This window comes from Actinoplanes sp. NPDC048988, assembly GCF_043197815.1.
Lineage (GTDB): Bacteria > Actinomycetota > Actinomycetes > Mycobacteriales > Micromonosporaceae > Actinoplanes.
Window position 1 is genome coordinate 120,046 of record NZ_JBICTW010000007.1, and the last position, 113,252, is coordinate 233,297.

At 70.8% G+C, this 113,252-nt stretch carries 100 protein-coding genes and 5 pseudogenes (1 of these 105 running past the window's edge); 41 read left to right on the forward strand and 64 right to left on the reverse strand.

The window, feature by feature from the left end:
• Positions 1-920 (reverse strand): isocitrate lyase/phosphoenolpyruvate mutase family protein (locus ACGFJ7_RS23445; RefSeq protein WP_392643751.1); only part of this gene is annotated, 920 nt, incomplete at its 3' end.
• 64 nt (positions 921-984) lie between these two features.
• On the opposite strand from ACGFJ7_RS23445, the gene ACGFJ7_RS23450 reads away from it, so the two are divergent.
• A complete protein-coding gene (locus ACGFJ7_RS23450; RefSeq protein WP_392643753.1) occupies positions 985-1,953 on the forward strand; it encodes an alcohol dehydrogenase catalytic domain-containing protein in 969 nt (322 codons plus the stop codon).
• Here the strand turns inward: ACGFJ7_RS23450 and ACGFJ7_RS23455 are convergent.
• Positions 1,900-2,388: a hypothetical protein gene (locus ACGFJ7_RS23455; protein ID WP_360255830.1), complete on the reverse strand. Its 489-nt coding sequence runs from the start codon at positions 2,386-2,388 to the stop codon at positions 1,900-1,902. The genes ACGFJ7_RS23450 and ACGFJ7_RS23455 overlap by 54 nt on opposite strands.
• Positions 2,389-2,457: 69 nt before the next feature.
• Between ACGFJ7_RS23455 and ACGFJ7_RS23460 the strand changes: the two genes are divergently transcribed.
• Positions 2,458-3,291 carry a LysR family transcriptional regulator gene (locus tag ACGFJ7_RS23460; RefSeq protein WP_360255827.1) on the forward strand — a complete coding sequence of 278 codons (834 nt, stop codon included), beginning with the start codon at positions 2,458-2,460 and terminating at the stop codon, positions 3,289-3,291.
• Here the strand turns inward: ACGFJ7_RS23460 and ACGFJ7_RS23465 are convergent.
• The gene (locus ACGFJ7_RS23465) at positions 3,266-3,721 is read right to left on the reverse strand and encodes a nitroreductase/quinone reductase family protein (protein ID WP_392643755.1); all 456 of its coding nucleotides are present in this window, start codon (positions 3,719-3,721) and stop codon (positions 3,266-3,268) included. The genes ACGFJ7_RS23460 and ACGFJ7_RS23465 overlap by 26 nt on opposite strands.
• A 75-nt stretch (positions 3,722-3,796) precedes the next feature.
• Complete coding sequence (locus tag ACGFJ7_RS23470) at positions 3,797-4,669, reverse strand: GNAT family N-acetyltransferase (protein ID WP_360255822.1); 873 nt, start codon at positions 4,667-4,669, stop codon at positions 3,797-3,799.
• Positions 4,670-4,790: 121 nt separating this feature from the next.
• On the opposite strand from ACGFJ7_RS23470, the gene ACGFJ7_RS23475 reads away from it, so the two are divergent.
• Positions 4,791-5,348: a DUF1349 domain-containing protein gene (locus ACGFJ7_RS23475; RefSeq protein ID WP_392643757.1), complete on the forward strand. Its 558-nt coding sequence runs from the start codon at positions 4,791-4,793 to the stop codon at positions 5,346-5,348.
• Between the two features lie 52 nt (positions 5,349-5,400).
• Here ACGFJ7_RS23475 and ACGFJ7_RS23480 read toward each other — a convergent pair whose 3' ends face one another.
• The 6 genes from ACGFJ7_RS23480 to ACGFJ7_RS23505 all read right to left on the reverse strand — a co-directional run bounded on the left by ACGFJ7_RS23480 (position 5,401) and on the right by ACGFJ7_RS23505 (position 10,581).
• On the reverse strand, positions 5,401-5,652 hold the full coding sequence (locus ACGFJ7_RS23480; protein WP_392643759.1) for a hypothetical protein: 252 nt from the start codon (positions 5,650-5,652) through the stop codon (positions 5,401-5,403).
• Between the two features lie 352 nt (positions 5,653-6,004).
• Positions 6,005-7,060 (reverse strand): YbhN family protein, encoded by a 1,056-nt coding sequence (locus ACGFJ7_RS23485; RefSeq protein WP_392643760.1) that lies wholly within the window; start codon positions 7,058-7,060, stop codon positions 6,005-6,007.
• A gap of 47 nt (positions 7,061-7,107) precedes the next feature.
• A complete protein-coding gene (locus ACGFJ7_RS23490; RefSeq protein WP_392643762.1) occupies positions 7,108-7,608 on the reverse strand; it encodes a hypothetical protein in 501 nt (166 codons plus the stop codon).
• A 57-nt stretch (positions 7,609-7,665) separates the two neighbouring features.
• Complete coding sequence (locus ACGFJ7_RS23495) at positions 7,666-8,847, reverse strand: glycosyl hydrolase (protein ID WP_392643764.1); 1,182 nt, start codon at positions 8,845-8,847, stop codon at positions 7,666-7,668.
• 58 nt (positions 8,848-8,905) lie between these two features.
• Positions 8,906-9,658, reverse strand: a complete 753-nt coding sequence (locus tag ACGFJ7_RS23500; RefSeq protein WP_360255808.1) for an SIS domain-containing protein — start codon at positions 9,656-9,658, stop codon at positions 8,906-8,908.
• Entirely contained in the window at positions 9,655-10,581 is a 927-nt protein-coding gene (locus ACGFJ7_RS23505) for a MurR/RpiR family transcriptional regulator (protein ID WP_360255805.1), read from the reverse strand. Before ACGFJ7_RS23505 ends, ACGFJ7_RS23500 begins: the two co-directional genes overlap by 4 nt.
• 143 nt (positions 10,582-10,724) lie before the next feature.
• Between ACGFJ7_RS23505 and ACGFJ7_RS23510 the strand changes: the two are divergent.
• Positions 10,725-10,955: pseudogene (locus ACGFJ7_RS23510) on the forward strand (VOC family protein); the annotation flags it as partial.
• A gap of 95 nt (positions 10,956-11,050) precedes the next feature.
• Here the strand turns inward: ACGFJ7_RS23510 and ACGFJ7_RS23515 are convergent.
• From ACGFJ7_RS23515 to ACGFJ7_RS23525, 3 genes are read right to left on the reverse strand one after another with little or no spacing between them, the layout of a single operon-like run.
• The gene (locus ACGFJ7_RS23515; RefSeq protein ID WP_392643766.1) at positions 11,051-12,547 is read right to left on the reverse strand and encodes a pyruvate, phosphate dikinase; all 1,497 of its coding nucleotides are present in this window, start codon (positions 12,545-12,547) and stop codon (positions 11,051-11,053) included.
• Positions 12,548-12,558: 11 nt separating this feature from the next.
• Positions 12,559-13,170, reverse strand: a complete 612-nt coding sequence (locus ACGFJ7_RS23520) for a transcriptional regulator (RefSeq protein WP_360255798.1) — start codon at positions 13,168-13,170, stop codon at positions 12,559-12,561.
• Positions 13,167-14,264 carry a TetR/AcrR family transcriptional regulator gene (locus ACGFJ7_RS23525; RefSeq protein WP_392643768.1) on the reverse strand — a complete coding sequence of 366 codons (1,098 nt, stop codon included), beginning with the start codon at positions 14,262-14,264 and terminating at the stop codon, positions 13,167-13,169. The genes ACGFJ7_RS23520 and ACGFJ7_RS23525 overlap by 4 nt, the downstream gene beginning before the upstream one ends.
• A gap of 102 nt (positions 14,265-14,366) precedes the next feature.
• Between ACGFJ7_RS23525 and ACGFJ7_RS23530 the strand changes: the two genes are divergently transcribed.
• From ACGFJ7_RS23530 to ACGFJ7_RS23540, 3 genes are read left to right on the forward strand one after another with little or no spacing between them, the layout of a single operon-like run.
• Complete coding sequence (locus ACGFJ7_RS23530) at positions 14,367-15,320, forward strand: ATP-binding cassette domain-containing protein (protein ID WP_392643770.1); 954 nt, start codon at positions 14,367-14,369, stop codon at positions 15,318-15,320.
• Positions 15,321-15,322: 2 nt separating this feature from the next.
• Positions 15,323-16,120, forward strand: coding sequence for an ABC transporter permease (locus tag ACGFJ7_RS23535; protein ID WP_360255792.1), 798 nt, complete (start codon positions 15,323-15,325; stop codon positions 16,118-16,120).
• Positions 16,117-16,365: a hypothetical protein gene (locus ACGFJ7_RS23540; RefSeq protein ID WP_360255790.1), complete on the forward strand. Its 249-nt coding sequence runs from the start codon at positions 16,117-16,119 to the stop codon at positions 16,363-16,365. Before ACGFJ7_RS23535 ends, ACGFJ7_RS23540 begins: the two co-directional genes overlap by 4 nt.
• A gap of 94 nt (positions 16,366-16,459) precedes the next feature.
• Here the strand turns inward: ACGFJ7_RS23540 and ACGFJ7_RS23545 are convergent, their stop codons facing one another.
• Entirely contained in the window at positions 16,460-17,221 is a 762-nt protein-coding gene (locus ACGFJ7_RS23545; protein WP_360255788.1) for a tetratricopeptide repeat protein, read from the reverse strand.
• Between the two features lie 150 nt (positions 17,222-17,371).
• Here ACGFJ7_RS23545 and ACGFJ7_RS23550 point away from each other — a divergent pair, with 150 nt between their 5' ends.
• Positions 17,372-19,243: a hypothetical protein gene (locus tag ACGFJ7_RS23550; protein WP_392643773.1), complete on the forward strand. Its 1,872-nt coding sequence runs from the start codon at positions 17,372-17,374 to the stop codon at positions 19,241-19,243.
• Positions 19,244-19,455: 212 nt separating this feature from the next.
• Here the strand turns inward: ACGFJ7_RS23550 and ACGFJ7_RS23555 are convergent, their stop codons facing one another.
• From ACGFJ7_RS23555 to ACGFJ7_RS23570, 4 genes are all read right to left on the reverse strand, one after another.
• Positions 19,456-20,367, reverse strand: a complete 912-nt coding sequence (locus tag ACGFJ7_RS23555; protein WP_360255784.1) for a carbohydrate ABC transporter permease — start codon at positions 20,365-20,367, stop codon at positions 19,456-19,458.
• Positions 20,364-21,305 carry a carbohydrate ABC transporter permease gene (locus ACGFJ7_RS23560; RefSeq protein WP_392644012.1) on the reverse strand — a complete coding sequence of 314 codons (942 nt, stop codon included), beginning with the start codon at positions 21,303-21,305 and terminating at the stop codon, positions 20,364-20,366. Before ACGFJ7_RS23560 ends, ACGFJ7_RS23555 begins: the two co-directional genes overlap by 4 nt.
• Before the next feature lie 130 nt (positions 21,306-21,435).
• Positions 21,436-22,806, reverse strand: a complete 1,371-nt coding sequence (locus tag ACGFJ7_RS23565; RefSeq protein ID WP_360255779.1) for an ABC transporter substrate-binding protein — start codon at positions 22,804-22,806, stop codon at positions 21,436-21,438.
• 295 nt (positions 22,807-23,101) lie between these two features.
• Positions 23,102-24,466 carry a UDP-glucose/GDP-mannose dehydrogenase family protein gene (locus ACGFJ7_RS23570; protein WP_360255777.1) on the reverse strand — a complete coding sequence of 455 codons (1,365 nt, stop codon included), beginning with the start codon at positions 24,464-24,466 and terminating at the stop codon, positions 23,102-23,104.
• Positions 24,467-24,825: 359 nt separating this feature from the next.
• Here ACGFJ7_RS23570 and ACGFJ7_RS23575 point away from each other — a divergent pair, with 359 nt between their 5' ends.
• The 6 genes from ACGFJ7_RS23575 to ACGFJ7_RS23600 all read left to right on the forward strand — a co-directional run bounded on the left by ACGFJ7_RS23575 (position 24,826) and on the right by ACGFJ7_RS23600 (position 37,551).
• Complete coding sequence (locus ACGFJ7_RS23575) at positions 24,826-27,459, forward strand: cellulose binding domain-containing protein (protein WP_360255775.1); 2,634 nt, start codon at positions 24,826-24,828, stop codon at positions 27,457-27,459.
• A gap of 20 nt (positions 27,460-27,479) precedes the next feature.
• Complete coding sequence (locus ACGFJ7_RS23580) at positions 27,480-30,407, forward strand: glycoside hydrolase family 48 protein (RefSeq protein ID WP_360255773.1); 2,928 nt, start codon at positions 27,480-27,482, stop codon at positions 30,405-30,407.
• A gap of 10 nt (positions 30,408-30,417) precedes the next feature.
• On the forward strand, positions 30,418-31,515 hold the full coding sequence (locus tag ACGFJ7_RS23585; protein ID WP_360255770.1) for a lytic polysaccharide monooxygenase: 1,098 nt from the start codon (positions 30,418-30,420) through the stop codon (positions 31,513-31,515).
• A gap of 236 nt (positions 31,516-31,751) precedes the next feature.
• Positions 31,752-33,041, forward strand: coding sequence for an SGNH/GDSL hydrolase family protein (locus tag ACGFJ7_RS23590; protein WP_360255768.1), 1,290 nt, complete (start codon positions 31,752-31,754; stop codon positions 33,039-33,041).
• On the forward strand, positions 33,038-36,310 hold the full coding sequence (locus ACGFJ7_RS23595; RefSeq protein ID WP_392643777.1) for a glycosyl hydrolase 115 family protein: 3,273 nt from the start codon (positions 33,038-33,040) through the stop codon (positions 36,308-36,310). Before ACGFJ7_RS23590 ends, ACGFJ7_RS23595 begins: the two co-directional genes overlap by 4 nt.
• 2 nt (positions 36,311-36,312) lie before the next feature.
• Positions 36,313-37,551, forward strand: coding sequence for an SGNH/GDSL hydrolase family protein (locus ACGFJ7_RS23600; RefSeq protein ID WP_392643779.1), 1,239 nt, complete (start codon positions 36,313-36,315; stop codon positions 37,549-37,551).
• Here the strand turns inward: ACGFJ7_RS23600 and ACGFJ7_RS23605 are convergent.
• Positions 37,541-38,308, reverse strand: coding sequence for a hypothetical protein (locus tag ACGFJ7_RS23605; RefSeq protein WP_392643781.1), 768 nt, complete (start codon positions 38,306-38,308; stop codon positions 37,541-37,543). The two genes, ACGFJ7_RS23600 and ACGFJ7_RS23605, sit on opposite strands and share 11 nt — an antisense overlap.
• Complete coding sequence (locus tag ACGFJ7_RS23610; protein ID WP_360255760.1) at positions 38,308-38,928, reverse strand: L-threonylcarbamoyladenylate synthase; 621 nt, start codon at positions 38,926-38,928, stop codon at positions 38,308-38,310. Before ACGFJ7_RS23610 ends, ACGFJ7_RS23605 begins: the two co-directional genes overlap by 1 nt.
• A 31-nt stretch (positions 38,929-38,959) precedes the next feature.
• Between ACGFJ7_RS23610 and ACGFJ7_RS23615 the strand changes: the two genes are divergently transcribed.
• Positions 38,960-39,502, forward strand: coding sequence for an RBBP9/YdeN family alpha/beta hydrolase (locus tag ACGFJ7_RS23615; protein WP_392643783.1), 543 nt, complete (start codon positions 38,960-38,962; stop codon positions 39,500-39,502).
• On the opposite strand, the gene ACGFJ7_RS23620 is transcribed toward ACGFJ7_RS23615, so the two are convergent.
• Together ACGFJ7_RS23620 and ACGFJ7_RS23625 are read right to left on the reverse strand one after the other, a co-directional pair.
• Positions 39,499-40,200, reverse strand: coding sequence for a hypothetical protein (locus ACGFJ7_RS23620; protein WP_392643785.1), 702 nt, complete (start codon positions 40,198-40,200; stop codon positions 39,499-39,501). The two genes, ACGFJ7_RS23615 and ACGFJ7_RS23620, sit on opposite strands and share 4 nt — an antisense overlap.
• Positions 40,201-40,220: 20 nt before the next feature.
• The gene (locus ACGFJ7_RS23625) at positions 40,221-40,973 is read right to left on the reverse strand and encodes a class I SAM-dependent methyltransferase (protein ID WP_392643787.1); all 753 of its coding nucleotides are present in this window, start codon (positions 40,971-40,973) and stop codon (positions 40,221-40,223) included.
• 739 nt (positions 40,974-41,712) lie between these two features.
• Here ACGFJ7_RS23625 and ACGFJ7_RS23630 point away from each other — a divergent pair.
• Entirely contained in the window at positions 41,713-42,366 is a 654-nt protein-coding gene (locus tag ACGFJ7_RS23630; protein WP_360255750.1) for an SDR family oxidoreductase, read from the forward strand.
• Here ACGFJ7_RS23630 and ACGFJ7_RS23635 read toward each other — a convergent pair.
• The gene (locus ACGFJ7_RS23635; RefSeq protein WP_392643789.1) at positions 42,344-43,237 is read right to left on the reverse strand and encodes an NAD(P)-dependent oxidoreductase; all 894 of its coding nucleotides are present in this window, start codon (positions 43,235-43,237) and stop codon (positions 42,344-42,346) included. The two genes, ACGFJ7_RS23630 and ACGFJ7_RS23635, sit on opposite strands and share 23 nt — an antisense overlap.
• Before the next feature lie 61 nt (positions 43,238-43,298).
• Here ACGFJ7_RS23635 and ACGFJ7_RS23640 point away from each other — a divergent pair, with 61 nt between their 5' ends.
• Entirely contained in the window at positions 43,299-43,532 is a 234-nt protein-coding gene (locus ACGFJ7_RS23640; RefSeq protein ID WP_360255746.1) for a hypothetical protein, read from the forward strand.
• A gap of 148 nt (positions 43,533-43,680) precedes the next feature.
• Here ACGFJ7_RS23640 and ACGFJ7_RS23645 read toward each other — a convergent pair whose 3' ends face one another.
• Positions 43,681-45,120, reverse strand: coding sequence for a peptide MFS transporter (locus tag ACGFJ7_RS23645; protein WP_360255744.1), 1,440 nt, complete (start codon positions 45,118-45,120; stop codon positions 43,681-43,683).
• A gap of 35 nt (positions 45,121-45,155) precedes the next feature.
• Here ACGFJ7_RS23645 and ACGFJ7_RS23650 point away from each other — a divergent pair, with 35 nt between their 5' ends.
• Positions 45,156-46,583 (forward strand): NAD-dependent succinate-semialdehyde dehydrogenase, encoded by a 1,428-nt coding sequence (locus tag ACGFJ7_RS23650; protein WP_360255742.1) that lies wholly within the window; start codon positions 45,156-45,158, stop codon positions 46,581-46,583.
• Here the strand turns inward: ACGFJ7_RS23650 and ACGFJ7_RS23655 are convergent.
• Positions 46,573-47,106 (reverse strand): GNAT family N-acetyltransferase, encoded by a 534-nt coding sequence (locus tag ACGFJ7_RS23655; RefSeq protein ID WP_392643792.1) that lies wholly within the window; start codon positions 47,104-47,106, stop codon positions 46,573-46,575. The genes ACGFJ7_RS23650 and ACGFJ7_RS23655 overlap by 11 nt on opposite strands.
• Before the next feature lie 71 nt (positions 47,107-47,177).
• Between ACGFJ7_RS23655 and ACGFJ7_RS23660 the strand changes: the two genes are divergently transcribed.
• From ACGFJ7_RS23660 to ACGFJ7_RS23680, 5 genes are all read left to right on the forward strand, one after another.
• Positions 47,178-47,585, forward strand: coding sequence for a GntR family transcriptional regulator (locus ACGFJ7_RS23660; protein WP_360255737.1), 408 nt, complete (start codon positions 47,178-47,180; stop codon positions 47,583-47,585).
• A complete protein-coding gene (locus tag ACGFJ7_RS23665) occupies positions 47,582-48,460 on the forward strand; it encodes an ABC transporter ATP-binding protein (RefSeq protein WP_360255735.1) in 879 nt (292 codons plus the stop codon). The genes ACGFJ7_RS23660 and ACGFJ7_RS23665 overlap by 4 nt, the downstream gene beginning before the upstream one ends.
• Positions 48,457-49,464: an ABC transporter permease subunit gene (locus ACGFJ7_RS23670; protein WP_392643795.1), complete on the forward strand. Its 1,008-nt coding sequence runs from the start codon at positions 48,457-48,459 to the stop codon at positions 49,462-49,464. Before ACGFJ7_RS23665 ends, ACGFJ7_RS23670 begins: the two co-directional genes overlap by 4 nt.
• A 242-nt stretch (positions 49,465-49,706) precedes the next feature.
• On the forward strand, positions 49,707-50,843 hold the full coding sequence (locus ACGFJ7_RS23675) for a substrate-binding domain-containing protein (protein ID WP_360255730.1): 1,137 nt from the start codon (positions 49,707-49,709) through the stop codon (positions 50,841-50,843).
• Positions 50,844-50,988: 145 nt separating this feature from the next.
• A complete protein-coding gene (locus ACGFJ7_RS23680) occupies positions 50,989-54,090 on the forward strand; it encodes an NACHT domain-containing protein (RefSeq protein ID WP_392643797.1) in 3,102 nt (1,033 codons plus the stop codon).
• On the opposite strand, the gene ACGFJ7_RS23685 is transcribed toward ACGFJ7_RS23680, so the two are convergent.
• Genes ACGFJ7_RS23685 through ACGFJ7_RS23695 form a run of 3 tightly spaced genes read right to left on the reverse strand, consistent with a single transcriptional unit; the run spans position 54,056 to position 55,849 of the window.
• Positions 54,056-55,087 (reverse strand): LLM class flavin-dependent oxidoreductase, encoded by a 1,032-nt coding sequence (locus tag ACGFJ7_RS23685; protein WP_392643799.1) that lies wholly within the window; start codon positions 55,085-55,087, stop codon positions 54,056-54,058. The two genes, ACGFJ7_RS23680 and ACGFJ7_RS23685, sit on opposite strands and share 35 nt — an antisense overlap.
• A gap of 1 nt (position 55,088) precedes the next feature.
• Positions 55,089-55,574, reverse strand: a complete 486-nt coding sequence (smpB, locus tag ACGFJ7_RS23690) for an SsrA-binding protein SmpB (RefSeq protein WP_097324300.1) — start codon at positions 55,572-55,574, stop codon at positions 55,089-55,091.
• Between the two features lie 11 nt (positions 55,575-55,585).
• The gene (locus ACGFJ7_RS23695) at positions 55,586-55,849 is read right to left on the reverse strand and encodes a hypothetical protein (protein WP_360255722.1); all 264 of its coding nucleotides are present in this window, start codon (positions 55,847-55,849) and stop codon (positions 55,586-55,588) included.
• Positions 55,850-55,972: 123 nt separating this feature from the next.
• Between ACGFJ7_RS23695 and ACGFJ7_RS23700 the strand changes: the two genes are divergently transcribed.
• The 3 genes and pseudogenes from ACGFJ7_RS23700 (at position 55,973) to ACGFJ7_RS23710 (ending at position 58,804) form a co-directional block, all read left to right on the forward strand.
• The gene (locus ACGFJ7_RS23700) at positions 55,973-58,048 is read left to right on the forward strand and encodes an MMPL family transporter (protein ID WP_360255720.1); all 2,076 of its coding nucleotides are present in this window, start codon (positions 55,973-55,975) and stop codon (positions 58,046-58,048) included.
• 160 nt (positions 58,049-58,208) lie between these two features.
• Positions 58,209-58,514: pseudogene (locus ACGFJ7_RS23705) on the forward strand (alcohol dehydrogenase catalytic domain-containing protein); the annotation flags it as partial.
• Entirely contained in the window at positions 58,469-58,804 is a 336-nt protein-coding gene (locus tag ACGFJ7_RS23710) for an amidohydrolase family protein (RefSeq protein WP_392644014.1), read from the forward strand. The pseudogene ACGFJ7_RS23705 and the gene ACGFJ7_RS23710, both read left to right, overlap by 46 nt.
• On the opposite strand, the gene ACGFJ7_RS23715 is transcribed toward ACGFJ7_RS23710, so the two are convergent.
• Positions 58,717-59,490, reverse strand: coding sequence for an IclR family transcriptional regulator (locus ACGFJ7_RS23715; RefSeq protein ID WP_392643801.1), 774 nt, complete (start codon positions 59,488-59,490; stop codon positions 58,717-58,719). The genes ACGFJ7_RS23710 and ACGFJ7_RS23715 overlap by 88 nt on opposite strands.
• Here ACGFJ7_RS23715 and ACGFJ7_RS23720 point away from each other — a divergent pair.
• Positions 59,459-59,782 (forward strand): putative quinol monooxygenase, encoded by a 324-nt coding sequence (locus tag ACGFJ7_RS23720; RefSeq protein ID WP_392643803.1) that lies wholly within the window; start codon positions 59,459-59,461, stop codon positions 59,780-59,782. The two genes, ACGFJ7_RS23715 and ACGFJ7_RS23720, sit on opposite strands and share 32 nt — an antisense overlap.
• Positions 59,783-60,062: 280 nt before the next feature.
• A pseudogene (locus ACGFJ7_RS23725) lies at positions 60,063-60,383 on the forward strand (integrase core domain-containing protein); the annotation flags it as partial.
• Here ACGFJ7_RS23725 and ACGFJ7_RS23730 read toward each other — a convergent pair.
• A complete protein-coding gene (locus ACGFJ7_RS23730) occupies positions 60,380-61,126 on the reverse strand; it encodes a metallophosphoesterase (protein WP_392643805.1) in 747 nt (248 codons plus the stop codon). The pseudogene ACGFJ7_RS23725 and the gene ACGFJ7_RS23730 overlap by 4 nt on opposite strands.
• Before the next feature lie 45 nt (positions 61,127-61,171).
• Between ACGFJ7_RS23730 and ACGFJ7_RS23735 the strand changes: the two genes are divergently transcribed.
• The gene (locus tag ACGFJ7_RS23735; protein WP_392643806.1) at positions 61,172-62,035 is read left to right on the forward strand and encodes an NAD-dependent epimerase/dehydratase family protein; all 864 of its coding nucleotides are present in this window, start codon (positions 61,172-61,174) and stop codon (positions 62,033-62,035) included.
• Here the strand turns inward: ACGFJ7_RS23735 and ACGFJ7_RS23740 are convergent.
• The 9 genes from ACGFJ7_RS23740 to ACGFJ7_RS23780 all read right to left on the reverse strand — a co-directional run bounded on the left by ACGFJ7_RS23740 (position 62,032) and on the right by ACGFJ7_RS23780 (position 74,527).
• A complete protein-coding gene (locus ACGFJ7_RS23740; protein ID WP_392643808.1) occupies positions 62,032-66,072 on the reverse strand; it encodes a hypothetical protein in 4,041 nt (1,346 codons plus the stop codon). The genes ACGFJ7_RS23735 and ACGFJ7_RS23740 overlap by 4 nt on opposite strands.
• Positions 66,066-66,686 carry a hypothetical protein gene (locus tag ACGFJ7_RS23745; protein ID WP_392643810.1) on the reverse strand — a complete coding sequence of 207 codons (621 nt, stop codon included), beginning with the start codon at positions 66,684-66,686 and terminating at the stop codon, positions 66,066-66,068. Before ACGFJ7_RS23745 ends, ACGFJ7_RS23740 begins: the two co-directional genes overlap by 7 nt.
• The gene (locus tag ACGFJ7_RS23750) at positions 66,679-66,987 is read right to left on the reverse strand and encodes a hypothetical protein (protein ID WP_360255705.1); all 309 of its coding nucleotides are present in this window, start codon (positions 66,985-66,987) and stop codon (positions 66,679-66,681) included. The genes ACGFJ7_RS23745 and ACGFJ7_RS23750 overlap by 8 nt, the downstream gene beginning before the upstream one ends.
• Positions 66,984-67,709: a hypothetical protein gene (locus ACGFJ7_RS23755; RefSeq protein ID WP_392643812.1), complete on the reverse strand. Its 726-nt coding sequence runs from the start codon at positions 67,707-67,709 to the stop codon at positions 66,984-66,986. Before ACGFJ7_RS23755 ends, ACGFJ7_RS23750 begins: the two co-directional genes overlap by 4 nt.
• A 190-nt stretch (positions 67,710-67,899) precedes the next feature.
• Positions 67,900-71,181 carry a S8 family serine peptidase gene (locus tag ACGFJ7_RS23760; RefSeq protein WP_392643814.1) on the reverse strand — a complete coding sequence of 1,094 codons (3,282 nt, stop codon included), beginning with the start codon at positions 71,179-71,181 and terminating at the stop codon, positions 67,900-67,902.
• A 92-nt stretch (positions 71,182-71,273) separates the two neighbouring features.
• Positions 71,274-72,965 carry an ABC transporter ATP-binding protein gene (locus ACGFJ7_RS23765; protein WP_392643816.1) on the reverse strand — a complete coding sequence of 564 codons (1,692 nt, stop codon included), beginning with the start codon at positions 72,963-72,965 and terminating at the stop codon, positions 71,274-71,276.
• Positions 72,966-73,059: 94 nt separating this feature from the next.
• Positions 73,060-73,386, reverse strand: coding sequence for a hypothetical protein (locus ACGFJ7_RS23770; RefSeq protein WP_392643818.1), 327 nt, complete (start codon positions 73,384-73,386; stop codon positions 73,060-73,062).
• Positions 73,371-73,493 (reverse strand): hypothetical protein, encoded by a 123-nt coding sequence (locus tag ACGFJ7_RS23775; protein WP_392643820.1) that lies wholly within the window; start codon positions 73,491-73,493, stop codon positions 73,371-73,373. Before ACGFJ7_RS23775 ends, ACGFJ7_RS23770 begins: the two co-directional genes overlap by 16 nt.
• 17 nt (positions 73,494-73,510) lie before the next feature.
• Entirely contained in the window at positions 73,511-74,527 is a 1,017-nt protein-coding gene (locus tag ACGFJ7_RS23780; RefSeq protein ID WP_392643822.1) for a cellulose binding domain-containing protein, read from the reverse strand.
• A gap of 134 nt (positions 74,528-74,661) precedes the next feature.
• Here ACGFJ7_RS23780 and ACGFJ7_RS23785 point away from each other — a divergent pair, with 134 nt between their 5' ends.
• A complete protein-coding gene (locus ACGFJ7_RS23785; protein ID WP_392644016.1) occupies positions 74,662-76,374 on the forward strand; it encodes a rhamnogalacturonan lyase in 1,713 nt (570 codons plus the stop codon).
• Positions 76,375-76,983: 609 nt separating this feature from the next.
• Here the strand turns inward: ACGFJ7_RS23785 and ACGFJ7_RS23790 are convergent.
• Positions 76,984-77,472: an N-acetyltransferase gene (locus ACGFJ7_RS23790; RefSeq protein ID WP_392643824.1), complete on the reverse strand. Its 489-nt coding sequence runs from the start codon at positions 77,470-77,472 to the stop codon at positions 76,984-76,986.
• Between the two features lie 137 nt (positions 77,473-77,609).
• Between ACGFJ7_RS23790 and ACGFJ7_RS23795 the strand changes: the two genes are divergently transcribed.
• The 3 genes from ACGFJ7_RS23795 to ACGFJ7_RS23805 all read left to right on the forward strand — a co-directional run bounded on the left by ACGFJ7_RS23795 (position 77,610) and on the right by ACGFJ7_RS23805 (position 78,986).
• On the forward strand, positions 77,610-77,948 hold the full coding sequence (locus tag ACGFJ7_RS23795) for a hypothetical protein (protein WP_392643826.1): 339 nt from the start codon (positions 77,610-77,612) through the stop codon (positions 77,946-77,948).
• A 9-nt stretch (positions 77,949-77,957) separates the two neighbouring features.
• Complete coding sequence (locus tag ACGFJ7_RS23800) at positions 77,958-78,332, forward strand: VOC family protein (protein WP_360255685.1); 375 nt, start codon at positions 77,958-77,960, stop codon at positions 78,330-78,332.
• Positions 78,333-78,401: 69 nt separating this feature from the next.
• Positions 78,402-78,986 (forward strand): hypothetical protein, encoded by a 585-nt coding sequence (locus ACGFJ7_RS23805; protein ID WP_392643828.1) that lies wholly within the window; start codon positions 78,402-78,404, stop codon positions 78,984-78,986.
• A 2-nt stretch (positions 78,987-78,988) separates the two neighbouring features.
• On the opposite strand, the gene ACGFJ7_RS23810 is transcribed toward ACGFJ7_RS23805, so the two are convergent.
• From ACGFJ7_RS23810 to ACGFJ7_RS23820, 3 genes are read right to left on the reverse strand one after another with little or no spacing between them, the layout of a single operon-like run.
• Positions 78,989-80,338: a (Fe-S)-binding protein gene (locus tag ACGFJ7_RS23810; RefSeq protein WP_360255681.1), complete on the reverse strand. Its 1,350-nt coding sequence runs from the start codon at positions 80,336-80,338 to the stop codon at positions 78,989-78,991.
• Positions 80,339-81,457: an FAD-binding protein gene (locus ACGFJ7_RS23815; protein WP_360255679.1), complete on the reverse strand. Its 1,119-nt coding sequence runs from the start codon at positions 81,455-81,457 to the stop codon at positions 80,339-80,341.
• A 1-nt stretch (position 81,458) separates the two neighbouring features.
• Positions 81,459-82,910: an FAD-linked oxidase C-terminal domain-containing protein gene (locus ACGFJ7_RS23820; RefSeq protein ID WP_360255677.1), complete on the reverse strand. Its 1,452-nt coding sequence runs from the start codon at positions 82,908-82,910 to the stop codon at positions 81,459-81,461.
• Between the two features lie 62 nt (positions 82,911-82,972).
• Here ACGFJ7_RS23820 and ACGFJ7_RS23825 point away from each other — a divergent pair, with 62 nt between their 5' ends.
• Positions 82,973-83,656 (forward strand): hypothetical protein, encoded by a 684-nt coding sequence (locus ACGFJ7_RS23825; protein WP_360255675.1) that lies wholly within the window; start codon positions 82,973-82,975, stop codon positions 83,654-83,656.
• A 127-nt stretch (positions 83,657-83,783) separates the two neighbouring features.
• Here ACGFJ7_RS23825 and ACGFJ7_RS23830 read toward each other — a convergent pair whose 3' ends face one another.
• Positions 83,784-84,935: a cytochrome P450 gene (locus ACGFJ7_RS23830; RefSeq protein WP_360256091.1), complete on the reverse strand. Its 1,152-nt coding sequence runs from the start codon at positions 84,933-84,935 to the stop codon at positions 83,784-83,786.
• A 292-nt stretch (positions 84,936-85,227) separates the two neighbouring features.
• Here ACGFJ7_RS23830 and ACGFJ7_RS23835 point away from each other — a divergent pair, with 292 nt between their 5' ends.
• Positions 85,228-85,644: a helix-turn-helix domain-containing protein gene (locus ACGFJ7_RS23835; RefSeq protein WP_360255673.1), complete on the forward strand. Its 417-nt coding sequence runs from the start codon at positions 85,228-85,230 to the stop codon at positions 85,642-85,644.
• Here ACGFJ7_RS23835 and ACGFJ7_RS23840 read toward each other — a convergent pair.
• Entirely contained in the window at positions 85,583-86,641 is a 1,059-nt protein-coding gene (locus ACGFJ7_RS23840) for an MAB_1171c family putative transporter (RefSeq protein ID WP_360255671.1), read from the reverse strand. The genes ACGFJ7_RS23835 and ACGFJ7_RS23840 overlap by 62 nt on opposite strands.
• Positions 86,638-87,111 (reverse strand): hypothetical protein, encoded by a 474-nt coding sequence (locus ACGFJ7_RS23845; RefSeq protein WP_360255669.1) that lies wholly within the window; start codon positions 87,109-87,111, stop codon positions 86,638-86,640. Before ACGFJ7_RS23845 ends, ACGFJ7_RS23840 begins: the two co-directional genes overlap by 4 nt.
• A gap of 190 nt (positions 87,112-87,301) precedes the next feature.
• Here ACGFJ7_RS23845 and ppdK point away from each other — a divergent pair, with 190 nt between their 5' ends.
• Both ppdK and ACGFJ7_RS23855 read left to right on the forward strand, forming a co-directional pair.
• Positions 87,302-89,983, forward strand: a complete 2,682-nt coding sequence (ppdK, locus tag ACGFJ7_RS23850) for a pyruvate, phosphate dikinase (RefSeq protein ID WP_392643832.1) — start codon at positions 87,302-87,304, stop codon at positions 89,981-89,983.
• Between the two features lie 101 nt (positions 89,984-90,084).
• Complete coding sequence (locus ACGFJ7_RS23855) at positions 90,085-90,492, forward strand: VOC family protein (RefSeq protein ID WP_360255665.1); 408 nt, start codon at positions 90,085-90,087, stop codon at positions 90,490-90,492.
• Positions 90,493-90,545: 53 nt separating this feature from the next.
• On the opposite strand, the gene recQ is transcribed toward ACGFJ7_RS23855, so the two are convergent.
• From recQ to ribA, 3 genes are read right to left on the reverse strand one after another with little or no spacing between them, the layout of a single operon-like run.
• Positions 90,546-92,648, reverse strand: coding sequence for a DNA helicase RecQ (gene recQ, locus ACGFJ7_RS23860; RefSeq protein ID WP_392643834.1), 2,103 nt, complete (start codon positions 92,646-92,648; stop codon positions 90,546-90,548).
• A 55-nt stretch (positions 92,649-92,703) separates the two neighbouring features.
• Positions 92,704-94,614 (reverse strand): SpoIIE family protein phosphatase, encoded by a 1,911-nt coding sequence (locus ACGFJ7_RS23865; protein ID WP_392643835.1) that lies wholly within the window; start codon positions 94,612-94,614, stop codon positions 92,704-92,706.
• A gap of 33 nt (positions 94,615-94,647) precedes the next feature.
• Positions 94,648-95,289 carry a GTP cyclohydrolase II gene (ribA, locus tag ACGFJ7_RS23870; protein WP_360255659.1) on the reverse strand — a complete coding sequence of 214 codons (642 nt, stop codon included), beginning with the start codon at positions 95,287-95,289 and terminating at the stop codon, positions 94,648-94,650.
• Between the two features lie 157 nt (positions 95,290-95,446).
• Between ribA and ACGFJ7_RS23875 the strand changes: the two genes are divergently transcribed.
• Positions 95,447-96,139: a dihydrofolate reductase family protein gene (locus tag ACGFJ7_RS23875; RefSeq protein ID WP_360255657.1), complete on the forward strand. Its 693-nt coding sequence runs from the start codon at positions 95,447-95,449 to the stop codon at positions 96,137-96,139.
• 472 nt (positions 96,140-96,611) lie between these two features.
• Here the strand turns inward: ACGFJ7_RS23875 and ACGFJ7_RS23880 are convergent.
• The 5 genes and pseudogenes from ACGFJ7_RS23880 to ACGFJ7_RS23900 all read right to left on the reverse strand — a co-directional run.
• Positions 96,612-97,523 (reverse strand): annotated as a pseudogene (locus ACGFJ7_RS23880) (YbhN family protein); the annotation flags it as partial.
• A gap of 60 nt (positions 97,524-97,583) precedes the next feature.
• Positions 97,584-98,351, reverse strand: a complete 768-nt coding sequence (locus ACGFJ7_RS23885) for a class I SAM-dependent methyltransferase (protein WP_392643837.1) — start codon at positions 98,349-98,351, stop codon at positions 97,584-97,586.
• On the reverse strand, positions 98,348-99,451 hold the full coding sequence (locus ACGFJ7_RS23890; RefSeq protein ID WP_360255653.1) for a glycosyltransferase family 4 protein: 1,104 nt from the start codon (positions 99,449-99,451) through the stop codon (positions 98,348-98,350). Before ACGFJ7_RS23890 ends, ACGFJ7_RS23885 begins: the two co-directional genes overlap by 4 nt.
• A complete protein-coding gene (locus ACGFJ7_RS23895) occupies positions 99,448-99,846 on the reverse strand; it encodes a 6-carboxytetrahydropterin synthase (protein WP_360255651.1) in 399 nt (132 codons plus the stop codon). The genes ACGFJ7_RS23890 and ACGFJ7_RS23895 overlap by 4 nt, the downstream gene beginning before the upstream one ends.
• Positions 99,847-99,859: 13 nt before the next feature.
• Positions 99,860-100,828: a zinc-binding alcohol dehydrogenase gene (locus ACGFJ7_RS23900; RefSeq protein ID WP_392643840.1), complete on the reverse strand. Its 969-nt coding sequence runs from the start codon at positions 100,826-100,828 to the stop codon at positions 99,860-99,862.
• A gap of 107 nt (positions 100,829-100,935) precedes the next feature.
• On the opposite strand from ACGFJ7_RS23900, the gene ACGFJ7_RS23905 reads away from it, so the two are divergent.
• Both ACGFJ7_RS23905 and ACGFJ7_RS23910 read left to right on the forward strand, forming a co-directional pair.
• Positions 100,936-101,718, forward strand: coding sequence for a CDP-alcohol phosphatidyltransferase family protein (locus ACGFJ7_RS23905; protein WP_392643843.1), 783 nt, complete (start codon positions 100,936-100,938; stop codon positions 101,716-101,718).
• A gap of 58 nt (positions 101,719-101,776) precedes the next feature.
• A complete protein-coding gene (locus ACGFJ7_RS23910) occupies positions 101,777-101,932 on the forward strand; it encodes a hypothetical protein (RefSeq protein WP_360255645.1) in 156 nt (51 codons plus the stop codon).
• Here ACGFJ7_RS23910 and ACGFJ7_RS23915 read toward each other — a convergent pair.
• The 10 genes and pseudogenes from ACGFJ7_RS23915 to ACGFJ7_RS23960 all read right to left on the reverse strand — a co-directional run bounded on the left by ACGFJ7_RS23915 (position 101,901) and on the right by ACGFJ7_RS23960 (position 112,400).
• Entirely contained in the window at positions 101,901-102,788 is an 888-nt protein-coding gene (locus ACGFJ7_RS23915; protein WP_392643845.1) for an ABC transporter substrate-binding protein, read from the reverse strand. The genes ACGFJ7_RS23910 and ACGFJ7_RS23915 overlap by 32 nt on opposite strands.
• Before the next feature lie 67 nt (positions 102,789-102,855).
• Entirely contained in the window at positions 102,856-105,618 is a 2,763-nt protein-coding gene (locus ACGFJ7_RS23920) for a TIM-barrel domain-containing protein (RefSeq protein WP_392643847.1), read from the reverse strand.
• Between the two features lie 51 nt (positions 105,619-105,669).
• A pseudogene (locus ACGFJ7_RS23925) lies at positions 105,670-105,960 on the reverse strand (sigma factor); the annotation flags it as partial.
• 307 nt (positions 105,961-106,267) lie between these two features.
• On the reverse strand, positions 106,268-106,459 hold the full coding sequence (locus tag ACGFJ7_RS23930) for an ester cyclase (RefSeq protein ID WP_360255639.1): 192 nt from the start codon (positions 106,457-106,459) through the stop codon (positions 106,268-106,270).
• Positions 106,456-107,211: an alpha/beta fold hydrolase gene (locus ACGFJ7_RS23935; RefSeq protein ID WP_392643849.1), complete on the reverse strand. Its 756-nt coding sequence runs from the start codon at positions 107,209-107,211 to the stop codon at positions 106,456-106,458. The genes ACGFJ7_RS23930 and ACGFJ7_RS23935 overlap by 4 nt, the downstream gene beginning before the upstream one ends.
• 221 nt (positions 107,212-107,432) lie before the next feature.
• A complete protein-coding gene (locus ACGFJ7_RS23940; RefSeq protein WP_360255635.1) occupies positions 107,433-108,260 on the reverse strand; it encodes an ABC transporter permease in 828 nt (275 codons plus the stop codon).
• The gene (locus ACGFJ7_RS23945; protein WP_392643852.1) at positions 108,257-109,126 is read right to left on the reverse strand and encodes an ABC transporter permease; all 870 of its coding nucleotides are present in this window, start codon (positions 109,124-109,126) and stop codon (positions 108,257-108,259) included. Before ACGFJ7_RS23945 ends, ACGFJ7_RS23940 begins: the two co-directional genes overlap by 4 nt.
• Positions 109,127-109,203: 77 nt before the next feature.
• Positions 109,204-110,259, reverse strand: a complete 1,056-nt coding sequence (locus tag ACGFJ7_RS23950; RefSeq protein ID WP_360255631.1) for an ABC transporter ATP-binding protein — start codon at positions 110,257-110,259, stop codon at positions 109,204-109,206.
• Complete coding sequence (locus tag ACGFJ7_RS23955; protein ID WP_360255629.1) at positions 110,256-111,431, reverse strand: extracellular solute-binding protein; 1,176 nt, start codon at positions 111,429-111,431, stop codon at positions 110,256-110,258. The genes ACGFJ7_RS23950 and ACGFJ7_RS23955 overlap by 4 nt, the downstream gene beginning before the upstream one ends.
• Before the next feature lie 9 nt (positions 111,432-111,440).
• Positions 111,441-112,400, reverse strand: a complete 960-nt coding sequence (locus ACGFJ7_RS23960; protein WP_392643855.1) for a LacI family DNA-binding transcriptional regulator — start codon at positions 112,398-112,400, stop codon at positions 111,441-111,443.
• A gap of 172 nt (positions 112,401-112,572) precedes the next feature.
• Here ACGFJ7_RS23960 and ACGFJ7_RS23965 point away from each other — a divergent pair, with 172 nt between their 5' ends.
• Positions 112,573-113,252: the 5' portion of a hypothetical protein gene (locus ACGFJ7_RS23965; protein ID WP_392643857.1), read on the forward strand. 175 nt of this gene lie beyond the right edge of the window; only the first 680 of its 855 coding nucleotides appear in the window; its start codon is at positions 112,573-112,575; its stop codon lies beyond the right edge, outside the window.

Consider the following 113,252-nt stretch of genomic DNA (forward strand, 5'->3'; position numbering starts at 1 on the left):
TCGGGCACGCCGGACTCGGGCACGCCGGACTCGGGCACGCCGGACTCGGGCACGCCGGACTCGGGCACGCCGGACTCGGGCACGCCGGACTCGGGCACGCCGGACTCGGGCCGGTGGAACCTAGGACTGCCGGAACCGGGGATGCCGGAGCCTGAAATGCCGGAACCTGGGACGCCGGAACCTGGACGGTCAGACCTAGGACTTTCGGACCCAGGGAAAGCGGGGGCGGCGCCGGATGCTGCTGGGGGGACAGCCAAGGCGTGGTACGCGACCGAAGCGGCCCGCAGGGCGGCCAGCACCGCCGTCATGGGGTGCAGCACCAGGGTCACGCCCGCGGCGGCCAGGTCGGGGTCGCTCAAGTGGCGGCCACCGCCGCTTGCGCCTTCGGTGCGGTTCAGGACCAGGCGTACGGCGGGCAGGGCCTCGTGCAGCGAGCGTAAGTCCGTCTCCCGGGCGCCCAGCGGGAGGACGGCGTCCGCGCCGGCCGAGGCGAGCGTGCGGCAGGCGGCGATGATCTCGTCCAGGGTGCCGCCGGGGGCCGAGGCGATCACCAGGATGCCGGGGGCTCGCTCCTTGACCGCCGTCACCCGTAGCGGCGAGCCGTCGCCCAGGACGATGCCGCTGATGCCCGCTCGCTGGTAGGACAGGGCCGCCCACAGCGCCGCGTCCGGATCCTCGAAGCCGACCTGGGCGTCGGCCAGGAGTGGCACGCCGGAGAGGAACGACCCGAGAACCGCGGCCCGGTCGGCGATCTGGGTCGCCGAGACGGTGGACGGTTCGAGCATGGTGGCCGCGATCGCCTCGCCCGAAAGGTAGGCGGCGCGGATGCCGGCCCGCACGGCGAGCGCGGCGCTGGCCGGGTCGTAGACGCCGGGGACGTGCGTGACGCCGCCCGGTGCCAGGAGGTCGGTGGAAGACATGCCGTCGATCATCCCGGGTTCATCGCCGGTTCGCGATACACCGTTGCGGTGTTAGCGTCGGGTCGTGATCGTGTCGCGTCTGCACCGGGCCGGTGACATCCGGCTGCACGAGGAAGAGCGTCCCGTCCCGGGCGACGGTGAGCGGCTTGTCGAGGTGACCTCGGTCGGGATCTGCGGCTCCGATCTGCACTGGTTCACCGAGGGTGGCATCGGCGACGCCGTGCTGCCGCGCCCGCTCGTGCTCGGCCACGAGATGGCCGGCGTGATCCGCGGTGGGGTGGACGACGGCGTACGGGTCGCCATCGATCCCGCCATTCCGTGCGAGACCTGCGAGGAGTGTCGCGCCGGCCGTCCGAACCTGTGCACGCGGATCGTCTTCGCCGGGCACGGTGACTGCGACGGCGGGCTTCGGCAGTTCCTGACCTGGCCCGCGCATCGGCTGCACCGGCTGCCGGACGGGCTCTCCGACGACGAGGGCGCGCTGCTGGAACCGCTCGGGGTCGCCCTGCACGCGATGGATCTCAGCCACCTGCGGATGGCGGCGACGGTGGCGGTGGCCGGCTGCGGCCCCATCGGCCTTCTGCTCGTGCGGCTCGCGCTTCTGGGTGGCGCCACCCGCGTACTCGCCAGCGATCCTCTGCCTCATCGGCAGCGAGCGGCCGAAGGGCTCGGAGCGGAACCCGCGACCGGGGAGGCCGTGGCCGACGTCGTTTTCGAGGTGTCCGGTTCGGATGGTGCCGTCGAGGCGTCGTTGCGGCTGGCCCGGCCGGGCGCGCGGGTCGTGCTGGTCGGCATTCCGGACGGTGACCGGACGACGTTCAGCGCGGCGCTCGCCCGGCGCAAAGGGCTGACGCTGGTGATGGTGCGGCGGATGGGCGAGGTCTACCCGCGGGCGATCGACCTCGCCGCGCGGCGCCTGGTCGAGCTGGCGCCGCTGGTCTCCCACACCTTCCCGCTCGGCGATGTCGAGAACGCCATGTCAACGGCGGCTTCCCGGACGGGCGTGAAGGTCGTCGTGCATCCGGGCGCTTAGCTCGGTCCAGTCCCGGACGGGCGTCACCCAGGGCGGTGGCGTCAGCCGTTGCGGCCCGAAGAGGTAGCGGTACGCCACGATGCCGCGCAGCGCCTGGTGAACGTCGAGCTTGTCGTCGATGAAATGCGTGACGCCCAGTTCGGCGCAGTGGATCGCCTTCTCCGGCCGTTTCAGGCAGAAGCGCAGATGGTCGCGGGGGATGCCGGTCCGCGCGGCGAAGTCGTGGTGGTCGAGCCATTGCCGGGTGCGCCGCTGGACCCGCTCGCCGCACTTCGAGATCAGCCACACCTCGTCAAAGAGCGGCACGAGATGTCGCAGGGTCTCGAGCGCTCCGGGTACGGCCGGCGTCGCCAGCATCGTGGCGGTGTCGCCGCTGAAGAATTCGGTGTCGCCGTTGATGATGACGCGCCCGATGTCCACACCTAGGTTTCTCATGCCCTCCAGCGTGCGGGCCGTGAGAATAAAGAGGAACTATTCATTGGGGTACGGCTATAGTCCAGCACTATGGATCTGACGGCGTTCGCCGTGTTCGCCACCCATCTGAACTTCACGCGCGCGGCCGAGGAGCTGCACATTTCCCAGCCGGCGCTGCACGTGAAGATCCGTAAGCTGGCGGAGTCGCTGGGCCGCCCGCTATACCGCCGCGAGGGCCGCCGGCTCGTGCTCACCGCGGACGGGGAGGCGGTCGCCCGTTTCGCCCGCGGCCAGAACGAGCGGCTGGCCGACTTCCTGGCCGAGTTCGCCGGCGCCCCGGCCCAGCGCCCGGTGGTGCTCGCCGCCGGCCAGGGCGCCTACCTCTACCTGCTCGGCGACGCGATCCAGGCCGCGCTCGCGGCCACCCCACTGCGCCTGATCAACTGCGACCACCGCCAGATGCTGGCCGCCGTCCGGGGCGGGCAGGCCCACGTCGGCGTGAGCGTGCTCGACGTTCTGCCACCCGACCTGTCCGTACGGGAACTGGCGTCGTTTCCTCAGATGCTCTTCGTACCGTCCGCCCACCGACTGGCCCGGCGCCGGTCGGTCCGCCTGCGCGACCTGGCCGGCGAATCGCTGGTGGTGCCGCCCCAGCACCGGCCCCAGCGGGTCATGCTCGAACAGGCCCTGCGCACCGCCGGCGCACCGTGGACGGTCGCGGTGGAAGCCGAGGGCTGGCCCCTGATCACGCATTTCGTCGCGCTGGGAGCGGGCGCGGCCATCGTCAACGGCTGCGTGCCGGTGCCGCGCGGCCTGTCCGGCATCCCGGTGCGAGATCTGCCCCCGGTCACCTATCACGTGGTGCACCAGCCGTCGGCCCGCAATGATCCCCGCGTGGTCAGCCTGCTGTCGTTTCTAGAATGACGACCGCGGTCTCGGTCGTGCGCAGCGCCGCATAGTCGTCCAGCTTCGGGTCGACCTCCCGCCAGCGACGCCACAGGCGGTCGCGTTCCGCGCCGACCGCCGCGCGTCCGATCACGGTCTGGGTGCCGTCGGGCGTCCGGGCGTACGCGGTCTCGTGCGCCAGCAGATTGAGCCACCAGGCCGGTTCGCCGTCGCCCCAGCCGTTCATGGCCAGCGTGACGAGCGACGAACCGTCCTCGAGGTAGGCCAGGATGACACCGCGTTCCCGCCCGCTGCGCCGCCCGACCGTGGTGAGCCGGAACATCCCGTAACGGCCGGGGCGCGGGCGCCGCAACCCGAACCGGCCACCGCTCGCGCGATACAGCCCCCGATGCACCCGCCACGCGGTCGTGACGACCCAGCGAGGCGGCACCCGCACCCCATCCGTCATGCCGCCGAGTCTGCCCCCGCGACCCTGTGACCCCACTGAGCGAGATCAGGTTTCACGGACGCGGGCGACCGGCGCTCAGGACGCGACGATGCGCGTGGCGAAGACCCGGTAGCCGACGCGGTCGAACGACGCGGCCATCGGTTTGTTGACCCGGTCGGTGTCGGCACGGATCGTCGTCGCGCCGTCGCCGGCCAGCAGGTGGGTGATCTCGGCCAGCAGGTCGTCGGCGTAGCCGTGTCCCCGCTGCTCCGGGACGACGCCGAGGTAGCCGACCACCGGGCCGCCGTCGTTGGCGCTGGGCAGGGCCACCCCGACGATCCGGCCCGCCGAGTCGAAGGCGAGGCGCCACCAGTCACGCCGGCCGCGCATCTGCTGGTAGAAGGCGACATCCTCGCGGGCGTGCGCGAGCGCGCCGAGCCGGGCGACGCCCTCCCGGGTGGCGACGTCCAGGCTGCCCTCCGAGATCGCGGCGAACACGGCCGCGAACGCCTCGTCGTCGGGCTCCGGCCGGAACGTCAGCCGGGTCGAGCGCGGGGGGAGCGGGTGGTCGGCCGTCCACTCGTACCGCAGCCGCTCGTTGACCTCGCCCAGGCCGGCCAGCTCGGCGGCGGCCAGCCGCAGCGTCACCTCGGGCGTTTTCTCCCGCCCGGGCGAGGTGAAGATGTGGTACTCGAAGGGCGGCGGCACCTGCCGGATGAGCGCGGCCCAGAGCCCCACCGGATCGTCCACCTCGGGCGCCGCCCACAGCGTGTCGAGGGCCAGCGGCCGCTCACCGGTGGGGAAGCCCCACCACACGGCGAAACCCTTGATCTCGTCACCGTCGACGGCCATCCAGGTCCACGACGGACGGTAGTTTCCGGTCTCGAGGAACCGCTCGAAGCGGCCCGGATCGTCGAGACAGGTCAGAACGCGGCCGAGATCCCCCTCGGCCAGGGTGCGGAACAACAACGAAGCCTCCCAGGCATCGGTATGCGTGCGGAATTCACGGCATCCTCCTTCCTGTCGGCGTTGCGTCCCCCGCATGCTGCCGGACCCGCCGATCGCCCGCATCCCATTTATGCTCACCGCCATGGAGTGGTTGAACGAGCCGCGCGACTGGTCGGACGAGAACGGCCTGATCCGGGCGGTCACCGAGCTGAAGACCGATTTCTGGCGGGCGACCTTCTACGGTTGGACCACCGACAACGGCCACTTCTACCACCAGCCGGCGACCGGCGACTTCACCGCCGAGGTCCTGGTCTCCGCCGCGCACACCACCCGGTTCGACCAGGCGGGCCTGATGGTACGAGCCGGCGAGCGCACCTGGCTCAAGACCGGCCTGGAGGTCACCTCGGGCGCCGTACAGGTGAGTACGGTCCTCACCGACGACTTCTCCGACGTCTCGATGACCCCCGTCCCCGGATTCACCGGCGAGATAGCCCTGCGTGTCACCCGCTTCGACTCGGCGCTGGCCGTCCACTACCGCAACGGCGCCGGCCCTTGGCAGCTGCTGCGCCTGGGCCATCTGCCGCTGCCGGGCACCGTCGACGTGGGCGTCATGTGCTGTTCCCCCGAGCGAGCCGGCTTGGAGGCCACCTTCCGCGACTTCCGGGTCGGCCCGCCCCTCTCCCGGGAGGGCCTCGAGTAGAGAGCCGTCAGCGTGGACCCGGGCCGCGGTGGCTGAGCTCCGGCCGCCCCCGTCAGAGGCGCAGAGCCTCGAGGAAGGCGGCCCGGTGCCCGTCGAGGAGCCGCCGATCGCCCAGGGCCCACTCGGCAGCGACGGCGGCGTGCCGGCGGCGGCCCGGATCCAGCCGGGAATCGGCGGCGTTGGCGCTCTCCAGGTCGGCGATCCCCCTCTGGCGGGCGGTCATCGCGTCGAGCAGCACCTCGGGGACGACGGGGCCGTAGCCGTCGCGCAGCAGGCGCAGACGCCGCGCCCCGATTTCGTTCACCCGTCCCAGGCCGTTAAAGACTTCGCCGCCGCGATCGGCATCCCCGAGCCCGGTCCGTGGACCCGGGAGGAGTGGAACGCCTTCCAGGCCAAGCAGGATGCGGCGGACGCCCGTCTCGCCGAGATCATCGCCCGTCGCGCCGCAGAGGAAACAGCGTGAATGCCGCTCGGTCGCCGCGCATACTCGGCGCCTCCGCCCGCGCTCATCGGGCCGGTCACGGTGGGTCAGGTGGTTCATGAAGCACGGGAGATGGGTGTCGTGGTGGTGACCCGCATTCCCGAGGCCTATGGCGCCTACGACGTTTCGCTTCATCTCCTCCAGAGGGAATCAGCGCCTACGCCGCGGGTGACGGTCAGGGGTGGACGGCCTCGCGGCGTAGGTACAGGGCGGCTATGCCGCCGGCGGGGATGAGGAGCCAGCAGGAGATCAGGCGGTAGATGACCACCGCGGCGACGGCGGTGGCGGCGGTGGCGCCGGCGGCGGTCAAGCCGGCTACCAGGGCGGTGTCGACCACGCCCACGCCGCCGGGGGTCAGGGGGACCTGGCGGACGATCTGGACGCCCAGGTAGATGCCGGCCAGGGTCATGACGCCTACCGGGAGGCCGACCGCGCGGCAGGTGGCGGCCAGGCAGAGGAGGTCGGTCAGCCAGTTAACCGTGTAGTAGAGGACGCCGGTTATCCACTCGCGGGAGCGCAGCGCCGCGCCCGCGCGCCAGGCCTCGGCGGCCGAGGTGAGCAGCTTACGGGCGTACACCAGAAGCTTGTTCGTCGAATGAACGCGGTCGGTGCCGGGGCGTGGCGGGCGGTGCATCGCGCGGCGGCCGACCACGACGGCCGTGGCGGTCACGGCGGTCAGGCCGGCCACCACGATCAGAGGCTGAGGGGTGGCCAGCAGGTCGGGGTCCGTGGTGAGCAGGGCCGCGCCCAGGACCACGTACAGCAGGGCCAGGCCGCCGATGGAGGTCAGGCCCGAGACGATCATCGAGGCGGCGGCGATCTCCTTCGTCGCGCCCGTGCGGACGTACTGGCGGCCCGCGTAACCCGCCGACACGGCGGCGCCGGCCGGCATCGAGATCGAGATGGCCGTACGGGCGAGGGTGACCGCCAGCGCGAAACGGGCCCGGGCCCGTACGCCGAAAGCTCTCAGCAGTTGCCGTTGCTGCCAGGCGAACGCGCCCAGCGAGACCGCCTGAAGGGCCACGGCCAGCGCCACCCACCAGTAGTCGGCGCCGGTCAGCGCGCCCAGGAAGTCGCGCGGGTCGGGGAAGCGCCCGCGCAGGCCGTAGGCGGCCAAGGCGACCGCGACGACGAGGACGAGCGGCAGCCGCAGGCGCGACCACCAGCGCTGCCGGACACCCACGGCCGGGGCCGCGGGGTCGGGCCGCAGCTCAGACCGGATGGGAGACACGGGCCGATCCTGGCAAACGCAATCAACCCACGGCCACCCGCTGTGATCTAGTCGCCGGAGAAACCGAAGAAATACAGCTCGTCGGGCGTGCCGTCGGCGCCGTGCAGCACGGCCACCCGGCCGATCCACCGATACTCGGCCAGGTCGGCGATCGCCTCGACGTGAGCCCGGGTCAGCTTCTCGGTGCCGGCCGTGGCCTGCGCCTCGGCGGGTGTCACGGGGACGATCACGCCGTACTCGGGTTCGCCGTACCGCTGGAAGGGGATGGCCGGGTCGTCGGCGTAGGGGAGGTAGCCGTACCGGGGCTCCTCGCCGTCGTCCAGCACCCGGTCCATGTCGAGGATCGAGTGGGTGCCGGACTCCCGGACCGCCTCGTCGTTCCAGAGCTCGTCCATGGTGCGCGGGCGGTCGGGACGGCTCGCGGCGGATGTGCCCGGTACCGCCCACCAGTAGCGGCCCTGGTCGAGAACTGTCCGCTGCAGGGCGGCAAAAGCCGCAGAAAGGTCAGGTTGGTAGTCGGTGTAGTACTCCCACCCGGATGCGCCCACGGGCCGGAACTGTAGATCACGGGAGCGGGGCCGGGAAGCCCCGCTCCCACTCCGGCGTCAGCAGCGGCCGAGGTCCTGCCACTGGTCGGTCCAGCCGGGCTCCGAGCCCTGCGTCCAGTACTTGGCGCGCCACAGATGGACGCCGTCGCCGGACTTCGGGCCGTTGGGGTCGCCGTAGCGGCTGCGCTCGTGCTTCACGAGGTTGCCGCCGGTGTAGATCGAGCCGGTCGCCCAGGCCGGGGCGTCGGCACAGTTGGTCGCCGGGGGAGGGGTGGTGGTGGGAGGCGTGGTGGTGGGGGGCGGGGGCGAGGTGGTCGTCGGAGGCGGGTTCGAGCAGGTCCCGGTCCCGGCGACCGTGTCGACGAACGGGGTGCCGGCCGTGCGGTAGCCCGACGCCCGCGAGGTGGCCTGCGACGGCGAGAGGACCTGGTTCTTGGCGAACAGGACCCAGTCGACCTGCTCGATGTACGTGCTCAGGCCGCCCGTGTGCGCCGCCGTGTCGATGAACCACAGGTTCCAGTTGATGGTCATCGTCTGGCGGGGGTAGAACTTGCCGGAGTGGTCGCCCACCTGCACCCCGTCGATGAAGTAGACGATGTGCCCGTTGGCCACCTGCGCCACCAGCTCGTGCCACCCGTCCAGGCTCGACCGCTGCTCGGAGTGCACGTTGTCGGCGAACCAGGGCTCGTTGCGGTACGTGTACCAGCTCGTCTGGTAGTTGATCGGCCCGGTCTCGCCCCAGCCGCCGTTCGGCAGGTACTCGGAGATGTCCAGCTCGCTGTAGGTCGGGTCGAGGTCGCCGTTGAGCGGGCTGATCGTGAAGAACGTCTGGTTGATGTGGTCGCCGTCGTTGCCGCTGACCGGGGCGTCGGTGAACCGGATGCGGGTGGCGTAGGTGCCGTCGAGGTAGCGCTTCTGCGTCGAGTAGAGCTCGGCGTGGTTGGTGCCGGCCCCGGTGCCGTCGGTCGAGGCGGTCAGCTGGAGCACCTTCTGCCCGCCGGACGTCGGGAACGTGATGTTGCTGGGTGACCAGTTCGCCCCGGGCACGCCCGGTCCGCCCTGGTAGCTGCGGGGTGTCCAGCCGTTGGCGGTCAGCGCCGGGTCGGCCGAGGTGCTGTAGTGGAAGTCGTCGAACAGGTAGCCGCAGTCCGCGGCCTCGGCGGGCCCGGAGGAGAGGGCGACGGCGCCCGCTCCGGCCAGGGCCGCGGTCAGCATTGCCGCCAGTCTTCGTTTGAGCATGGGGATGGACCTCCTGATAAACGGGGGATCACGCGGTATGCCGGGGGACATACCGGGCTCAGGCCGTACGGCGGATGCGCCCGGCATACCGGGCTTCCAGCGCCGCGTTGTGCTCCTTGCCGCCGGGCACGTTGTCCGACAGGTAGACCGGCGGTGTCTCGCCCGCGTCGATCAGGCGGGCCACCACCTCGGTGACGATCTGCTGGGCCAGCAGCGCCCCGGTGATCGACGAGACGGCGCCGACCGCCCCGCCGCCCGGCAGCGGCAGGGTGGCGTCACCCTTGGGGGCGCCGTTGTCCAGGACCACGTCGGCGATCTCGCCGAGCTTGCGGCCGCTGGGATGCCGCGAGTCGACGCCGGCCGCGTGCTCGGCCGAGGTGATCGCGATCAGCGGGTGGCCGCGCTCCTTGACCAGCAGCGCCATCTCGACCACGGCGCCGTTGATGCCGGAGTTGGAGGCGATGACGAAGACGTCGTCCGGTTTGACCGGGGCCAGCTCGTAGAGCCGGTGGGCGATGTCGGTGCGCCGCTCGACGGTGGGGTCCTGCAGGACGGCGAGGGGCTCACCGCCGTACAGGACGACGTCCCGCAAAGCGATCCGGTTGCTGGGCACGAGCCCGCCGGCCCGCCCGGCGATCTCCATGGCCAGCGCCTCGGAGTGGCCGCAGCCGAACGCCTGGATCACACCACCGGCCCGTACCGAATCGGCCAGGATCTCCGCCGCCCGCCGGATGAGCTCCGGCTGGCCGGTGCCGACCCGCGCGATCGCGGCCTGGATCTTCTCGAGGTAATCAGTGCTGGTCAGGCTCACGGCTGTCCTTTCGCACGCCCGCGCTTGCGGGTCGGGTTCTTCTCGGGGAGCCGATGGGCGTCCACCGCGCGGACCGTCACCTCGAGGGCTTCGGCCGTACGCTCGTACGTGCGCTGGGCGACGGCCACGTAGATGAGGTCGAGCACGAGCAGCTGCGAATGCAGCGCGGAGAGCGCGGCCAGGCGGAACGTGGTCTCCTGCACCGCGGTGGTGAAGACGACATCGGCCACCTCGGCCAGCGGCGACCGCCCGAAACTGGTCACGGCGACGGTGAGCGCCCCATGGTCGGCCGCCTCGGCCATCGTCTCGATGACTTCCCGGGTACGGCCGGAGTGCGACAACCCGATGGCCACGTCCCCGGGCAGCAGCAGGGCGGCGTTGGTGAGAGCGGTGTGCGAGTCGGTGCGGTGCCACACGGGAACCCGGATCCGCTCGAGCCGGAAAGCCATCTCCCGAGCCGCCGTGCCACTGCTGCCCAGCCCGAAGATCTCCACCCGCTGCGCCCCGGCGATGGTCGCGGCGACCCGCTCGACGGCACCCACGTCGAGCCCGGCGGCGGTGCTCTGAATGGCCCGGGTGTCGGCCGCGGTGACCACGCCGAGCACGTCGGTGAGCGGATCGCCGGGCGCGATGTCGGAGGAGATGTCGGTCTCCCAGCGGGCTTGTTCGGCCCGCCCGGTCTCGGTGGCGACGGCCACTCGCAGGTTCGCGTACCCCTTGAACCCGAGCGTGCGGCTGAACCGCGTCACGGTCGCCGTCGAGGTGCCGGACCGCTCAGCCAGATCCACGATGCTGGCGTGAGCCGCCGTCTCCGGATCAGCGAGAATGGTCTCGGCGATCCGCCCCAGCGCCTCCGGCATCTGGGCGCTCTCCATCCGGAGGCGCCCGAGCAGTCCGCCGCTCTCACCGGTCACGTCGGTCATCCTTTTCATCGATTGAGTCCTGCGATGAAAATTACGACCGTTGCGGGCTTGAGTCAATAACAATCTTCTTGGCGATCGCCGGCGGTGACGGCCCGCGGCCGGGTATGTCTTTCCGCATGGCCGCCACTCGACTGCTCGCGCAGATGACCGTCGCCGACTTCGAGGCCGGCGTTCGGTGGTACACGAAGCTCTTCGGTGGCAGCGTGGACGCCCGCCCGATGGAGGGCCTGGCCGAATGGCACCTCGCGCCGGCTTTCGGCGTGCAGGTGTGGGCGGACGCCGAACGCGCGGGCCGCTCGACGATGGTCATCGACGAGTCCGACCTCGACGGTCTGGCCGACCGGTTGCGACGTGCCGGAATCGACCACGCCGGCATCCAGAACGCCACCACCTCGCGCGTCCTCGTGGTGACCGATCCGGATGGCAACAGCATCGTTTCACCGGCCGGTAGCGATCTTCCGCCGCGGGCTCAGAGGTGGGCGTGGGCGTCGTCGAGGCGCTGCGGGGCCGGGCGCGGTGAGTGGTCACCACTGATCTCGTCGGCCCAGCTGAGCAGTCGGTCCACGTGCTCGTCGGTGGTGGCGGTGACGGTGCCGGGATCGCCGAGGACGATTTCTCCGCTGCCGCCGTCGAGACTGATGACCGTGCCTTCGGTGAGGGTTCGCGCGCCGATCCGGACGGACCGCGCCAGGGCGTCGATGGTCAGCGTGGCCGCGCCGACCACCGCCGGTTTGTTCATGGCTCGGGCGACGACGGCCGCGTGACTTGTGGGGCCGCCCCGGCTGGTCAGGATCCCGGCCGCGGCGGCCAGGCCGTGCATGTCCAGCGGGGAGGTGGTGGGACGTACGAGGATCACCGGGCCGTCCGAGGCCATGCGGGCGGCGCGCTCGGCGGTGACCGCGATCCGGCCCGTGGCGACGCCGGGGCCGGCGCCCCGGCCCCGGGCGAGCACCTGCACCCCTTCGCCCGCGCGCAGGCGAGGCGTGCCGGCGTGGCGGAGATGGCGCTGTGTCACGCGGCGGACGGCCGTTCGCCGGTCGATGACCCGCTCGTCGGCGAGGTCCACGGCCACGCGGATCGCGGCGCGCCCGGTGAGGCCGCCGGGACGCACCTGCAGGAGCCACAGGTGACCGGCCTCGAAGGTGAACTCGACGTGGCCGGCGTCGCTGTAGTGCTGTTCGATCCGGCGCAGGGCCGCCCCGAGGTCATCCCAGACGGCCGGCGCTCGATGGGTGAGCTCGGTCAGCGGTTCGGTGGCGGACTCGCCCGACACCACGTCTTCACCCTGCCGGCCGAACAGGACATCCCCGTACGGCCCACGCTCCCCGGTGTTCGGATCGCGGCTGAAGGCGACCCCGGAGCCGCTTCGCCGGTCCCGGTTGCCGAACACCATGGTCTGCACGACCACCGCGGTGCCCAGATCATGCGGGATGCCGTGCAGTTCCCGGTAGGTGACCGCCCGTGGGGTGTTCCACGACGACATGACCGCCCGTACCGTCGCCCGCAGGTGGCTCATGGCGTCGTCGTCGGCGGCGCCGCCCGCAGCGGCCGCGAAGCCGGCCAGGAACCGCTGCCGTGCCTCTCGCGCGAAGGCCGGATCGCCGGTCTCGGCGGCCAACCCGGCCGTGGCGTCGGTGGTGAGCCCCAGATTGAGGACGGTGTTCATCATGCCGGGCATCGACACCGCGGCTCCGGAGCGCACCGAAACCGCCAGCGGCAGTTCGCGGCCGCCGAAACGCCGCCCGGTGGCCGCTTCGAGGTGCCGCACGGCGGCGGCCAGCTCCGCGTCGAAACGGTCCGGGAGGTGGCCGTCGCGGAGAAAGGCGCGGCAGGCGCGCGTGTCGACGACGAATCCGGGTGGGACCGGCAAGCCGAGACGCCGCAACGTGAGCAGGCCGCATGCCTTGGCGCCGAGCAGATCCGCGGATCCGCCGGTCTCGCCCTCGAGGGGATGCAGGTATCGCATCGGGTTCGGGCTCACTGGCGAGGGATGCCGAGGGTGGCGAGGAGGTCTTCGTGCAGCTGGAACCAGACAGTGTGGTACGAGTCGACGCTGTCCGTCAGGTATTCGAGCCGGCCGGAACGAGCGCGGTCGAGCGCCGCGGTGAGCCGGGCCCGGTACCGCCGGAACCGGGGCAGTGCCGCGGACAGCTCCGCGCAGACGGCACCGGCCCGCCGGTCGAGGTCGACGAACCGGTCCCGGACCCGGGCGTCGTACCCGCTGTCGCTGTGGTCGTTCGGCACCATGGTGCCGTTCGCGGCGCGCACATGCCACGCGGAGCAGAGATCCAGCAGTTCCGGGTTCAGAACCAAGAATTTCTCGTACGCCGTGGCGATCGCGCGCCGGGCGCCGGCGGCGGCGACTTCGCCGGCGGTCGCGCGGGCGTCCTCGGCCCGGCCGGCCTCGGTGAGGCCCCATCCGCCGAACTCCCCGGCGGTTCGCGTCACCAGCCCGGAGACGGCGAGATCGATCAGGTCGGATTCGGCCTGAGACGTGGCCAGGCCGGCGGCGTCGGCCACCCGCGGCAGTTCAGCCACGCCGATGCACCGCAGCACATGCAGCACGGCGGGCCGGGTCGAGTCGGTCATCGTCTCTCCTCCTCGGAATCGGCCGGGATCGGGGCGGTGGCCGCCGCGTAGGCCGCTCCGCGACCATGGGCGCGGGCCACGATGTGCCCGGCGGTCACGCGTACCGCCGCTTCGGTGTCGTCGGTGGCCTCGACGCCGAGAGCGGACGCGAGCGCGGCCCGGTCGTCGAGGACGAGGCTCAGGGACGGCCGGAACGCCGGTCCGAACACTCGTCGCAGGCAGGCGGCGAGGTCGGCGATCCGCAACCGGGTGAGCGCCCCGCTCTCGGCCGGATCCGCCGTCACGACCGCGACCGTGACGTGCTCGCCGGGGCGGGCGGCCCGAATCGCTTCCTCGGCCGCGCTGAGCCGGCCGGTGCCCAGAAGGACGACCACGCCCGGGCCGGCCGGGCCGGCCGGTGCGCCGGTGATCTCATCGGTCATCGTCGGCGGCGGTGTCCAGGCGTCGTGGCACTGTCGCGCGGCGGCGACGTAGGGCAGATGGGCCGGAGCCCAGACGTCGTCGGCCGCGAGGGTGGCGAGGTGCCGGCAGGCGCGTGCCACGTCGAACGGGTCGCCGAAGCCGGGCGCCGTCTGGGCCAGGTGGTTCGCGCCGTGCAACAAGGTCAGGATCATTTCGGCGAGGCGCACCCGCCGGCCCGGCGGCCGGGCTCGGCACGACTCCAGGGCGAGCGCCAGCAGCAGGCTTTCCAGCCTGGTGACCTCGGCCAGCGCGGTACGCCCGGGACCGTCCTCGAAGACGCCGGTCACCGACAGGGCACGAAGCCGGCCGGCCGGCGGCGCCTCCCCGGACAGGGGCAGCCGCTCCAGCCAGACCCGCGCGAACGACTCCGCGCCGCCGGCCACGTCGACCGGCTCGACCGCGGTGGTGTCACCGGCCGTCGGTCCCGGCAGCGAGTCGAGCAGGACCGCCAGGTAGAGCGACCGCTTGCTGGGGAAGTTGGAGTACACGGCGCCGCGGGTGAGCTCAGCACGGGCGGCGATGCGGTCGACCCGAGCCTCGGCATAGCCGTGCTCGGCGAATTCCGCGGCGGCCGCGGTCAGCACCGCGGCGCGGGTGCGCTCCTGCTGTTGGGCTCGGGTCAGCCGAACCATCGGATCCTCTTTACGGAAAGCACGGCGCCAGCATACTGTGACCATCCAGATGTTGAGAACATCTGAAATCCAAGAGAATCTGGAACCGACGAAGGGACCCTCGTGGCTGACCTCGGTTTGGAAACACACGGGCTCGCCAAGCGCTTCGGCCGCACGACCGCCCTCGACGGCGTCGACATCGCGCTGCCCCAGGGCCAGGTGCTAGGGCTCCTCGGCCCCAACGGCGCCGGTAAGACCACTCTCGTCCGCATTCTGGCCACCCTGCTGAGACCCGACGCCGGGGTGGCCCGCGTCGCCGGATACGACGTGGCACGCCAGCCGGCTCACGTGCGCCGCCACATCGCACTGTCCGGTCAGCACGCCAGCGTCGACGAGGAGATCGACGGACGAGCGAACCTCGTCATGATCGGCCGGCTGCTCGACCTGTCCGGGCGCGACGCCGCCCACCGGGCCGACGAGCTGCTCGCCCGGTTCGGGCTGACGGAGGCCGGTGCCCGCCGCGTCGCCACGTACTCCGGAGGCATGCGCCGCCGGCTGGACCTCGCGGTGAGCCTCGTCGGCCGGCCCCGCGTCGTGTTCCTCGACGAGCCCTCCGCCGGGCTGGATCCCGCACGACGCGAGGAACTGTGGCAGATGATCCGCGACCTGGGCGCCGACGGCGTCACCGTCCTGCTGACCACCCAGTACCTCGAGGAGGCGGACACCCTGGCCGACACCGTCACCGTCATCGATCAGGGACGGGTCGTCGCCGCCGGCACCCCCGCCGAACTCAAACGTCGCGTCGGCGGGCACACCGTGACCGTACGGGTGAACGACCCGGCCGACGCCGACCGCGCCGCCACCATCCTGGCCGCCGTCACCGGCCACCATCCCGAACGATCGGCCCGGCAGGTCGCCGTGCCCGTCACCCGGGACGACGACTTCTTCCAGATCACCGCTCAGCTCCACCGGCAGGCCGTCGACGTCAGCGAGCTCTCCCTCCGGCTGCCCAGTCTCGACGAGGTCTTCTTCGCGCTGACGAACACGGCCGTCGCCCCCGCGTCGCGGAGGTCATGACCGTGACGACATCGACCATCGCCCCGCCGCCGCACCGGCCGTCGCGGCAGGTGCGGCACAGCCTGATCCTCGCGCGCCGCAGTCTCGCGAAGACCTCCCGCAATCCCGGCGCCATCGTCAACGGCGTCGTGACGCCGGCGCTGTTCCTCGTGCTCTTCCTCTATCTGTTCGGCACCGCGATAGCCGGCGCCACCAGCGACTACCTGCAATACCTGTTTCCCGGCATTCTGGTCATGGGCGCCGGGCTCACCGGCCTGGTCTCGACCGGCACCAACATCAACATTGATCTCAAGAACGGCATCACCGACCGCTTCCGCAGCCTGCCGATCAGCCGCCTGGCGCCTCTGCTCGGCTCCGTGCTCGCCGACGTCGTCCGGTACCTGGCCGCCGCCGGCGTCCTGTACCTGATCGGCACGCTCCTCGGGTTCCGTGCCCAGGGCGGGTTCGCGGCCGCCCTGGCCGCCGTCGGTATCGCGGTCCTGTTCGGCTTCTGCCTCAGCTGGATCACCGTGCTCATCGGCGTGACGGTCAAGAGCGCCGAAGCCGTCCTGGCCTTCAGCTTCCTCACCTTCCTGCCGCTCCAGCTCGGCACGAGCCTCGCCACGCCGGCCACCAGCCTTCCCGGCTGGCTCGCCTCGTGGGTCGGCGTCAACCCGGTCAGCGCGGCCATGGACGCCTGCCGAGCCCTGCTCAACGGAACGCCGGCCGGCGACCGGGTAACCACCACGCTGCTCTGGTGCGCGGCGATCTTCCTGCTCTTCTGCCCGCTCGCGGTGGCGGCCTACGGTCGCCGCGAATGACCGGGCCCGGCGCGACCGTCCCGTCCCCGCGCCGAAGGGCATCGACGGCCACCACCCCGCTCGCCCGGCTCACCGCCGCGTCGGCCCGCTACGAGATCGCGCTGGACCGGCTCAACCGCGAGCTCGCCGACGAGGTGCGAGCCTGCCGTCGAGCGGGCGCCACGTGGGGCGAGATAGGCGGATGCCTCGGGGTGACGAAGCAGGCCGCTCAGAAGCGCTGGGGCCCGGCGGCGACGCTGCGCTGATCAGCGCCGGTCGCCCGGCCGCGGCCGGGTCCGGAAGCCGTGTTGCTAGCGGCGGCGGGGGCGGCGCTAAGCCGTCTTGCCGGGGGCTGTGTTGCTAGCGGCGGCGGGGGCGGCGCTGGGCCGTCTTGCCGGGGGCGCCTCCCAGGCGGAGGAGGGCGCCGCGGCGGGTGGCCGCGGTGGACAGGGTCTGTGGATGGGTGGGGCCGAGGGCCTGGATCATGCGGTTGAGGGTGTCCTCCAGGAGGGCCCGGGCCGGGAGCAGGGCGCCGGCGGCCAACATGGACCGGGCCAGCTCATGGGCGGCCGTCAGGGTGTCGGGGTGGTCGGGACCCAGCTCGGCGCTCCACGCGGCGTGCAGTTCGGCGGCGATGGTTCGGGCCGGGCGGGGCTTTCCCCGATGGAGGAGGGAAGCCACCAGGCGGTGGGCGGCCGTCCGCAGGGCCGGATCGGGGCTGTGGGCGGCGTCGGCCGCTATCAGGTGGGGGGCCAGGGCCGCCCACCGCGGCCACGTCGACGGGTTCTCCACTTCGGTGGGTGCGGCGGCCGCGATCAGCGTGCCCGCGTAGGCGCGGCATACCCGTACCGCTTCCGGGCCCAGGTTGTCCCGCACCGCGTCTCGGATCTGGTCGGGAATGGTGAGGCCGCCGGCATCGGTGGCGGCCAGGCCCTGAGTGGTCAGGGTTTCCACCACCGCGGGCAGAGCCGACGGGGTCACCTCGCCCAAGGGGCGGGGGAGTGTGGGCAGGCCGGGGGTGAGCACGTCCACGGGGAGCGGTGCCGGGTGCAGGACGGCGCACACGCACAGGAGCTGGGCGGCGGCCGGATTGTCGTCGCCGAGCTGATCGATGGCCTCCATTCGACCGTTATAGCGGCCCCGTCCAGGCGCCGGGACCGGGCTGGGTGGCGCCTACCTGGGAAAAGCCGTCGGTGGCGATGAGGGATGGGGGAAAACATCACCGAAAGAGTGACACTTGCCATCGATCTTCGTTGATGGTCTGGTTGCGGGATGAGACGGAGAAGCGCGTTCATCGTGGTGCTGACCGCTGTGCTAGTGGGGGCGTCCGCGACACCGGCGGGGGCGGCCTCGCCCGCGTACAAATACCAATTCCTGAATCCTGGTGGGCAGCCTCGGCTGACCGAGAAGGTGCCGGTGAACGTCGTGTTCGTCGGCTATGAGCCGGATCGGGGGCAGTTCACCCAGCAGCTGGCCCGGAAGTACGAGCCGGTGGTGCGGTCGCGGCTTCCGTACGGGGTCACCGAGAAACTGGGCATCACCTACACGTACGACTACAAGCTCCGGTACGCCGATAAATCGTACGAGAACCGGTTCTTCGCGCAGTTGACCACAATGGCGAAACCGGCGCCGCTGACCGAATACCAGACGGCCTACAACGCGCAGCCGAAGCGGACGAAGACCATCACGAAGAACCACGCCATCGACGCGCCGAGTGTGGAGAAGTGGCTGGCGCTGAACCCGCCGCCGGGGGTGGACACCCGGCGTAACACCATCTTCTTCGTCAACTGGTACGGGCGGCCCGACTTCAAATTCCACGTCTACACCAAGACGGGGGAACCCGATCCGGACACCGGCTACGACTTCGGCGCCAACCGCGACAGCCGCAAGATGATCGCCTGGGGTGGCACCACCGCCGACGACGAGGAGACCGGGCTCGGGCGCACCCGCCGCGTCTGGTTCCACGACCTGTCGGCCGGGCCGGAGTCGTGGACGGCCAACTACGACGTGACGAACGCCGACGTGGACGGCGACGGCGTCGCCGACTACCGCATGCCGCCGGTCTGGGAGTACGCGGCGGGCGGCTACCGCGCGCCGAGCGCGCTCGCGAGCGACCTCGGCAAGATCACGCGGTATGTGGCGCTGAACCTGCTCATGACGAACTCGCCGCTCTACCCGGTCGAGTTGCCCACGGCCGAGCCGCCGAAGACCATCAACATCGACAGCAACACGTACGAGGGCTGGCCGGGGGTCGACGCCTCCGCGCGATACCAGAAGCCGGGGCTGCTTCTGCGGGAACTCGGTGAGCTGCGGTGGCGCAACAAATTCAGCTTCGACAGCCAGGACCTTCCGTACGACGCCGAGGCCGAGGCCTGCTACGTGGGCCTGCTCGCCGACGAGAGCTGTTACCCCGAGACGGGCTACCCGGCGTGGGCCAACCTCTACCTCTACAACCGGGAGAACCTGGCCCGTACCCAGGACGACCAGGGCAAGGTCGACTATGAGCTCCCGGTCTTCAACTACGCGGTGGCGGCCGGCGTGGGCACGCCCGCGCTGGGCTTCGCCGACGACGACTACGTGACCGGCGACCAGTCGTACGTCTTCAATTTCATCTCGCCCGAGGTCGTCGAGTCCGGCTACGGCCTGACCACGACGGAGATCCACGAGGTGGGCCACCACCTGGGCATGCCGCATCCGCACGACGGCTACGACAGCGAGACGGGGGTCGACTACGGTCCCGAGGGCGGATTCTTCTACGCCTGGGCCGGCGACGAGAACAACTCGATGATGAGCTACATCGACGTGAACTGGGACTTCAGCCAGTTCGACCGGGACAACAGCGACCGCTTCCTGACCGCCGCCTACTGGGAGGCCGCCAACCGCCTGGCGGCGGCGGTTCCGGCCGGCACCCGCCTGCACCAGGCGGACGCGCTGCTCGGCGTGGCCAGGACGGCCTTCGCCCGGCACGACTACCGCGTGGCGTACGCGCTGAGCGAGGCCGCCTACAACCAGGTGGCCGCGGTAGCCGACAAGAACGCCGTCTCCACCTTGAAGGCCGGCGCCCCGCGCCGGCACACCGACGTGCACGGCCCGCACGAGTTCGTCGACACCCTGGCCCCCGGCGGCCCCCGCAGCCAGCCGTAGCCGGAACCGTCGATCCGCGGGGATGCCCGATCCGCCGGGCGTCCCCGCGGCGATCCTCAACCGGGCAGCGGGATGACCGGCCGGATCAGCATCCGATCGAGCCCGTACGCGCACGTACGGATCGTCCTCGAGCGGGCGTCGGTCATGGCGGTGAGCACAGGAAAGGCCGCGTCCCCACGGGGACGCGGCCTCTCCGTTGTGCGGAGCGGGTTTCAGCCCTTGACGCTGCCGGCCAGCAGGCCTCGTACGAAGTAGCGCTGGAGCAGCAGGAACACGACCACCGGGACGACGATCGAGACGAAGGCGCCGGCGGAGAGGAGCTGCCAGGCCGTGCCTCGGGTGCCGCTCAGGTTGGCGAGCTGCAGGGTGATCGGTGCGACCTCGTCGCCGCCGCCGGCGAAGACGAGGGCGACCAGCAGGTCGTTCCAGACCCAGAGGAACTGGAAGATGCCGAACGCCGCCAGCGCGGGCGTGAGCAGCGGCAGCATCACCTTGAAGAAGATCGACACGTGGCCGGCGCCGTCGATGCGCGCCGCCTCGATCAGGCCGCTCGGGATCTCCCGCATGAAGTTGCTCAGCAGGTAGATCGCCAGCGGCAGGGCGAACGTCGAGTGGGAGATCCACAGCGTCCAGAACGTGCCGGTCAGGTCGATCTTCACGAAGATCTCGAGCAACGGGATCAGGGTGACCTGCAACGGGACGATCTGCAGGGCGAAGACCACGATGAACAGGAAGTTGCGGCCCGGGAAGTGGATCCAGGTGAACGCGTACGCGGCCAGCGTGGCCAGCGCCATCGGGATCAGCACGGCCGGGATGCAGATCATCAGTGAGTTGACGAAGTACGCCGCCAGGTTGACGCCGCCTTCCTCACCGAAGACCGCCTTGTAGTTCTCCATCGTGACCGTCGGGTCGCTGAAGAACGTCCACCAGCCCGTCGTCTTGATCGCGCGTTCCGGGCGGAACGACGAGACGAGCAGGCCGAAGGTCGGGATGGTCCACAGCACCGCCAGCACGATCGCCGCGATCGACGCCCACGGCGAGCTGAGCTTCTTGCGCGCGATACCCGCCGCGGTCTCCTTCTGCGGGGTCAGCGGGGGCGTCGTCGTCACCGGAGTCGCGGTCATGATGCCTCCGAACGACGGAGCGTGCGAATGTTGTAGGCGACGATCGGGATGACCAGGATGAACAGCAGCACCGCGAGGGCGGCGCCGAGGCCCTGGTTGTCGGCCCGGAACGTCTGGCTGTAGAACTCGTTCGCCACGACGCTGGTCTTGAACTGGCCGCCGGTCATGGTCCGGACGATGTCGAAGACCTTCAGCGTGGCGATACCGATCGTGGTCAGCACCACGACCACGGTCGGCTGCACGCTCGGCAGCGTGATGTTGCGGAACATCGTCCACGCGTTCACGCCGTCGAGGCGGGCCGCCTCGATGATGTCGTCCGGGATGGCCTTGATCGCCGCCGACAGGATCGTCATGGCGAAGCCGGCCTGGATCCAGATCATCACCACGATGAGCAGGAACGTGTTCAGCGGCGACTCGATGAGCAGCTGCTGCGGCTTACCGCCGAGCCAGACGATGATCTGGTTGATCAGGCCGATCTGCTTCACGTTGCCCTGGTCGGGGCGGTACTCGTACATGAACTTCCAGATGACGCTGGCCGCGACGAACGAGATCGACATCGGCAGGAAGATCAGTGCCTTGGCGAACGACTCGAAGCGCGAGCGGTCGACCAGGATCGCGTAGACGAGCCCGATCGCCGTGGCCAGGAACGGCACGATCACGACCCAGATCACGGTGTTGCGCAGAACGGTGAGCTGGTCGTTGTCGGAGAAGATCGTGCTGTAGTTGTCGAACCCGACGAACGCCTTGCCGGCCGCGTCGAAGAACGACTCGTAGATCGTGCGAAGCCCGGGATAGACGAGGCCGAACGCGAGCAGGAACACGGTCGGCAGCAGGTAGAGCCACGCGACGACCTTGTCGCCGCGCCGGCCGCCGAACTTGGCGGCGATGAAGAGGATGACACCGAGGATCGCGGCGAACAGAAGCAGCGCCGCGAGCATCTGCAAGATTTTCTCGGGGGTGGTGGAGGCGGTGTTGAACACGCGACCCGGACCTCCTTGTGCGCTGGACGATGAAGAAGAGGGGTGGGGCCGGTCGGATATCCCGACCGGCCCCGATGACGCTGTGTGACTACTTAGGCCATGCCTTTTCGATGTTGTCCAGCGTGGTCTTCGTGTCCTGGCCGGTGACCCAGTTGGTCGCCTGCTTCCAGAACGCGTCCGAGCCCACGGCCGCCGGCATCTGGTCCGAGCCGTCGAAGCGGAACTCCGCCTTCGGGTCGAGCAGGATGGTGCCGGCCAGCTTGTCGATCGGGTTGGTCAGGTTGTTCGGGTCCAGGCCCTTGTTGGCCGTGACCCAGCCCGAGGACAGCTTGGCCTTGATGTTCGCCCAGGTGTCCGAGGACAGGTAGGTCTGGAAGGCCTTGACCTCGGGACGGTCGGCGAACGCGACGACGAACTCACCGGCGCCGAGAACCGGCTTGGTGTCGGCGTCCTTGCCCGGCAGGTAGAAGGCGAACACGTCGCCGTCCTCCGCCACCTTGGTGCCCTTGTCGAAGTTGGCCGCGTAGAAGCTGGCCTGGCGGTGCAGCGAGCAGGTGCCCTGGGTGATCGGCAGGCCCGCGTCCTGGAACGTGGTGGTCGCGATGCTCTTGACGTCGCCGAGACCGCCGTTGACGTACTGGTCGTTCTTCAGGTACGCGCCGACCGCGTCGAGGGCCGTGGTGGCCTCGGGGCCGTTGAACGGGATGGTGTGGTTGACCCACTTGTCGTACGTGTCCGGACCGGCGGTCCGGAGCATGAAGTCTTCCATCCAGTCGGTGATCGGCCAGCCGGTGGCGTCGCCACTGCTGATACCGGCGCACCACGGCTTCTTCTTGTCGGCCACGATCTTGTCCGACAGCGCCTTGAGCTCGTCGAGCGTCTTCGGCACGGTGTAGCCCGAGTCCTTGAACTCCGAGGGGGAGTACCAGACCAGCGACTTCACGCTCGCGCCGAGCGGCGCGCCGTAGAACTTGCCGTCGATCGTGGTGTAGCCCTTCCAGGCCTTGTCCCAGAACTTGTCGACGTTGGCCGCCGTCTCGGCCGGGGCCTCCTTGGCCTTGCCGGTCGCGACCAGCTGCTTGACCAGACCCGGCTGGGGCACGATCGCGAGGTCCGGCGGGTTGCCGGCCTTGGCCCGCACGAGGATCTGCGTCTCGAAGGACTTGTCACCCTCGTACTTGATGGTGGCGCCCGTGCAGGTCTCGAAGGGCTTGTAGGACTCCTTGTGCGGGGTGTCCTCGGGGGTCACGATGCCCGTGTAGATCGTGACCGTCTTGCCCTTGATGTCGCCGAACTTGGTGTATGGCGCGCAGTCGATGGCCGACGCGGTCGCGTCCGTACCGCCCCCGCTGTCAGAATCGTCTCCGCCGCACGCGGCGAGGCTGAAGACCAGCCCGGCGCTCAGCGCGCTGGCGAGCGCAGCCCGGCGAAAACGCGGGCTCGTTGGTTGACCGAACATACCGCTCCCTATGTCAAATCACGCCTCCGGCGTCCAAAGACGCCGCCGTCCGAAGCGCTACTTGGACAACAGTCAAGAGGTAACCGGCACGTTGCGCAATGATTTCCGCTCGATCGACTCGATAACGATACGGCCGCGATGCGTGGTGCAGCTTAACCGGTTAAGAAAGAACCGCAGGTCATGGCCCATAAAGGGCCTACGGGAGACCCTAGTCGCAAAGAGGCCACCCCGCTGAGTTATCGTCGAATAGACGAGAGCGGGGTGGCCTGTTCGGTGGAGGCCCTGCTGGTCGGGGTCAGCCGGCCATCGACAGGTACTTGAAGCCGAGGCGCGTCATCCGCTCGCGGTCGAGCACGTTGCGGCCGTCCAGGACGATCGGCTGGCGCATGAGGCCGACCATCTTGCCCCAGTCGAGTTCGAGGTACTGGGCCCACTTGGTCACCAGCACGACGGCGTCGCAGTCGTCGAAGGCGCCGTCGAGGGTCTCGGCCAGATAGGGCGCCATTTCGGGGTATTCCTTGCGGAATCGCTCGGCCGCGATCGGGTCGTGCAGCCGGACCCGAGCGCCGCGGGCGATGAGCAGGTTGGCGATGTCCAGCGCCGGCGAGTCGCGCAGGTCGTCCGTGTTGGGCTTGAAGGCGATGCCGAGCAGGCCGATCTTGCGGCCCTTGAGGATGCGCAGCTCGTCCTGGAGGCGCTCGACGGCGATCGCGCGCTGGCGCTGGTTGATGTCGCGCGCGGCCCGCACGATCGGCATCTCGTAGTTGTACTCGGCGCCGGTGGCGATCAGGGCCTTGGTGTCCTTGCCGAAGCAGGAGCCGCCCCAGCCGACGCCGGGCTCCAGGAAGCGCGAGCCGATGCGCTGGTCGAGGCCGATGCCCCGGGCCACCTCGGTGATGTCGGCGCCGACCTTGCCGGCCAGCTGGCCGATCTCGTTCACGAAGCTGATCTTCAGGGCCAGGAAGGCGTTGGCCGCGTACTTGATCAGCTCGGCCGAGGCGAGGTCGGTGGAGACCAGCGGAACGGCAGTGGTGTCGTCCGGCCGCGGCGCGAAACTCGGCGCGGTGAAGGTCTGGTTGATGATCGGGCGGTAAAGCTGGTTGAGCACCTCGAGGCTGCGCGGATTGTCCGAGCCGATGACGATTCGATCCGGAAAGAGCGTGTCGTGGATGGCATTGCCCTCACGCAGGAACTCCGGATTCGACGCGACCGAGAATTCGCAGTTCTCGGGAGCGTCGTCACGCACCGCGAACGAGTCGCGCAGAATGGCGTCGACCCAGTTTCCGCTGCCGATCGGGACCGTCGACTTGTTGACCACGACGGTGAAGTCGTTGTCGAGGTTCTGCGCGACGCTCTCGGCGGCCGAGCGCAGGTAGCGCAGGTCGGGCGAGCCGTCGGCGGCCGAGGGGGTCTGCACGGCCACGAAGACCACGTCGGCGCCGGGCACGGCCTCGGCGTAGGACGTGGTGAAGGTCAGGTTGCCCGAGGCCTCGGCGAGCAGGTCCTCCATGCCGGGCTCGTAGATCGGGCAGTGCCCGCCGCGCAGCATGTCGACCTTGTGCTGGTCGAGGTCGACGCAGGTGACCTGGTGGCCCAGGAAGGCAAGACTGACGCCGGTGGTGAGTCCGACATAGCCAGTGCCGACAACGCAAACCTTCATCAAACGCTCCTCCACCGCGGTGGTCCGGCGACCGCCGCTTCCACTGACACAGCGAACGCCACGCCGTCCCCGTAATCAAGGCCAGATGATACACAGCGTAGAAAAACGCCCGGCGAATCCTTGACGTACGGTATTCGGTTCATTCCTAAGAGTCGCCGCGATTCACCGGTCTCAATAGCTTGAGCGGTTTGCCCCGCTAGGTCTGGCGTGTACCCGCCGCCGAAGATCTCAAGCCTCGCACGGTGCCCAAGATATGCACGATTGTCAACTACGGGTTTCCAGGTCTTGACACGCAGATGTCCGCGACCCACGCTTCTGGGAGCGCTCCCAATATGACGCCCATCGATGGAAGGTTCCGAATGAGGCGCTCCACCCTCTCGGCCGCAGTCGCCGCGGTCCTGCTCAGCGCCGTGGCGATGGTGCTCGCCCGGCCCCTGACGGCCGCGGCGGCGGCCGTCGACCCGTACGGCTGGAAGAACGTCCGGATCGACGGCGGCGGATTCGTTCCGGCCGTCGTGTTCAACCCCGGCGAACGGAACCTGATCTACGCGCGGACCGACATCGGCGGCGCCTACCGATGGAACGAATCGGGGCAGAGCTGGACGCCTCTGCTCGACTGGGTGGGCCAGGACAACTGGGGTTACAACGGCGTCGTCAGCATCGCGCCCGACCCGGTCGAGACGAACCGGGTCTACGCCGCTGTCGGGATGTATACCAACAGCTGGGACCCGAACAACGGCGCGATCCTGCGATCCTCCGACAAGGGAAACACCTGGCAGATCACCACATTGCCGTTCAAGAACGGCGGCAACATGCCCGGGCGCGGCATGGGGGAGCGGCTCGCCGTCGACCCGCATCACAACAGCACGGTCTACTACGCCGCCGAGGGCGGCAACGGCCTGTGGCGGAGCACGAACTACGGCGCCACCTGGGCCAAGGTCGCCGCGTTCCCGAACGCCGGCAACTACGTGCAGGACCCGAGCGACACCAACGGCTACCTCAGCCAGAACCAGGGCCTGACCTGGGTCACCTTCGGCGCCGCGAACCAGATCTACGTAGGCGTGGCCGACAAGCAGAACCCGGTCTACCGGTCGCTCGACAACGGCGTGACCTGGCAGCGCGTGCCCGGCCAGCCGACCGGATACCTGGCGCACAAGGGCGTCGTACAGGGTAACTATCTGTTCATCGCGACCAGCGACACCGGCGGCCCGTACGACGGCGGCGCCGGCCAGGTGCAGCGCCTCGACCTCACCACCGGGGCCTGGACCGACATCTCGCCGACGCCGGCCTCCGCGTCGCCGTACTACGGCTACTCCGGGCTGACCGTCGACAAGCAGAAGCCGGGCACGCTGATGGTGGCCACCCAGATCTCCTGGTGGCCCGACACGATCTTCTTCCGCAGCACCGACTACGGCGCCACCTGGACCCGGATCTGGGACTTCGCCGGATATCCGTCGGTCGCGAAGCGCTACACGATGGACATCTCGGCCAATCCGTGGCTCGACTTCAACACCAATCCGCAGCCGCCCGAATCGACACCGAAGCTCGGCTGGATGAACGAGACCCTGGCCATCGATCCATTTAATTCCAGCCGTTTTCTGTACGGCACGGGCGCCACGGTCTACGGCTCGACCAACCTCACCAACTGGGACGCGGGCTCGACCGTCACGATCAAGCCGATGGCCAAAGGCCTCGAGGAGACCGCGGTCCTCGACCTGGCCAGCCCGCCGACCGGGGCACCGCTGGTCAGCGCGCTCGGCGACATCGGCGGCTTCCACCACGCGTCGCTCGACGCGGTTCCGGCCAACTTCCACGACACGCCGAGCCTGAGCAGCAACACCAGCCTCGACTTCGCCGAGCTCACCCCGGCCGTGTTCGCCCGGGTCGGCAACGCGGACGCGGCGCCGCACATCGGCATCTCCAGCGACGGCGGCAAGAACTGGTACCAGGGCCAGGAACCGTCCGGCGTCACCGGCGGCGGCACGATCGCGGTCGGCGCCGACGCGACGTCGATGGTCTGGTCCCCGCAGGGCGCCGGCGTGCATGTCAGCACGACCCGGGGCAGCTCGTGGACCGCCTCGGCCGGGCTGCCGGCGGGCGCGATCGTCGAGAGCGACCGGGTCAACCCCAAGATCTTCTACGGGTACGCCGCCGGCACGTTCTACACGAGCAGGGACGGCGGCGCGACCTTCACCGCGTCGGCCGCCTCCCTCCCGGCCGACGGACGGCTGCACTTCAAGGCGGTACCAGGTGCGGGCGGCGAGGTCTGGTTCGCCGGCAGTACGGGGCTGCTGCGCTCCACCGACTCCGGGGCGACGTTCACGAAGGTCCCGTCGGTGACCTCGGGCATCAACGTGGCGTTCGGCAAGGCGGCGCCCGGACAGTCCCGGCCCGCGGTCTACCTGGTCGGCACGGTCGACGGGGTGACCGGGGTCTTCCGCTCGGACGACACCGGGGCGAGCTGGGCGCGGATCAACGACGACGCCCATCAGTACGGCAACGCCGGTGACGCCCTCGCGGCCGACCCCAACGTGTACGGGCGCGTCTACCTCGGCACCAACGGCCGCGGCATCCTTTATGGCGATAAAACGGGCACGACCACAACGCCGCCGCCGACTACCACCAGCCCGACGAGCCCGCCACCGACCACTGCGCCCCCGACTACTCCGCTCCCGTCCACGCCTGCTCCGGGGGGCTGCTCGGCCACGTACAAAATCACCGGTCAATGGCAAGGGGGCTTCCAGGCCGAGGTCACCGTCAAGAACACCGGAACCGCCGCCCTCACCGGCTGGAACGTCGGCTGGACCTTCACCGCGGGCCAGACCCTGACCAACGCCTGGAACGCGACCGCCACCCAGAGCGGCACGACGGTGACCGTCCGGAACGCGACCTACAACGGCGCCCTCGCCGCCGGCGCCGGCACCACCTTCGGCTTCCTCGGCAGCGTCGCCGGAACCAATAACCCCGTCCCCTCTCCCATCACCTGCTCCTGAGCAGAAAGGAACTCCCCCTCGTGCGAGCTCGACAAAGAGTCAGAAGACGCCTGCGCCGCGGGCTGGCCCTCACCGGCGCCGCCGTCCTCGGCGCCGGCGTGGCCCTCACAGCCGGCGCTCCCGCCCTCGCCGCACCCGGCTGCACCGTCGTCTACAAGGTGCAGAGCCAGTGGCCCGGCGGGTTCACCGGCGACATCGCCATCACCAACACCGGTGACCCGCTGACCAGCTGGAAGCTCGAGTACGACTTCCCCGACGCGGCTCAGAAGGCCGTCCAGGGCTGGAGCGGCGTCTACGCGCAGAGCGGCCGGCACGTCACCGTCACCAACGCGGCCTGGAACGGCGGCCTCGGCACCAACGCCACGGTCAGCACGGGCTTCAACGGCACGTTCGGCTCGGCCAACCCGGTGCCCACCGCGTTCACCCTCAACGGCGCGCCCTGCAACGGCGCCGTCGCCGCGCCGACCGTGGAGATCACCAGCCCGGCCGCGAACACCCGGTACACCGCGCCGGCGTCGATCCCGATCACGGCCACGCCCACCGTGGCCGGCGGCGGGACGGTCAGCAAGGTCGAGTTCTACCACGACGGGCTGCTCATCAACACCGACACGGCGGCTCCGTACACCTACACCTGGTCCGGCGTCCCGGCCCAGACCGCGGCGTACCACCTGCAGGCCATCGCGTACGACGCCAACGGGGTCAAGAGCAACACCGCCGACGTGCCCGTCTTCGTCGACGCCGCCACCACCCCGGCGATCGTGGCCGACGCCACTTCGCTGACCGTGTCGCCCGGTGACAGCGCCACCTTCAAGCTGGCCCTGTCCAAGGCGCCCACGGCGGACGTGACCGTCGCGGTCGCCCGCACCGCCGGGGCCACCACCGTGTCGGCCACGCCGGCCTCGCTCACCTTCACCCCGGCCAACTGGAACACCGGCCAGACCGTCACGGTCGCCGCGACCAGCGCGGCCGCCCTCGGCGCGACCGCCACCTTCTCGGCCACCGCGAGCGGGCACACCGCGGCCACGGTGAACGCGACAGTGGCCCAGCAGGGCTCGGCCGACGCCCGCTTCACCCAGCTCTACAACGACATCAAGAACCCGGCCAACGGCTACTTCAGCCCGGACGGGCTGCCGTACCACTCGATCGAGACGCTGATCGACGAGGCGCCCGACCACGGTCACGAGACGACGTCCGAGGCGTTCAGCTACTGGCTGTGGCTCGAGGCCGAGCACGGGCACGCGTCGGGCGACTGGGCGCCGTTCAACAGCGCCTGGGCGACGATGGAGAAGTACATCATCCCGTCGCACGCCGACCAGCCGACCAACGACAAGTACGACCCGTCCAAGCCGGCCACCTACGCGGCCGAGCACCCGCTGCCGTCGCAGTACCCGTCGCAGCTCGACTCGAGCGTCTCGGTCGGCTCCGACCCGCTGGCGGCCGAGCTGAAGAGCGCCTACGGCACCTCCGACATCTACGGCATGCACTGGCTGATGGACGTCGACAACGTTTACGGCTTCGGCCACTGCGGCGACGGCACGACGAAGAACGTCTTCATCAACACGTTCCAGCGCGGCCCGCAGGAGTCCACGTTCGAGACCGTGCCCCAGCCGTCCTGCGACACCTTCAAGCACGGCGGCCCGAACGGGTACCTCGACCTGTTCACCAAGGACTCCAGCTACGCCAAGCAGTGGAAGTACACCAACGCGCCGGACGCGGACTCGCGCGCGGTGCAGGCGGCGTACTGGGCGTACACCTGGGCCACCGAGCAGGGCAAGCAGTCGCAGATCTCCAGCGCCGTGACCAACGCGGCCAAGATGGGCGACTACCTGCGCTACTCCTTCTACGACAAGTACTTCAAGCAGCCGGGCTGCGCGTCGACCTCGTGCGCCGCGGGCACCGGCAAGAACGCCTCCAGCAACCTGATGTCCTGGTACTACGCCTGGGGCGGCGCGACCGACACCAACGCCGGCTGGGCGTGGCGGATCGGCTCGAGCACCAGCCACTTCGGATATCAGAACCCGATGGCCGCCTACGTCCTGTCCAACGTCAGCGCCCTCGCCCCGAAGTCGCCGACCGCCAAGGCGGACTGGCAGGCCAGCCTCAACCGGCAGCTCGAGTTCTACCAGTGGCTCCAGTCGTCGGAGGGCGCGATCGCCGGCGGCGCGACCAACAGCTGGAACGGCAGCTACCAGGCCCGCCCGGCCGGCACGCCGACCTTCTACGGTCTCGCCTACGTCGAGGCCCCGGTCTACGAGGACCCGCCGTCGAACCGCTGGTTCGGCATGCAGACCTGGTCGCTGGAGCGGCTGGCCGAGTACTACTACACGACCAATGACGCCAAGGCGAAGTCGGTGCTGGACAAGTGGGTGCCGTGGGCCCTGGCCAACAGCACCATCAGCGCCACCGAATTCTCCATCCCGTCCGACATGGCCTGGTCGGGCGCCCCGGCCACCTGGAACCCGTCGTCGCCCGCGGCCAACACCAACCTGCACGTTACGGTGACCAGCAAGGGTCAGGACCTCGGCGTGGCCGGCTCGCTGGCCAAGCTGCTGACCTACTACGCGGCGAAGTCGGGCAACGCGGCGGCCAAGACCGCGGCCAAGAACCTGCTCGACGCGATCTGGACCAAGAAGGACGCCAAGGGCGTGTCGGTCACCGAGACCCGCGCCGACTACGAGCGGATGGACGACACCTACAACGCGTCCACCGGCCAGGGCATCTACATCCCGCCGGGCTGGAGCGGCAAGATGCCCAACGGCGACGCCATCAAGCCGGGCGTGTCCTTCCTGGACATCCGCTCCTTCTACAAGAACGACCCCGACTACCCGAAGGTCGAGGCGTACCTGAACGGCGGCCCGGCGCCGACGTTCAACTACCACCGGTTCTGGGCTCAGGTCGACGTCGCCACCGGCTACGCCGACTTCGCCCGGCTCTTCCCCAACGGCTGAGGGGTTCGCGATGAAAAAACGCTTTCTTGTGTACGCCGTGAGCGCCGTCCTCGCCGCGGGCGCGGCCTTGATCGGACTGCCGGGCGCGGCCGAGGCACACGGTGCGATCATGGTGCCGGGCAGCCGGACGTGGCTGTGCTACAAGGACGGCCGTAACCCGACCACCGGCGCCATCGAGCCGACGAACGCGGCCTGCGCGGCGGCGGTGGCCCAGAGCGGGACGACGTCGCTGTACAACTGGTTCGCGGTGCTCCGCTCGGACGGGGCGGGCCGGATGTCGGGCTTCATCCCCGACGGCCAGCTCTGCTCCGGTGGCACCGGGGGACCGTACAACTTCACCGGTTTCAACCTGGCCCGTGACGACTGGCCGGTGACGCACCTGACCTCGGGGCGGACCCTCGGCGTCAAGTACAACAACTGGGCCAAGCACCCGGGCACGTTCCGGCTCTACATCACCAAGGACAGCTGGAGCCCGACCCGGCCGCTGGCCTGGAGCGACCTGGAGTCCACGCCGTTCGACACGGTGACCAACCCGCCGGACAACGGCGGGCCGGGCAGCGACGACGGCTACTACTACTGGAACGCCAACCTGCCGTCCGGCAAGAGCGGGCGCCACATCATCTACTCGGTGTGGCAGCGCTCGGACAGCAACGAGACGTTCTACGGCTGCTCCGACGTGGTCTTCGACGGCGGCAACGGTGAGGTCACCGGCATCCGGGGCAGCGGCACCACCCCGGGCTCGCCGACCCCGCCGACGACCCCGCCGGTCACGCCCACCACGCCCGACACGTCGCCGAACCCGGGCAACGGCGCCTGCTCCGCGATGTTCAACGTCACGGGCACGTGGAACGGCGGCTTCCAGGCCGAGGTGATGGTGCACGCGGGCACCGCGGCCATCGGCAAATGGACGGTCACCTGGACCTGGCCGGGCTCGCAGGGCCTGACCCAGGCCTGGAGCGGCACGGCCACCAGCAGCGGCTCGCTGGTGACGGTCAAGAACGCCAACTGGAACGGCACGGTGGCGGCGAACAGCCACACGACGTTCGGGCTGATCGGCTCGGGGACCGCGCCACCGAGCGTGAACAACCTGGCCTGTACGACGGCCTGACCTTTCCCTCTCCGGCGGCGGCGCGAGCTTTCTCTCGCGTCGCCGCCGGCGTCTGCCCGCACCGAAAGTTCCGACGGTTCCCGGAAACGCTTCGACGCGTCAAGCAGCCCATGATCGGCTTCGGATCTCTTGACGACATAGATGAACGCCTTTACGTTACGAGGGTTAGTCCGACTTGTTTCCGAAACTTTCAGAGTCACCCTTCGCTGCCGTCCCCACAGCCTTGAAGGAGTCCCATGCCCACCCGACGCGAACTCCTCGCCCTGACCTCCGGCGCGGCCGTCACCGCCGCCGCGTCCGGCCTGGCCGTACCCACCGCGGCCACCGCTTCCCCCGCACACGGTGAGGACGACCTCGACTGGGTCGCCTCGTGGGCCGCCGCGCCCACCACCATCCCGCCCACGCCGCCGCTCGTGCTGGCCGCGCAGACCGTCCGCCACGTGGTGCACCTCAGCGCCGGCGGCGACGAACTCCGGATCCGGATCACCAACGAGTTCGGCACCACCCCGCTGCGCGTCGGCGCCGTCCGGGTCGCCCTGCGCGCCGGCACCGGGGCCAGCACGGCGATCGTCCCCGGCACCGACCGGCGCGTCACCTTCGGCAACCGGGCCGAGGCGATCGTGCCGGCCGGCGCGCCGCTGCTCAGCGACCCGGTCCGCCTGCGCGTGGCGCCCGGCGCCGACCTGGCGGTGAGCCTGTTCCTGCCGGCCCGCACCCCGGTGACCACGCTGGCCGCGTTCGCCTTCCAGGACAACGTGATCGCCGACGGGGACGTGACCGCGGCGCGCACGGTCAACCCCGTACAGACCATCGGTCAATATCTCTTCCTGTCCGGCGTGGCCGTCCGCGACCGCGGCTCGGCGATCGTCACCCTCGGCGACTCCATCACGAACGGCGCCAACACCCAGAACAACCTGAACCACCGCTGGCCCGACCTGCTGGCGGCCCGGCTGCGCGCGGCCGGCCTGGAGAGAGGCGTGGCGAACGTCGGCATCTCCGGCAACCGCCTGCTGCACGACCCGAACCCGCCCGCCGGAAGCGACGCCGAGTCGTTCGCCAACTACTTCGGCCACAGCGGCCTGCGGCGCTTCGACCGCGACGTGGTGGCGCAGCCCGGCACCCGCCACCTGATCGTGCTGCTCGGGGTGAACGACCTGGGCCACCCCGGCACGGTCGCCCCGGCGTCGGAGGTGGTGACGGCGGACGACCTGATCGCCGGCCACCGGCAGCTGATCGCCCGCGCCCACGCGGCCGGGATCACCGCGATAGGAGCGACCATCCTCCCGTTCAAGGGCGACACGCTGGGCTTCTACTCGGAGGCCAACGAACGCAAACGCGACGTCCTGAACCGCTGGATCCGCTCCGGCGCCGAATACGACGGCGTCATCGACTTCGACCGGGCGATGGCCGACCCGGCCGACCGCCTGCACCTGAACCCGGCCTACGACAGCGGCGACGGCCTGCATCCCAACGACGCGGGCATGGCCGCGATGGCCGACGCCGTACCGCTCCGGTTGTTCAAATGAGAACCGCCGCGGTTGTAGCGATCGCCCTGAGCGCGACGCTCGTCTCCACCCCCGCCAGCGCCGCCGTGTCGTCCTCCGCGACCTCGTCCTCCGGGCTGGGGCTCGCTTCCACCCTGACCTCCGGCGCCACCTCGACCTTCGCGGCCGCCTCTGCTGCCGCCTCCGGCTCGCCCGCCGCCGGCGCCGGTTCTCCCGCCGCCTCCGGTTCTCCCGCCGTCGGCGCCGGTTCTCCCGCCGCCAGCGCCGGTTCTCCCGCCGTCGGCGCCGGTTCTCCCGCCGCCAGCGCCGCGCTGCCTAATACCGCCGGGTACATCGCCACTCGGCCCGGGCCGGGGCGCTTCCCGCTGGTCGCCAAGGGCGCGGCGGCGCCGATCGTGGTGAGCAACGCCGACTACGCCGGGGTGATCCGGGTTGTCGACGACCTGCGATCCGACATCGCGAAGGTCAGCGGGGTGCGGCCCGCCGTCGTGCACGATGACACGGCTGGTGGGGCTTGTGGCGCGCTGTCCACAGAAAGCGGTTGTCCACAGGGCGCCGACACGATCAAGGGCAAAACCGGGAGAATGACCGACGGGGGTTCCCCCTTGGGAAGGGTGGGGTCGGCCTGGGCGGGGCGCGCGGGCGATCCTGTCATCGTCGGCACGATCGGCAAGAGCCCGCTGATCGATCAGATCGTGGCGCGCGGCAAGCTCGACGTCAGCTCCATCCGCGGCAAGTGGGAGACCTCGATCGAGCAGGTGGTCACCGACCCGCTGCCCGGTGTCCGACGCGCCTTCGTGATCGCCGGCAGTGACCAGCGCGGCACCATCTACGGCGCCTACGACGTCTCCCGCAACATCGGCGTCTCGCCCTGGTACTTCTGGGATGACGTCCCCGCCGCGCACTCCGACGCCCTCCATGTCCTTCCCGGGCGCCACTCCCAGGGCACCCCCAAGGTCAAGTACCGGGGCTTCTTCATCAACGACGAGAATCCGGCCACCGGCACCTGGGCGCCCGGCTACTTCGGCCCCGGTAAGGCTCCCGGCTATCCGGGTGGCCTCAACGCCGCGTACTACGAAAAGGTCTTCGAGACCATGCTGCGGACCCGGGCCAACTACCTCTGGCCGGCCGTGTGGGGCCGCGCCTTCGCCGAGGACGACCCGGCCAACCACGCCACCGCCAGCTTCTACGGCGTCGTCATGGGCACCTCGCACGAGGCGCCGATGATGCGCGGTATCGAGGAGTGGAACCGGCATCCCGCCGGCACGGGGGAGTGGAGCTTCCGCCGCAACCCGGACGCGATCAAGGCGTACTGGCGGGACGGCGCCGAGCGCATGCGGGATCAGAACATCGAGGGTGTCATCACGCTCGGCATGCGCGGCAACGGTGACGTCTCGCTGCCGGACGGGGACGGCATCGACCTGATGTCGTCGATCATCGACAGTCAGCGGCAGATCCTGCGGGAGACCGGACTGATCGACCGGCCGCAGGTGCAGACCCTCTACAAGGAGGTGCAGCGCTACTGGGACAACGGCTACCGCCCGCCGGACGACGTCACCGTGGTGTTCTGCGACGACAACTGGGGCAACATGCGCCGGTTGCCGACGACCGAGAAGCGCAGCGGCGGCTACGGGCTGTACTACCACTTCGACTACGTGGGGGACGGCCGCAACTACAAGTGGGCGGACACCGTCAACATCACGAACACCTGGGAGCAACTGAACCGGGCGTACACCTCGGGGGTCGACCGCCTGTGGATGGTCAACGTCGGTGACCTCAAGAACGAGGAGCTGCCGGCCCAGTTCTTCCTGGACTACGCCTGGAATCCGGACGCGCTGCCGGTGGGCGCGCTGGGCCAGTGGCATCGCCGCTTCGCGGCGCAGAACTTCGGGCCTTCTCTCGCGCCGGCGGTGGCCGGGCTGCTCGAGGAGTACGGGCACTTGCAGTCCCGCCGGAAGCCGGAGCTGCTCAACCGCCGCATCTCGACGAATCCGGCGACCGGCGAGGTGACCTACAACGACGAGGCCAGCCCGTTCAGCCGTACGGCGTACGCCGAGATGGACCGGGTGACCGAGGAATGGCTCGACCTGGCCGCGCGGGCGACAAGGCTCGGGAACCGGGTCCCGCAAGCCTGGCAGGACGCCTTCTACCAGCTGGTCTACTACCAGATCAAAGACACGGCGATCGTGTACGACCTGCGCCGCGCCGAATTCACCAACATCGAGTACGCCGCGCAGGGCCGGGCGGCGACGAACGCGCTGGCCGACCGCGCGGAGGCGCTGTTCGCCGAGGACCAGGCGATGAGCCGGTACTACAACGAGGTCCTGGCCGGCGGGAAGTGGAAGGGCTGGCAGACCCAACCCAAGATCGGGTACGGGAACGTGGCCCGCTACGGCCCCAACGCCCCGTGGCAGCAGCCGGAACTGAACAATGTGGCCCTGCCCGACGAGATCTATCCGTACCTCAAGCGCATTGATCTTCCCGCCGAGGCGTCGCTGGGCGTCCTGCCGGTGCTGCCGTCGTCGCTGAGCCCCTGGGCCTCCGGCGCCTCGGGACATCTGGAGATCTACAACAAGGGCACGGCGCCTTTCCCGTACGAGGTCCGGTCCGCCTCACCGTGGGTGAAGCTCACGCCCGCGACGGGCCGGGTGAGCGACGAGGTACGCGTCGCCGTCCGTGTCGACTGGAAACGGGCGCCCGCCGGAGTGACGACGGTGCCGGTCACGGTCAGCGGCGCCGGTACGAGCGTCGTGGTCGACGTCAAGGTGGAGAAGCCGCGGGTCGCCCCGGCCGGGTTCCTCGAGGCCGGCGGGGCCGTGGCGATCGAGGCCGACCACTACTCCCGCCGCACCGGCGACTGGCAGCTGCTGCCGGACATCGGCCGCACCGGCAACGGCCTCACGCCACGGTCGGAGAACGCCACCCTCTCGTACACGGTGACCCTGACCGGTGACCGCCCGGCGCGGATCTCGGCGTACCTGTCGCCGCGCAACAGCGTCTACACCCCGGACGGGGTCCGCTACGGCATGTCGGTCGACGGCGGGCCGGTGCAGATCGTCAACATCACCACGGCGACCGGCGCCAACGACACCACGATGAACCGCCAGTGGGCCCGCAACACGTCCGACAACATCAACATCACCACGACCGTCTTCGACGGACTGCGGGCCGGCAAGCACACGGTCACCTTCCACGCCGTCGACCCGACGGTCGTCCTGCAGCGCGTCGTCATCGACACCGGTGGGCTGCAGCAGTCGTACCTGGGCCCGCCCGAGAGCCGGAGGTTCTGAAGATGCGCAGGCGAACGATTCTCGCCCTCGGGGGCGCGGTGGTGCCGGCGGCCGCCGCGCTGCCCGGCCGGGCCGAGGCGGGGCGCCCGTCGCGGCGCGAGTCCTGGCGGCACACGTGGACGGCGATGCCGCAGCTGACCGAGCCGCACAACCTGCCGCCGGCGCCGTTCGCGGCGCTGGCCGACACGACCCTGCGGCAGACCGTCCACGTGACGATCGGGGGCCGCCGGCTGCGGGTGCGGTTCTCGAACGCGTTCGGCACCGGCCCGCTGCCGATCACCGCCGCCTCGGTGGGGCTGCCGCTCGGCGGCCGGGCCGGCGTCCCGGCGGTCGAGCCCGGCAGCGTTCGGCCGCTCACCTTCGGCGGCCGGCCGTCGGTGGTGGTCCCGGTGGGCGCGCAGATCGTCTCCGACCCGGTCGCCCTCCCGGTCCCGGCGGCGGCCAACCTGACGATCTCGGCGTACCTCGCCACCGGGCTGACCGGTGACGCCGTCACGGGACACCCGGGATCGCGTACGACGTCGTACCTGCTCAAGGGCGACCACAACGCGGAACCGGACCTGCCCGGCGCCGTCCCGGCCGACCACTGGTATCTGATCAGCGCGGTCGAGGTGCAGGCGACCGAGGCCACGGCCGCGCTCGCCATCGTCGGCGACTCGCTGACCGACGGCCGCGGGTCGACCACCAACGGCAACGACCGCTGGCCCGACCAGCTGTTCGCGCGCGGGTCGAAGGTCGCCGTGCTGAACCAGGCCGCCGGTGGCAACCGGGTGCTCAACGACGGCCTCGGCCCGAACGTCCTGGCCCGGCTGGACCGCGACGTGCTCGCGGTCGGCGGCGTCGACCGGATGCTGCTGTTCGAGGGCGTGAACGACATCGGTACGGCCGAGGCCACCGAGCAGGCGCAGAAGCAGGTGGTCGACGACCTGCTCGTGGCGTACGACCAGATCGTGCTGCGCGCGCACGCCGCCGGTCTCACCGCCTACGGCGCCACCCTGACGCCGTTCGGCGGGAACACCGGCTACGACGATCCGGCCGGTCTGCGCCGGCGTTCCCGCCGCACGGTCAACGAGGCCGTCCACCGCATCTTCGACGGGGTGGCCGACTTCGACGCCGCGGCCCGCGACCCGTCCGCGCCCGAGACGCTGCTACCGGCGTACGACACCGGGGATCATCTCCACCTGAACCCGGCCGGATATGCGGCCCTGGCCCACGCCGTGCCCCGGCACCTCATTCGATGAGCACCCGCTCGAGCTGAGCCCGGATCGGCATCCCGGACAGTGCCTCCAGCACGTCCGGGGTGTCGAACTGAGCCTTGCGCAGGTCGAGGACCCGCAGGGACGGGTAGTCCACGGGGGTCAACTCCTCCAACTGCTCCACCGCACACTCGGTGCCGAACACGTCCGTCCCGATCTCCAGGGTCAGTGTGGTCAACGCCGGCAGCGGTCCGGGCAGGATCGAGCCGTCCGAACTGACGACACCCCGCAACCGGACGTCGGTCACCGTCTCGGACTCCACCCCGTGGAAGACGAAGGCGCCCTCGACGGTGAGCGTCCGCAGCGACGGCAGCGCCCGCCACATCGCGTGCCCGGCGTCCCCGACCAGTCCGACGTCGTGGAACTGCAGCGCATCGAGCGCCCGGCCGGTGGAGGTGGTGGCGTTCTCGAACAGGAACCTGAAGCCGTGCCCGAACGACAACTCCGTCAGCGCCGGCCGGGGCCGGCCGGCGATGGCGATCGCGGTCCGGCGCGCCGAATGGTGGAAGTCGGTCAGCCGTAGCCGCAGCGTCCTCAGCCCGTCCGCGACCGGATGGTCCAGCAGGGCCTCGATCAGTACGGATTCCCACAGCTCCGGATCGGGCTCGGGCCGTCCGAGGATCCGCTCCACCAGCGCGCCACGCCCGGCCGTCGTGGCGGGCGTCAGCCTGAATTCCGCCTCGGCGGGCTCGTCGAGCCGCCAGGAGCCGTCGCGGAGAAGATCGTCCAGGTCCGTACGCATCACTCGAAGCGTCCCGGGTCGCCCGCGCCCACGCGCAGGATCTCCGGCTCGCCGCCGGACAGGTCGACCACAGTGGTCGGCTCGGTGCTGCCCTCACCCGCGTCGACCACCGCGTCGAGCTGGTGGTCGAGCGTCTCCTTGATCTCCCAGCCCATGGTCATCGGCTCGTCCTCGCCCGGCAGCAGCAGCGTGCTCGAGACCAGCGGCTCGCCGAGCTCCTCCAGGATCGCCTGCGCCACCACGTGGTCGGGGATGCGGGCCCCGACCGTCTTCTTCTTCGGGTGCAGCAGGCGGCGCGGCACCTCCTTGGTGGCCGGCAGGATGAACGTGTACGGGCCCGGGGTGGACGCCTTCACCAGGCGGAACGACGCGTTGTTGATCTGTACGAACTGGCCCAGCTGAGCGAAGTCACGGCACATCAGCGTGAAATGATGGCGGTCGTCCAGGTGCCGGATCTCCCGGATCCGGTCGAGACCGTCCTTGTTGCCCATCCGGCAGCCGAGCGCGAAACAGGAGTCCGTCGGGTACGCGATCAGCCCGTCACCCTTGATGATGTCCACCACCTGGCGGATGGCACGAGCCTGAGGATTGTCCGGATGTACGTCGAAATACTTCGCCACCCGCGAAGTCTAGTGAGTAAGGTCGCCTGACGTGATCGACTCCCCGCGGACAGCCGCCGTCACCGTCCCCGGCATCGACGGCTCCGGCCCCGGCCACTGGCAGACCCTGCTCGACGCCGACCCGGCGTTCCTGCGCATCCAGCCCGCCTCCTGGAGCCACCCCGAGCGGGACGACTGGATCGCCGCCCTCGACCGCGCCGTGGCCGTCGCCGACCGCCCGGTGCTGGTGGCGCACAGCCTGGGCACGCTCGCCGTCGCCCACTGGGCCGCCCGCCCCGACCTCCCGCCGGTGGCCGGCGCCCTGCTGGTGGCCATCCCCGACCCGGCCGGCCCGGCCTTCCCGGCGACGGCCGGCTCGTTCCGCGAGCCACCGCTGACCCCGCTGCCGTTTCCCTCGATCGTGGTGGCCAGCACCAACGACCCGTACGACCCGGCCGGCGCCGCCGCCGGTTTCGCCGAAGGCTGGGGCAGCCGCTTCCTCGATCTCGGCGACGTCGGCCACATCAACACCGACGCCGGCTACGGCGAGTGGCCGCTGGCCACGACCCTGATCGACTCCCTGCGCCGCGCCTAACCGCTTCCCGCCTCGACCCGCGTCACCGACTGCCCTTCGCCGACCCGCCAGACGGCGATCCCCGCACTCGAGAAATGGGCACCGTGGCCGCGGGCGCTGTCCTTCGTACGGCACAGATTCCGCAGATGATCGCGCAGCCCCGGATGCCGCACCGCGGCCAGCCGCCCGTCCCACACCGGATCGACACCCCAGTCCGGGCTGAGGGTGAAGAGGTGCTCCGGCCCGCGCATCGCCCCGGTGGCGGCCGCGAGCGCACCGGCCAGCGACCCGTCGGTATCCACCCGGAACTCCACTTCCGGATACGCGTCACGAATGTCGCGCGGCTCAAGCCCACGCTCGCCCAGAATCCGCCCCAGTTCGGCGCCGGTCACCCCAGCGTCGAGTTCGGGCACACCGGCGTCGGCCCCGTCCCCCTCGACAGCGGCCCGGAACCTCGACCGGCCCAGGTCGAGGCTCCAGAACGGGGCGATCAGATCCCACTCCGCCAACAGCTTCCCCAACACCGGGACGGAGGAGAACGGCGGCCGTACGACCTCGGTCAGCACCCCGGCGTCGAAGCCCTTGGCGAACAGGTCATCGGCCAGATCGTCACAGACGTAGTACACGGCGTACTCCGCCGCGTCGTCGTCCACCGGCCGCCCCAGCAGAACCGAGAAGCCGTCCACGAGGGCCGCCCGCCACTCGTCCGTCACCGTCATGAGTGGCCATCTTAGGGGCCTCAAGCGGCCTCACAGACGCAGAGCTGAAGCGGCGCGCCCGCCGTGAACGCCCGGCCGGACCAGTCGCCGAAGCGCTCGACGAGCCGAAGACCACCGAGCGACAGCAGCAGCGGCAACTCCTGCGGAAAGATGCTCCTGATCTCGAGCGGCGCCACGACGAAATCGGCCTCGGATCCGGACGAGAGAAACCACGTACCCCGGGTGACCTGCGCGGCCGCGTCGTAGGTCTCCACCACCTCGACGTGGACCTCACCCCGGCCGGCATCCACGAACGACAACGACTCCCGCCCGCGCCGCACCCCATCGGCCGCGGCGAGCAGACGAACGTTCGGATTGAACACATCGAAGACGAACAGCCCGCCCGGCGCCAGATGCCTGCGAACCGCCTGGAAGCAGCCGACCAGATCCTCCGGCTCGTGCAGGTGCAGCAGCGAGTTGGCCGCGATGAACACGAAGTCGAAGGCGCGCCCCAGATCGAAGTCCCGCATGTCACCCCGCGTCCATTCCACTGTCACGCCGCGCTGGCCCGCCTTACGCCGAGCCTCAGCCAGCATCTCCGCCGAGAAGTCCAGCCCCACACACGGCCACCCGTCGGCGGCGATGGGGATCAGCTTGTTCCCGGTGCCGCAGCCCAGTTCCAGCACCCGCCCACCCTGCCGCCCCGCGTAGTCCCGGTAGAAGTCCACAGCGGGCCCACCACCCGGAAACATCAGGTCGTACAGCCTCGCGTGCGAGTAGAACGCCCCACTCATCAACGCCTCCCCATTCCCCGGCGACCGTGCAGCAGGATACGACCCGAAGCACCTCGAGCATCGCCCGCCGACCGCTCACAGCTCTGATCCCGCGCGACCGGCCGGCCCCCGCACGGCGCAGCATCCGGCCGAGCACGTGCGCTCGCTGACGCGGCCGCGGGACTCCGCTCGACTTCCCTCAACCGCGCGGCCTCCCTCACCCGCGCGGCCTCCCTCACCCGCGCGGCCTCGCCCGGCCGCACAACCCCGCCCGACCGAACAACCTTGCCCAAGCGCACGGCCTTGCCCGACTGCACGACCTCGCCCAACCGCGCGGTTCCGACCGATCGCTCGGCTCGGCTCGGCGCGTCCAGTCGCTGGGTCGTCCCGCTCGGCTCGGTTTGACCGCGTTCCCTCGCTTGGCTTTGGCGCGAGGCCTCCCGGAAGCCCGTGTTGCGGGCCGGCGCCGCCGTGCTCGGCTCGGTTTGACCGCGTCCAGCCGCCCGCTCGGCTCGGCTCGGCCGCGTTCAATCGCTCGGTTCCGCTGGGCTCGGCTTGCGGTGCTCAACTGCCCCCGACTGTATTTGGCCGAAGCGGTTGTCCACAGGACTGGTTGTGGGCGTGCTCGGTTGCGGGGTTATCCACAGCGGCCGCCGCAAGATCGTTGGAATTTGGCCATACTGACCGACGGGGGCTCCCCCTGGGAGGGCGGGCTCTGGCTGGTGGGGTGCGAGCTACAGGGCTTCGGGGTGGTGAGTGCGTGCGCGTCTTCGTGATCGGGGCGGCCGGCGGCGTCGGCCGTCGCCTGTCCAAGCTGCTGACCGGGCAGGGCCACGACGTGACCGGCATGCACCGCGCGCCCGGCCAGGCCGCGACGGTGGAAGCCTCTGGCGCGACGCCCCTGCTCGGCGACCTCGTGCACGACCCCGTCGACGATCTTGCTCTGCGGTTCCAGCGGCACGACGCCGTCGTCTTCACCGCCGGGGCGCACGGCACCGGCAGCGATCAGACCACCCTGATCGACGGCAAGGGGCTGGAGAAGGCCGCCGAAGCCGCCGGCCTGGCCGGTGTCCGGCGGTTCCTTCTCGTCTCCGTCTTCCCTGATGCCGGGCGCGGCCGCCAGCCCACCGAGGGGTTCGAGCATTACATGCGGGTCAAGAAGGCCGCCGATGTCTTCCTCACCCGGACCGGGCTCGACTGGGTGATCGTGCGGCCGGGCACCCTCGTCGACAACGCCGGCGAGGGGAGGGTCACGGCCGGACCGGCCATTCCGTACGGCGACACGCGGCGTGACGATGTCGCCGCGTTCCTCGCGGCCGTTCTTCAGGAGCCTTCGCTCAACCGGGTCGTCGTCGAGGTGACCTCCGGGGACGAGCCGGCCGTCGAGGCGGTCAGGCGGCTCGCGTCCGGGTAGCGATCGCGTGCACCACGGCGGCCATGTCCGCGTCGCCGTACCCCTGGTCTCTCGCCTCGGTGTAGAGGGCCCGGCATCGGGTCAGCAGCGGCATCGCGGTGCGGGCGGCGCCGACGATCAGCTCGTTGTTCATGAGCACGTCGCGGATGGACGCCTGCACGGTGAAGTCGCCGTCGACCAGCTTGGCCGCCTTCACCCGGGACACCGGGCTGGCCATCGGGCCGGCGTCGAGCACCCGGCGCAGGGTGACCGGGTCGAGGCCGTGGCCCTCGGCGAAGTGGAACGCCTCGGCCAGGCCGGTGACCATGCTGATGAGGTACGTGTTGACGGCCAGCTTCATGAGCAGCGCGCCCGGCACCGGACCGCAGTCGAAGGTGTCGCCGCACATGGGTGCGATCAACGGCCGTACGACATCAAGCTGCTCCGCCTGGCCCGCCAGCATGGCGACGAGCGTGCCCGCCTCGGCCGGCCCGCGCGAGCCGGAGACCGGGGCCTCGACGTAGCGGGCGCCGGCCTTCTCGACGCGATCCCGCAGCCCGGCCGAGTAGTCGGGCGCCGTGGTGCCCATGTGGACGATCAGGTGGCCGTCGAGCAGCGCGGGGTCGAGGACACTGTCGATCGCCTCGGCGCCCGACAGCATCATGATCACGATTTGGGCCCGTTCGAAGACCTCGGCCGGGGTGGCGGCCCGGACGGCGCCGGGCGGGGTCTCCCGCGAGGGCGTACGGCTCCAGACGATCAGATCGGTGCCGGCCTTGGCGAGGTTGGCCGCCATCGGCCCGCCCATCACGCCCAGCCCGAGGAATCCCACAGTCATTCCCCCGACGGTAGGAGCCGGCCGGCGCCGGCACCCGATCCAATCCGGCGGCATTGGTTCGCGCCATCCGAAACGGGACGGTGCCCGGTCCGGCCCGCGTGCGATGCTGCGGGGCGTGGCAGTGACTGCGAACCTCGACGGCCTTCTCGACGAGCCGTACCGTTCCCTCGACCTGAAAGACCTGGTGGCGGCCCCGGTCTCCGCCCTGTCCGGCGTCAGCGACGAGGAGGCGCAGGGCCTTTCCCTGGCCTTCGGCATCGACACGATCGGCGACCTGGCCGAAAACCAGTTCATCCGCGCCGCCGTCGCCATCAACGCCCTCGCCAAGGTCATCGAACCGCCGGCGTGACACCGCCCGCGGGCTCGACGCGGACCGAGGCCACGGCTAGCTAGCCCTGGACCCGTGCCGATGTGCTGACCGCGGTCGGGCTGGTCATCGCCCTGATGTCGGTGATCGTCCCGACCGTGCTGGCCCGTCGGGGCAACCAGGTCGCAGGCTAGCGGACCCCTCCCATCAGGCGGCGGATCCAGGGGCTCAGGGCCCAGAGGATGCCGCCCAGGGCGATGGCGATCAAGCCCAGGATGCCGAAGTACGCGACCTCGTGGTCCTCGCTGTAGTAGCCGGCCAGCGTGCCGGACAGGGCCGTGCCCAGGGCGACCGACAGGAAGAACAGGGCGACCATCTGGGTCTGGAAAGCGCGCGGGGCCAGCTTGGTCGACAGGGAGAGGCCGACGGGGGAGAGCAGCAGCTCGGCGATGGTGAAGACCAGCAGGATGCCGGTGAGGCCGAGCAGCGGGACGCTGGCGCTGCCGGCGAAGGGCAGGAACAGCAGGAACGCGACGCCCATGATGGCGGTGCCGGCGGCGAACTTCACCGGGGTGGACGGCTGGCGGTCGCCGAGGCGGGTCCAGAGGGCGGCGAAGACGCCGGACAGGATGATGATGAAGACCGGGTTGATCGACTGCACCCAGCTGACCGGCATCGTCCAGCCGAAGATGTCCCGGTCGAGCCGTTGGTCCGAGTAGATCGTGACCACGGTGAACTGCTGCTGGTAGAGCGACCAGAAAGCGGCCGACGCGATGAACATGGGGATGAAGGCGTAGACGCGGCGGCGTTCGACCTGGTCGATCTTGCGGCTGCTGAGGATCACCGCGAAGTAGGCGACGGCGGCCAGGATCGACAGCACCACCACGATGTCCGACAGATGCTCGGCCGGGATGAGGCCGGTGAAGGTGAGCACGGCGACGACGGCGACCACGGCCACGGCCACGCCGGCCACCAGCGGCCGCCGGCCGGCCGGGAGGGGATTGGCCACCCGGCTCGCGTCCGGCGGCAGGTTCTTGCGGGTGAGCGCGTACTGGGTCAGGCCCAGCGCCATGCCGACCGCCGCCAGCGCGAAGCCCCAATGGAAGCCCGCCTCCTGCTGGAGCACCCCGGTCAGCAGCGGCCCGACCAGCGCGCCGAGGTTGATGCCCAGGTAGAACAGCGAGAATCCGGCGTCGCGCCGCTCGTCGCCGGGCGCGTACAGGGTGCCCACGATCGACGTCGCCGTGGCCTTCACGCCGCCGCTGCCCAGGGCGATGAGGATCAGGCCCACGGCCACCCCCGCGAGGCCCGGGACCACGGCCAGCCCGATGTGCCCGCACATGACGAGGATCGCGCTGCCGAACAGCACCTTCTCCGGGCCGAACAGGCGGTCCGCCGACCAGGCGCCGATCACCGTGGCCAGGTAGACCGACCCGCCGTACGCCCCGACGATCGACGTGGCCGTGGCCTGGTCGATGCCGAGACCGCCCCGGCCGGCCTCGTAGTAGAGGTAGATCAGCAGGATGCCCTGCATGCCGTAGAAGGAGAACCGCTCCCACAGCTCGACCCCGAATAGATTGGCCAGCGGCCGCGGCTGGCCGAAGAAGGTGCGCTCGGTCGTCTCTAGCATTGGCCTGGATTACCCAGGAGGACGAGACTAGGACCGTGGAAACTGAACTCTTCATCGGCGGTAAGTGGGTCCCCTCCTCGACCGGGGACCGTTTCGACGTACGGGACCCGGCGACCGGCGATGTCATCGCCACCGTCGCGGACGGGTCGGAGGCGGACGCGATCGCCGCGGTGGACGCGGCGGCCGAGGCCGGGCCGGCGTGGGCGGCCACGGCTCCGCGGGTACGGGGGGAGGCGCTGCGCAAAGCCTGGGAGCTGATGACCGAGCGGGCCGGCGAGCTGGCCAAGCTGATCAGCCTCGAGAACGGTAAGGCCCTGGTCGACGCCAAGGGCGAGGTGACGTACGCGGCCGAGTTCTTCCGCTGGTTCGCCGAGGAGGCCGTGCGGGGCGCCGGCGACTTCGCCACCGCGCCCTCGGGTGCCAACCGGATCCTGGTCACCCGGCAGCCGGTCGGCGTGTGCGTGCTGGTCACCCCGTGGAACTTCCCGGCCGCCATGGCCACCCGCAAGATCGGACCGGCGCTCGCCGCGGGCTGCACGGTCGTCCTCAAGCCGGCCAGCGACACCCCGCTGACCGCGCTCGCCATGGCCGCCATCCTGGCCGAGGCGGGCGTGCCGTCGGGCGTGGTGAACGTGCTGCCCTCGCGCAGCTCGGGCAAGGTCGTCGGCGCGATGCTCAAGGACCCGCGGGTGCGGAAGCTGTCGTTCACCGGCTCGACCGAGGTCGGCCGCATTTTGCTCGCCCAGGCGGCCGACAACGTCGTCAACACGTCGATGGAGCTGGGCGGCAACGCGCCGTTCCTGGTCTTCGCCGACGCCGACCTCGACGCGGCGATCGACGGCGCGATGATCGCCAAGATGCGCAACGGCGGCGAGGCGTGCACGGCCGCCAACCGCTTCTACGTCGAGTCCTCGGTGGCGGACGCCTTCAGCCAGAGGCTCGCCGAGCGCATGTCGGCGCTGCGCGTCGGCCCCGGCACCGACGAGAACACCCAGGTCGGCCCGCTGGTCAACGAGGACACCGTCGGCAAGGTCGACAGCCTGGTCCAGCAGGCCCTCGAGGGCGGCGCGACGGCGGCCACCGGCGGCCGCCGGCCCGAGGGCCCCGGCTACTACTACCCGCCGACCGTGCTGACCGGGGTGGCGCCGGACGCGCCCATTCTGCGCGAGGAGATCTTCGGGCCGGTGGCGCCGATCGTCACCTTCACCGACGAGGCCGAGGCTGTCCGGCTGGCCAATGACACCGAGTTCGGCCTGGTGGCGTACGTCTACACGACCGACCTGGCCCGGGGCCTGCGGGTCAGTGAGGCCATCGAGGCGGGCATGGTCGGGCTCAACCGGGGCCTGGTCAGCGATCCGGCGGCGCCGTTCGGCGGCGTCAAGCAGAGCGGCATCGGCCGTGAGGGCGGCCACGAGGGCCTGCTCGAATACCTCGAGTCGAAGTACATCGCCGTCAACTGGTGATTTTCTTCCGCATGCGGACGAGCGGGACGGGGGCGCCTCCACGGGCGTCCTCGACCTGCTCGACCGCTTCGAAGCCGTACGCCTCGTAGAGCGGCCGCCCGGACAGGGTGCCCATCAGTTCCAGCGCCGTGAAGCCCTCCGCCGCCGCGGCCTGCTCGCAGAGCGACAGGATCAGCCGGCCGACCCCACGCCGCGTGTGCGCCGGGTGCGTGTACATCGCCCGTACCTTGGCCGGGTCCTTCGCCGGATCGAGCAGGCCGGCGTCGCGTCCCGTGGAGTGGTCACCGCCGTACAGCGTGGCCCGCCGGCTCCACCCGCCGCAGCCGGCGATCTCTCCCTCGTCCTCGATGACGAAGTACGTCTTGTCTTCGATGAGCTGAGTGTCCAGGCCCATGATCGCCGTGCTGCTGTCGATCTGTTCCGGCGTGAGGAAGCCCTTCTGAAGCTCGGCGATAGCGGCCGCGATCAGCGATTTCAGCGTTTCCAGGTCGGCCGTGGAGGCGAGCCGGCTCGTCAGTGTCATGACCTCCATCTTTCTCTTCCCGCATCCCACTGCTATTGTGCTAGTCAACTAGTGGAATAGAGGGATCACGGATGATCGAGTTTCACTTGGACGCGCGCTCGGGCGTCGCGCCCTACCTGCAGCTCATTCAGCAGGTTCGGCACGCGCTGCGGCTCGGGATGCTCAAGGAAGGCGACCGGCTGCCCACCGTCAAGGACGTGGTGGCCCGCGTGGCGATCAACCCCAACACGGTGCTCAAGGCCTACCGCGAGCTGGAGTACGAAGGTCTCGTGCAGCCCCGTCCCGGCCTGGGCACCTTCGTCACCCGCACCCTCGCCGGCGGCGACGAGGCCATCGCCGCGCACGAGCCGCTGCGCCGCGAGCTGACCGCCTGGCTCGGCCGGGCCCGGGCCGCCGGCCTCGACGACGAAGACGTCGAGGCGCTGCTCATCAACACCTTTCGGGAGTTTTCGGAAGAACGAGCGGGGAGGCGGGGATGACTAGCGCCGTCACCACCACCGGACTGACCAAGCGGTACGGGCGGCGGGCCGCGCTCAGCGACTGCACCCTGGAGATCCCGGCCGGTCACGTGGTCGGCCTGGTCGGCCCGAACGGGGCCGGCAAGTCGACACTGCTGCAGCTCGCCTGCGGTCTGCTCACGCCGACCGAGGGCCGCATCGAGGTGCTCGGCCGGCCCCCGCACACCGGCTCGGGGCGCCTCGGCTTCGTCGCGCAGGACACCCCGGTCTACGCCCACCTGAGCGTCGCCGACCATCTGCGGTTCGGTGCCCACCTCAACCCCGGCTGGGACGCCGCGCTCGCGCAGGGGCGCGTGACCGAGCTCGGGCTCGACCCGTCGCAGCGGGCCGGCAAACTCTCCGGCGGCCAGCGGGCGCAACTGGCCCTCACGCTCGCCATCGCGAAACGGCCGGAGCTGCTGTTGCTGGACGAGCCGGTGGCCGCGCTCGATCCGCTCGCCCGCCGTGAGTTCCTGCAGGGCTTGATGTCGTACGCCGCGGAGAACGGCACCACCGTCGTCATGTCCTCGCACGTGGTCGCCGACCTCGAACGCGTCTGCGACTACCTGATCGTGCTCGTGGCCTCCCGCGTGCGCGTCCACGGCGACGTCGACGAGTTGCTCGGCACCCACCACCGGCTGACCGGGCCGCGCCGCGACCCGGGCACGCTCGGCCCCGGCCGTGACGTCGTGCTGGCCAGCCACACCGACGTGCAGTCCACTCTGGTGGTGCGGAGCACCGCTCCGGTCGACGACCCGTCCTGGGCGTCGGACCGGCTCGATCTGGAGGACATCGTCCTCGCCTACATGTCCCAGGCCGGCGCCGACGGCCGCGACCGTGTGCTGGAGAAGCGATGATCTGGCTGACCTGGCGGCAGTTCCGCGTCCAGGCCTGGGTGGCGGCGGCCTTCGCCCTCGCCATCGCGGCGGCGCTCGCGGTGACCGGCCCCCACCTGTTCGACCTCTACCAGAGCAGCGGCCTGGCCGACTGCACCACCGACTGCGCGGACCTCGCCGAGAATTTCTCGGTCCAGGCGGGGACGACCCTCAACGCCACCCTGTACGCCGTGGGCACCGGTGCCCTGCTGCTGATGCCGGCGCTCGTCGGCGTCTTCTGGGGCGCCCCGCTGGTGGCCCGCGAGCTCGAGACGGGCACCCACCGGCTGGTCTGGAACCAGACCGTGTCCCGGCGCCGCTGGATCCTCACCAAACTGATCGGGATCGGCGGAGCCGCCGCGGTCACGGCCGCCGTGATCAGCGCGGTCGTGACGTGGTGGACGGCGCCGCTCGACGACGCCAACGTCGGGCCCCTCGGGCAGGAGCTGTTCTCCGCGCGCGGTGTCGTCCCGGTCGGCTACGCGACGCTCGGCTTCATGGCCGGCGTGCTGATCGGCATGCTGCTGCGGCGGTCGGTCGCGGCCATGGCGGTGACGTTGCTGGCGATCGTGCTCGTGCAGGTGGCGGTGCCCTACTTCGTCCGGGAGCACCTGACCACCCCGGTCACCAGCTCCACCGCCTTCGACCCAGCCAAGATCGAATCGCTCGGTATCGGCTCGGACAACACCATCAAGGTCAAGATGGCCCTGCCGGTCGAGGAGGCCTGGGAGCTGTCGAACGTCACGACCGGGCCGGACGGCGAGGAGTACACGGGCCCGGTCGACCCGGCCAAGTGCGGGCGGGACGCCGGTGGGCCGCGGGCGTGCGAGAGATACCTCGGAACCCTGAACCTGACGCAGAAGGCCTCATACATTCCGGTGGACCGGTTCTGGCTGCTGCAGTGGCGCGAGTTGGGGCTGCTGTTGGCGGTTTCTGCGCTCCTGGCCGTGGCCTCGATCTGGTGGATAAACCGAAAAGTAGCGTGATGCCGGACTTATCCGGAAGGTCGGCGATACGGGGTGCCGCCGACCTGTTTCACACCCCTGACCAGGGCATGATCATGAGTATCGATACCGTACGTAGTTGACGCGTGCTTACCGACCGGAAATGAACTATTTTTCTCTCCGGCACCGTACCCCTTGTCGAGTGCATTGACGGGTATCCGATACTGGGTCCGCTCGTTCGGGCGTTCCACAGCTCGGGTTCCACCGGAGAGGACGACTTCCCCATGCGCAAGAAATTGTTGGCCCTCGCCATGGCGGGTGTGATGGCGACAGCCACCATGACTGCGTGTGACGACTCCGACGACTCGAGCGACGCCAGTAACACCAGCACGAGCGGCGGCGGCAAGGCCCGCGTCGGCGTGATCCTGCCCGACACCGTGAGCTCGCAGCGGTGGGGCAACGACGACCCGAAGTACCTGAAGAAGGCGTTCGACGCGGCGGGCATTCCGGTCGAGATCCAGAACGCCCAGGGCGACGAGGCCAACTTCGTCAAGATCGGCGACTCGATGATCAACAGCGGCGTGAAGGTGCTGATCATCGCGAACCTCGACGCCGCGAGCGGCAAGACGGTCCTCGACAAGGCCCGCGAGAACAAGATCCCGACGATCGACTACGACCGGCTCACCCTCAACGGCGGCGCCGACTACTACGTCAGCTTCGACAACAACGAGGTCGGCCAGCTGCAGGCGCAGGAGCTCAAGGCCTGCCTCAAGGGCGTGACCAACCCGACCATCGCCGAGCTGAACGGCTCGAAGGCCGACAACAACGCCACGCTGTTCAAGGAGGGCTACGACGCCGAGTTGCAGCCCCTGTTCGACTCGGCCCAGGCCAAGAAGGGCCCGGACCAGTGGGTGCCGGACTGGGACCCGAAGGAAGCCGAGAAGATGTTCACCCAGATGCTCCAGCAGGTGCCGGACATCGACGGTGTGCTCGCGGCGAACGACGGCATCGCCGGCGCGGTCATCAAGGTGCTCAAGAAGAAGGGCCTCAACAAGAAGGTGCCGGTGACCGGTCAGGACGCCACCCTCGAGGGCCTGCAGGCGCTGCTCACCGGCGACCAGTGCGTCACCATCTTCAAGCCGCTGGAGCAGGAGGCGGCGGCCGCCGCGAACCTGGCCATCGCCCTGTTCAAGGGCCAGAAGCCGCAGGTCTCCGACCAGATCAAGGACCCCGAGTCGGGCGCCTACATCCCGTTCAAGTCGATCCTTCCCCAGGCGATCACCAGCAAGACGATCAACAACGTGGTCAAGGCCGGCTTCGTCGACAAGGCCAAGCTCTGCGCCGGCGCGTACGCCAAGCTCTGCACCGCCGCCAAGGTGGGCGTGACCGCCAGCACCGCGGACCCCGACGCCGACCAGTAAGCCTCCCCGCGACCGCCCCGTCCTCGCCCCCACCGGGCCGAGACGGGGCGCTCGTCTGTCAGCGGGCGTGCCGACGGCGCAGCCGAGGCGGGTCGAGCAGTACGCCCGTGACCAGCCGCCGGCGTGAACTACGCCGAGTGATCACATGACGACCGTGGCTACCATTCGGTGTGTGCGGAGCCAATCAGCGGTGTCTTTCCGAGGTGCATTGGAGATTTTGGGTCGGGCCGGGACGCCGGGTGTCGACAAACTGGACGCCGCACTGGGTGGCCTCATCCTGGCGGCCGGCGTGGGCGCGGGGGTCGCCGCCGTCGGCGGTGCCGCCCTGGCGCCGGCCGGACTGATCGCCGCCCTGTGGGGCTGGGTGGATCAGAAGAACGAGGCCATCGCGTTGTTGCGACGGGCGGTCGGCCGGCTGGCACCCACGATCGAAGGAGTGTCAGACCCGGCCCGCCGCACCGAGTTGATCGACGCGGCGCACACGACGATCGCCGCTGCCGCCTTCTTCGAGGAGGTGCAGCGGCGCCGGATCGCCGCCGGCCTGACCGACGAGGACCGGCGGGCGCTGCTGACCGGATCTCGTGCGTCGGAACGCGACCAATTGATCGACTGCCTGTACCTGCGGAAGCTCGACGCTCCCGATGCGAGCGCCGGCTTCGTCGAGAACCTGGACGTGGTCCGGGATTGGATGCTCGACCTCGGGAAGCGCACGCAGCGTTTTCTGGCCGGGCTCGACGGCTTCCGGATGTTCGACGTCTACGTGCTCGCCGATGACGCCGTCCGGCGCTATCAGTCGTATTACGAGGACCTTGCCGTCGCCGTCCCCGAGATGGCGATCCGAATCGACCTCTCGGAGCACGCTGCTACCCGTCACCGGATCGACGTCCTCGCCGGCCTGATCGAGCGGGAGCGGCCTCTGGACCCCGCGGTGGGACTGGTCCGGGCCAACCGGGCCCGGCTGCGGGAGCGCGTGGTGCCAGGCGGCGTGGACCGGGAGAGCACACCGATCACCTTCCCTCTGATCGATGACCTGTTCATCGAACCGCGGTACCGCGGTTGCCAGGTGGCCGAGGACACCCGGATCGGCGACGAGACCTGGTGGGCAGGGCAACCGCTGCGAACCGATCTGCTCGCGACCCTCGGCACGCGTGCCGGGTCGCGCGAGGGCGCGGAACTGCCGATGCTCGTCCTCGGTCATCCAGGTGCCGGCAAATCCATGTTGACGAAGATCCTCGCCGCGCGGCTGGCGGAGACGGACTTCGTCGTCGTGTGGGTTCCCCTGCGAGCGGTCAGTGCCCACGCTCCGGTCTTGAACCAGATCGAGGAGGGTCTGCGGCTCGCCACGAACACCGAGATCGCCTGGGCCGAACTCGCGGGCCGGGCCGGGGGCAAGCGCCGGGTCGTGATCCTCGACGGGCTCGACGAGTTGTTGCAGGCGAGCCCGTCGGACCGTAGCGGATATCTGCAGGAGGTGGCCGCGTTCCAGCGGCTCGAGCGGGATCAGGAACGGCCCGTGTCCGTGGTGGTCACCTCCCGGACGGTCGTGGCCGAGCGGGTGGACACCCCGCGCACCCTGTTCGTGGTCAAGCTCGAGGAATTCGAGCAGGAGCAGACGCGGGAGTGGCTTCGGCGCTGGAATACCAGCAACGCGCTCGGCATCGCGGCGGGTGACGTGCGCCGCCTCACGCTCGGGGTCGTGCTCCGGCAACCTCACCTGGCCTCGCAACCGCTGCTGCTTCTCCTGCTGGCGATCTATGCGGCGGACCCGGCCACTCCGGCCCTCGACGCCGGCATGTCGATCACCGCCCTCTACGAAAGGCTGATCACGACCTTTGTCCGGCGCGAGGCGGAGAAGAAGAAGTCCGCTGAGGCCCACGACGCGACCACGGCCGCCATCGACCGGCTTTGCGTGGCCGCCCTCGCCATGTTCAACCGCGGGCGGCAGCACGTCTCGGAGGCGGAGCTCGGCGACGACCTGACCGCCCTGGCCGGAGTCAATCGGGCGGCGGAGCGCCCCGAGGTGACCGGCCGGCGGCTGCTCGCAGAGTTCTTCTTCGTGCACGCCGCCGAGGCGGTGGGCCTGCACCGAACCGAACGAATCTACGAGTTCCTGCACGCCACGTTCGGCGAATATCTGATCGCCCGTAAGGTCGTCGAGGAGCTGCGGGACATCGCCGACAAAGCCTCCGGCGGGTGGCGTGAGCGGGAACCGGACGACGGTCAGCTGCGGACGCTGCTGTCGCACCAGGCGCTGGCCACGCGCCGGCCGATCGAACAGTTCACCACCGAGATGCTCGGCGGGCTCGGTGAGCGGGAGCGAAGGGGCATTGCGGCGGCGTTGACGGCGCTGATCCGGCAGTTCCGCCAGGGCGCTCGCCCGCCCCGCAGCGCGGGCTACTGGCCGTCCGGCATCGACCACCTGCGTGAGCTGTCGGCCTATTCCGCCAATTTGTTCCTGCTGCGCATGGCGTGCGAGCCCGCCGACGGAACGTTGCGCCTGGCCGACCTTCTGCCGGAGCCGGTCATGACGCACTGGCGAGAGGCCGTGATGTTGTGGCGGTGCGGACTGGGCGCCGAAGGCTGGCACGCCATGCTCGGCTTCTTCAGGTTGTCCGAGACCGATACCGCCGTGATCGGGCGGGGGACCGGCCCGCAAAGCTGGATCACTCCGATAGCCGAGATGAGCTACTACGAGTTGATCGGCGATGACGGCACCTTGCAGAACTACGCCATCGGTGCCACGGTGAACCGGCAGGTCGGCTGGGAAGCTCCGGACTGGTACACCAGGATGCGGCTCTGGTTGGTGGCAGAGGCGGCGGGCTGCGGCCCGATGTGGTTCGTCTCCATGCCGCCCCCCGGAACGGCCACTGAGCAGCTCGATGAGATTCGTGGGCTCATTTCCCGGGTGGTGGCGCGTTTTCCGGCCGACGGCCGAGCCGATGAGGACTTTGTCGCTATCGTGCGCATACTGACCGATGATCCAAAATATCGCCCCACGGTGGCCGCCGCGGTGTGCCGTATTCCCGCTTTGCTAGAGGCAACCGAGGATTTGCGGGCGCCCCGTCTCTACGAGGGAATTCCCATGGCGGCGATGATGGACGCTATTCGTCTGGAGGAGCCGTCGGAGGCCTGGCGGGAGTTGCGGGCGGCACTGCCCGACGCCGGGCCGCAGGACCTTGCTCAGGCCCTGCGGCTGTTGCTCGACGTCCCCGCTACGAGCCCAGAAGCTCCCGCACGCGCGGGATGACCTGGGTGCCGTACAGCTCGATGGATCTCATCATCTGCTCGTGGGGGAGTGTGCCGGCCGAGTACTTCAGGTCGAAGCGCTGGATGCCCAGCTCCTTGATGGTGCGGGCCATCTTCTGGGCCACCGTCTCGGGGGAGCCGGCGTGCCAGGCGCCCTCGGTGATGTCGTGGTCGAAGCGGTCGCGGGCCATGGGTGGCCAGCCCCGTTCGCGGCCGATGCGGTTCAGCATCGTGCGGGCGTGCGGCCACAAGGTCTCCACCGCCTCCTCGTCCGTGTCGGCGACGAAGCCGGGGCAGTGCACGGCGACCGGCTGGTCCGGCTGGCCGAACTCCTTCAGGGCGTGGTGGTAAAGCTCCACGTACGGCGCGAAGCGCACCGGCTCGCCGCCGATGATGGCCAGGGCCAGGGGGAAGCCGTACTTGGCGGCGCGGACCACCGACTCGGGGCTGCCGCCCACGCCGATCCAGGTCGGGATGCGGCCCGAGGAGGACTTGGGGTAGACCTGCTGGTCGGTCAGGGGCGGGCGGACCGTGCCGGACCAGGTGACGGGACCCTCTTTGAGGAGTTCCGCCATCAGCTCGGCCTTCTCCTCGAACAGCTTCTCGTAGTCGTGCAGGTCGAAGCCGAACAGCGGGAACGACTCGGTGAAGGAGCCGCGGCCGAGCGTGATCTCGGCGCGGCCGTTCGACACCGCGTCCAGGGTCGCGAAGCGTTCGAAGACGCGTACGGGGTCGTCCGAGCTCAGGACCGTCACCGCCGTGCCCAGCTTGATCGTCGAGGTGCGGGCGGCGATGGCGGCCAGCACGATCTCGGGGGCGGAGACGGCGAAGTCGTCGCGGTGGTGCTCGCCCAGGCCGAAGGCGTCGACGCCGACCTTCTCGGCGAGCATGGCCTGCTCGACGACGTTGCGGATCACCTCCGCGTAGGGGAGGCGCTTGCCGTGACTGTCGGCGGTGACGTCGCCGAACGTATCAAGTCCGAATTCCACCATGATCATCCTACCGGCGGGTTCTGCCCTTCAGGCGGCGGCCCATCTCGCGCGCGATCTCCTTCTCGGCGTCGCGCTTGGCCATCACCTGACGCTTGTCGTACGACTTGAGGCCGCGCGCCATCCCGAGCTCGACTTTCGCCCAGCCCTCGCTGAAGTACATCGACAGCGGAACCAGGGTGAGCCCGTTGCCGTCGTTCAGCTGGGACAGGATCTTGACGATCTCCTGCTTGTGCAGCAGGAGCTTGCGGGTACGGCGCGGGGCGTGGTTGGTCCAGCTGCCGTACCCGTACTCCGCGATGTGCAGGCCGTAGAGCAGGATCTCGCCCTCGTGCTCGGCGGCGAACGCGTCGACCAGCGAGGCGCGGCCCTCGCGCAGCGACTTCACCTCGGTGCCGGCCAGCACGAGTCCCGCCTCCCAGGTCTTGAGGATGGCGTAGTCGTGCCGGGCCTTCTTGTTCGAGGCGATCAGCTTGCGGCCGGTTTCCTTGCTCACGCCTATTGAATTTAGGGCACGGGACGGCGCATCGAGTACGTGACACTGCTCAACCGGTGCGGCTCGTTGTGCACGTGCATCGCGGCCCGGTCGTACGCCTGCCAGCCGGCCGCGCCGGCCCGGTTGAGGTGGCGCAGGTCGTCGTAGCGCTCGTCGGTGCCCCAGCGCAGCGTGCCACCGGGGTGGTGGAAGGTCGCTGTCCAGTCCATGAAGCGGTCGGCGCCGAGCGTGCCCGCGGAGCGGTACTCGAGCCGAGCGTATTCCCAGTTCGTCACCCGAAGGATTATTCACCATCATCGTCCGCTGTGGATCTCCCCTGAGATAACCCTGAGGTAGGCGTTCGGGGGCTTCCCGCCCGGTAGCGGCGGGCTTACGCTGCGCGCCGGGGGGAATTCATCATGGGGAGATTTGTCTGCGGCCGCCGTGCCAAGTGGATCGTGCTGGGCCTGTGGATCGTGATCCTGGTCCTGACCGCGCCGCTCGCCGGAAAGCTGGGCAGCGTCGAGAAGAACGACAATTCGGCCTGGCTGCCCGGTGGGGCCGAGTCGACGCAGGTCATCGAGGAGAGCCGCGCGTTCCAGCCGGACGACATCGCACCCGCGATCGTCATCTACGAGCGGACCAGCGGCATCACCGAGGCCGACATGGCGCAGGCCCAGAAGGCCGCGGCCGAGATGAAGAACGTGCCCGGCGTGACGGGCGAGGTCATCGGGCCGATTCCATCGCAGGACAAGCAGGCTGTTCAGATCATCGTTCCTGTCAAGATCGACGCCGATGGCTGGGAGGCATTGCCGGATGTAGCCGACCAGATAAGACAGGTGGCTGGTCCGGGCGCTTATCTCGCCGGTCCGGTGGCCAATGCGGCCGACTCGGCCGACGCCTTCGCCGGCATCGACGGCACGCTGCTCTACACCACCCTGATCGTGGTCGCGATCATCCTGCTGATCACCTACCGAAGTCCGGTCCTCTGGCTGTTCCCGATCATCAGCGCCGGCGTGGCCCTGGTCGCCGCCCAGGCGGTCATCTACCTGCTGGCCAAGTACGCCGACCTGGTGGTGAACGCGCAGAGCGCCGGCATCCTGACGGTTCTCGTCTTCGGCGCCAGCACCGACTACGCGCTGCTGCTGGTGGCCCGATACCGGGAAGAGCTCAGACGCCACGAGGACCGGCACGAGGCGATGCAGCTCGCCCTGCACCGGGCCGGCCCGGCCATCATCGCCAGCGCCGCCACCGTCGCCATCGGCATGTCGATCCTGACCCTGGCCGAGCTGAACTCGACCAGCGGCCTCGGCCCGGTCGCCGCCATCGGCGTCGTGGTCGGCCTGGCCGCGATGGTCACCCTGCTGCCGGCCATGCTGGTGATCTGCGGGCGCTGGCTGTTCTGGCCGGTCAAGCCGAAGTTCGGCACGGCCGAGCCGACGGCGACCGGATTCTGGGCCCGGCTCGGCGGCCGGATCGCCAAGCGGCCCCGCCGGGTGTGGATCGGCACCGCCCTGGCCCTCGGCGCCATGGCCCTCGGTCTGCTCCAGCTCAACGCGGTCGGCCTCACCACGGCCGAGCAGTTCACCACCGAGCAGCCGTCGGTGAAGGCCGAGCAGGTCCTGGCCGCGCACTTCCCGGCGGGCGGCGGCCAGCCGGTCACCGTCATCGCCAGCGCGGGCGCCGCGGCCGAGGTCAAGACGGCGTTCGCGGGCGTCGACGGGATCACCGCGGTGGCCGACCCGGTGGTCAAGGACGGCAAGGCGCTGATCGACGGCACCCTGGAGTCCTCGCCCGACAGCGAGGAGGCACAGCGGACCGTCGAACGGGTCCGCGACGCGGTGCACGCCGTTCCCGGCGCCGACGCCATAGTGGGCGGGACCTCGGCCGCGCTGCTCGACATCAACAACGCCAACAAGCACGACAACCGGCTCATCATCCCGCTCGTGCTGCTGGTCGTGCTGATCATCCTGGGGCTGCTGCTGCGGGCGATCGTGGCGCCTTTGATTCTGATCGCCACGGTGGTGCTGTCGTTCGCGGCCGCCCTCGGCGTGAGCGTGCTGGTGTTCCGCTACATCTTCGACTTCCCGGCCGAGGACACGTCGTTCCCGCTGTTCGTCTTCGTGTTCCTGGTCGCGCTCGGCATCGACTACAACATCTTCCTGATGACCCGGGTGCGGGAGGAGGCCCAGCAGCACGGCACCCGCAAGGGCGCGCTGATCGGCCTGGCCGCCACCGGCGGGGTGATCACCTCGGCCGGCATCGTGCTCGCGGGCACGTTCGCGGCGCTGGCCAGCCTGCCCCTGGTGTCCTTCGTGGAGATCGGCTTCGCGGTGGCCTTCGGCGTCCTGCTGGACACCCTGATCGTGCGGTCGGTGCTGGTCACGGCGCTGAACCTGGACGTCGGCCGGCACATGTGGTGGCCGTCGAAGCTGGCCGCGCCCGAGCCGGGGGAGAAGCCGTTGTCACCATCTGAACCGGAGCTGACCCACTAGGGCGGCCACGGCGCAGAGTCCGGGCCATGAAGGCTGTTCGAGTACACGCGTACGGAAAAGGCCCTCAATCGACGACATCCCGGAGCCGAGGGTGACCGGGCCCTTCGATGTGCTGGTCCAGGTCGGTGCGGCCGGGCTCTGCCGCACCGACCTGCACATCGTGGAGGGGCAGTGGGCCGAGAAGTCCGGCGTCCAGCTGCCCTACGTGATCGGGCACGAGAACGCGGGCTGGGTGCGCGAGGTCGGCCCGGCCGTGAGCAACGTGGCGCCGGGCGACGCCGTGATCCTGCACCCGCTGGTGACCTGCGGGCTGTGCGGGCCGTGCCGGCGCGGCGACGACGTGCACTGCGAGAACTCGCGGTTCCCGGGCGCGACCTGCGTCGTGATCGGCGCCGGCGGTCTCGGCCACATCGGCGTCCAGTGCCTGGTCGCGATGACCGCGGCCCGGGTGGTGGTGGTCGACCCGAACCCGCGCGCCCGCGAGTTCGCGTCCCAGCTGGGCGCCCACGAGGTCGTGACCGCCGGTCCGCCAACGCCCAGGAACCCAACGTCTACGGCGGCCGCGCCATGGCCATGCCGTTCCTGCACAGCCGGCCCCGCTACTTCGCGCAGATCATCGGCGAGCTGCTCTACTGGCTCGGCGAAGACCGCCTGCTGTTCGGCAGCGACTACGCCGGCTGGCAGCCCCAGTGGCTGATCAAGGAGTTCGCCGGCTTCCAGATCCCGGACGACATGCGCGCGAGTACGGCGAACTGACCGCCACCACCAAGCGGAAGATGCTCGGCCTGAACGCGGCGCGGCGTCCCCGGCGCCGCCATGCAGCTCAGCCCCGCCTGGAACTCGTCCACCTCGAGGGCCAGCCCGGTGCCGGTCACCTGCCGCAACTGCCGGTCCAGCACCGAACGCTCGGTGACGGTCGACGAGGTCACGCCGGGCAACCGCACCCCGTCGAGCAGCCCCGGCAGCATGGCCAGCATCAACTTCCCGAAGGCGGTCGCATGCGGCACCTGGTGAAAACCCACCCCCAGCGGGTTGATCCGCGGATGTTCGGGGCACTCCTCAACGTGCGCCACGATCATCTCCTCGTCCCGCAGCGCCGCGTAGTAGGCCGCCGCCCGCGCCTCCCGACGCACGACCGACGCCACCCGGCGCACCTCGGGCGGCACCGCGATCTGCCGGCGCAGCCCTCGGGCGAGATCGTCGACCCGGTGCCCGAGCGCGTAGGCCCGGGCATCGGCCAGATGCAGCAGATAGCCCCCACCCACCAACGTCGTGAGCAGGTGATACGTCGTCGGCAGGGTGAGGCCGAGAGCTTTCGACAGCTCCTTGGCCGTCACCGGGCCGGGCGCCGCCGCGACGAACCGAGGAAACCCAGATGACTGATCGTGCGAAAGGTGTGTGTTTTCCAAGATGATTTTCATTACCGCCAAGTTCTCGATCAAGCCCGAGCACGCCGACGACTGGCCGCGAATCTCCCGCCCGTTCACCGAGGCCACCCGGGCCGAGTCCGGATGCCTGTGGTTCGACTGGTCACGCAGCCTGGACGACCCCAACGAGTACGTTCTGGTCGAGGCCTTCCGCGACGGAGACGCGGGCGCGGCCCACGTCGGAAGCGCCCACTTCAAGCAGGCGCAGCAGGATCTGCCGCCCTACCTGGTGGCCACCCCGAAGATCATCAGCCAGAACGTCGACCAGAGCGATTGGTCGGAGCTGGGCGAGTTGGCGGTCCGTTAAGGACATCGAAGTCAGAAGCGGAATGTCGTAGCGGGGTGGTGGGTACGGACCGCAACTCCCGTCGAGGGCCCGGGCGGGGCGAGCAGGGCGCTGCGCGCCCAGAACGCTCACCCCACCCGGGCGACCTGCGTGAGCGGTCGCGCTCGACCCCGGCGTGCTTCACCCGCCGCCCCGCCACCGTCGCGCCCGGGCGGGTGGCCCTCGTCGGGCTGCACGCCCAGGTGTGATGCTCGGAGACGTTGGTCGAGGGAGTGTGACCACTCGATCTGAGGATGATGGGCGCCGCGCAGTCATCTGGTTCGCCGAGCGCGGTGTCACCGTCGATCGGGTGCTCTCGGACAACGGCTAGGCCTGCATATCCCGGCTCTGGACCTCGACCTGCGCCGAGCTCGGCCTCACCGTGAAAACCCCGGCCATACCGGCCGCGAACCAACGGTTCCACCGCACATTGGCCGACGGCTGGGCCTTCGCCAAGCCCTACACCAGCGAAAAGGCCCGGCGCGCAGCTCTGCCAGCGTTCCTACACGATGACAACCATCACCGACCCCACACCGCCATCGGCATCACCCGGTTGAACAACCTGGCCGGACATCACACCTAGGTCAGCAGGGTCGCCCCGTCGAGGATCAAGGGTGACCAGGACGGGGCGCCCGTCGTGCCGTGTTTGGGGTCGACGCCGATGAAGCGGGCGCCGCTCACCCGGGTCACCGTGTGGCGAGCCTCCCAGTCGGCGGCTGAGCGCTGCCGTAGCCGTTCGCCGCACCGCCACTGCCGCCGGGTGAAGTCGACGATCGTGTCGTGGCCGTGTACCTGTGAGAACGGCATCGGCGTGGCCTCGCGCAGCCACGACTCGTACACCTCGGAACCGGCCGAGGCCCACAGCGGCCCCCGGTAGCTGCCCACCACCTCGTCCGGCCGCGTGTTCAGCAGCGCCGCCGTCGTGGCCGCCGTGACCGGCTCGCCCAGCTGCCGCCAGGCCTCGACGGTCAGCCCGGCGTGGGTGATCAGGAACTCCTCCCCGTCCGCCGCCCGTACCGCCGCCGCGACCCCCATCCACTCCCGGCGCCACCAGTCCCGCAGCAGCTCCGCCGCGGTCTCGGGCAGCGGCTCCGGCCAGAACCGGTCACCGCCCAGGTACTGCCACTCGTGGTTGCCGATCAGCTGCACCCACCGCCGGGGGTCGCTTTCGAGCCGCCGCCGCACCACGTCGAGCACCCCGGCGCTGTCCGGCCCGCGGTCGACCAGATCGCCCACCTGCACGACGACCGCCTCGCCGTCGCCCGTGACGCGGGCCAGCTCGCCGGGGAAACCCCCGACGTCGCCCACCACCATGATCCGCGCCATGAAACAAGCTTAGAATCCGGGAGCCACCACCACCCGAGGAGAGACATGCCTCGCATCGCCGTCACCGGCGGCAGCGGCAAACTGGGCCGCGCCGTCGTTCAGGACCTGCTCGACCACGACTACCAGGTCGTCAACCTCGACCGGGTCGCGCCCCGGGAGCCGTCGGCCCCGTTCACGCTGGTCGACCTCACCGACTACGGGCAGGTGGCCGAGGCGCTGACCGCCATCGACGACCGCTACGACGGCATCGACGCCGTCGTGCACCTGGCCGCGATCCCCGCACCGGGCCTGCGGCCGAACGCGGCCACGTTCACCAACAACATCACCGCCAGCTACAACGTGTTCGCCGCGGCCCGCCTCGCCGGCATCCGCCGGATCGTGTGGGCCTCCAGCGAGACGCTGCTGGGGCTGCCGCTCGGGCCGGAGAACCCGCCGCCGTACATCCCGGTCGACGAGGACTATCCGGCCCGGCCCGAGACCTCGTACTCACTCTCCAAGCATCTCGAGGAGACGATGGCCGAGCAGTTCTGCCGGTGGAACCCCGATCTGACCGCGATCGGGCTGCGCTTCTCGAACGTGATGGAGCCCGCCGACTACGAGGCTTTCCCGTCGTTCGACGCCGACCCCCGGCAGCGCATCTGGAACCTGTGGGGCTACATCGACGCCCGCGACGGCGCCCAGGCCGTCCGGCGGGCCCTCACCTACGACGCCACGGGCATGGAGGTCTTCGTGATCGCCAACGCCGACACCGTGATGAGCCGGTCCAGCGCCTCGCTGGCCGCCGAGTACTTCCCGGACATCCCGGTCACCCGCGAGCTCACCGGAAACGAAACCCTGCTCTCCATCGACAAGGCCCGCCGCCTGCTCGGTTACGAGCCCCAGCACTCCTGGCGGCGCGCGGAAGGCTAGCGCAAGGTGTCGGCCAGCTCGACCAGGACGACGCGGGCGGAGGCGATCAGGCAGAGGCGGCCGGGTGCCGGGGAGATGACGTCGTTGACCGGGCCCACGAAGGGGATCGCGGTGGCGATGGAGCCGTCGGCGGGACGTATCAGCAGCACCCGGTCCCGGTCGGCCAGGACCAGGAAGTGGCCGTCGGCGACCCGGACGACGGTCGCCCGCTGCCGGTACCCGCGATCCGCCACGGGACGCCGCCGGCCCTGGGCGTCGAGCCACTGGACGCCCAGCTCGCCCGTTGCGACCAGCGCCGCGGCGGTGCCCTGACCCAGGTCGGCGACAGCGGCCAGCGGCGTGGCCGACGTCTCGCCCAGCGGCAGCCGGATGCGAACGAGGCCGTCGATCGGGTCGTGCACCGCGAGGGTGCCGTCCGGGTTCTCCACCAGGACGAGATCCGTGGCCCCGGTGGTCACGGTGAGCCGCGCCCGCGCCCCCGGCGGCGCCTGAAGCGTGCACAGCCGGCCGCCGGTGAGCCGGAAGACGCCGATCGGGTTCCCCCCGTCGCCGGTGACCAGCATCGGCCCCTCCGGCGTGTGCACCAGCACCCGGCACCCGTGGTCGCTCGGCGAGCCGGGCGTCGGCAGGCCGTAGTCGGCGCGGTCGGTGACCGACCACATCTCCTGAACGCCCTGGTGCTGCCCGGCGATGGCCAGCGAGTCGGTCCGGGCCCGGGCGATCGCCCAGACATCGAAACGGTCCAGGTCGGACTGCATGCCGGCCATGCGGGAACGGGCGCGTTTCTTGTCGAACCGGGTCACGAACGAACCGTCGTCCTCGTCGAGGAGCACCCAGGACAGAACGTCCTCGACGAGGATGACCGGGCGCCCGTCCACACTCGCCGAGTGGACGCGCTCGAAGTAGCCGATCGGTGGTTCGGAATCCCACTTGCTCCAGTGTGTGGAGCGGGAATCGGACCAGACACGCACCGTGCCGTCCCGGGCGGCGCTGGTGATGTAGCTCCGGTCCGTGCCGTCCCGGACGACGCCCAGGCCGTTGACCCGGTCGGCGTGCCCGGTGTAGCGATGGACCCGTTCCAGCGGACGCGTGCCCCACACCGAGATCTCGTCCGCGGCGGCGACCGCGACCGCCGAGCCCACCGGGACGATGTGATCGGCGATGGTGTTGAGCCGGTCGGGCGCGACGGCGAGTTGCCGCCCCGTCGCGGCCGCCCGCAGTTCCAGGCGGGAGTCGGCCCGGGCGCCGACGATGACCGGGGTCGCGTCGTGCGTGACGATGGCGGCGGCCGACCACGGCTGGTCCAGCCGGACCACACCGAGCCGGTCCAGGCGGTCAGCGCCCCAGAAGGTCAGCGCGTTGTCGGTGACGTAGCAGAGGACGTCGACGCCGCCGGTGCGGAAGCCGAGCACACCCTTGGGGTTGCCGCCCTCCCCGCCGATCGTGCCGAGCGGGCTCCCGTCGGAGGCCCGGAACAGCCGGACCCGGGAGAGGTCGGTCGCGGCGACCGCCCAGGAACCGCCGGCCCACACGCACGAGAGGGCGTGCGCCTGGACCTCCTCGTGGGTCCAGATCACCCGGTCCCCGTCGAGCAGGCGGCCCTCCAGGAAGTTGCCGCCGCCGCCGTACGCGACGACCAGCATGTCGTCCCGCTCGTCGCGCGGCGCCGCGGTCAACGCGGTGACCTCCTTGCCGGCCCGCCCGCGAAGCACCCGCGGCGGCACCGTGAAGGTGGGGTCCCAGATCTCGATGCCGGAGTCCGGTGAACCCGGGTGCCTGGTGGTCACGGCGATGCGCCCGCCGGCCGAGGTCCGGACGGCGGCGAACATGTCCGGGTCGTCCGGGCCGGTGCGGATCAGCCGATGCCGGGACGGCGCGCGGGCGGTGGTCCATCGCGTCCGGCACGGGGCGGCCACCGAGAACGACGGGCCCTCCGGCGCGTCGGCCCGGGTTCCCTCCCGGCGCAGCGACTCCAGCAGGAAGACGCGCATGGCCAGGGAGTTGTCGGCGAGCCGGGGCCCGGCGCGCAGGTAAAGGTCGAAGCCGGCCTTGACAGCGTCGCCGCGTTCCGCGCGGGTCACGGCGACCAGGGTGCGGCGCGGCTCGGAGAAGACCATGAAGTCCGGATCGTCGAGCAGGTCCGGCACGACACCCGCGCGGTCGGCGTGCTCGACCAGGTGATCGCGGACGTACCAGGAGGTCGCGGGCCATCCACCGGCCGCCGGCTTGAGCGCCCGGACGATCGCCTTGTTCGCCTCTTCGTCGGTCCGCCCCGACCGGCTGCGCAGATAGTCGGCGATCGCGAGGTGGCGCAGCCGGTACCGCCGCTCGCCGCCGCCGGCGGCCGTCGCCGTCACGAACTCGTCCATCTCCGCCAGCGCGGCGGTGATGTCGGCCTCGGCCGACGGTGAACCCGGGGACGGGCGCAACGCGTCGACCATCGCCGGCCAGGCGCCGCGGACCGGAACACCGCGGCCGGCGGCCCACGCGAGCGGGGTCAGCAGGTCCAGCAGCCGGTCGGCGTCGACGCCCCGGTCCTGGAAGTCCTTGGCGACCACGCCGCCGATTCCTTCGGTGAGGATGCGGGCCAGATCGGGGTCCTCCGGCTCCAGCGCCCTCGGTGCCCGGGTGAGGTGGATCGCCACGTGGGTGGCGACGAAGAAGATGCCGCCGGTGCGCGCGGCGATCACCTCACCGACGCGGCGGGCCAGATCGCTCTTGCCCCGGTACGGCGACAGGGGCCGCGCTTCGAGGATCCGTGTCGCCAGGCGCCGGATGTCCTGCTCGGCGGTGGCGTCGTCGTCCAGGTCGGCGTCTCCGGTGGCGCCGGCTCGCAGCTCGGCCAGTTCGCCGGCGCCGTCGGCCGTGCCGGCGCCCGACCGGCGGCTGACGAGGATTCGTCCGCCCGGCAGAGCGGCCAGCGGCAGCAGAAGCCGCCGGGCGATCTCCAGCCGATTCTCCGGATCCGCCTCGTCCAGGGAGTCGAACGCGAGGTTGCCGCCGCCCGCCGCGGCGTAACGCTCGACCAACTGCTCGGGAAGTATGTCGTCCCGCTCGCCGATCAGCTGGAGACGCCGGGCGAGGTCGACGGTCGCGGTCCGCAGGTCCAGCTTGGACAGTGACATCTTGGTCCACGCGCCGTCGGCCGCCAACTGGTCGACGACCGTGGACTTCCCGGTGCCGATGGACCCGGTCAGCAGGAACAACCCGTGCCCGGCCCGGCGGCTCCACGCCTCGATCCGGTCGAGGACGGCGGTCCGCCGGACGAACAAGTCACCGCCGATGAGCACATCGCGGGCGCCCAGGTCGTACAGCGGATTGGCGAAGAAGCCGCTGCCGGCGTGCACCCCCGCCGCGCGGGCGCGCTGGAGCCGGGTGGCCCGGTTGGAGCGCAGCCAGGCCGAGGCCGCGTCGGCGAGGTCCTGCGGCGTCACCTCCCGGCGCTGGGCCGGCCAGACCATGGACGGCGGGCCCTTGGTCAGGGCGTCCGCGAGGGCGCTGGCGAACAGCATCGGCTGCGCCTCGGCGCTTCCGTACGTGGCGCTGATCAGTGAGATGGCCGGTAGGCTCTCGTGGTCACCGACGTCCGGCGATCGCCTCGTGACGATCTCGGAGGCGATGTCGAGCGCGGCGTCACCCGATCCGCAGCAGTCGAGGATCATCACGACCTGACCGGCCCCGACCAGACGGCCGAGCGCGGACGCGATGGCGGCCGGGTCCAGGGCGCCGGTGCCCGCGGGATCGGCCGGGTCGGTTCCGCTGGTGAACAGCCACGAGCCGGATTCGTCGGAGACACCGTGCCCGGTCCAGTAGAGAACGACCCGCCGGGCCTTGCGGTCGGCCTGGGCGAGGTACGCGAGCACGCTCTCGCGGTCCACCCGGCCGGTCAGGTGGTCCGGGTCGACGGTGAAGCCGCCGCTCTCCAGGGCGGCGAAGACGCGGTCGACCTCGTCGCGGCCGCGGGGCAGGGCGGCGGCGCCGGGGTGGTCGTATTCGGTGACGCTGATGGCGAAGGCGAGATCCGGCCGCGTCAACATGCCTTCACCTCGCTGATCGAGATGACCTCCGCCAGGGGCGTCGACCACAGGGTGTTCGGTCCGGTCCGCAGCACCATCCGGCCCCGGTCGACGCCGATCAGCTCGCCGCATTGCTGGCCGGTGGCGGTACGCACGGCGTACGGCCGGGACGGGCCGGCCGTCGCGGGAGCGAACCAGGTGAGGAACGCGGCGAAACCGGTGAGGACGATGCCGAGCGCGGCGGCGGCCGCGGCGACCGGGACGAGACGGCCGATCTGCCTCGTCCGGGCGCCGCTCCACCGGCGCAGGGCGCTGCCGTTGAGGCGGATCCGCACCCCGGGCCGGCCGAACGACGCGTACGCCGACAGCGCGAACGCGAGGAGAAGACTGAGGAAGGCCGCCGCGAGGACCAGGGCGACCGAGACGCGCCAGTTCGACGGGATGCTGGTGAGATCGTTGCGTCCCCGGACCAGGGCCGCGACGCCGAGCAGCGCGGTCAGGCCCCCGATCGCGTTGCGCCACTGCTCCGCCTGCTTGCGGGCCGCCTCAAGCTCCTCGAACGGCAGCTCCCGGGCGAGTCGCGCCCAGCGGAGATCGTCCCGGGTCGGCAGCGCCGGCCCGGCCCGGTCAGCCACCGGTGGCCAACTCGTTCCAGAAGGCCCCACAGCCCCAGGCCGGCGCGTTCTCCGGCCGCCCGGGGTGGGGCAGACCGCATTGGCACTCGACGACGTCGGGTTCCCAGGCCGGCACGGCCGTGTGCCGGCGGGGGAACCGGATCCCCTTCGCCGGTGCCGCCTCCCCGTCGAGCTGGGCCATCGGCCCGAGGCACCGGGGACAGGTGGACAGCACGACGGTCTCGTCGTCGCGCCGGACGCGGGTGGAGGGCTGCGGCGGCTGGGGGACGAGCTCGTACTCGACGGGCTGGTGGCCGTTCACTCGTACCAGCCGCCGAGTGCGGCCTGGGCCTGCAGTTGCATGAGGGTCTTCTCCCAGGTCCGGCGCTGCTGTTCGTCGGGGCTGAGCCGAATCGCCGCCCGCGCGGCCTCGACGCCCTCGCGGATGACCTCGGGCTGCTCGGTGCGGCGATGGAGCAGCGCCAGCGCGGCGGCCAGGTAGATCAGGTGGAGGGCGCGCTGCCCGTCGTCCACCGCACAGGCCACCGCGTGCCGCGCGTTCTGCACGGAATCCCGCAACAGGTTCAGATCGCCCGTCCAGTTCGCCTTCATATGCAGGCAGGTGGAGACCCCGAAGAACGCCTTGCCGCGCAGGTTCGACGGCTGCGCGGCACACATCTGGAACCAGTAGATCGCCTCGTCGGCGGCGTCGGCTCGGCGTTCGGTCTTGGCGACCTCGCGCAGCGCCTCGCCCAGCCCGGTGAAGACCGCCGGGCGCAGCCGGTGCTCGGCGGGCAGGTTGTGCGCTACCGCCCGGAAGGCCTGCACGCACTCGGCCAGGGCCGCCCGGTCGTTCTGTGCGTTGTACTTGGCCAGCAGGGACTGCGCCAGCACGGTGATGTACCGGCGCCAGTCGTCGACGTCCGTGGCCGCGCCGACCACCGTCCGGCCGGCCGCGATCGCCTGGTCCAGGGCGGCCAGGTCGTTGGTCTTCTGAAACCGTTGGGCGTTGCCCAGAAACGTCTTCATGATCAGTTCAGACATGGACCATCCCGCCACCAGCGCCGGCTTCCCTTGCGCCGAAGTGTTCCGCACCAGGTGGACCCGGGCGGTCGGTGGATCGGCCGTCATCGAAGTCCGATCATGCGACCCCCGGGCTCGTATGGATGATCCCGTTCCGCGCGGAAAGCGGCCTTCCCCGCCGAGTGGGCGAGGAAGGCCGCGTATCGACGGGCTACCGGTAGCGGTACGCGCGGATGATGGTCTGCTTGGTGCCGTTGCCGGCCGAGTCGGTGGTCGTGGACCGCAGCGACACGAAGCCCGCGCCGCGCGGGTGCTGGATGACGGCGGTGGCCTTCGTGCCGGCCCGGAGGACCGGGAGCCGTTTCCAGGTCTTGCCGTCGTCGAAGGAGGCCTCCACCGTCAGGGTGCGAACGGCGGCGGGGGCCGCGCCGACCTGACGGTCGAGGGACAGCGGCAGGGTCATCAGGCGGCCGGCGGCCGCCGTGGTGGTGGCGTCCAGGGACGGGGTGTAGCGGATCGCCGTCATCGGCAGGTGGACGAGCTTGCCGTCCGGGACGTGGGACGAGCGGAACGTCCACTCGGCGTCGACCAGTGTGGACAGGGTGAAGGCCGGGTCGCTGCGGAAGACCGCGTGCACCCGGTAGTCACCCGCGGCGGCCGGTACCTCGGTGGCCTGCGGTGTCCACTGCGACTGGGCGACCTGGGCGCCGTTGCGGTAGATCCGCACGTCGGCTTGGCCGGCGCGGGGGAAACGGAAACCCTCGTGGCCGCTGCCGTCGCCGTGCAGGGGACCGGGGCCGCCCATTGTGTCGCCCCAGTAGCGGGCGGCGAACTGCTGATCGAACTCGGGCTCGGGGAAGACCGGGCCCTCGACGCCGGTGGCCCATTTCTCGGTGTACGTGCGGCCGGGCTGCCACGACGTCCACGCCGACTCGTAGTGGGTGTATCCGAGCTGGCTGCTGCTGACCTGCCACTCCGCCCGCTGGTCGCGGTTGTAGTAGTCGGTGATCGTGGCCGGGGCGTCGTAGGCGAAGCTCAGCGGGCTCTGCCGCCCGTCGGTGCTGCGGTAGACGGCCGAGTTGCCGGGCGCCCGGGCGACGGCGAGACGGGTGACCTGGACGCCGTCCACGTCGGAGCCGATCGTCGAGCGGACCGTGGCCAGGTCGCTCGCGCGCAGCGCCGTGGTCCGGCCGGCCAGCATGCGGCCGCGCTCGTAGAAGTAGGCGTGGTAAACGGCCTTCGGGGCGGCCCACTTGCCGGACAGGTACGACACGTAGCCGGGCGCCTGGCCACCGCCGGCCGCCGGTCCGGTGCGGAGCCGCTCGAAGTTCAGGTTCATCAGGACGCCGTACGGGTCGTTGCCACCCCAGATCTCCGGCGCCTTGTCGCGGATGGTCCACCCGGTCTCGTTGTACGCCGGCACGGCCTTCTTGTCGGGCACGGTGATGCTGACCGGCTTGGCCGTCCGGGCGTCCATGGTGATCGTGCGGTCCCGGTCGACGACCACCCGCGGGTCGGACAGGGCCGTGAGCTCCGGATCCTCCTCGGAGCCGGTCATCAGGTACGACTGCACGACGTACCGGCCCGGTTCGACCGGCGTGCGGACGCTGGCGCCGGTGTGCGCGAACGCCGTCACCGTCTGCCGGTCGAGGTCGGTCAGCATGGTGACCCAGCGCGGGTTGTCGCCGGTCACGCCGGGCGTGTTCACCGTGAGCACGTGCCGGGTCAGGTACATCGCGACCGGCGTCACGACGCGCACCTTTCCGGCGGTCGCGAGGAGCTCACCACCGTACGGCTGCTCCTCGAGCCCGGCCACGACGGTGGCCGTCACGGTCACCGATGCCGTTCCGCCGGCCGGCACCGTCAGGCTGTCGGCGCTCACGGTGAAGACGCCGGCGGGCGCGTCGGTGCCCAGCGACAGGGACAGCGTCACCGGCTGGGTGCCGCTGTTGGCGTACGTGATGCTCTGTCTCCGGGTCGTCCCGTCGCGCGGGAAACCGGCGCTGACCGGGTCGGCGGTGACCGGCTGGTCCAGGGCGCGCTCGACGTCGACCAGACCGGACCCCTGCTCGTACGGCGTGAGATCGGCCCCCGGGTCGGCGGCGGCGGTCAGGGTCGCCTTGAGCCGGGCCGCGCGCCACTGCGGGTGCTGCTGCGCCAGCAGGGCGGCGGCGCCGGCCACGTGCGGCGTGGCCATCGAGGTGCCGGAGAGCGAGGTGTACGCCTCGGCGCCGTCGACCGGCGGGAACTGGCCGTCCACCGAGCGGGCGGCCACGATGTCGACGCCCGGCCCGGTGAGGTCGGGCTTGACCATGGCGTCCTCGGCGCGGGGTCCCCGGCTCGAGAACGAGGCGAGCTCCTTCGTCTTGGTCACGGCGCCCACGGTCAGGGCCTGCTCGGCGCTGCCGGGCGACTCGACGGTGCTGTCGCCCGCCTCGCCGGAGTTGCCGGCCGCGATGACGAACAGCATCCCGTACTTGGCGGTCAGGTCGTTGACGCCCTGCTCGAGCACGTCGATGTCGGGGGTGTCGGCCGCGCCCAGGCTCATGTTGGCCACGGCCGCGCCCTGCTCGGCGGCCCACTGCATGCCGGCCAGGATGTCCGACTCGTAACACTCCTGCAGGCCGCACACCTTGGCGCTGAGCAGCTTCGCGCCCGGGGCCACGCCCTTGTAGCGGCCACCGGAGGCGGCACCGGTGCCGAGGATCGTCGACGCGACGTGCGTGCCGTGGCCGACCGGGTCGGTCAGGTCGCCCGAGCCGGTGAAGTCGACGGCGCCGGCGACCTGGCCCGCGAAGTCGGGGTGGGTGAGGTCGACGCCGCTGTCGATGACGGCGACCTTGACGCCGGCGCCGGTGAGCCCGGCCTGCCAGGCGGCGGGCGCGCCGATCAGCGGGACGCTGACGTCGAGGGTGGGCTTGCGCTGCCCGTCGAGCCAGACCTTGGTGACGCCCGAGCGCAGCTTGCCGGCGGTGGTGAGGCTCTTCCACAGCTCGGCCGGCTTGCTCCGGTCCTGCTCGTAGGCGACCAGGCCGACGTCGGGCAGCTGCTGGGTGGCCCGGGCGCCGGCCGGGACGGCCGGGCCGGCGACGATCAGCGGCAGGGTGCGCCGGGTGTCGTCGTAGCCGAAGCTCAGCAGCGTGGACACGTCGAACAGGCGCGGGTCGAGACGGCCCGCGGCGAGCAGCCCGGCGGCGTCGGCCGGGACGACCTCGACGTCGTGGCCGGCGCTCGAGGTGAGGAACGGGATCTTCTCCCGGCCCGGAGCCGGCACGACGTCCACCGTGGTCTGCCCGGCGACGCTGCTCACCTTGACGGTGTCGCCGGTGATCAAGGTGACCGCCCGGGGTGCGGCGGCGAAAGCCGGCCCGGTCGCCGGGGTGACGGCGGCCGGGCCGGGGGTCGGCGCGGCGGCGACGGCCCCGGTGGGCAGCGCGGACCAGGCCGCGACGCCCGCCAGGGCCAGCACCGACGTGATGCGGACCAGGCGCATGGTTCTCCTTTGTCGACAGCACCGATCGGTGCTTTGCCGGGCAACCTACGCCACAGTTCGCCGTTCATCGATATGACAAGATCCACAACAATTCACGCCGCGAGCCGGCGATAGTACTCATTGGATTCGATCAGCTGGTCGTGCGTGCCGTCGTCGGTCACCACGCCGTCGTCGACGACCAGCACCCGGTCGGCCGCGCGGACCGTGGAGAAGCGGTGGGCGATCACCACGAGGGCGCAGACCCGGGCCACCTCGCGCATCGTCGCGGCCAGGGCCCGTTCGCTGTCCGGGTCGAGGTGGGCCGTCGGCTCGTCGAGCAGGATGAGGTCGGGCCGCGACAGCAGGCAGCGGGCGATCGCCACGCGCTGCCGCTGGCCGCCGGAGAGCCGGCCGCCGCGCTCGCCGACCGGGGTGTCCAGACCGTCGGGCAGGGCGGCGACGAGCGCGGTCAGCCCGGTCATGGCGAGCACCCGGTCGAGGTCACGCTCGGCGGTGGGCCGCGCCCCGTACAGCAAGTTCTCCTTGAGGCTTCCGGCCAGGAGCGGGCAGTCCTGCTCGACGAGGCCGACGATGGAGCGGTGCCGGGCGTACGGGATGAAGCGGGCGTCCCGGCCGCGCAGCAGGATGGTGCCGCGGTCGGGCTCGTAGAAGCGCTCGGCCAGCGCGAAGATGGTCGACTTGCCGGCGCCGGACGCGCCGACCAGGGCGACGTGGCCGCGTTCGGGCACGGTGAAGCGGATGCCGCGCAGCACCGGCCGGCCCGGGTCGTAACCGAACCAGACGTCCCGGAACTCCAGCACCGGCGGCCGCCGCCGGACCGGCACCACGGCCCGCGGCTGGTCCCGCTCGACCGGCAGGGCGAGGACCTCGTTGATCCGGTGCAGCGCGCCCGAGCCCTGCTGGACCGCGCCCACCGCCTGGAAGATCTCGTAGATCGGCGCCGACAGATACGTCATGGCCAGGGTGAAGGCCACGAGCCGGCCGAGCGAGGTCTCGCCCGAGGCGACCCGGGTCGCGCCGACCAGCAGCACGGTCAGGAAAGCCCCGCTGACCGCGAGGTCGTTCGCCGGTCCGGCCAGGGCGGCCAGCTCGGCCATGCGGAGATTGGCCCGGTACGCCCGGGTGGCCGACCCGCGGAGCCGATCGGCCTCCACCGGCTCGGCCCGGCAGGCCCGGACCGTGCGCATCCCGCCCAGGGCCCGTTCCAGGTCGGCCGAGAGCGCCCCCTCGGCGTCCTGCGCCGTGTGCGACGCTGCCCGCAGCCGCCGCACGACGGCCAGCAGGCTCAGCACCGACACCGCGAAGAGCGCGACCACGAGCGCCATCAGCGACGGATCCAGCCGGGCCAGCAGCGCCACGACGGCCACCAGGGCGATCACGCCGGCCACGCCGGTGCCCAGGCTCTGCGCGACGAGCGTCTTGACCACGGCGGTGTCCCCGCAGGCGCGGGCGATCACGTCACCGGTGCGGACGTGGTCGAGCAGCGGCATCCGCACCCGCAGCAGGCGCACGATGACGGCCAGCCGCAGTTGCCGGGTCATGGTCTCACCGGTGTACGCCTGCACGTACCGAGCCGTCGCGTGGGCGACCGCCTGAGCCGCGAACAGCCCGGCCAGCGCCCCGAAGACCGGCCACGGCACCCGCCCGCCGGTGGCGGCGTCCACCGCCGCCCCCGCCAGCAGCGGCTGGGCCAGGGCCAGCGCCGACCCGAGCAGACTGAGCCCGGCCGCCACCGCGATCCACCGGCGGTGCCCCCGCGTGAGCCGCCGCAGATCCCGAAACATGCGACGAAAAATACGCGAAACCGGCGCGATGGAAAGAGGAGGTCACCCCGGCCGTTCGCGCGGCCGCGGGGATTCCCCTCGCGCAGGTGACCCCCTACCCGAAGTGCGCCATCGTCGCCCGCGTGCTGTCGATCAGGGCGGTCTGCAGAGCTTCCAGGTCGTCGCAGTCGCTCTCCTGCCCCTGCCATGCCAAGGACGCCTCGAACGAACTGGCGAAGCGGTCGATCCTGAGCTGACCGGCGCCCTGCCGCCGGCCGGCGTCGAACACCGCGTATCGGCAGATCGAGGGGAGCGGTCCCTTCTCCGGCCGGGGCGACGTGACGCCGAGGCCGGCGGCGAGCGGCCCGGTCTCGAGCGCGCCGCAGACGTCGGTCCCCGTCGCGTAGCGGGTCTCGGTCGCGGCCGTCAGGCCCCGGACCACGACGACGTGACGGCGAGTGTCGTCACCAGGCTCAGAGCCGCCCCGAGGTACGCCTTGGCCGGCCCCGGCCGGCGTGGTGGCGGGTCCCACGTCGCTGTCTCGATCACCGCGACAAACTACGGGATCACTCGATGGCCGCGGCGACCGCCGGGTACCAGCGGTCGGCGATCTTCACGTTGCCGGCGTCGTTCGGGTGGACGCCGTCGTACGTGTCGGTCGCGGTGTCGAATCCGGTCCACTGGTCGACGACGGTGATGGGGGAAGCGGCGGTGGACAGGCCGGCGGCCCAGGCCGGGATGGCGGCGTTGAGATCGATGACGCGCCGGCCGCAGTCGGCGCAGTTGCTGGCGTTCATGCCGATGATCTGGGCGACCAGGATCCTCATGGCCGGGTTCTGGGTCCGCATCTGGGTGACGAGCTTGGTGAACGCGGCCAGGATCGTCGACGGCGGCAGGTTGCTCCAGACGTCGTTGGTGCCGAAGTGCATGAGCACGACGTCCGGGTCGGTGGCCGCGAGCCAGCCGGCGAGCTGGTTCTGGTCGGCCACGGTGGTGGCGAGGAAGCCGCCGTGTCCCTCGTTCTCGCCGTCGTAGGGGAAGCCGCAGCCCTGCCCGGGCAGCGTGCCCACGAAGTCGACCCGGTCGGCCGGGAGTTTCTGCCAGAGCAGGGCCCGCCAGCAGCCGGGCGAGCCGGTGATCGAGTCGCCGAGCGCCATGATCTTCACGGGCTCGTTCCCGGGAGGTGTGGTCCCGCCGTTGCACGCCGTGCCGTTCAGCGAGAAGGCCGTGGGCGCGACCGCCGTACCGGAGCCGTTGAAGCCGAACGACGCGGTGGCGCTGGTGGCGAGCGAGCCGTTCCAGCCGGCGTTGCGGACTGTCACATCGGCGCCGGACTGGGTCACCGAGCCGTTCCAGAGTTGAGTGACGGTCTGCCCCGAGGGGAACGCGAACGTCAGCGTCCACGAGCTGACCGGGTCACCGAGGTTGGTGACGTCGACCGCGGCGCCGAACCCGCCCGGCCACTGGGCGGTCGTCCGGTACTCGACCCGGCAGCCGGCGGCGGCCGACGCGGGCGCCGCCGCGACGAGCGAGGCGGTGCCGGCGAGCAACCCGGCGATGAGGCCCGTTCGCCATCTCCGCATGGCTTCCTCCTTGACTCATTAATCGATGGGCGTCAATCTGGGAGCGCTCCCGAAGTTAGCGAGAGGAGACCCCGGTGTCCAGCAGGGCAAAGATGGCGGCAGGATTGACCGTCCTCACCGCGAGTGCGGTGATCATGGTCGCGACGCCGGCCGACGCCGCCGACGGCCGGCAGCGCGAACGGCTCGACCGCGGCCTGATCAGCGTCCGCTCCGGCAGCGGCAACCTGGTCAGCTGGCGATGGCTGGCCACCGACCCGGCCGGCGCCGGATTCAACCTGTACCGCGGCTCGGCCAAGCTCAACTCGGCGCCCATCACCGCGTCGACGAACTACCTGGACGCCGGGGCCGCCGCCTCCGCCTCGTACACGATCCGCCCGGTCGTGAACGGCGCCGAGCAGGCCGCCGAAGGGCCGAGCCTCACCTTCGGCAACGGCTACCTCGACGTGCCGATCCAGAACCCGAACAGCTCGCTCTACGCGGCCAACGACGCCAGCGTGGGCGACCTCGACGGCGACGGGCGCCTCGACCTCGTCCTCAAATGGGATCCGCTCAACGCCAAGGACAACTCGCAGTCCGGCGTGACCGACCCGGTGTACGTCGACGGGTACCGCCTCGACGGCACCCGGCTGTGGCGGATCAACCTGGGCCGCAACATCCGGGCCGGCGCCCACTACACCCAATTCCAGGTGTACGACTACGACGGTGACGGCGACGCCGAAGTGGCCATGAAGACGGCCGACGCCACCATCTCCGGCACCGGGCAGACCATCGGCAACGGGAACGCCGACTACCGCAACTCCAGCGGCTACATCCTCAGCGGCCCCGAATACCTGACGATGTTCGACGGCCGCAACGGCGCCGCCCTGTCGACGGTGGACTACGTGCCCCCGCGCGGCACGGTCTCCTCCTGGGGCGACTCGTACGGCAACCGGGTCGACCGTTTCCTGGCCGGCACGGCGTACCTGGACGGCGCCCGCCCCAGCCTGATCATGGCCCGCGGCTACTACACACGTACGGTCATCGTGGCCTGGGACTTCCGCAACGGCACGCTCACCCGCCGGTGGACCTTCGACAGCAACAGCTCGACCAACCCGGGCACGGCCGGGCAGGGCAACCACCAGCTCGCGGTGGCCGACGTCGACGCCGACGGCCGCGACGAGATCGTCTACGGCTCGCTGGCGGTCGACGACAACGGCGCCCGGCTCTGGAACACCGGCCTCGGCCACGGCGACGCCTTGCACGTGGGCGACCTGAACCCGTCCCGGGCCGGCCTGGAGGTCTTCAAGGTCGACGAGGACGCGAGCAAGCCGTCGTCGTGGATGGCCGACGCCCGCACCGGCCAGATCCTGTGGAGCACCCCGGCCGGCGGCGACAACGGCCGCGGCGTCTCGGCCGACATCTGGGCCGGAAGCGCCGGCGCCGAATCCTGGTCGTCCCTGGCCGACGGCGTCCGCAACCCGAACGGCTCGGTCGTCGCGAGCCGCAAGCCCAGCTCGACGAACTTCGTCGTCTGGTGGGACGGCGACCCGACCCGCGAGCTCCTGGACGGCACCCACATCGACAAGTACGGCACGTCGTCCGACACCCGCCTGCTCACGGCCGCAGGCGTCCACTCGAACAACGGCACCAAGTCCACCCCGTCCCTGTCCGGCGACATCCTGGGCGACTGGCGAGAGGAGGTCATCTGGCCGACAAGCAACAACACGGCCCTGCGCATCTACTCCACCCCGATCCAGACCGACCGCCGGGTGGTCACCCTGCTGCACGACATCCAGTACCGAGAGGCCTTGGCCTGGCAGAACACCGCCTACAACCAGCCGCCGCATCCCTCGTTCGCGCTTTCGTAGATCACTCGCGATGCCAGAGAGCCCGCCGAGCAACGCGTCCAGCGCGCGGCGCGCCCGCACGGGCCTCTCTGACATCAGGCACGCGTACACCCGCAGTTTGAACACCGAATCGGCGAGCTCTAGCTACTCCGCGAGTGCACCAGCGTCTCCACGCCCGGCGACCGGCGCCGCCGGCCTTCGGCCTTGGCACCGATCTGGGTCGCGCAGACCGGGGCTTCCACAAACACGATGAGCCCCGGCGACCTCGCGGAGAGGCTGCCGGGGCTTCGTTTGTGTCTCCCACCGACCTGATGATCGGCTGTCAAGCGGGCGCTTTCCGTGTCAAGCGGTGCTCCCCAAGACCAGATCTTTTTGGCGGCGGCTGTCGTGTCGTCACTCTCGAACGCCACCCAGCAGGCCGCGAGAACAAGAGCACAGAGCGCCGCCAGCTGGAATCCAGTTGGCATCGCGTCCCAGCCGGTTAGAGAACCGGCAGTCGCGGCGGCCGGAGGCAGCAGCTTCCGCATCTTGGGGGACAGCGTCACGTAGATCAGTCCGGCATGCCCTTCAAGCGGGGCGCCGGCCCCGTCGACGAAGTTTCGCTGATACCCCGGCGACACAACTCCCTGCCTATCCGGCGCTCCTGCGGATCGTTTCGGGAGAACCGGCCGAACGGTAATGCACGACCTCGAACGGCCACGCTTCTCGTAGCCAGGCGCCGACGACGTCGGTCAGGGGGCCGTCCAGATCGGCTCGGGTGGCGATGACCCACGACGACACCAGCGCCTCGTCGTTTCCGGTGGGGGACGGCTTGAGGTACACGCAGCCGATCACGTCTTCAGTGGCTGTTTCGATTACCGAGTACGCGAAGTCCACGCGCCGGGCCGAGCGGTCCGCATGGCTTTCCAGGTCGGCCAGGTTCTCGGCGAGGGTCATGCCCGCCGCTGGTGGCCAGGCGCGATTGAAGCCGGGTGTCGAGCGGATGTGCTCGATGCTCGACGTCCACGCCGCGTGGTCCGCCTCGTTGTGCCGCGGCCCTAGCAACTCGAGGCGGAACCCCTCGGCGGCGAACGCTTCGGGAACGGGGAAGGAGCCGTCAACCAACTGCCGAGCGGTCATGACCGGAGCCTACGAACCGCCCGGGTGTGGCACCATCGTGTGACCACCGATTCTCGGAAGTGTTCGTGTCGCGCCGGGCGCCCTCAGCCGTACGAGCTCGGCTCCGTCGTCATCACCGGTGGGCTGCGCGCCGGCCGGTGGGTGTGCCGGGGCTCTCCTCGTCGGTGGTGTGCCGGCTGCTCGAGGTCGACCGGGCTCTCGGATGGCCGGACGGCCGGTGTGCCGAGGCGGTCGGTGTCTGGCGTGGGCCACGCGATCGGGGGGCGGCGGTTCCGTGGGGTGGCCCCGGCTACGACTGGCGGAATCCGGACGACCCGCGCGCGGTCCTCGAGGTCGCGCTGCGGCGGCTGTCCCGGCGGGCGCGGCGGGAGCTGTGGGCGCTGGTCGAGCCGGCCGACGAGCGGCGCCGGCGGCGGTGGGTGGCTGATCCGTTCGCGCCGCTGGAGCTGCCGTGGTGGGTGCGGACGTGGCGGTAGGTTGACGGCATGATCCTTCGCCACATCACTGTCGACAGCTCGCAGCCGTACGAGCTCGCCCGTTTCTGGAGTGAGGTCACCGGCTGGCCGCTGTCCGACGAGGACCTGCCGGACGACGACGAGGTGCTGCTGGCCGCGCCCGAGCCGGTGCCGAGCCTGCTGTTCATTCGGGTGCCCGAGGCCAAGACGGTGAAGAACCGGCTGCACATCGACTGGATGCCGGACGAGCGGACCCGCGACGAGGAGGTCGAGCGGCTGGTCGGCATCGGCGCCAAGCTGTACGAGGACCACCGGGCCGAGGGCGGCCTGGGCTGGGTCACCATGCAGGATCCGGAGGGCAACGAGTTCTGCGTCGAGCGCGGCACCACGGAGCGCGATCTCTAGGGTCTTGATCGATCGGCTTCCACGCGGAACTATGTTTCGCACTGAGAAACCGAGAGAGGGGACTCGTTCATGCTCAGACGTATCACCGTGCTCTTTTCCGCTGTCCTTCTATTGATCACCACGGCCTGGGCCTTGCCGGCTCAGGCCGTCGGCGTCTACAGCCGGGCCTTCACCAACGCGTATCACAACGCGGGGCAGAACCGCAGCATGTGCCTCTGGGTCCACGACGACCGGGGGTTGGGCTACAACCCGTACCTCCAGAGCTGCGCGACGTCGCCGAACGCTCTGGCCAAGTTCTGGCTGCACCAGAAGGAGGACAACTGGGAGGGCAGCAAGCACCCGATGTGGGTGATCCAAAGTCAGGGCACGACGCTGACCTCCTGCCTGGAGGCCTCACCCCGCTCCGACGACCCCTTCAACATCGGGCTCGGCACCTGCGACTGGGTCGGCGAGGGGAACAACAACAAGCAGTGGGAGGCGTTCTGGATGCCCCAGTACGACGCCTGGGTCATCAAGAGCATCGGCGGCTGGAAGCGGGGCTTCGATCTGTGCCTCGGCGCTTTCCAGTACGGGCTCACGACGCACCTGGTGAAGTGCAACCTGCATGACGGGCTGCAGCACTGGAAGACGGGCGCCGCGACCCCGGTGTCGTAGCGCTACGCGAACGCCGACGGGCCCAGGTTGCGGATCGACGCGTCCAGGACCTGGGCCGTGTGGGCCAGGGCTATCGTGCCGCCCTGGCGGCGGATCGCCGAGGCTACCTGCATGAGGCAGCCGGGGTTGGCCGTGACCAGCAGGTCGGCCCCGGTGGCCAGCACGTTCGTGGCCTTGCGGTCGCCCAGTTCGGCCGCGGGGACCGGGTTGAGGATGTTCCAGACGCCGGCCGAGCCGCAGCAGATCTCGGGGTCGGCGATCTCGCGTACGGTCAGGCCGGGAATGCCCTTCAGCAGCGAGCGGGGCTGATTCCGTACGCCCTGGGCGTGGCCCAGATGGCACGCGTCGTGGTAGGCGACCGTCAGCGGCAGCGGATGCCGGTCGGCCACCGGGCCGAGGTCGTGCAGCAGTTCGGCCAGGTCGCGGACCTTGGCCGTGAACGCGGCGGCCCGGGCCGCGTACGCCGGGTCGTCGGCCAGCAGGACGTCGTACTCCTTCAGCGACGAGCCGCAGCCGGCGGCGTTGACCACGAAGTAGTCCATGCCGGTGTGCTCGAACGTGTCGATGAGCTTGCGGGCGAAGCGTTGCGCCTCCGGCTTGCGGCCGTTGTGCACGCTCAGCGCGCCGCAGCAGCCCTGCGTGGGCGGGATCAGCACGTCGCAGCCCTCGGCGGCCAGGACGCGTACGGTCGCGGAATTGACCTCGGGGAAGAACGCGCCCTGAACACAACCGGTCAGCATGCCCACGACGGCCCGCCGTTGACCACGGGCCGGAACCAGGCGCGGGGGCGGGGGAATCCGTCGTGGGTGAGGGGCGAGCGCTTCGAGGGTGGCCAGGGTCGGTGAGAGCCGGGCCAGCAGCGGCGTGATCAGCCGGTCGAGGCCGGCGGCGCGGTAGGCGCGCAGCGGACCTCGGAGAAGGCGCAGCCGCCGCCGGTACGGGAACACCGCGAAGATCGCCGAGCGTAGCGCCCGGTCCCGGGGTGAGCGGCTGTGGCGGCGTTCGATCTGGGCCCGGGTGTCCTCGATCAGCCGGTCGTATTTCACCCCGGACGGGCACGCCGTCACGCAGGACATGCAGCCCAGGCACCGATCGAAATGCGCCACCATCGAGTCGCTGAGCGGTTCGCCGTTCAGTCCCTGGTTCATCAGGTAGACGCGGCCGCGCGGCGAGTCCGCCTCGGCGCCCCAGAGTGTGTACGTCGGGCAGGCCGGCAGGCAGAAGCCGCAGTGCACGCAGTCGGCGACCAGGTCGGCCCGGGGCGGATGGTCGTCGTCGAAGGCGGGCGGACCGGCGACCGGCCCGAGCACGTCGCGCGGTGGCTCACCGGTGCCCCAGGTGGCGTCGACCATTCAGATGCCTCCCACAAAGCGGCCGGGCGCGAACCGGCGATCCGGGTCGAACTGGTCCTTGATCCGGCGCATCAGCACGAGGCCGGGCACCGGGCCCCACATGTCGAGGATGTCGCGGACGGGTGGCGGCGCGGTCAGCACGACCGCGTGCCCGCCGAGCCGCACGCACTCCGCCCGCAGGCGTTCCACCTCGGTGATGTCGCGCGGCGCCGCGTACAGCACGCCCGTACCGGCCGATCCACGCACCGGAAAGCCCACGTCGGCCAGGGCCGGCACCCGCGATTTGGGCACCGACAGCTTCATCCCGATCTCGCCGTCGGCCCACGGCGCCACACCCCACCAGGCCGGCGCCTCGTCGCCGATCTGCCCGCCGATCAGCTTTTCGACCACAGACGCTCTTTCCCGTACGCCGGTGGCGGTGCCCTCGAGCAGGACGGCCAGTTCCCCGGAGGCCGAATCGATCTCGAGCGCGCTCGGCACGACCTGCGCGCCGAGGACGGCCGCGACGGCCGAGGCGGGTGCGGTTGTACGGACGTACAGCCTCGAAGCCGCACGCGGATGCAACCGGAAGGCGCACTCGGTGATCAGCCCGAGGGTTCCGTAGGAACCCGTGAAGAGCTTGCCCAGGTCGTAGCCGGCGACGTTCTTGACCACCTTGCCGCCGGAACGGGCGACTTTGCCGTCCGGCCGCACGATCGTGATGCCGATCAGCAGGTCGCGGACCGTCCCGTAGTGCAGCCGCCGCGGCCCGCTGGTGTTCGCCGCGACCGTCCCGCCGACCGTCGCGCCGGGCGGCCCGTCGAGCACCAGTTGCTGATCTCCCAGCGACAGCTCGGACAGCGGCGTCCCGGCGCGGAGCACCGTGATCAGGTCGCCCGCGGCGTGCTCGACGATCCCGGTCAGCCGGGTCGTGTCGATGATCAGGTCGAGCCGGTCCGGCGGCGGCCCCCAGTGGAGCTTGGTGCCGGCGCCGCGGACGACGACGGTCAGGTCGCGCGCGGCGGCGATCAGCGCGGCCGCCTCCGCTGTCGACGCCGGCGCCGCGACCAGCCGGGCGGGCACGCCGCCCACGTGGTCGTCGCCGGTGGCCGGCCGCGTGAGGTCGTCCAGGGCGCTCATGTCAGAACACCTCGGCGTCGCCGAAGGCGTCGGCCGCGCGATGGCGGCCGGGCCGCTCGCCGCACAGTCGCGGCGTCGGGAAGATCTTGCCCGGGTTGGCCAGGCCGCCGGGGTCGAAGGCGCAGCGCAGCAGCTGCATGGTGTCGAGGTCGTCGTCGCCGAACATGCGGGGCATGTATTTCGCCTTGTCGGCGCCGACCCCGTGCTCGCCGGTGATCGACCCGCCGTACTCGACGCAGAGGTCGATGATCGCCCCCGAGGTGGCCTCGGCCCGCTCCGCCTCGCCCGGGACGGCGTCGTCGAAGAGCACCAGCGGATGCAGGTTGCCGTCGCCGGCGTGGAAGACGTTCGCCACCCGGACGCCGTTCTCCGCCGCGAGGTCGTCGATCTTGCGCAGGACCTGCGGCAGCGCGGTTCGCGGGATCACGCCGTCCTGGACGATGTAGTCGGGGCTGATCCGGCCCACGGCCGCGAAGGCCGACTTGCGGCCCTTCCAGAACAGGGCCCGCTCGGCGTCGTCGGCCGCGATCCGCAGCTCGAACGCGCCGGCCTCCTCACACAGGGCCGTGACCTGCTCGAACTGGGCCTCGACCTCGGCCGCCGGCCCGTCCAGCTCGACGATCAGCACCGCCCCCGCGCCCGCCGGGTAGCCGCAGGCCACCGCCGCCTCGGCCGCCTCGATGGCCAGCGCGTCCATCATCTCGATGGCGGCCGGCACCACCCCGGCCGCGATGATCGCGCTGGTCGCGGCGCCGGCCTGGTCGACGCCGGGGAACGCGGCGAGCAGGGTGCGCACCGACTCGGGCAGGCGGGTCAGGCGTACGGTCACCTCGGTCGCGATGCCGAGCGTGCCCTCGGAGCCGACGAACGCGCCGAGCAGGTCGTACCCGGGCGGGTCCTCGGCCCGGCCGCCGATCCGGACCAGGTCGCCGTCGGGGGCGACGAACTGCAACCCGGTGACGTGGTTGGTGGTGAAGCCGTACTTCAGGCAGTGCGCGCCGCCCGAGTTCTCGGCCACGTTGCCGCCGATCGAGCAGATCTGCTGGCTGGACGGGTCGGGCGCGTAGTAGTAGCCGTGCGGGGTGGCGGCCCGGGTCACCTGCAGGTTGATCACGCCGGGTTCGACCACCGCCCGCTCGTCCTCGGGCGCGACGTCGAGGATCCGGCGCATCTGCGCGGTCACGATCAGGACGCCGTCGGCGTGCGGGAGCGCCCCGCCGGACAGGCCGGTGCCCGAGCCCCGGGCCACGAACGGCACCCGGGCCGCGGCGCACGCCCTGACCACGGCCGCGGTCTGGGCGGCGGTGTGCGGCAGCGCGACGATCGCCGGGACCACCCGGTAGTGGGCGAGGCCGTCGCACTCGTACGTCCGCAGCTCCTGCCGGTCGGTGATGACCTGGTCGGGGCCCAGCTCCGCCCGCAGCCGCCGGGCCAGCGCATCGAGGTCGGTCACCCCGACAACCTAACCCGGAGCGCCCGGATCCGTCACGGTATGTGTTCTGCGAAGATGGCCCGATGCTCGCTCGTATCGCCGCCCCCGCGCTCTGCGTCGTGCTCCTGGCCGCCGGATGTTCGTCCGGCGACGACGACCCCGCGCCCGAGCCGACCGGCCTCATCGCCGCCACCACCATGCGCGGGGCGCTGCTGCAGGCGGCCGACATCGGGCCGACGTGGGCGGCGCCGGCCCAGGCGCCCGACCCCCAGCAGATGGTGAGCATCTGCGGCGGCACCTCGACGGCGCCCGCGGTCCCGCCGGGCGGCGAGGTCGTGGCCGCGTCCTTCGTGGACGAGGGGGAGAAGGGCGCGCAGACCCTCGACCAGAAGGCGCTGGTGTACGGGGACGTGAGCGCGGCCAAGGCCGGTCAGGCGGCGCTGCGCGCGGTCGCCGACGGCTGCCAGGCCGACGTGTCGGTGCCGGCCACCGTCACGAACGACAAGTCCGAGCCCGCCTACACCGAGACCGTCGAGATCAAGACGCTGACCGAGAGCGGCTGGGACGGCTTCGCGGTGATCCGGCACAAGAAGTACGAGCCGAAACACCCGGGCACGGCCGACACCGCGGTGGCGGTGCTGTCCAGGAGCAACGTGGTGCTCGTCGATGCGTACGCGATCTATCAGCTGAACAACGCCAGCACGTCGCCCAACTTCTCGGCCGACTGGCAGAAGCTGGTCGGATCGGTTGTGCAGCGCGTCGGCTGAATCTCAAAGCCAGCTGTGAATGCGGCTCCCGGGATGGACAGCCCGGCCGCACTGGTCTAATGTTCCGAGTGCGCCGTTGTGAGTTCTTCCCCCGTGGAATTCACAGCGGCGCCCTTATTTGTCCAGGTCATGTGGTGACCGGCAGGCGGGTGTAACCGCGCAGGGTCAGGCTGTTCCGCCGCTCGGCGCCCTCGGCGCGTGCCAGTTTCGGCAGTCGGCGCATCACCTCGGGGAAAGCCACCTGAGCCTCCAGCCTCGCCAGCGGTGCGCCCAGGCAGTAGTGGATGCCGCCGCCGAACGAGAGCGGCGCGTTGTCCCCGCGGCGCAGATCGAGCCGGTCGGGGTCGGCGAACCGCTCCGGATCACGGTTGCCGCCACCCAGGTAGGCGACGAGACGGTCACCGGGCTCGATGGGCACGCCCGCGATCGTGGTGGCGTCCCACGCCACCCGGCCCAGCAACTGCACCGGCGAGTCGAAGCGCAGCAGCTCCTCGACCGCGGCCTCCGGGTCCTCGTGCAGCGCCGGCACCTGATCCGGGTTGTCCAGCAGCGCGACCAGGCCGTTGGCCAGCAGGTTGGTGGTCGTCTCGAAACCGGCCGCGAACAGCAGCGCGGCCATCGTCAGCAACTCGTCCTCGGTGAGGCGGTCACCCTCCTCCTCGGCGCTGACCAGAGCGCTGAGCAGGTCGTCCTGCGGGGCCTTCCGGCGCTCGGCGGCCAGGGCGGTCAGATAATCGCGCATGACCTTGGCCGCGGGGTCGGCCTTCTCCAGAATCTCCGGCGTGATGATGTCGAGCACCTGCGACCAGTCACGCACCAGAGTCTGGAACTGGGCGCGGTCCTCTTTCGGGACGCCGAGCAGCTCACCGATCACGTTGGCCGGCAGCGGAAACGCGAACGCCGACACGAAATCGGCCTCGCCCGCGCCCCGCAGGTCGTCCAGAAGCTCGCCCACCATCCGCTCGATCGCCGGGCGCAGCTCCCGCACGCGGCGTGCGGTGAAACGTGAGCTGACGAGCCGGCGCAGCCGGGTGTGGTCCGGCGGGTTCTGCGCGATCATGCTGGTGAAGAACTGCTGGAGGGCGGGATGTTCGGCCCAGTCGGGGAAGCCGACGAAGGCCAGCATGTGCGCCGGCATGTGGCCCAGCTTGGGGTCGCGGGCCACCGCCGCGCAGTCGGCGTGCCGGGTCACGACCAGCGCGTTGTCGCCGGCCCGGACCATCGGCGAGATCTCCCGCAGCCGGGCGTACCGGGGATAGGGATCCTCCCGCCCGACCATGGTGGTGAGCTCCGTGAGCAGGGTGAAGACTTCCGGACTCTCGACAACTGTCGTCACGGCGGGCCCCTCTCGGCGCATCGATATGCGACGAAGCCTACCGAGCGGGTGCGACATAAAGGGGTTGAGCGCCCCGTCCGGCTGGCTTACGCTCGTGCGGGCTCATCAACCACAGTTTATGGCGTCCTGCATCGGGGGATGTGCATGGACCGGTCCCGCCGGTCCCTGCTCATGGACGCCGTTCGCTGTATGGTGGGCACCTCATCGTGCGCCGGGCATCGGGGAGGAGGGCGTGGTGGGCGCCTTCCCCATCGCGGAGAAGCTTGATCGCCTGTTCCGCTCGGTCCGGCCGGCCGGGCAGGGCGAGCCGAGCTACATGGCCGTGGCCGAGACGATCCGGTCCGATCAGGGTGTGTCGATCTCCCACACGTACATCTGGCAGCTGCGCACCGGGCGCCGCGGCAACCCGACGATCCAGCATCTGACCGCCCTGGCCACCTATTTCGGGGTGCCGGTGGCGTACTTCCTGGACGATGAGCAGGCGGCCCGCGTCGACGGTCAGCTGGCGCTGCTGCGGACCCTCCGCGACGCGGGGGTCACCGAGATCGCGCTGCGGGCGGCCGACGTGTCGCCGCGCGGGCGGGACACGATCAGCGAGCTGATCCGGAAGGTGTGGGAGTCCGAACGCCGGACCGGCGATAGGCCCGGCTGACCGCGCTCAGCCACGCGACCTCGTCGGCCAGGGTCGAGCCGACCGGCGCCCACGCGGCCTCCGCCGAGCTCTTCGAAGGGGGTTCACCGGCTTTTCGGCGCTCCAGAGCCCGTACGATGGCATCGGCCTCTGAATTTGCCGTTTCGTCCGCTCCGGGCTCGGGGCGCTCGAGGTAGGGGCGCAGGGCCAGCATGCCGTCCCTGATCTCGATGACGCGTCGGTAAAGGCGCAGGTGGATGTCGTCGACGCCGGCGAGCTCGACGATCGCGCGGCGCGGCGTGAAGAGGATGATCTCGGGGAAGGTGTCCCGCATGGCCTTCCACAAAGGCCGCAAAACCAGGAGATTGCGGTACGCGGTGAGCGCGCTCCGGGCCCGCGGACTGGCGGCGAGCATGCCGCCGGTGACGGTGAGCAGCACCGCGACGGTCTGAATCTGCTCGGCGATCGGCTCGACGGTCCGCAGGTCCTCGGCGAGCAGCGCGCTGACGCGGAAGACGGCGAACACGGTGATCATCGCCGTACCCACCGCCATCATGCGCAGGGCGAAGCGGGGGAGGCCCGGGCCGACCTGGCGGCTCGTCGACCAGAACAGAGTGGTCGCGTTGACCAGCACGTAAGCCAGGTAGCCCTCCAGGATCACCCAGTAGGCGAAATGCCGGGTGGGAACGCGCGGGGCGGGCGCCGTGCCGGTGGCGGCGATGATGATCAGCGCGGCCAGAACGCCGATGGCCAGCGCCGTCTGCTGACGGTTGTCGCCGCGCCCGGTGACCAGGGCGACGAAGCGCAGCAGGAAGAACGCGGCCAGCACGCCGCACAGATGGGGCAGAGCGGGTGCCCCGGTCCCGGCGAGGATCGGTGGAAACGCGAAAGTCTTGCCGAGCGTCACCGCGGCGAGCGAGGCCCAGAGGGCGCGCTGGCGGGTGTCGCGAAACAGGGTGGGAAAGCGGACGATCGCCATGCCCCAGAGCAGGGCCAGCAGGATCGCCGAGAGGATCACTCCAGGCCCAGTGCCTCGGCGAGCCGGCCCGGCGTCGTGCGCGGCGGCCGCGGTGACCGGCCCCGGATCAGCGATGCCATCATCTCGGCCTCACGTTCCTGGGTGTCGGAGTACGCGGCCCGGCCCAGCACCCGGCCGACGGTCGCCGGGTCGAGATCGGGGAACAGGCGCGCTCTCTCGCTTCCGGCGCCCGCGCCCGAGTGCCCACTGAGGATATGGGCCAATTCGTGCAGCACGATGTGTTCGGCGTGCAACGGCGACGTGCCGGGATCGTAGAAGACGTGATCGGCCTCGGTGGTGCCGATCCACAGGCCGCAGGGCGCGTCCGCGCTGAGACCGGGCACCGGCCGGCGGATCAGCGGACGGCCGCGCCGCTGGGCCACCTCGGCGCAGAACGTGTCCAGATCGAACGGATCGGGCACGCGGATCCCACGCAGGCGCGACTCGCATCGCCGCCGCAGGTTTTCCACCGTGGCCACGCTACTCGCCGGGGTCGCTGCGCGGAACTGCGCGGAGAAAGCGCTTACCGAACAGGAGGTGATGGTGGCCTGTGCAATACCCCACGGGACAGTTAACTATTAGGCGGATCTCTGCATAGCCTTACGAATCTCGGGGCAGAAACCAGTTCGGCCGCGGAATCGAAACCGGAGGTGACTGGCGATGGAGAAGTTCGTCTACGACTTCGCCGAGGGGAACAAGGATCTCAAGGATCTGCTGGGCGGTAAGGGCGCCAATCTCGCGGAGATGACGAACCTCGGCCTCCCGGTCCCGGCCGGCTTCACGATCACCACATCGGCGTGCCAGCGCTATCTGTCCGACGGCTCGCACGTGGAGGGCCTGGCCGAGGAGATCGATGATCATCTGGCCGCCCTGGAACGCGAGATGGGCCGTTCGCTGGGCGACCCCGCTGATCCGCTGCTGGTGTCGGTGCGTTCCGGGGCCAAGTTCTCCATGCCCGGCATGATGGAGACCGTCCTGAACGTCGGGCTCAACGACGAGTCGGTGGCGGGACTGTCGCGGCAGGCCGGCGGCAACGACCGCTTCGCCTGGGACTCCTACCGGCGCCTCATCCAGATGTTCGGCAAGACGGTGTGCGACGTTCCCGGCGCCGAATTCGAGGACGCGCTGCACGAGGCGAAGGTCCGCAAAGGCGTGAAGGACGACGTTCAGCTCGACGCCGACGATCTCAAGGAACTCGTCACCGCGTACAAGAAAGTCTTCGCCAAACACACCGGCCACGAATTCCCGCAGAACCCCCGCGAGCAGATGGATCTGGCCATCGCGGCCGTGTTCCGGTCGTGGAACGCGGACCGCGCCGTGCTCTACCGGCGGCAGGAGCGGATTCCGGCCGACCTGGGCACGGCCGTCAATGTCGTGGCGATGGTCTTCGGTAATCTCGGCGCCGATTCCGGCACGGGCGTCGCATTCACCCGCGACCCGGCGACGGGCGAGAGCGGCATCTACGGCGACTACCTGCAGAACGCGCAGGGCGAGGACGTGGTGGCCGGCATTCGCAACACGGTGCCGTTGCAGGACCTCGAGAAGATCGACAAGAAGTCGTACGACGAACTGCTCCGCATCATGGCCCAGCTCGAGGGCCACTACCACGATCTGTGCGACATCGAGTTCACGATCGAGCGCGGCAAGCTGTGGATGTTGCAGACCCGGGTGGGCAAACGGACGGCGGCGGCCGCGTTCACGATCGCGGCCCAGCTCGTCGACGAGGGCATGATCTCCCTCGACGAGGCGCTCACCCGCGTCAGTGGGGCCCAGCTGGCCCAGCTGATGTTCCCCCGGTTCGACCTCTCCTCGGATCCCTCCCCGATCACGCGGGGCGTCGGCGCCTCCCCGGGCGCGGCGGCGGGCGAGGTCGTGTTCACCTCCGCCCATGCGGTGGCGGCCGCGGCCGAGGGCAGATCGGTCATCCTCGTACGCCGGGAGACGAACCCCGACGACCTGCCCGGCATGATCGCGGCGCAGGGCATCCTCACGGCCCGCGGCGGCAAGACGTCGCACGCGGCGGTGGTGGCCCGCGGCATGGGCAAGACGTGCGTGTGCGGCGCCGACGAGATGGAGGTGGGCCGCGACCAGTTCACGGTGAACGGCCAGGTCGTGCACGAGGGTGACACGGTGTCGATCGACGGTACGACGGGCCGGGTCTACCTGGGCGCGGTGCCGGTGCAGCCGTCGGAGGTGGTGCAGTACTTCGAGGGCGACCTGGATCCGGCGCTGGCCAACGAGCCGCTGGTCTCGGCGGTGCACCTGCTGATGACCCACGCCGACTCGGCGGCCCGGCTGGCGGTACGGACGAACGCCGACACGGGCGCCGACGCGGCCCGGGCGCGCCGCTTCGGGGCGCGGGGGATCGGCCTGTGCCGCACCGAGCACATGTTCCTGGGCGACCGGCGCCCGCTGGTGGAGCGGCTGATCCTGGCCCGCACGGAGGCGGAGCGCAACGAGGCGCTGTCGGCCCTGCAGCCGTTGCAGCGGGCCGACTTCCTGCAGATCTTCCGCGAGATGAACGGCCTGCCGGTGACGGTCCGGCTGATCGACCCGCCGCTGCACGAGTTCCTGCCGTCCTTGGAGGACTTGGCGGTGCAGGTGGCGGTGGCGAAGGAGCGCGGCGAGGAGGCCGAGCACGACGAGCGGATGCTGGCCGCGGTGCGGCGCATGCACGAGCAGAACCCGATGTTGGGCCTGCGCGGCGTCCGCCTCGGCCTGGTGATTCCCGGCCTGTTCGCGATGCAGGTGCGGGCGATCGCCGAGGCGGCGGTGCAACTGGCGGCCGAGGGCGGCCGCCCCCGCCCCGAGATCATGGTCCCGCTGGTCGGCGCGGTCCAGGAACTGGAGACGGTCCGCACCGAAGCCGAGAAGATCATCGCCGAGGTGGTCGGCTCCTCAGGCGTCCAGGTCCTGATCGGAACGATGATCGAGGTGCCGCGGGCGGCGCTGACGGCCGGCCAGATCGCCGAGGCGGCCGAGTTCTTCTCGTTCGGCACCAACGACCTGACCCAGATGGGCTGGGGTTTCTCCCGCGACGACGTGGAGGGCGCGTTCTTCTGGCGCTACCTGGAGCTGGGCATCTTCGGCATCTCCCCGTTCGAGTCGATCGACCGCGACGGCGTGGGGCGCCTCGTGCGCATCGCGGCCGACGAGGGCCGCGCCACACGCCCCGGCTTGAAGCTGGGCGTCTGCGGCGAGCACGGCGGCGACCCGGAGTCGGTGCACTTCTTCCACGAGGTGGGCCTGGACTACGTGTCGTGTTCCCCGTTCCGCGTACCGATCGCCCGCCTGGAGGCGGGCCGGGCCGCGGTCGAGTCGGCGGGTTCGGACCACCGCTGACCCGTCCACGACCGGGTAGACCTCACCCGCGCGGCTCAACGTCGCCGGGCCCGGGGTCTACCCTCGGCCGGGAGAAGCCTTCATCGCCCAAGGAGTCCGCGATGGCATCCCGGCTCAACCCTTACCTGAGCTTCGACGGCACGGCCCGCGAGGCCCTCGATTTCTACCGCTCGGTCTTCGGCGGCGACTTGACGGTCAACACGTACGGCGAGTTCGGCGCCCCCGACCCCACCTCCGCCGACCGCATCATGCACGGCCGCCTGGAGACCCCGCAGGGCTACACCATCATGGGCGCCGACGCCCCACCCGGCACCACGACAACCCCCGGAAACACCATCGTCTGCAGCCTGTCCGGCGACGCCGGCGAGGGCCTGGAGGAGATCTGGCCCCAACTGGCCGAGGGCGCCGAGATCGAGGTCCCCTTCGAGAAGCAGATGTGGGGCGACACGTTCGGCCAGCTGAAGGACAGATACGGCATCCACTGGATGGTCAACGTCACCACCCGGTAGCCCTCAGCCCTTTGTTCGTCCTGCCTGCCCGCCCGACCGCTCGCTCGCTCGCGTCAGCGGTAGTCCGGCGGCGGCGGCTCGAAATCGTAGTCGAATTCGTCCGGCGGCTCCTCACTGAAGTCGAACGGGTAGGCCTCATCCGGCGCGCCGCGACCCGCCACCGCCGCCGCGCGCTCGGGTGCCGCGCGCTCGGGTGCCGCGGCGCGGTTGGGTGCTGTCGCCGACCTGGGTGCCGTCGGTGTCGCGGGCTCGGGGGCGTCGCCGAAGCGCGAGGCGATGCGGGCGGCCGGTGGCGCGGCGGGCTCCGGGGAGCCGGCGGGGGCGCCGGCGCCGTGCAGGGTGTCCAGGACCTGCTGGCCGAACTTGGCCAGCTTGCTCTGGCCGACACCGCTGACCGTGCCGAGCTCGGCCAGGGTCGCCGGGTTGAGCGCGGCGATCGCGCGCAGCGTGGCGTCGTGGAAGATGACGTACGCCGGCATGCCCTGCTCCTTGGCCGTGGCCCCGCGCCACGTGCGCAGCCGCTCGAAGACCGAGGCGGCGGCGGGGGAGAGGTCGGCCGCGGGCGCCGCGGCGGCCGCGCGCTGTTTCGGGGCCCGGGTCTTGACCGGCGCGACCTCGCGGCGCATCGCGACCTTCGCCTGGCCGCGCAGGACGTCGGCACTGCTGTCGGTGAGCACCAACGTGCCGTACTCACCCTCGACCGCCAGATGGCCCGCGGCCAGGAGCTTGCGGACCACCCCGCGCCACTCCGTCTCGCGCAGCTCGGTGCCGATGCCGAAGACCGAGAGCTGGTCGTGCCGGAACTGCTTGATCTTGTCGGTCTGCTTGCCGACCAGAATGTCGATGGACTGCCCGGCGCCGAATTTCTGCCCCCGCTCGCGCTGCAGGCGCAGCACCGTGGAAAGCAGTTTCTGCGCGGCCACGGTGGCGTCCCACGACTCCGGCGGCGCCAGACAGGTGTCGCAATTGCCGCAGTTGTCGGCGGACTGGTCCTGCCCGAAGTACGCCAGCAGCTCGGACCGCCGGCACGAGACGGTCTCGCAGAGGGCGAGCATGGCGTCGAGGTGCTTCGAGGCGTTCCGGCGGAAGTTGACGTCCCCGTCCGAGCCCTCGATCATCTTGCGCTGCTGGACCACGTCCTGCAGCCCGTACGCCAGCCAGGCCGTGGACGGCTGGCCGTCCCGGCCGGCCCGGCCCGTCTCCTGGTAGTAACCCTCCACCGATTTCGGCAGATCGAGGTGGGCCACGAACCGTACGTCAGGCTTGTCGATGCCCATGCCGAAGGCGATCGTCGCCACCATGACCAGGCCGTCCTCGCGCAGGAAGCGGGACTGGTTGGCCGCGCGGACCCGGTTGTCGAGGCCCGCGTGGTAGGGCAGCGCGGTGACGCCGTTCTGGTTGAGGAACTCGGCGACCTTCTCCACCGACGCGCGGGACAGGCAGTAGACGATGCCGGAGTCGCCGGGGTGTTCCGTGCGCAGCAGGTCGAGCAACTGCTTGCGCGGCTCGTTCTTCGGCACGATCCGGTACTGGATGTTGGGGCGGTCGAAGCTCGCCGTGAAGTGGCGGGCGTCGTCGAGGCGCAGGCGGGTCGCGATCTCCTCGCGGGTGGCGCTGGTCGCCGTCGCCGTCAGCGCGATCCGCGGCACGTCGGGCCAGCGCTCGTGCAGCATCGACAGGCCCAGGTAGTCGGGGCGGAAGTCGTGACCCCATTGGGAGACGCAGTGTGCCTCGTCGATCGCGAACAGTGAGATCTTGCCGCGGTCGAGCAGCCGCTGGGTCGCCGCGACGCCCAGCCCTTCGGGCGCCACATAAAGAAGGTCGAGCTCGCCGTTGACGAACTCGGCCTCGACCAGCCGGCGCTCGTCGTAGTCCTGCGCGGAGTTGAGGAAGCCGGCCCGCACGCCCAGGGTGCGCAGCGCGTCGACCTGGTCCTGCATGAGGGCGATCAGGGGCGAGATGACCACGCCGGTGCCCGGGCGGACCAGCGCGGGGATCTGGTAGCACAGCGACTTGCCGCCGCCGGTGGGCATGAGCACCAGCGCGTCGCCGCCGTCGACGACATGCTCGATGATCTCGCGTTGCTGCCCACGGAAGTCGGGGTAGCCGAAGACGCGATTGAGGACGTCGTAGGCGGGAGTCGGTGGCGAAGTCACGAAGCGATATTAGAGAGGTGGACCGACAAGTTGCCCGGGCCCTGTGGATAACTTTTTACTGTGGATAACTCGAGGGCAGCAGCGCGACGAGTGCCAGAATCGTCTGCGCCGGCGATCCCGGCGACGCGATGAGGCTCAGCGGCGCTCCTTTAGCCGTGTGCTGAGCCGCGACGTGGTGCAGCGCGGACACCCCCGCGCTGGACAAATGCGTCACCGTTGACAACTCCACACTGAGAGGCACAGTTCCACCCCGGCTGCGCCGCAACAGCTCGCGCTGAGCGAGCGACGCCGATGTGGCGTCCAGCGGTCCTTCCACCCGTACGTGTGCTTCGTCGTCACCCTCCTGCTCGACGATGCGGAACTCCACGGCGGCCGGCGCCTCCGGCGGCGCCGGAGGATCGCGCATGTCCAGAAGCCGGGCCGGTCGCGTCAGTGGTTGCCGGATCCGCGCGACCGTGCCGTCTGTGCCGTGCGTCACCGTCAGGCTCTCGACCAGCTGAGAGGTCAGAGCCAGTCCCCGCCCGCGGTTCTCCTGCCGCGACGGCGCCCGCCACGTGCCCCGGTCCGTCACGGCCGCCTCGATCGCGCCCGAGGCAGTCAGCGAGGCCGTCACCGTCACCGTCGAACCTTCCCCGGCGGCCGCGTGCTCCACCGCGTTGGTCATCAATTCCCCGAGAGCGTGCTGAAGCACGAAAACATCCTGGTCCGTGGCCCCCGCCTTCGTCAGCCACGCACCCAGCTCATGGCGCGCACCCCGCAACACCGCCGGCTCGGCCGGCAGATCAAGAGCCAGGTCCGGTACGGGGGTCACGCGCTGCACAGCGAGCAGCGTGATGTCATCGCCGTGGCCCGTCGCGCGCACCAGAAGCTCGACGGTCTGCGTGCACACCCGCTCGGCCGGGGTGGCCCCCGGGTCGCGCAACGCCCGGCCGGCCGCGCTGTCCGCGACGAACTGGGCCAGCTCGGCGGCGCTCGACACGTGATCGCGGCCCGGCCGCTCGAGAATGCCGTCGCTGTAGAGAAGGAGCAGGTCCCCGTCCTGCAGGAGGGCTTGGCCGACGGGGAAGGAACCGCCCGTGCCCAGGGGGGCGCCCCCGGTGAGGGGCAGATACCGCGTACGGCCCGTGCCGCCGACGACGAGCGGGGCCGGGTGACCCGCCGTGCAGTACTCGACCGCGCCCGAGACGGTGTCGAGCACGACCAGGGCGACCGTCGCCGCGTGGGCCGCCGGCACGCGGGCGGCGAACCGATCGACCGCGCCGATCGCCTCGGTCACCGAGGCGCCCGAGCAGAGGCGGTCCTGCAGGACCGCGCGGAGCTGGCCCATCACGCCCGAGGCGGTCACGCCGTGACCGACCACGTCCCCGACGATCAGCGCGAGGCGGCCGTCGGGCCGCACGATCGCGTCGAACCAGTCGCCGCCGGCCGCCGAGTCGACGTCGGCCAGCAGGTAACTCGCGGCGATCTGGGCGCCGGGCAACACGGGAAGCCCGGCCGGGAGCAGTTCCCGCTGGAGCGCCGTGATGACCTCGCGGCTCTCCTCGTACCGGCGGCGCAGGCGCTCGGTGTCGGCGGCCACGGCCTGGCGCTGGTGCACCGCCTCGGTGACGTCGGTGCCGATGCCGATCACCCCGCGCCGCTCGCCGTCCACGGTCCACGGCGTGATCGTGAAGTCGGCGAACATCTCATGGACCGATCCGTCCGGCATGTCCAGATGGACCCGCCACTCCCGGCCGTCGAAGGGTTGGCCGGTCCGGTGGACCTCGTAGTACGCGTCGACGATCTGCTGGCCGACCAGGTCGCTGATCACCTCGCGGATCGGACGGCCGTGGTAGTCGCGGCCGGGCAGGACGGCGCGTGTGGCCCCGCTCAACAGGAGCACCCGCAGATCGGGGCCTTCGCACACGACCAGGATGAACGGCACCTGGTCGACCGCGGTGAGGATGAGCTCGGGGTCGTCCGCCATCCCCTCATGGTGCCGGATGACCCCGGGCATCGGTTACTCGGCCAGGGGTAGTTCGATCGTGTGAGCCGTGTGCGACGCCTTGGTCGCCAGGTATCGCACGTTGGTCGGGGACATGTGGACCCCGGTCGGGATCCGTTGAGTCACGTCGATCCCGTTTTTCTCGAGTTGTACGGCTTTATCGGGATTGTTGCTCAGCAGGCGGATCCGGTCGGCGCCGAGCGCCAGCAGCATCTGCGCGGCCGGCGCGTAGTCGCGCTCGTCCTCGCCGCGGCCCAGGGCGACGTTCGCCTCGTACGTGTCCAGGCCGGCGTCCTGCAGCGCGTAGGCGTCCAGTTTGGCGTACAGGCCGATGCCGCGGCCCTCCTGGCGCAGGTAGAGCAGGAGGCCACCCTGCTCGGCGATCCGCTCCACCGCCTCGCGCAGCTGCGGGCCGCAGTCGCAGCGCTGGCTGCCGAACACGTCACCGGTCAGGCACTCGCTGTGCGGCCGCACCAGCGGGGCGCGGCCGCCGGCGGCGGACTTCTTCAGAGCCCGCTGCCAGTCACCGAGGCCCAGGGCCAGGTGCTCCTTGCCGTCGACGAGGCCGTCGAAGGTCATCACCCGGGCCGGCGTCGCGTACCCGTCCCCGAACCGCAGCGGAACGGTCACCTGCTGCCGCACCGTGGCTTCTATCATCGGTCCTCCTCGTTGGTTCCCCGTTGATCGCTATACCCGCCGCCGGAGTCACCGCACCGCAACAGATTGCGAACGTGCCAGTAATCGTGTCCCGGATTATCTTGGACGCAACTGTTCGGCCAGGGTGACGGTGGTCGCTCGACGGGAGGCGTCATCGGTGGTTGAGCGTCCTTACACGTTGCTGAGCTGCGGCATGTCCATCGACGGGTACCTCGATGACGCGGCGCAGGAGCGGCTTCTGCTGTCCAACGAGGCCGATTTCGACCGTGTCGATGAGGTTCGTGCCGGTTGCGACGCGATTCTCGTCGGCGCGGCGACGATCCGGCAGGACGATCCGCGGCTGCTGGTCCGCTCGGCCGAGCGGCGGGCGGCCCGGGTCGCCCGGGGCGAGGCGGCCAACCCGGTCAAGGTCACCGTGACCAGCAGCTGCGCGATCGACCCCGGCGCCCAGTTCTTCACCGCGGGCGACGTGGACAAAATCGTCTACTGTGCTACGCCCTCGGTCGAATCGGCCCGGGCCAAGCTCGGCGACGTCGCCACCGTCGTCGACGGCGGCGAGCCGGTCGACCTGCGCCTGGTCGCGGCCGACCTGACCGCCCGCGGCGTGCGCCGGTTGATGGTCGAGGGCGGCGGGCGGATGCACACCCAGTTCCTCACGGCGGGCCTGGCCGACGAGTTGCAGCTCGTGGTCGCCCCGTTCTTCGTGGGTGACTCGCGGGCGCCGCGCTTCGTCACCGACGGCGACTTCCCCTGGGGACCGGGGCGTCGTGCCACGCTGGCGGAGGTCCGCCAGATCGGTGACGTAGTGCTGCTGCGCTACGCCCTGTCCGACCGCTTCCAGCCAGCCTGACCAGCTCCCCGGGTAGGGCAGCGGCGGATCGGCCCGCTCCGAGGCCCTGAGCCGGTGCGCCGCGTACGGCTGTGCGGCGGCTGGGGTTGCGTGCTGCTGTGTGGGGGCTGGGGTTGCGTGCTGCTGTGTGGGGGCTGGGGTTGCGTGCGGCTGTGCGGCGGCTGGGGTTGCGTTCGGCCCGCGGCCCGGGCGGGGCCACGGGCCGCGGCGTAAGGGCCAGGCCAAGGAGGGCCGCCTCTCAGGCGCCGGTGCGGGCCAGATCGCGGCCGAGCAGCATCTCCGGCGCGATCGGGGCCGCGAAGCGGGCGACGGAGACCGGCACGGTCGCGGACGCGGGCACCAGCACGGGCAGTGGCGCCGACACCGGCGTGCTGAGAACGGGCGCGGGTGAGACGGGCACCGGCAGGGCGGGCGTGGGGGAGACCGGGATGGCGCGGCGTGCGGCGAGGGTCGTGCGCAACCCGGCGGTGGCCCGGATGAGGAGGACCGCCGCGCCGGGCAGGGCGGCCACGAAGGCGAAGACGCCGTAGACGACGGCCGCGGTCAGGCCCTGGGTGGCGCTGAGGCCGGCGGCGCCGAAGGCCCAGGCACTCACGGCCTCGCGGGGGCCCCAGCCGCCGACGTTCAGGGGCAGGGCCATGGCCAGCAGGGCCAGCAGCATCAGGGGCGCCAGGCGCAGCAGGGAGGCGGTCGAACCGGCGGCCCGGGCCGCCACCACGAAGGTCGCCAGGTGGCCGACCAGCACCACCGTCGAGGCCAGCGTGATGCCGGGCCAGTTGCGGCGGGCCAGCAGGCCGGTGCGGATCTCGGCGGCGCCGGTACGGACCGCGGCGGCGACCCGTGAGCCGCCCTGGCGCAGCTTGCGGACGGCGAGCAGCAGGATCACGCCGACGGAGACCAGGGCGGTGGCCGCGACCGCCACCGTGGCGCCGTGGCGCGAGAGGACCGTCAGCACGGGAGAGGGCACCGTGAGCAGCACCGTCACGCTGACGGCGATCACCACGATCTGGCCGGCCGTGCGTTCCAGGACCACGGCCCGCACGCTCTTGGCCACGTCGCCCTCATCGCGGCCGTGGGTGACCGCCCGGTCGACGTCGCCGAGCACGCCGCCGGGCAGGGCGGCGTTCAGGAACAGGGCCTTGTAGTAGTCGGCGATCGCGCCGCGCAGCGAGAGCCGCAGGCCCAGGCCGCGGGCCACCAGGCACCAGCGCCAGGCGCTGAAGACCGTCGTCACCACGCCGATGCCGAACGCCAGGGCGAGCAAGGGGCCGTCGATCACCCGCAGGCCGTCGAGGAAGGCGCCGGTGCCCAGCCGCCACAGGAGGAAGCCGAGGATTCCGGCTCCTCCCAGGATCCGCAGCCACACCCAGATCGATCGCGTCACTTCGCCGTCCCCTTCGATAGCCCGTCTTTCCCCTAGTACGCCGGGGCGGGCACAAAGGGTTCAGCCGAAGATCGCTAAAAGATCGACATGTCCGACCGACACGCTCGGCAAGTCACCCAGACGGGCGGCCTGATAGTCGTCCAGGACGAGGCTCGGCTCCTGTTCGCGGGCGGCGGCGACCCATCCGCGCAGCCATTCCGCGGTCAGCTCCGGGTGTTCCGGTCCGAGCCGCCACGGGCTCGGCCTGGTCACCACGGTCGCGCCCGCCTTCTCGAAAGCCTTCGCGGCGTACGCCGGCGCGTCCGGCCCGAGCAGGGCGCGGCCACCCTCGACCCGGCGCTGGTGGGCGTTGAACGCGGCCACGACCTGCTGGTCCTCCGGCCGCGCGGGCTCGAACGTGACCTCGCCGGCCACCGACAGCGTGAACAGCGCGGCCGTTCCGGCTGCGGCGCACGCGGCGACCAGTGAGTCGATCTCGTCCTCGGTGAGCAGGTCGAGCAGCGCCGAGCAGGTCACCAGATCGGTGCCGTCCAGGTCCTGCGCCGTGAGCGCCGTCACATCGCCGAGGGCGCCCTCCACGGTGACGCCGGGCAGCCGCAGGTGCGAGGTCGCGTAGTGCAGCAGCTTGGGGTCGCGGTCGGCCAGGATCCAGTGCTGCGGGGTGGGCAGCCGCGGGGCGAGCCAGCGGCCCAGCGAGCCGGTGCCGCAGCCGAGGTCACGGATCACATGGATCGGCTCGGGAAGCCGTTCGACCAGGTCGGCCGCGCGGGCGACGGCGTCGGCCGGCTCACGCAGGCCCAGCCACGACTCGCTGAACTCACCGGTCATGCGGACTCTCCTTCGATCGACGAGGCCGGCGCCCGGGTGGCGGGCGGGGCCGGGGTGGTGCGCGACGGCGACGCTGGTGGCATGCCGTCGAGGATGTCGGTGACGCGCTCGGCCGTGGCGGTCCAGGTGGGCAGGGTCTCCCGGCGCTGGAGGGCGGCCGCGCGCAGGGAGGCGCGCAGGGCCGGGTCGGTGAGCCAGGCGCGCAGGGCGGCGGCCAGGGCGGGACGGTCCTCGGGGGGCACGAGCATGCCGGGCAGGCCCAGCGGGGTGGTGCCCAGGGCCTCGGGGACGCCGCCGACGGAGGTGGCCAGCACCGGGATGCCGCGGGCCAGGGCTTCGGTGACCACCATGCCGTACGTCTCGTTGCGCGACGGCAGGACGAAGAGGTCGGTGTCGGCGTACGCGGCGTCGAGGTCCGCGCCGGCCAGGGGGCCGACGAATTGGATGCGGCCGCTCAGGTACGGGACCGGGTTGACCAGGGCACCGGCGAAGGTGCACTTCCAGCGCAGGCCGGGCAGGTCGTTCTCGAGGGCGCCGACCAGCAGGTCCTGGCCCTTGCGGGGGGAGACCGAGGCGACGCAGAGCAGGCGGTGGCCGTCGGGGTGCGGCTCCGCGGGCGGGAACTGGCCGACCCCGGGCGCGGCGACCTCCACGTGCGGCAGGTCGTGCATGGCCGTGATGTGGGCGGCGGCGGCCTCGCTGGTGGCGATCACCGTGGTGGCCAGGTGCAGGGCGGCGCGTTCCTTGGCGCGCAGGTCCGCCGCCTGCTCGGGCGCGAGACCGGTCTCGTCACTCAGGGGCAGGTGCACGAGGACGGCCAGGCGCAGGCGCCGGGCGTGCGGCGCCAGCAGTTCCGGCACGCCGCAGCCGACCAGGCCGTCGACGAGCACCAGGGAGCCGTCGGGGATGTCGGCCAGCGCCCACTGCAGGGCGCGCCGGGAGGCGGGGCTCGGCGACGGCCACGTGCCGCCGATCGCGAGCTCGTGGACGTCCCGGTGCAGGCGGCAGAGGACCTGCCGGTCGTAGCGGTTGCCGCCGCTCGGTGCCGCCGGGTCGTCGATCCCGCCCGGCAGCACCGCCCAGAGTGGTGATGAGCTCACAGATCGCGCTCGTACGAGGCCCATGCGATGTGCGACTCGTGCAGGGTGACCGAGATGCCGGTCAGCCCGGCCGCGCCGGGACCCAGGTCGCCGGCGGCGGCCTTGTCGGCCAGGCGGTCGGCGATCACCTTGGCCAGGAACTCGGTCGACGTGTTGACGCCCTTGAAGGCCGGGTCGTCGTCGAGGTTCTGGTAGCTGAGGCCGCCGCAGATCGCGTGCAGTTCCTCGCTCGCCCGGCCGATGTCGACGACGATGTTGTCGTCGTCCAGCTCGGGCCGGCGGAACGTGGCGTCCACCACGAAGGTCGCGCCGTGCAGCTTCTGAGCCGGTCCGAAGACCTCACCCGAGAAGCTGTGGGCGATCATGATGTGGTCGCGGACGGTGACGCTGAACAAGATCAGCTCCTCCTCAGTTGTAGTCGATCACGTGGCAGAGTGCCGGAAGGCTACCGTCGGCCAGCCGCGGCATGATCTCGGGCAGGTCCCCGAACGGGGACCGGCCGCTGATCAGCGCCTCGAACCGGTCATCGCGCAGCAGATCGAGCGAGAGGGCCAGCCGGTCGGCGTACGAGCGGCGGTGATCCGGCCGGATGCCGCCCACCTGGCTGCCGCGTACGGTCAGGCGCTTCGAGTGGAAGAACTCGCCCAGGGGCACGTCGACCTGCTTGTCGCCGTACCAGCTCAGCTCGACGACGGTGCCCTCGTAGGCCAGCAGCTCCAGAGAACGTTTCAAGCCGGCCGGCGTGGCACTCGCGTGGATCACCAGGTCGCAGTCGCCCAGGGCCTCGTCCGGACGCGCGAAGGGCACGCCCAGCCGCGCGGCGAGGCCGGCACGGGCCGGATCGATGTCCACGAGCTGGATCCGTACCCCGGGAAAGCGCGCGAGAATCGCCGCCGCCGAACCACCGACCATGCCGGCGCCGACCACGGCCACCCGATCGCCGATCAGCGGGGCCGCATCCCACAGGGCGTTGACGGCCGTCTCGACGGTGCCGGCCAGCACGGCGCGGTGCGCCGGAACCTCGGCCGGGACCACGGTGACCGACGACACGGGCACCACGAAGCGGGTCTGATGCGGGAAGAGGCTGAAGACCGTACGGCCGAGAAGATCTTCCGGGCCCTTCTCGACGACGCCGACGTTGAGGTAGCCGTACTTCACGGGGGCCGGGAACTCGCCCTCCTGGAACGGCGCGCGCATCGCCGGCCACTGGCTCTCGGGCACCCGGCCGGTGAACACCAGCGTCTCGGTTCCCCTGCTCACGCCGCTGTGGAGGGTGCGCACCAGAACCTCGTCCGGACCCGGCTCGCGGACCCTCTCCGGGCGGATTTCACCCCGGCCGGCCTCGGCGAGCCAGAACGCCTCGGCGTCACCCGACATGGGAGGTTCCCTTCAGCAGGCTGAACCGTTCGCCGGTTCCGCTCGTGTAAAGCGCTGACGACGGCAACCATACGCGGCGGCCGATCTTGTGAACCGGAGGAGCCACGGTGACCCTCAGTACCGCCGAAGCAGTGACCGGCCCCTCGCGCGGGCCGGTGCTCGGTCTCGCCGCCCAGCTTTCCCTGCTGGCTCTGCTGGGCAGCACCCTCAGCCTCACCGCGGGCGGGCTGGTCGCCGGGGCGGCGTACGGCCTGGTGCTCTGCGGTCTGCTCGGCGCCGGGCTCGGCCGGGCCGGAATGACGCGGCTCGGCGCGGCGAACGCGGTCACGCTCAGTCGCGCCATCCTGGCCGGCGGCGTGACCGCGATGGTGGTGACCTCGTTCACCGATCCGGTCAACACGGCGGTGCTGGTCACCATCGCGGCGGTGGCGCTGGCCCTGGACGGCGTGGACGGGCAGGTGGCCCGCCGCACCAACACGGCGACGGCGCTCGGGGCGCGGTTCGACATGGAGGTCGACTCGTTCCTGGTCCTGGTGCTCAGCGTCTACGCCGGCGACCACTACGGCTGGTGGTGGGTGGCGATCGGCGCCTTCCGCTACGTGTTCGTCGCGGCGTCCTGGGCGTGGCCGTGGCTCAACGCCCCGCTGCCGCCGCGGTTCTCCCGCAAGATCCCCGCGGTCGTCCAGGGCGTCGGCCTCGTCGTGGCGATGGCCGGGTTCCTCCCGGTGCCGGTGACGGTGGCCGGGCTCGCCCTCGCGGTCGCCACCCCGGCCTGGTCGTTCGGCCTGGACATCCGCTGGCTCTACCGCGCCATGCGGGTCCGCGAGGCCGCCCGCTCCCGCTGGGCGACTGACCCCGCACCGGCCCGCCACCCCGCCTTGGCCCACTGACCGCCGGTTTTCCCCGGTTAGGCGGTGGCGGGGGCGGGTCAGCTGAGAGGCTGGGGGCATGTCGAATGTCGCCGACAAGTCGGTTCACGAGCGGTGGGTGGAAGCGCTGACCCGGGCCGGGGTGCCGCTCGACAAGATCGCCGAGGCCCTGAAGGACGTCACCGAGCAGGAGGCCGAGGCCCTCAAGAAAGACGTCGAGCGGATCTCGGGCTAGGCCCCTGGGGGAACGCGGCCGGGTGCAGGATGGCCGCGATCGTCTCGACGCCGTCGATCAGGCGCGGGCCGGGCCGGACGATCAGGCTGTCGCCGTCGAGGGCCCAGACCTGGGCGCCCGGGAAGTGGGGGACCACCGCGGCGGCCTGGGCGGCGGCGCCGTCCAGGTGGAAGCCGCACGGGGTCACCAGGACTATCCGCGGGTCGGGGGCGGCCAGGTCGGCGTACGTCGTCTCGATGGAGCGCTGCCCACCGCGCGCCGCGACCGGGACGCCGCCAGCCGCGCTGACCAGGTCGGGCACCCAGTGGCCGGCGGTGAACGGCGGGTCGACCCACTCGACCACGGCCACCCTCGGGCGGGTACGGCCCGCGACCGCCCCGGCGACGGCGGCCAGGCGGTGGCGAAGGCCCGCGACCAGCGCCTCGGCCCGCTCGGGCACCCCCGCGGCCATCCCCACCTCGAGGAACGTCTCCAGGACCTGGTTCAAGGTGTACGGGTCGAGCGACAGCACCTCGGCGCGGCAGCCCAGATGGTCGAGCGCGTCGTTGACGTGCCCGGACGGGAGCGCGCAGACCCGGCAGAGGTCCTGGGTCAGGATCAGCTCGGGGTCGAGGGCGGCCAGCGCGCCCGCGTGCAGCGTGTACAGGTCCTCGCCGTTCGCCATGCGGGTCCGTACGTATTCGTCGATCTCGGCCGGCGTCAGGCCGCGCGTGTCGCGGCCGCCGACCACCACCGTCTTCTCGGTACGGGCCGACGCCGGTTCGTCGCATTCGAAGGTCACCCCGACCAGGTCGTCGCCCAGGCCCAGGGCGTAGACGATCTCGGTGGCCGACGGGAGCAGGGAGACCAGGCGCATCGCTCCATCATGACGGGCGCGCGCCCCCGGCCTGACGGAGGCCGGGGGCGCGCGGGGAGCGGTGCGGTCAGGAGCGGACGAAGACCGGCATCGTGGCCAGGGTCGACGTCACCTGAGCGGTGGTGCCGCCCTGGTAGACCTTGCCGGTGAAGTAGTCCTTCCAGTTGTGGCCCGGCGGGAACCAGACCGTGGTGGTCGCGGTGTCGCCGGGGGTGGTGACCGGGGCGACCAGGAAGTCGTCGCCGTAGAGGTACTGCGAGCCGGCCGTCGCGTACGCCTCCTGCTGACCCGGGTAGGCCAGGTACATCGGGCGGACGATCGGGGTGCCCGTACGGGTGGCCTCCTTGGCCGCCGCGTACGTGTAAGGCAGCAGTTTCTCCCGCAGCTGGAGGAACTTCTTGGCCGAGGCGCTGGCGGCCGGGCCGTACTGCCAGGGCAGGCGGTCGCTGTGGTTGGAGTGCAGGCGGTCGATCGGCTGGAACGTGCCGAGCTGCACCCAGCGGGCGTAGAGGTCGTCCGGGAGCTTCGTGCTGTCCGGCTCGGCGCCCTTCTCGGTCGACAGGCCGCCGGTGTGGCCGCCGATGTCGTGGCTGACCGCGGCCAGGCCGGTCGCGGCCGACTCGCCCGGCGTGTAGCCGACCTGCGCCTGCAACGTCTCCCAGGTGGAGACCGTGTCACCGGTGAAGTGCAGGGTGGTGCGCTTGTCGGCCCACGGGCCGGTCGGCACCGCCGTCGGGTTGCCGTAGCCGCCGGCCTGCAGCGACCCGTACGCCCGGGAGAACGCGAAGCCGTCGCGGGCCGCGTACTGCTGGTTGATCCAGGCGTCGCCGGTCACGCCGGCCTGCGTGGACGTCGAGGCGTCACAGCACCAGTCCAGCCACCAGAAGTCCGGGTCGGCCAGCGACGAGTGCAGGTCGAAGTACGCCTTGAGCTGGTCGGGATCGCCGAAGTCGAACGTGTAGCAGTCGGCGCCGCCGTTGCAGCCGGTCTTCTTCAGCTTGCCCTTGGCGGTGGCCTGGGCCTGGGCGAACTTCGGGTCCGAGCCGAGGATGCTCGGGTGGATGTTCAGGCTGGTCCGGATGCCCCGCTTCGTCAGCCAGGACTGGAACGCCTTGTAGTCGGGGAAGCGGGAGGTGTCGAAGTTCCAGCCGTTCCACCGGTCCGGCGCCTTGAAGTCGGTGTCGACGATCAGGACGTCCAGCGGCACGTTCTCCGACTCGAACCGCTTGACGATGTCCTGGAACTCGGACGCCGTACGGTCGTAGTACTCGGAGTACCAGACGCCGTACGCCCACTTCGGCAGCAGCTTCGTGGGGCCGGTCAGCTTCGACAGCTCGTTCAGGCCGCGGGTGTAGTCCTGGCCGTACGCGAAGACGTACCCGTCCTGCGCCTGTCCCGAACGCGGCGTGACCTTGCCGGTCCGGGTGTTGTACAGCGCCGACGCGGAGTCGTCGAGCAGCGACCAGCCGTCCTGGTAGAGCAGGCCGGGCTCGGTCAGCGCGGCGCCGTTGACGCCGTCGAGACCGCGGCGGTAACCGCCGAGCGCGGCGTGCGGGGCGAGCAGCGGGGTGCCGGCCCGGACCAGGGCGACCGTGTCCACGTTGACGTTGCAGCTGGCGGCGGTGGGGCAGGCCAGCGTCACCGTGTTGGTGCCCTTGTCCAAGGTCACGGGCGCTTCGACCGTACGCCAGTAGTCCCAGCTCGACGTGGCCGGCAGCGTCACCGTGGTGCCGTTGACGGTCATCGTGCGGGTCTGGATCGGCTGGGCGCCGGCCTTGCCGTTGGCGTAGCGGACCTGCACCCGGTAGGTGCCCTTGGCCGGCACGCCGGTCACGGTCAGCGCGGCCGAGGAGCTGGTGTTCTCGAGACCGGCCAGGAAGCCCTCACCGGCGTATCCGTTGTGGTCGGAGGCGGTGCGGGCGCCGCCGGAAAGAGTGCCCTGATCGGCCTCGCACACCGTGCCGAACGGGCACGGCTGCGGCGCGGCCGGCGCCGGCGCCGGGTAGGCGTCACCGGGGCGGATCAGCGCCAGGCTGTCGATGTTGACGTTGCCGGTGTCGTTGGCGCCCTTGACGACGCTGATCTGGTGGGTGCCGGAGGCGAGGTCGAGCGGTACGGTCGCCACGCCCCAGGTGTCCCAGTTGGCGGTCGGCGGCAGGCTGAGCGCCCGGTTCGTCCCGTCGACCGCGACGGTCAGCGTACGGGTGACGTTCTGGCCGTCGCCGCCGGTGCTGTTCGCGTAGCGCACGGCCAGCTGCAGGCTGCCGGTGGCGGCGGTGGTGAAGACGATGGCGTCGCCGGTGCCGGTGTAACCGGCCGTGAAGCCCTTGCCGGTGTAGTCACGGTGGTCGGTGGCCACGCCCGGCCCGCGCACGTCAAGCGCCTCGGCCTCGCAGAGGACGCCGGCCTCGCAGCTGGGCGGGTAGTGGCCGGCCCACGGCGCGGCCTGCACGGTCTGCCGGCCGGCGCGCAGCTTGATGTCCAGGTTATCGGCGGTGAAGGAGCCGGACCCGACCTTGTACCGCAGCGTCAGGGCGCCGGTGTCGATGGTCAGCCAGCCCTTTTCCGTACGTTTGGTGAAGCGCACCGGGCGGAACGAGTCCCGCCCGATCACGTTGAACGTGGACGCGTCGGTGAACGTCCCGTACTCGGTGCGGATCAGGGTCGGGGAGAGCACTTCGAAGCGCGCCTTCCCGGAGACCACGGTGGAATCGTGGGCGCCGTGCCCGTGGGCATCGGCCGGGGACGAGGCGGCCAGCGCGAGGCCGGCCGCGAGGATGGCGACGGTCGCGGCCGCCCGGCCGCGTCGCGGGGTGGATCGATGGAACACGCGCACTCCTAGCCGCGGTTTACAACGATGGAACGAGCGATGACAACGCTGTCATCGGCACGAAACAAAGTCAACCGCCGGTTTCGCGTCCCGTCCGGAAACCTCGGCCATCGCCGGCACCTGGGCCTCGATCTCGCGGACCCGGTCCATGCGGGTGGCCGGCCCGGGCAAGGGGAAGGCGCGGGCCTGGTCGGCGATCGCGCGGATCAGGCCCAGGGTGCCCTTCTGGATGAGGTCGGGGAAGGCCAGGCCGCGGCCGGTGTGGCGTCCGGCCACGATGACCACCAGGCGAAGGTTGGCCTCGAGCACTCGTTCGGCAGGCCGGCTTCGACCTTGGGCCGCGGCTGTTCCACCGGTTCTCGCCGTTCGGCCGCTTTCAATGCCCGCAGCAGCCGCGGGGAGGCGCCCTGCCTAGCCGAACGTCAGGCTCTCGAGCATTCCCGGCTGGTCGCCGACCTGCGTAGTTTCTTCCACGTCAGGCCGTATCGCAGATCAGCGTCCCTCGTCGGTCGCCGTCCGCACGAACTCGGCCCGGTCCTCGGCCAGGATCATCCGCCGGGCGAAGGTCGCGGCGACCACGGCCGTGGCAACGGCGCGCTGCAGAAGAACCACACGCCGATTTTCCGTCATCGATGCCGACGGCGGCAGGTCAGTGCGCCAATTGACGCCGTACGCCGTCGGTGTCTATCAAGGACCACACCTCGGCGATGCGGTCGTCGTGAAAGCGGTAGAACACGTGCTCGGCGAACGAGACCCGGCGGCCGTCCACGTCGATGCCGAGAAGAGATTGCTGCGGTGTGCAGTCGAACCAGAGATAGGTCTCCTCGAGCCGTTCGCTCATCGGGTCTCCTTCGCTTGCCGCAGCAGTGCTTCGGCCACCGCTTCGGGCGCTCGGAGCGGCAGGAAGTGGTCGGCGCCGGGCACACGTACGAGGCGGCAGCCGGGAATGCGCCGCGCCGCCTCGACGCAGGCCGGGACGAACGACGGGCGTTCGAGCTCACCGAGCAGCAGCACGCTGGGCGTGGCCACCTCCTCGAGCCGGGACCACGCGTCGCCGTCGTCGGCGAGGTAGGCCTCGCCCCAGTTGAGCCAGAACCGGACCGCCGACCGCAGCAGATCGACGACCAGCGGGTCGCGACCGGATCTCGCCCACCGGGCGACGCCCTGTTCGACGAAGACGTCCGGGTCGGGGCTGTCCGGCTCGGCGCCCGGTTCGTGAGCGGGCGGGGCGCCGGAAATGCCGGGACAGGCCAGCACCAGCCCGCGAACCCGGCCGGGCTCGGCGAGGGCGAGGTCGAGCGCGGTCCCGCCGCCCATGCTGCAGCCGGCGAAGAGCGCCGGCCCGACGTCGAGCCGGTCGAGCAGCCGGCGCAGGTCGTCCAGCCGCGAGAACCGCCCGGCGGGCGGCGCCGAGCGGCCGAAACCCCTGACATCGTAACGGATCAGCCGGTGCCGGCCGCCGAGCCGCTCCCAGACGGGATCCCAGATCCGCGCGTCACCGACCCCGGGATGCAGGAACACCACCGGCGGCAGATCACCCCCGGTGTCCTCGGTCCACAGTGATCCGTCACCTACGTCGACCAGTCGTTCCACCGCGACGACCTTGCCACATCGGGACTACCGACCGGTAACGCGTCACCGGCGATAGCCGCCGATCACCCGGAGGAGCCGCCGCCGGCTGCGCCTGCCCGCCGTGCGAGGAAGCCGGATGAGGCTGAGGCGGTACTGCGTCGGGACCCGATGGTCGCGGCTGAGCCACGGTGCGGTCCGAGCAGGCCGCTTGGAGCCGAGGTGGCAGCGCGGCCCGAAGGGTTCTAGTCGGGGTCCTCTTTGACTCGGGCTACCAGTTGGGTGGGGTTGACGAAGCGCAGGGCGACGACCAGCAGGACCAGCATGGAGGCGGTGTAGATGACTGCCATGGCGTCAACGGACTGTTGGGCTCGGATGCCGGCGGCTGACATCGAGTAGTAGAGGGCTACCACCAAGGTCTGTGAGTCGGGGCCGGCGGTCAGGAAGGTCAGCTCGAACATGCCCACCGTGCGGACCAGGACCAGGATCGAGGCGGCCAGGATGCCGGGCACCAGTAACGGGGCCAGGACGCGCAGGAACACCTGGCCGGTTCGGGCGCCGCACATGCGGGCGGCTCGTTCGATCGAGGGGTCTATCTGTTCGATGAACGGGGTCATCGTGAGGATGACGAACGGGATCGACGGGACCAGATTGGCCAGGACCACGCCCGCCAGGTGGCCGGCCAGGCCGTACTTGTAGAGGACCGTGGCCAGGGGAATTCCGTATGTGATGGGGGGCATCAGGATCGGCAGCAGGAACAGCAGGTAGACGAGGCGGCGGCCGGGGAACGAGCGGCGGGCCAGGACGTACGAGGCGGGTACGCCCACCAGCAGCGAGATCGCCACCACCAGGAGTGCCACCTCGAGGGTCACGATCAGGATCTGGAAGAGGCCGAACTCGTTCCAGGCCGAGGCGTACCACTGCGTTGTCCAGCCCTGCGGCAGCCAGGTGTCGAACCAGCGTTCGCCGAACGAGTTGACGACCACCGAGAAGATGACGCCGGCCAGGTTGACGAAGAAGAAGATGACCGCGCCCCACACGAGCCAGGCGCCGACGGTGAATCGAAGCCTCATCCTTTGCCTCCCGTCGAACCGGTGTAGAGCAGGGAACGCAGGCCGAGCACGACGGCGACCACCGCCAGCTCGACCAGGCCCATGATCACGGCGATGGCGCTGCCGAGCGGATAGTCGTACACCTCGTACGCGGCGTGGTAGGCGGCGATCGAGATGACCCGCGTCGTGCCGGCCGGATCACCCACGAGCACGGCCGACGGGAAGACGCTGAACGCCAGCACGAACGTCAGGCAGAACGTCGTGGCCAGGCCGGGCGCCAGCAGCGGCAGGGTGATCCGGCGGAAGCGCTGCCACCACCCCGCGCCCAGGGTCGCCGCCGCGCGGTCCAGCGTCGGGTCGATGCCGGACAGGTACGACAGGATCAGCAGGAACGCGAACGGGAACCCGGTGATGACCAGCGAGAAGAAGACGCCCCAGTAGTTGTTCGTCAGGCGCACCGGCGCGTCGGTCAGGCCGATCGTCATCAGCGTGCGGTTGAACCAGCCGGCCGGGCCCAGATAGTTGAGCAGGCCCTCGGCCGTCAGCACCGTGCCCAGGGTGATCGGCACCACCAGAACCGTTGTCAGCAGACGCTTTCCGCGGAAACGGCCTCTCATCCGGTACGCGATGGGCACCGAGGCCGCCACGTTCAGGATCGCCGCCGGAAGCGCGAGCCCGAGCGTCGTGGCGATGGTGGCACGCTGGTAGGCGTCGGTGAAGAAGGTCCGGTACGCGCCGAACACGCCGCCTTCGGCCGGCTGAAACGACAGGCCGATGCCGTACGCGAACGGGTAGACGAACAGCGCGAGGACGCCGATCAGCGCCGGCGCGAGCAACAGCAGCTGCCGGTCGATGCCCCGCTCGGCCAGCCGGTGCCGCAGCGCCACCCGCGGGGACCTACCGGCGCCGGGACGGGCGGGGCCCGCGCTGGGCGGAGTGGGTCCCGCGCCGGGCAGGGTCGCCGTCATCGGGCGCCCGCCGGGAACACGAGCACGCGGGACGGGGCGGCGGTGACTGTGATCCGGTCGCCGGGGGTGGGCCGCTCGGTGGCCCGCAGGAAGAGCGCGACCCCTTCCTCCGTACGGGCTTCGACCGCCAGCTCGCGGCCCTGGTATTCGACCACCTCCACGGTCACCGGCACCCCGTGCGGGCCGGCGCGCAGGTCCTCGGGGCGGATCCCGGCCACCACCTCGTCACCCGCGGCGACCGGGCCCACCGCCGTACCCTCCAAGGTCAGGCCCGAGCCGTCGAGGGCCACCGTGTCGCCGTGTACCGCCTTCACCTTCATCGGCAGCAGGTTGCGGTATCCCATGAAGTCGGCGACGTGCGCGTTGGCCGGGCGGTTGTGCAGCTGCTCGGGCGTGCCGATCTGCTCCACCCGGCCGTCGCGCAGCACGACCAGGCGGTCGGCCAGCGACAGCGCCTCCTCCTGGTCGTGGGTCACGTACACCGTGGTCAGCCCGAGCGACTGATGGAGCCGCCGGATCTCCGTCCGCATCTCCAGGCGGAGTTTGGCGTCGAGGTTGGACAGTGGCTCGTCCATGAGCACGAGCGACGGCTCCAGCACCACCGCGCGGGCGATCGCCACCCGCTGCTGCTGGCCGCCGGAGAGCTGGCCCGGCAGCTTGCGGGCGTGCTCCTCGAGCCGGACGAGCCGGATCGCCTCGTCGGTGCGGCGGCGGACCTCGTCCCGCGGCAGGTGGCGCATCTGCAGGCCGAAGGAGATGTTCCGGCGTACGGAAAGATGGGGGAAGAGCGCGTAGCTCTGAAAGACCATGCCGAAGCCGCGCCGCTCCGGGGGCAGGGTGTCGAGCCGGGCGCCGTCCTGCCAGATGCTGCCCTCGGTCAGCGGCAGCAGACCGGCCAGGCAGTTCAGCGCCGTCGACTTGCCGCAGCCGGACGGGCCCAGCAGGGCGATGAACTCGCCCCGCCGGATCGTCAGGCTCAGCCCCGCCAGGGCGTCCTTGCCGCCGAAGCGCCGGCGCACCCCGTCCAGGCGCAGCTCCTGGAACGCCGTCACTTCTTCACCTTCGCGCCGCCGACCTCGCGATCCCATTTGTCGAACGCCGCCACCAGTGCCTTCGCGTCCAGCGGCACCTCGAGCGGGTGGTCGGCGATGAGCTTGTCGTACTCGGGACGCCCGTACTCCTCAATCGCCTGTTTGCTCTCGGCCGGCGCCATGTCGAGGGTCACGTCCTTCACCGCCGGGCCGGGATAGAAATAGCCCTTGTCGTACGCCTTGGCCTGCTGACGCGGGGTCAGCATGTCCTGCAGCAGGTCGACGATGGCGGTCTGCTTGCCGGCCGGGACACCCTTGGGGATCACCGCGTAGTGCGCGTCGGTGACCCAGTGGAAGCCCTCCAGGGCCTGGACTTTCGCTTCTTTCGGTACGGTGCCGAGCACCCGCGGATTGATGTCCCAGCCGGTGGTGGTCGCGATGATCTTCGCCGAGCCGTTGGCCAGGTTCTTCATGGTCTCGGACGTGCTCGACGGGTAGAGCGTGACGTACTTGTCGAGCTCGGTCAGGTACTGCCAGGTCTTGGCCCAGCCGTTCCCCGGGTCCTTGGGGTCGCTGTCGCCCAGCAGGTACGGAAGGCCCATGAGCAGGGTGCGGCCCGGCCCGGAGTTGGACGGGCGGGCGTATTGGACGGCGCCGGGGTTCGCTTTGGCGTACGCGAGAAGGTCCGCGGCGGTTTTCGGCGGATCCGGAACCTTGGCCGGCAGGTATTCGATCAGCGGGCCGGACGGGTAGTAGGTGACGGTGACGCCGTAGTCGCCGGCCAGCTTCTGCATCGCGGCGGCGCCCTCGGAGTAGTTGGCCATGCCGGTCAGCTTCGGCTTGGCGTCGGCCAGCGGTGTCCACAGGCCCTGCTCGATGCCGGCGGCCAGGCCGTCGACGCCGGTCAGCACGAGGTCGATGTCGACCCGGTTCGCGTTCTGCTGCGCCTTGATCTTGCCGACCAGCTCAGGAGCGGTCGCCTTGGAGTAGGTGACCTTGCCGATCTGGTCCTTGTGCCCGGCGGCGAACTCGTCGATCATCCCCTGGGTCAGCTGGAGGTTGCCGGCCACGTCGAGGATGTTGAGGGTGACGGGCCCGCCGCCGTTGCCGTTTCCGTCCGGACTGTCGGGGGCGCCGCAGGCGGCGGCCAGCAGGACGGTGGCCACGGCGGCGGTGATCATCTTTCGGGACATGGTGTCTCCTCAGGCGGGGCCGGTGGAGCCTCGTACCATCAATTGGGTGGGAAGTTCGCGACGTTCCCGGTCGTGTCGTCTCAGGAGCAGGTCGACGCCGGCCTGACCGGCCAGTTCCTTGGGCAGCGCGACAGTCGTGAGCGCGGGATGGACCATCGCCGAGAGCGGGATGTCGTCGAAGCCGAGCACGCTGATGTCGCCCGGCACGCCGACGCCGCGGGCGGCGAACCGGTGCAGCAGGCCGAGCGCGACCAGGTCGTTGTAGGCGATCACCGCGGTCACCCGCTCGGCCAGCACCCGGTCGGCCACCGAGACGCCGCCCTCGAACTGCGGCGCCACGTTGCCGGTCTCGACCAGCTCGACCTTCCCCTTGGCCACGGCGCGCAGCGAGCGGACGCGTTCCCGGTTGGCCCACGATGATCTGGGGCCGGCGACGTACGCGACCCGGCGGTGCCCGAGCGCGACGAGGTGGCTCACGGCCTGGCGCATCCCGTCAAGAAACTCGGCGGTCACCGACGGAACCCCCGGAATGCGCCGGTATAGCAGCACGACCGGCACTTCGGCGGCGAGCTCGCGCAGCTCGGCCTCGGCCATCCGCGGCGAGCAGAGCAGAACCCCGTCGACCTGCTTGGCCAGCTTGCGCACAAGCCCGGCCTCGGCCGCCGGATCCTCGTCGGTGTCGGCCAGGAAGACGGCGTGGTCGGCCTCGTGGGCCCGGGCCTGCACGCCCTTGACGATGCTGGGAAAGAACGGATTGCCGAGATCGGGAACGAGCAGGCCCAGATTTCCGGTACGCCCGGTGATCAGCCCCCGCGCGGCCCGATTGGGGTGGTACCCGAGACTGGCCGCGATCTCCTTGACCCGATCCCGCGTCGAGGGCCGCACCACCTCGGGATTGGACAGCGCCCGGGTGACCGTGGCGGCCGAGACCCCAGCCGCCCGAGCCACATCCTTGATGGTCACCGCCATGCGGGCCAGCCTGCAATCCGTTTCATCGGAAAGTCAATGCATCGACCATGATCTCTTTCTTAGCGCATGAAAACCTTTACAGATCATGGTCAACCGCCGGACTTGTTGAGGTTCCCGCTCGCCGGCCATAGGCTTTTCACCTCGCTACCTTCGCCGGACGCACGGAGGCAGGATGGCGCTGTGGGGAACCGTTCTGCTCGTCGTGCTCCTGCCACATCTGGCCCTGAAGTGCGTGGCGATCATCAATGCCACCCGCTGGGTCTCCCGGCGGGGTGACGACTACCGCCGGCTCTACGCCGAGAATCCACCGCACAGCGACACTGAGAAGATCGCCCTGTTGAAGGCGACCGGTGCGCGCTTCTTTCCGTTCGGGGCCAAGGAATATCGCGTTCGCGAGCGGTACATCAGTCTGATCGGCAGAACAGGGGCGGCGGCCGTACTCGGATGGGCCCTTCGCCTGTGGTCCACCTTCTACACCGCGCCCGGCGTGGTCGCCGCCGCCGTCGTCATCATCGCCGCACCCGAGCTGTTCGCCAGGCCCGGGACCGGTCCCCGTGGGCTGGCGCTGGCGTGTGCGCTGCTGGCCACGGCCGTCGCTCTGCTGGCCTACCTCGAAGCGCTGGCCTGGTATCTGACGGTCGGAAGCTATGCGCGCGTCTATCTGACGCTCGGCTTCCATCGCAGCCTGCCCGGCAGCGCCGGCGAGAACCTCGCCGAACTGCGGCTGTACATTTATCTCGCCATCGCCACGCTGGTGAGCAACTCGCTCGCCTGTCTGGTCGCCGCGGTGTCGTTCGACGCCTTCCACTACGCGGACGGCGCGCCGGTCGGACACGGCCCCGGAGCGGTCAC

What these genes read in the sequence shown, in the direction of transcription:
- ACGFJ7_RS23455 (WP_360255830.1), bottom strand. Translation starts at nt 2,388, where the DNA reads ATGAGAAACCTAGGTGTGGACATCGGGCGCGTCATCATCAACGGCGAC.
- ACGFJ7_RS23460 (WP_360255827.1), top strand. Translation starts at nt 2,458, where the DNA reads ATGGATCTGACGGCGTTCGCCGTGTTCGCCACCCATCTGAACTTCACG.
- ACGFJ7_RS23465 (WP_392643755.1), bottom strand. Translation starts at nt 3,721, where the DNA reads ATGACGGATGGGGTGCGGGTGCCGCCTCGCTGGGTCGTCACGACCGCG.
- ACGFJ7_RS23475 (WP_392643757.1), top strand. Translation starts at nt 4,791, where the DNA reads ATGGAGTGGTTGAACGAGCCGCGCGACTGGTCGGACGAGAACGGCCTG.
- ACGFJ7_RS23495 (WP_392643764.1), bottom strand. Translation starts at nt 8,847, where the DNA reads ATGCTCAAACGAAGACTGGCGGCAATGCTGACCGCGGCCCTGGCCGGA.
- ACGFJ7_RS23505 (WP_360255805.1), bottom strand. Translation starts at nt 10,581, where the DNA reads ATGACCGACGTGACCGGTGAGAGCGGCGGACTGCTCGGGCGCCTCCGG.
- ACGFJ7_RS23515 (WP_392643766.1), bottom strand. Translation starts at nt 12,547, where the DNA reads ATGCGATACCTGCATCCCCTCGAGGGCGAGACCGGCGGATCCGCGGAT.
- ACGFJ7_RS23520 (WP_360255798.1), bottom strand. Translation starts at nt 13,170, where the DNA reads ATGACCGACTCGACCCGGCCCGCCGTGCTGCATGTGCTGCGGTGCATC.
- ACGFJ7_RS23525 (WP_392643768.1), bottom strand. Translation starts at nt 14,264, where the DNA reads ATGGTTCGGCTGACCCGAGCCCAACAGCAGGAGCGCACCCGCGCCGCG.
- ACGFJ7_RS23540 (WP_360255790.1), top strand. Translation starts at nt 16,117, where the DNA reads ATGACCGGGCCCGGCGCGACCGTCCCGTCCCCGCGCCGAAGGGCATCG.
- ACGFJ7_RS23545 (WP_360255788.1), bottom strand. Translation starts at nt 17,221, where the DNA reads ATGGAGGCCATCGATCAGCTCGGCGACGACAATCCGGCCGCCGCCCAG.
- ACGFJ7_RS23550 (WP_392643773.1), top strand. Translation starts at nt 17,372, where the DNA reads ATGAGACGGAGAAGCGCGTTCATCGTGGTGCTGACCGCTGTGCTAGTG.
- ACGFJ7_RS23555 (WP_360255784.1), bottom strand. Translation starts at nt 20,367, where the DNA reads ATGACCGCGACTCCGGTGACGACGACGCCCCCGCTGACCCCGCAGAAG.
- ACGFJ7_RS23560 (WP_392644012.1), bottom strand. Translation starts at nt 21,305, where the DNA reads ATGCTCGCGGCGCTGCTTCTGTTCGCCGCGATCCTCGGTGTCATCCTC.
- ACGFJ7_RS23565 (WP_360255779.1), bottom strand. Translation starts at nt 22,806, where the DNA reads ATGTTCGGTCAACCAACGAGCCCGCGTTTTCGCCGGGCTGCGCTCGCC.
- ACGFJ7_RS23570 (WP_360255777.1), bottom strand. Translation starts at nt 24,466, where the DNA reads ATGAAGGTTTGCGTTGTCGGCACTGGCTATGTCGGACTCACCACCGGC.
- ACGFJ7_RS23575 (WP_360255775.1), top strand. Translation starts at nt 24,826, where the DNA reads ATGAGGCGCTCCACCCTCTCGGCCGCAGTCGCCGCGGTCCTGCTCAGC.
- ACGFJ7_RS23585 (WP_360255770.1), top strand. Translation starts at nt 30,418, where the DNA reads ATGAAAAAACGCTTTCTTGTGTACGCCGTGAGCGCCGTCCTCGCCGCG.
- ACGFJ7_RS23590 (WP_360255768.1), top strand. Translation starts at nt 31,752, where the DNA reads ATGCCCACCCGACGCGAACTCCTCGCCCTGACCTCCGGCGCGGCCGTC.
- ACGFJ7_RS23595 (WP_392643777.1), top strand. Translation starts at nt 33,038, where the DNA reads ATGAGAACCGCCGCGGTTGTAGCGATCGCCCTGAGCGCGACGCTCGTC.
- ACGFJ7_RS23600 (WP_392643779.1), top strand. Translation starts at nt 36,313, where the DNA reads ATGCGCAGGCGAACGATTCTCGCCCTCGGGGGCGCGGTGGTGCCGGCG.
- ACGFJ7_RS23605 (WP_392643781.1), bottom strand. Translation starts at nt 38,308, where the DNA reads ATGCGTACGGACCTGGACGATCTTCTCCGCGACGGCTCCTGGCGGCTC.
- ACGFJ7_RS23620 (WP_392643785.1), bottom strand. Translation starts at nt 40,200, where the DNA reads ATGACGGTGACGGACGAGTGGCGGGCGGCCCTCGTGGACGGCTTCTCG.
- ACGFJ7_RS23625 (WP_392643787.1), bottom strand. Translation starts at nt 40,973, where the DNA reads ATGAGTGGGGCGTTCTACTCGCACGCGAGGCTGTACGACCTGATGTTT.
- ACGFJ7_RS23635 (WP_392643789.1), bottom strand. Translation starts at nt 43,237, where the DNA reads ATGCCGCCGGATTGGATCGGGTGCCGGCGCCGGCCGGCTCCTACCGTC.
- ACGFJ7_RS23645 (WP_360255744.1), bottom strand. Translation starts at nt 45,120, where the DNA reads ATGCTAGAGACGACCGAGCGCACCTTCTTCGGCCAGCCGCGGCCGCTG.
- ACGFJ7_RS23655 (WP_392643792.1), bottom strand. Translation starts at nt 47,106, where the DNA reads ATGACACTGACGAGCCGGCTCGCCTCCACGGCCGACCTGGAAACGCTG.
- ACGFJ7_RS23660 (WP_360255737.1), top strand. Translation starts at nt 47,178, where the DNA reads ATGATCGAGTTTCACTTGGACGCGCGCTCGGGCGTCGCGCCCTACCTG.
- ACGFJ7_RS23665 (WP_360255735.1), top strand. Translation starts at nt 47,582, where the DNA reads ATGACTAGCGCCGTCACCACCACCGGACTGACCAAGCGGTACGGGCGG.
- ACGFJ7_RS23670 (WP_392643795.1), top strand. Translation starts at nt 48,457, where the DNA reads ATGATCTGGCTGACCTGGCGGCAGTTCCGCGTCCAGGCCTGGGTGGCG.
- ACGFJ7_RS23675 (WP_360255730.1), top strand. Translation starts at nt 49,707, where the DNA reads ATGCGCAAGAAATTGTTGGCCCTCGCCATGGCGGGTGTGATGGCGACA.
- ACGFJ7_RS23680 (WP_392643797.1), top strand. Translation starts at nt 50,989, where the DNA reads ATGACGACCGTGGCTACCATTCGGTGTGTGCGGAGCCAATCAGCGGTG.
- ACGFJ7_RS23685 (WP_392643799.1), bottom strand. Translation starts at nt 55,087, where the DNA reads ATGATCATGGTGGAATTCGGACTTGATACGTTCGGCGACGTCACCGCC.
- ACGFJ7_RS23700 (WP_360255720.1), top strand. Translation starts at nt 55,973, where the DNA reads ATGGGGAGATTTGTCTGCGGCCGCCGTGCCAAGTGGATCGTGCTGGGC.
- ACGFJ7_RS23720 (WP_392643803.1), top strand. Translation starts at nt 59,459, where the DNA reads ATGATTTTCATTACCGCCAAGTTCTCGATCAAGCCCGAGCACGCCGAC.
- ACGFJ7_RS23730 (WP_392643805.1), bottom strand. Translation starts at nt 61,126, where the DNA reads ATGGCGCGGATCATGGTGGTGGGCGACGTCGGGGGTTTCCCCGGCGAG.
- ACGFJ7_RS23735 (WP_392643806.1), top strand. Translation starts at nt 61,172, where the DNA reads ATGCCTCGCATCGCCGTCACCGGCGGCAGCGGCAAACTGGGCCGCGCC.
- ACGFJ7_RS23740 (WP_392643808.1), bottom strand. Translation starts at nt 66,072, where the DNA reads ATGTTGACGCGGCCGGATCTCGCCTTCGCCATCAGCGTCACCGAATAC.
- ACGFJ7_RS23755 (WP_392643812.1), bottom strand. Translation starts at nt 67,709, where the DNA reads ATGTCTGAACTGATCATGAAGACGTTTCTGGGCAACGCCCAACGGTTT.
- ACGFJ7_RS23760 (WP_392643814.1), bottom strand. Translation starts at nt 71,181, where the DNA reads ATGCGCCTGGTCCGCATCACGTCGGTGCTGGCCCTGGCGGGCGTCGCG.
- ACGFJ7_RS23765 (WP_392643816.1), bottom strand. Translation starts at nt 72,965, where the DNA reads ATGTTTCGGGATCTGCGGCGGCTCACGCGGGGGCACCGCCGGTGGATC.
- ACGFJ7_RS23780 (WP_392643822.1), bottom strand. Translation starts at nt 74,527, where the DNA reads ATGCGGAGATGGCGAACGGGCCTCATCGCCGGGTTGCTCGCCGGCACC.
- ACGFJ7_RS23785 (WP_392644016.1), top strand. Translation starts at nt 74,662, where the DNA reads ATGGTCGCGACGCCGGCCGACGCCGCCGACGGCCGGCAGCGCGAACGG.
- ACGFJ7_RS23790 (WP_392643824.1), bottom strand. Translation starts at nt 77,472, where the DNA reads ATGACCGCTCGGCAGTTGGTTGACGGCTCCTTCCCCGTTCCCGAAGCG.
- ACGFJ7_RS23800 (WP_360255685.1), top strand. Translation starts at nt 77,958, where the DNA reads ATGATCCTTCGCCACATCACTGTCGACAGCTCGCAGCCGTACGAGCTC.
- ACGFJ7_RS23805 (WP_392643828.1), top strand. Translation starts at nt 78,402, where the DNA reads ATGCTCAGACGTATCACCGTGCTCTTTTCCGCTGTCCTTCTATTGATC.
- ACGFJ7_RS23810 (WP_360255681.1), bottom strand. Translation starts at nt 80,338, where the DNA reads ATGGTCGACGCCACCTGGGGCACCGGTGAGCCACCGCGCGACGTGCTC.
- ACGFJ7_RS23815 (WP_360255679.1), bottom strand. Translation starts at nt 81,457, where the DNA reads ATGAGCGCCCTGGACGACCTCACGCGGCCGGCCACCGGCGACGACCAC.
- ACGFJ7_RS23825 (WP_360255675.1), top strand. Translation starts at nt 82,973, where the DNA reads ATGCTCGCTCGTATCGCCGCCCCCGCGCTCTGCGTCGTGCTCCTGGCC.
- ACGFJ7_RS23830 (WP_360256091.1), bottom strand. Translation starts at nt 84,935, where the DNA reads ATGGTCGGGCGGGAGGATCCCTATCCCCGGTACGCCCGGCTGCGGGAG.
- ppdK (WP_392643832.1), top strand. Translation starts at nt 87,302, where the DNA reads ATGGAGAAGTTCGTCTACGACTTCGCCGAGGGGAACAAGGATCTCAAG.
- ACGFJ7_RS23855 (WP_360255665.1), top strand. Translation starts at nt 90,085, where the DNA reads ATGGCATCCCGGCTCAACCCTTACCTGAGCTTCGACGGCACGGCCCGC.
- ACGFJ7_RS23865 (WP_392643835.1), bottom strand. Translation starts at nt 94,614, where the DNA reads ATGGCGGACGACCCCGAGCTCATCCTCACCGCGGTCGACCAGGTGCCG.
- ribA (WP_360255659.1), bottom strand. Translation starts at nt 95,289, where the DNA reads ATGATAGAAGCCACGGTGCGGCAGCAGGTGACCGTTCCGCTGCGGTTC.
- ACGFJ7_RS23885 (WP_392643837.1), bottom strand. Translation starts at nt 98,351, where the DNA reads ATGACCGGTGAGTTCAGCGAGTCGTGGCTGGGCCTGCGTGAGCCGGCC.
- ACGFJ7_RS23900 (WP_392643840.1), bottom strand. Translation starts at nt 100,828, where the DNA reads ATGTCGGGTGACGCCGAGGCGTTCTGGCTCGCCGAGGCCGGCCGGGGT.
- ACGFJ7_RS23910 (WP_360255645.1), top strand. Translation starts at nt 101,777, where the DNA reads ATGTCGAATGTCGCCGACAAGTCGGTTCACGAGCGGTGGGTGGAAGCG.
- ACGFJ7_RS23915 (WP_392643845.1), bottom strand. Translation starts at nt 102,788, where the DNA reads ATGCGCCTGGTCTCCCTGCTCCCGTCGGCCACCGAGATCGTCTACGCC.
- ACGFJ7_RS23930 (WP_360255639.1), bottom strand. Translation starts at nt 106,459, where the DNA reads ATGAGCGAACGGCTCGAGGAGACCTATCTCTGGTTCGACTGCACACCG.
- ACGFJ7_RS23940 (WP_360255635.1), bottom strand. Translation starts at nt 108,260, where the DNA reads ATGAGGCTTCGATTCACCGTCGGCGCCTGGCTCGTGTGGGGCGCGGTC.
- ACGFJ7_RS23955 (WP_360255629.1), bottom strand. Translation starts at nt 111,431, where the DNA reads ATGTCCCGAAAGATGATCACCGCCGCCGTGGCCACCGTCCTGCTGGCC.
- ACGFJ7_RS23960 (WP_392643855.1), bottom strand. Translation starts at nt 112,400, where the DNA reads ATGGCGGTGACCATCAAGGATGTGGCTCGGGCGGCTGGGGTCTCGGCC.